This window comes from Mucilaginibacter frigoritolerans (assembly GCF_007830615.1).
Lineage (GTDB): Bacteria > Bacteroidota > Bacteroidia > Sphingobacteriales > Sphingobacteriaceae > Mucilaginibacter > Mucilaginibacter frigoritolerans.
Genome location: NZ_VLLI01000001.1, coordinates 609,276 through 724,618 on the forward strand (window position 1 = coordinate 609,276; position 115,343 = coordinate 724,618).

Below are 115,343 nucleotides of genomic sequence, written 5' to 3' on the forward strand. Positions count from 1 at the left end.
TTGTCACCAGATAGGTCACCACTACCAGTGGTATGCTTTTCGCTCATCAGATCACCACTACCGGTTGTGTTTTTGTCACCAGATAGGTCACCACTGCCAGTTGTATGTTTTTCGCCCATCAGATCACCGCTACCTGTTGTGTTTTTGTCACCAGATAAGTCACCACTGCCAGTTGTATGTTTTTCGCCCATCAGATCACCGCTACCGGTTGTGTTTTTATCACCAGAAAAGTCGCCGCTACCGGTTGTGTTTTTGTCACCAGACAAGTCACCACTACCAGTTGTATGTTTTTCGCCCATCAGATCGCCGCTACCGGTTGTGTTTTTGTCACCAGAAAAATCACCGCTACCGGTTTTATGTTTTTCGGGTATTAAATCCCCGCTACCGGTTTGGTTTTTTTTACCAATGGAAACTATTTCTGAATTAGCAGTATTTGTTAAACTTTTAGTTTGTGCAGATGTTGATATTGCTATAATTGAGCCTAAAATAAATACTGCTGGAAATAATGCTTTTTTCATATTGAGTGTTAAATAAATTGCTTATACTTTAAGAATAGTGTTGTTTTTGTCTTGTAAATTAACAAATTAATTATTATTTTATTTATTTTTACGAATATTTTTTAAAAAAAAGTTCTATCCTTAAATACTAATTAATGTTTTTAAGGGGGTTTTAAATTTTTTTCAAATAACTAAAATGAAAAAACGGCAATAACCAAAAAGACTATTGCTTGAAATTAAAATAAAAAAAAGTATTGAAATGGAATTGTTAAGAACAAATTTGTAAAATAATTGATTGTTAAGCTTTAGGTTTAAAAAAAATTGAAATTTGCTTTAATAAATACTGTTTTATTAAAGTAAATAAAAAGGGCTTAAACTCAATTTTTAAAAAATGTAATTAACTTGTCAATGTTCAATAATTTATCAATAACAAATATAAATAACTTTTTTAATTGGCAAAATAATTGACACTTAAAATGAGAGTTTTTTTTAACTGCTTATTAAAAAAGTTTGATTAAACCCAATAGTTTGATAATTTGCACCGCTAGAAAATTCACATCATAATTAAAAAAATCTTAATTATAACTTTCTATCCATTTAAACGTAATAATATATTAATGAAGAAATCTTTATTGTTAATGCTTTTGGTTTGTCTTGCGTTTTTAGCCAGAGCGAAAAATATTGGAGATAATTCAGGTTTGGATAGTAATGAGGTTATTAAACTGACTAAGCGTGGTTTTTCTATGCGTTTAACAGACCCTGAACAAACTGTTAAAGATGCAGGTAAAGCCTTAGCCTTGGCGCAAAAGATAAATTATACTGCAGGTATAGCCGAGTCTTGGCGAGTTATGGGGATAGGAAATTACTATCTGAATCAATCAGTAAAAGCTATTGATAATTATTTAACTGCACTTAATCTCTTTACCAAACTTAATGATTTGAATGGGGAAGGAAAGGTATATAATAATATTGGCAACTTGTACAGAGATAATGATTATGACCGTGCACTGGATTACTTTGAAAAGGCACTTGGAATTGCAAAGAGGCTGTCTGATAATAAATTAATAGCTCCGATATACCTAAATATAGGTAATGCTTACTATAGCAAAAAGCGCTATAATCTGGCATTAAATTATTATAACAAGAGCAATGATTTATATATAGCTTTAAAGGATACTGTAAACCTTATAACTTGCATGCAAAATAAAGGTGTAATTTATTTGTCTCTTAATGAGATGGATTTAGCCGAGGCCTTTTTGCTTTCTGCCAATAAAAAAGCAAAAGAGCTGGATTTAAATGATCCTGTAGCACGTATTGACCTGAGTCTTGCTGAGTTATATATGAAAAAGAATCAATTTGATGCTGCTGAAAAGGCAATAGACGAAGGGGTTACTTTTTCAAATATCATTAAAAATGAGAAAACACTATCTGATTTTAAATTAACCAGTTACGAACTGGAATATAAGAGAAAGAATTACGAGAAGGCATTAAACATTCTGCATGATATTTACAGGCAGGACAGTGCAGTTTATAAACAAAATACTTCAACACAAATTAATTTAATACAGGAGCAAGTAAAACAACAGGCCCGTGAAAGGGAAAACGAAATATTGTTACAACGCCAGAAATATGATCGTATAAGGTTTTGGGGCGTTACAATTGTTTTAGGTTTATTATTGGTGCTAGTGGGTATCCTGATAAGTAATGTGAAGCGTAAGGCTAAAACTAATATACAGCTAACTAACCTAAATGCAGAAGTTTCAAGGCAAAAAGACAACCTGGACAGAATAAATCATCATCTGGAAGAAATTATAGATGAGCGGACCAAAGACTTACAGGTAAAAAATAAGAAGCTTTCAGAATATTCATCCTATTTATCGCACCAAATCAGAGGGCCAATCGCAACTCTTAAGGGATTAATGAATCTTGAAAAGGAGGGCTTGGTGGATCAGCATGAATGCATCAGAATGATGAATAAGTGTGTAAGCGAAATCGATGATAAAATTATCGAAATGAGCGATATGTTACATGACCCCGGGCGGATAGGATTTTAATTGAATATCCCTCTTTAGTTTAAAAGTGTTATGGCCATTTCTGGCACCCATAATTATATCTGTAAGTTTATTTATATAGGTAAGGATGAGTGGATTTGAGCTTCTATTAATCCTAGATAGATACAATACCATGATATCATTTGGAGGATAAGTAACTTTCTGTGCCGCTTATACCCTTTTGTTTCAAAAGCAAGTGTTTCCTCGCCTGCAGTTACAAAAAATCTAACCTCACCCTTACTGGGTTTAAAATGTGATTTTAATAAGTTATATACTTTTACCTTAAGCTTGCTTTCCGGATCGTGGATAGTTCCGTTCTTTAATGCTTCATTATTTGAAATTGAGATTAAATAGTTTGACATAATTCATAGATTAATGTATTATGTCAAATACAATTCTTACTCCAAAGTAATCATTGAAGTGGTGATTTGTGCTCATTACCAATAGTTTATAGTGGTAATGAGGGTTCAATTCATCAAAAAAAGAAAATAGGCACCTTGTCTACGCATAAATGAGAAGACAAAAGTGTCATATTTAATGAACAGATTATTTAATCTGACGCTAAACTATAGCAGTTGTTTTGTTGCGTAATTCTTCATAAAGTAATATTACTTTACGTTGTAAATTTGCAATTTCTGCTTCACGGTCAACAATTTTCTTTTGGGCAATACTCAAATTGGATACCTGTGGTTCGCTTTCTTCAGCATCAAGTGCAAGTAAGTTAATTACATTAACTTCATAGATGTTTGCAATTTGTTCAAGGCGGGATAAGTTGATGTCTGTAACACCAGTTTCAATTTTTGAAAAAGCAGGGATTGAAATTCCTAAACGGTTAGCAACATCTTCCTGGCTCCAACCGCGTTGATGACGAATAGTTCTAATGTTCTTACCAACGGATTTATTGGTCTTCTTTTTTTGATTTTCATTCATAAGGTTTGTTCTCAATAGTTTTCTTAAGATATATTAGGACTAAAAGCATTTCAAAATTTGTGCCATTTTAATTAATGGGCAAAAAACGCAAATAAGTGAGTTAATAAATATCTTAATAAAAAACTGGGGAATAAATTCCACGAAAAATGGGTATTTTTTTCATTGTATTTTTATAATCCTCAGTTTTGCAAACTTTAGAAGCAGTTGTTTTTGACCAATTTCTTTAAAGAAAATGGTTGCTTTTATATCTGGTTTATTGCCTTCAAGACTTATAACTTTTCCAAATCCGAATCTTTCGTGCTCAACATCCATACCAACCTGTAAGTTGCTTGTATCAGAAGGTGCAAAACCTGCTGATGGTACATGTGCTTTCGCTAAAATAGAGGTTGTTTTTACTGTTGGTTGTTTAGGTTTCGAAAAAGTATCATTCCCTTTACTCCAGGCGGTCCTTTCATCACTAAAAAACGCATCATTTCCGGTAACGGGTTTTGCAGTAAGATCCAGATCCAGATACCTTGCGTCAATTTCATCAAGAAAACGGCTTGGTTCGCAACTAATCAGCGTGCCAAATTTAAACCGGGAAGTGGCGTAGCTTAAAGTTAATTTGTTTTCGGCTCGTGTTGTGGCAACATAAAATAACCGGCGTTCCTCTTCAAGGTCAGTTCGTGAATTAAGTGACATTTGTGACGGGAAAAGATTTTCTTCCAATCCAACTACATAAACTTGTGGAAATTCCAGCCCTTTGGATGAATGTATTGTCATTAATGAAACAGTATCAGCATTTGCATTATTATCCTTATCGTCATTTGTTAATAAAGCAACATCCTGCATAAAAACATCCAAACCTCTTTCTTCAATGTCCTCTCTTTCTGAAAACTCTTTTATACCATTTAATAATTCCTGTATATTCTCATACCTGTTTAATCCTTCAACAGACTTATCTTCATACAGATCCTTAAGGAGCCCTGAATGCTGTGCAATGTGCAGAGCCGATTCGTAAGCTGTTTGTGTTTTTGTAATTACCTGGAAGCTTTGAATCATGGTAGCAAATGCTCCCACAGAAGCTGATGTCCGTCCATCTAGATATTTTGATGGATTAATAATTACTTCAAATGGCGTTATCTGATGCTGATCGGCACTAACAATAATACGATCAACTGTGGTATCGCCAATACCCCGGCGTGGATAGTTAATAACCCTCTTTAATGCTTCTTCATCACTTGGATTAAAAGTAAGCCTGAAGTAAGCGATTAAGTCCTTTATTTCCTTGCGCTGATAAAATGACAATCCCCCATAAATTTTGTAAGGAGTACCCATTTTACGCAGAGCCTCTTCCATTGAGCGTGATTGGGCATTGGTGCGGTAAAGAATGGCAAAATCATGCCATTTTAAGCCCCTGGTGCTCCGTTCCTGCATAATAGATTCAGCTACAAGCTTACCTTCTTCGTTATCACTGAAGGCGCGCATTACCTTTATTTTATCGCCGGCTTCTTTCTCTGAAAATACATTTTTTTTAAGCTGCTCTTTATTGTTGGATATAATACTGTTTGCAACATTTACAATGTTTTGAGTAGAACGGTAATTTTGTTCGAGCTTAAATACTTTAAGGTCAGGATAATCTTTTTCAAAGTTGAGGATATTCTGAATATTGGCACCGCGGAATGCATAAATACTTTGTGCATCGTCACCAACTACGCAAATATTTTCGTTTACTGCCGCAAGTCTTTTTACTATTAAGTATTGTGAGAAGTTAGTATCCTGATACTCATCCACCATAAGGTATTTGAATTTATGCTGATACTTGTTAAGCACTTCGGGGTAATTTTTAAGGAGCTCGTTAGTTTTAAAAAGTAAATCATCGAAATCCATAGCGCCGGCGCGATAGCAACGGGTAGCATAATTTTGATAAATTACGCCCAACTGTCCACGGCCACTTGAAAAGTCATCTGCTTGTATTTGTTCGTTTTTCTGATACTCTTGCCAGGAAACCAAGTTGTTTTTTGCTGCTGATATACGACTGTAAACGAAGTTTGGACTATATAGTTTATCGTCCAGATTCATTTCTTTTAAGATAGCCCTTAGTACACTTTTGCTATCATCAGTATCGTAAATGGTAAAGTTATTCGGATAGCCAATTTTATCCGCCTCCACCCTCAGTAACTTTGCAAAAACAGAGTGAAAGGTTCCCATCCATATATTTTTGGCGTCGGGGCCAACTAAATGATTAATACGCTCGCGCATTTCGCGGGCGGCTTTGTTGGTAAAGGTTAGTACCAATATATTGAATGCATCAACCCCATTGCGGATTAAATGTGCCACTCTAAAAGTAATAACCCTTGTTTTTCCTGATCCTGCGCCTGCAATAATCATTACCGGCCCGTTAATCTGTTTTACCGCAGCCTGTTGCTCCGGATTTAATCCCTGTAAATAATCCAAATCGTCTCCCTTTTTTCTATTAGGGCGAAATTAGGGTTTTGAGGTGAAACGGGAAAGGAATTTCGTAATCCTAAAGTACCCGGCTAGTCAAAATTGTTCACGGTGAGAATAATGTAAAAAAAAGACCTGCTTTGATCAAAGCAGGTCTTTTTAATGAATTTTAAAATTCCTAAATCAATAATTATTTTCCGCTCCAAACATTATTCTTCCTGTCAACATCAGGTAACTGATGGTCAGGGTCGAGTTCTATAGATTGAATAGCAGAGGTTGAAGGGTAAACAAATGTCCATTCGCCCGCACGTTGCCAAATATTTACCGGCAGATTAATGGTTTCAGTTTTGCCATTGGCCTGGGTAATTTTCAGGGTAACTGGCATAGCCATTTTTTCTTTATTTAATAAAGTGATCAAAGCGCCATTAGATGCATCATCCTTTACATATTTTACTGATTCAACTGCCTGATCAAGTTTCCAGGTAGTAAAGAACCATGGTTTAAAGAACCAGTTTAAATCCTCACCTGAAGCATCATTCATCGCTCTGAAAAAATCGTATGGCAGCGGGTGTTTAAATGCCCAGTGTTTTACGTATTCGTGGAAAGCATAATCAAAACGATCAGGACCTAAAACCACGTTGCGCAACATATCCAAACCTAAAGCGGTTTTGGTATAATACTGGCCGTAATCGTTAATAGCTTCGGGAGCTACCATTAGTGGGTCTTTTGCTCTGGTCATCATACGGGCAATGCCGTTAGCCATTCTGGTTTTGCTATTGTAATATTCGCCATTGTTAAATTGCTGTGTAGCGTATTCATTAATGAAAGTATTGAAACCTTCATCCATCCACATATATTTACGCTCATTTGAACCTACAATCATAGGGAACCAGTTGTGCCCAATTTCGTGGGTAATATCACCCCATAGGCCGGCATTTTTTAAGTTACTTAAGCAAAATATAATACCGGGGTATTCCATACCTAAGGCAACACCAGACACACTTACTGCCGAGTTCCATGGATACTCAAAATATTCTTTTGAATAAATTTCCATGCTATTTTTTAGATATTCAGTTGAACGGCCCCATGAATCATTACCAGAACTTTCAACAGGGTAGGTACTCATAGCAATACCTTTACGACCTGATGGGAAATTAACCCTTGCAGCGTCCCAGATAAATGCTTTTGATGCTGCCCATGATACATCACGGGTATTCAGCATTTTAAAGTGCCAGGTTAAAGAACCTTTAAATGGATGGGTTGCAGGATCATTAACTTCTTCCGGTTTAATAATCATCACTGTTTTATCGCTGTTACGCGCTTCTGCTAAACGGCTTTGCTGGGTAGCAGTTAAAACCTGTGCGCCATTTTGTAAATCGCCAGAGCCTGCAACAGTCATATCTGCCGGGGCAGTAACGTAGTAGTCATAGTCCCCATAATCGCAATAAAACTCACCTAAGCCCATATAAGGCAGTGTGTTCCATCCTTCAACGTCATCATACACACACATGCGTGGATACCACTGAGCAAGTTCGTATACATAGCCATCTTTAAATTTCTTGCGGCCCATTCTGTCAGCTCCGTAAAAAGGAATAGAGAAGCTATAATTAACTTTTACCTGTATTTTTTCGCCTTTTGGACCCATTGGGGTATTTAAGCGCACCTGCATACGGGCATCAGTAATTATTGGGTCAACTTTATAAGTTTGGCCTTTGTAAGTAACTGAAACCGATTCAATATGGTAACCTCCACGATTAAAACCCTTAACATCAAAACGGTCGCCACCAATTGGAGTAGTTGCTGCTCCGCGTGAATCAGGTTTGAAAAGATTCTGGTCAAGTTGCAGCCATAAATAATCCAGATTATCAGGGCTGTTATTGGTGTAAGAAATGGTTACTTCTCCGGTAATGGTAGTGTCCTTATCTGCTTCAGTTAAATTAGCTTTTATCAAGTAATCGGCACGATTTTGCCAATAGTGCTGGCCCGGCTGTCCGCTTGCCGATCTGGTATCACCAGTTGTAACCGGCCATGGTGTGGAATCAAAAACATCCAGGTGGTTATATTTTATAGAATCGGCTTGTGTTTGTGCCGACGCTGTTGTCGCCGTGATTAGGAGTAAACCCAACGCACTTAGTAAATAATTTAATTTTGAATGGTGCATTTTTTATTTGTTCATATTTTACAGGGCAAATTAACCAAATAAATTATGAATTCGATAATTGTAAGCAAAATGATATGATGAATTATTGAGGCTTCAATGAAAAGTGTTTTTGATTTTTTAAGGTTAAAAGTAAAATTTAAATAAACTATGGCCGTTGTATGTTTAAAACGGCCTTGCAAAACTTTGTTTATCATTTGTAAAGATGATGATAGATAAAAAGCTGCTATAATAAAAATACCCCTGTTTTATTTGCCCCTAATTGCAAACTATTCCGCATTGTTTTGTTGTATTTGAAGCGTAAATATGGTTAATTATATAAAAACAGCTTTTTTAAGTTCAACCAAAGGGAAAATAATTATAGCTTCCTTTCTGGCTTGTTTTGCTTTGCTTTCGGCATGGGGAATAAGCAGAATTGCGTTTAAGCAGATGCTGGGTGCAGTTGAAAAAATGTCATCGCCTTATGAAAAAATGCGTTTAGTAAATGAACTTACTCATAGGGTGGCCAAGCTTGATCAGGTACAAAAAACAAATTTATTAGATAATCCCACCAGCTATTACAGTTCTTTTTCAGAAACAAAAAAATTATTATGGACAATAGACACTCTAAAAACTGTTTATGCGGGGGATGAAGCACAGACCAAAAGACTCAACTCATTAAAAAGATTGTTAATTGACCGCGATAAGCTTTTTATTAATTACCTGAAAGTCAGAGCCGGTCTTGTAAATAATACTTCGTTTTCAAACCAGATTAAAATGCTTAATAGGCTGGTTAATAAAAGTGCCCGGGAAAACGATAGTACTGTTACAATAACAGAAAAAAAGACCTCAACAACAACTATTTTTCCCGAAGAAGTTAAAGATACCATAAAAGATAAGCGCGGATTTTTGGGCAAGCTTTTTGGAAAGAAAAAACAGCCTCAAATTCAAAATAACACTTCGTACAAAGTTGTTGACGAAGAGTTGAACGTTAAACATGATACACTTTCAAAAGCAATTCAGGATAGTATCATTAAGGGAATGGGACAAGCCATGCACATTCTCGAAAAAACACAACTCCGGAAAAGTGCTCAGTTTATAAACAAAGAAACGGGTTTAACTAAGGCAAACAATAAGCTTGTGCGCCAAATACTTGCCATTATTAAAAAGGTACAAACAGAATCACTTGCTCAAATTCAATTAAATAATACCGAGGCAAAAAACGTAGTTACTACCACCATTACTCGCATCAGCATAATTATTGTGGTGTTTTTTATGCTTACCGTTGTTTTGGTGTATTTTATTTGGGCTGATATAACCAAAAGCAATCGCTACAGAAAAGAGTTGGAGAAAGCCAGGGATGAGGCGGAATATCATGGCCAGGCAAAACATCGTTTTCTTTCAAACATGAGTCATGAAATCCGCACACCTCTTCAATCCATTATTGGGTATACAGAGCTGATTAAACAACAGGAACATCCTCACAAAAAAGAAATTGACGCAATAGCCAAATCATCGGCCCATTTAATGCAAATTGTTAATGAAGTGCTTGATTATAATAGAATTATTTCAGGAAAATTTACCTTCTCCAATCAGGTATTCTGTATGGCTGAACTGCTGGAAGAAGTAATATCGGCATTAAGTTTACAGGCAGATGAAAAAGGCATTGCATTAATTACTGGTTATGAGTCGCATTGCATAAATTATGTAGAAGGGGATCCTTTTCGTTTAAAACAAATATTATTTAACATACTCGGAAATGCGATTAAATTCACGGAGAAAGGATATGTGAAATTAACCCTTTCGCAGAAGGAAGACCATCAATTTTTGAAATACAATTTTGAAATTTTAGACACCGGAATTGGCATTAATGAAAAGGACGTTGAACGGGTATTTAATGAGTTTGAACAGGTTAATGCGGCTGGCTCAAATAATTTAAGAGGAACAGGCCTGGGCTTACCCATTAGTAAAATACTAATTGAAAATCAGGGTGGCCATATTGAGGTTAAGAGCAAACCAGGAGAGGGTAGCTGTTTTACTTTTTCGCTTAAATATAAAATGGCTATTAAATCAGTTAAAGAAGTTGAAAAACAGGCCGAAAATATTTCAACAGTAACAAACGATGAAGTATGGATAGTTGATGATGATAAATTTATCCTTGAATTGTGCAGCAGTATATTTAAGAATTACAATATACAACACCAATGTTTTAACTCACCAAATGAGGTATTAAATGCGCATTTTAATAATCATGTAAAACATGTTTTTCTTGATATTCGGATGCCAGAAATGAATGGGACCGAACTTTGTCAGATACTCAGAAACCGGATGCCTGCTGATGTTAAAATATATGCGTTAACTGCTCAGGTTTTACCCGGGGAACGTGAATCAGTTTTAAACCATGGATTTGATGAAGTACTGATTAAACCATTTAAAGCTGATGATTTACTAGCATTAATATCGAAGGTAAAGACTGATGATGAAAAACTGCTTCAATCAGAAATTGATTTGAGTAAGTTAGAAAAAATGACTTTTGGAGATAAACGCCAGTTGACTAAAATTCTTAAAAGATTTACTGAAGATTGTATTGATGATATTGCAGAATTGAGGATTAGTATAGGTAATCAGGATAATTGGAAAATTATTTTGTTATTGCACCGCATTGCAGGCCGTGTTTCACAAATAGGGGCAGGTAAGCTGGCTGCTGATTTCAGGCTGGCAGAAATGGAATTTAGCAAAGTGGAAAAGCTTGATGACACTCAAATTAATGCCATTTTAATACTTACGGATAAATTACAGTATTTAATAAAGCATTTGAGGGTTATTTATTTGATAGATGAGATAGCAACAGAGGTAGTTTAGCGACCACATAAATTAAACCTCAATGCCATAGCGTTCAATTTTGCTATAAAGGGTTTTACGGTCAATATTAAGAAGTTTAGCCGCTTTTGACTTATTGTATTTTACCTTTTCCAATGTTCTTTGGATTAGTTCTTTTTCATTTGCTTCATTGATCAGCTTTAGATCTGATTGTGGCTTAGAGGCATAGGTAATGGTAAAAAGCATTTCCTCAGGTAATGATTCAACGCTTGCAACTGATGATGGGGTAAGCAAAACCATTCGTTTTATTACATTTCTAAGCTCTCTTAAATTGCCGGGCCAATCATATTGTTTCAATACTTTCCTTGCCTCAGGCGAAATGCTTTGTACGCTGCGCCCAAGCTCGGTATTTGATTGTTTAATGAAATGATTAATAAACAAATCCAAATCATTATGGCGATCCCGAAGCGCAGGGAGCTGCAATTTAAACTCATTGAGGCGGTGATAAAGATCCTGCCTAAAATCACCTTGATTTACGCTGTTTAATAAATCGTCGTTGGTGGCAGTAATAATCCGGACGTCAACCTTAACCAGCCGGGTGTCTCCTAGTGGATGAATAGATTTTTCTTGCAAGGCTCGCAGTAACTTTATTTGCACCTCATAATTTAAATTGCCAACTTCATCTAAAAAAAGAGTACCTCCGTCTGCAACTTCAAATAACCCTTTTTTATCAGTCACAGCGCCCGTAAAAGCACCTTTAATATGCCCAAATAATTCGCTTGCTGCCAAATCTTTTGATAACGCCCCACAATCAACAGATATAAAAGGTTTATGGCTTCGTTTACTTTGCTGGTGTATTATTCGTGCTGCGTATTCTTTGCCGGTTCCTGTTTCTCCCTGTATAACTACTGCCATATCAGTTGGGGCAACAACATCAATATAAGCATATAATTTATCAGCATCGGCACTTTTCCCTCTAATAAAGTCGGCTATTGGCGTATTTTCATTAATAGGTTGTTTTTTATCGGTATGAAGAGCATTTTTAATGATCATCATTAATTCATCAGGATTTACCGGCTTGGTTATATAATCAAAAGCACCAGCCTGAATGGCTTTTACCGCTGTGCGTACATCGTTAAAACTAGTCATAATAATAGCTGGAATTTTCAGACCATTTTGTCTTGCATTGCTAAATATATCTAGCCCGGTACCATCAGGCAGCCGGTAATCAAGCAAGAGCAAGTTATAACTTTGTTGCTTTAAAAGCTTTAAAGCGCTCTTAACATTGGCGACAGCATCAATGGTATATCCGTTTTTTTGGAGAAAACCAAATAGTAGCTGTGAAAAGGTAATGTCATCTTCAACAAGCAATATTTTTACCATTAAACTATAAGAATTAACTATAGCAAAAATACAAAACACATATTGATATATCGTTTTATAAAAGCTTATTAGTTTTTTAGTATTAAACGGCGCAATAAAAAAAGCCACCCCATTTTATGAGGTGGCTTTTTTTAGGTGGATGAAAATATTATCTGTGTTTCATCATGGTGGAATCCTTCTTTTTGGTAGAGTCCCTTTTAGTTTTTACTTTTTTCTTAGTTGTATCAGTTTGCATTGTTTTAACTGCTGCAACTGCACTGTGTGCATAAACGCTTCCGAATCCGATTGCAGTTAAAGCAATCATAGTGATTAGTTTTTTCATGTTTTCTTAGTTTTGATATGGTATATATGAAAGCATAATGATGCCAAAAAAGGATTTTTATTGTAACTTTCTTTAAATCAGTGTTTTATTTATAATGTAGATTAGATATACTGTGGAATATCTCTACACATTGGTGAAGTATGCAACAGTTATCGGCAGCAGAAAATCCTTAATATTTAATTACGCATGAATTGAAATAGTGAATTTTGTAAAACTTTTATTCTTTACAATTGATTTAATTTTAAGCGGGTTAATTATTGCATTTTAGCCACCAAATAAATTACTATGAATCGTTTGGCCAATTCAACCTCACCTTATTTGCTGCAACATGCCAATAATCCTGTAAACTGGTATCCATGGGGTGCGGAAGCATTGCAAAAAGCAAAGGAAGAGAATAAACTGATATTGGTAAGCATTGGTTACTCTGCCTGCCACTGGTGCCATGTAATGGAGCACGAAAGTTTTGAGGACGAACAGGTGGCAGCAGTAATGAACGAATATTTTGTGTGTATTAAAGTTGATAGGGAAGAACGCCCGGATGTTGACCAGGTGTATATGAGCGCTGTGCAATTAATGACAGGGAGGGGAGGGTGGCCACTTAACTGTATTTGCCTGCCAGATCAGCGCCCGATTTACGGTGGTACTTATTTTCGCAAAAACGACTGGACAAGCCTGCTGTTTAACCTGGCTGATTTTTATAAACAAAAGCCTGCAGAGGCAGAAGATTATGCAGTAAAGTTAACGCAAGGCATCCAGCAATATGAATTCGTTGAATTTGTAAAAGAGCAGCCAGCATATGCAAAGGCTGATCTGGAGCCGATAATCAGTAACTGGAAAAAATATTTTGATTATACTGAAGGTGGTTTTGGATCGGCTCCCAAATTCCCTGTACCCAATAACTGGATAAGTTTAATGCGGGCCTCACATCTGTTAAAAGATGAAAGCATAGCTAAAGCGGTTAAATTAACCCTACACAAAATGGCCTTCGGTGGTATATATGACCACGTTGGTGGTGGTTTCGCACGTTATTCGGTTGATGGCCGCTGGCATGTGCCGCATTTTGAAAAAATGCTGTATGATAATGCACAGCTTATTAGTCTTTATGCCGAAGCTTATACATGGAACCCGGATCCGCTCTATAAAAAAATAGTAGAAGAAACGGTTGATTTTACCCTGCGTGAACTTATCTCGCCTCAATACGGCTTTTATTCCGCGCTTGATGCAGATAGCGAAGGGAAAGAGGGTAAGTTTTACATTTTCACTAAAACAGAAATAGAAGAAATATTGGGTGGCGATGCTGAACTGTTCTGCATCTATTATAATATTACAGAGGATGGGAATTGGGAAGAGGAAGCATCAAACGTTTTATTCCGAAAAGAAAGGGATGAAGTGATGGCCGCAAAATTAGGTTTAACGATTAACGAATTGCTGGATCGGATTGCTATAAATCGAAAAAAAGTATTTGACGTTCGCAGCTTACGTATTCGCCCAGGCCTGGATTACAAAATTCTGGCTTCATGGAATGGATTAATGTTAAAAGGCTTATGTGATGCTTATCGTGCCTTTGATGAGCCTGAATATTTAGATATCGCTTTTAAAAACGTCAATTTTATTTTAAATAATCTTTTAAATAAGGATGGCCGGTTAATAAGAGTATTTAATGCTACCGCAGGTGACCAGATAGCGTTTTTGGATGATTATGCTAATATTATTGATGCCTTAATTGCTTTATACGAAGCTACTTTCGATGAAGAATGGCTTGCAAAGGCAAAAGATCTGGCAGATTTAGCTATCCTTTATTATTATAGCGAAGAAACAGGCATGTTTTATTACACCGCAGGTGATGATGAAGTATTGATAGCCCGTAAATCTGAAATTATGGACAGTGTTACGCCATCATCAAACTCAGTAATGGCACGTAACCTTAGTAAACTGGGTCATTTTTTCGACAATGAAAGCTATTTAACCATCTCGACGCAATTATTGAGGAATATTACACCACATCTGGGAAATTATCCATCATCTTATTCAAATTGGGTATTGTTATTGCTGGAAGAAGTTTTTGGGGTATTTGAAATAGCCATTACAGGTAACAATTTTGAAGATATCCGCATAGAAATGGAAAAAAACTATGTCCCAAACAAAATTATCTTGGGTGGTAAAAAAGGAAGTTTACCTTTGCTGCAGGATAAGTTTGGTACTGCTACACAAATATTTATTTGTAAAGGTAAAACCTGCGGATTGCCTGCACTAAATATTATTGATGCCTTAAAACAAATTCAGGGCTAAAACAGCAAATACCTCATGAGTTTTGCTGATTGAAAATTAAAAACGAAAAAATTATTCCAATGAAAATTAAACCACAACACGTAGTGTCATTAACTTACGATCTGTATGTTGACCAGGAAGGTTCTGAAGTATTACAGGAAAGCGCTACCGAAGAGCAACCGCTTACTTTCTTATTCGGAGCAGGACAAATGCTGCCAAAGTTTGAGGAAAACTTAAGTGAACTTTCAACAGGTGACACTTACGAGTTCCGTTTATCTGCCGAAGACGCTTACGGCGAATATGATGAAGAAGCAGTAGCTAATTTGCCTATAGAGATGTTTAACGGTGCTGAAGTTCCAGAAATTGGTAGTGTTTTGCCTTTGCAGGATAACAATGGCAACCGTTTTCAGGGACAGGTAGTTTCAGTTGCTGAAGATTCAGTAATTGTTGATCTTAATCACCCAATGGCGGGCCAGGAATTACACTTTAAAGGAAATATCCTTAACGTTCGTCCCGCTACACCCGAAGAATTATCTCATGGCCATGCACATGGTGCTGATGGCCATCACGGCCACTAATAATCCGTCCAATATTTAATAAATTTTAAATTAAAGCCTTTGATTTATCTGTTCATAATGCAGATAAAGTCAAAGGCTTTTTTGTGCCATTTAAATAAGTAACTGGCCTCTCCATTACAGTCCTAAAAATAAGTTCTCTTTCATTAAGAGCCCTGACTATAACCTTCTTTTTTTCCATATTAAAAAGGTTTTAAACGTTACCTGCCGAGCATTTTTTGCTGCATTTTATTATGGAGTTGTATGTAAATAAAAAAGATGTTGAAATAGAATAGTTAAAAATTTGAAAAAGAGATTTATATACTTTATAATTGTCAAACCAACATATAAACAATAACTAACCTAATAAATGAACTTGAAAAGCCTTTCCTTTAGCGACTATGTCGTGTTTTTAATTTACTTCGTTATAGTTTCCAGTTATGGCTGGTGGGTATACAAACGCAAACACAATGCCGATGCTACTTCAAAAGATTATTTTTTAGCAGAAGGTTCACTTACCTGGTGGGCTATTGGCGCTTCATTAATAGCATCCAATATATCTGCCGAACAATTTATTGGCACCAGCGGATCAGCGTTTAAAATGGGTTTGGCAATATCAACATATGAGTGGATGGCTGCCATTACATTGATTATTGTAGCCGTATTCTTTATACCTGTTTATCTTAAAAATAAGATATTCACTATGCCGCAGTTTTTGCATCAGCGATATAACGGCACAGTAGCAATGATAATGGCTATATTCTGGCTGTTGCTGTACATTGTGGTTAACTTAATGTCGATTCTTTACCTTGGAGCATTGGCAGTTAGTGGTATTTCCGGGCTTGATATTCACTTGTGTATCTGGTTGCTTGCTATCTTCTCTGTAATAATTACACTGGGTGGTATGAAGGTTATCGGTTATACCGATGTTATACAAGTAGCAGTACTTGTTCTCGGTGGCTTAATGGCAACTTACCTTGCACTAACCCTTTTAAGTGAGAAAGAAGGTACGCATGGTTTACTGCACGGTTTCACAATTCTGCGTTCAGAGGCGAGTGATCACTTCCACATGATATTTAAGAAAGACAATGCAAATTATATGGATTTACCCGGTTTGTCTGTGTTGATAGGTGGTATGTGGATCACCAACCTTAACTATTGGGGATGTAATCAGTATATCACACAGAGGGCGTTGGGTGCAAATCTAAAAACTGCCCGCGGTGGTATTTTATTTGCTGCCTTCCTAAAATTGTTGATGCCTGTTATTGTTGTACTGCCCGGTATAGCGGCATATCTGCTATATCAAAAAGGTATGTTCCACCAGGAAATGATGAGTTCATCGGGGGTTTTAGATCCTAATAAAGCCTATCCATCATTGTTGAATTTATTGCCATCAGGGTTAAAAGGACTTTCCTTTGCGGCCTTAACTGCTGCTATTGTGGCCTCATTGGCCGGCAAAGCAAATAGTATTGCCACAATATTTACCCTGGATATCTATAAAAAAGCAATTGATCCGGAGGCGACAGATAAAAAGTTGGTTAAATTGGGTAAATGGTCTGTAGTGGTTGCAATGGTATTAGGTATAATTTTATCTGAATTAATTGGTAAAGCACTAATGGGTGCGGGTAAACAGGGTTTCCAATACATACAAGAATACACGGGTTTTGTATCTCCGGGTATTTTCGCCATGTTCATATTGGGCTTCTTCTGGAAAAAGGCTACTTCAAATGCGGCCATGTTTGCTACTATTGGTGGTTTTGTGTTTTCTTGTTTCTTTAAAGTGTTACCACGCTTTGCTGATCTTAGCTTCCTATCGCCTTATGGTTTCTCAAAGCTGGCTCTTCAGGATGATAAAGTGACTAAGCTTTATGAAATTCCATTCCTCGATCGTATGGGTTTTGTATTTATTATTTGCGTAATAGGCATGTACATTATATCGAAAATTGATGCAGCGCGTGGTACTACTACCAACGGACTTGAAATTGATGCTTCAATGTTTAAAACATCTAAAGGCTTTTTAGCCGGCGCATTAATTATTACCGGTATAGTAGTAGCGCTTTATTCAATTTTTTGGTAGCAGATTAAATAAGCCGTTACCAAAAAGCTCATTGTTTTATTATAAAATAATGAGCTTTTTGCATTTGATAATGAGGGGGCGGTTAATATATTTTAGTAAAAATCAAGCTTCCCTTTCGATGTAACAAAACACTTAATAATTATCCTTGATAGAATGGGCTTACTGTTTAAGGTTGCGGGTACAAATTGCCTGTCTTCTTCACTAAACAGATTAACATCCAGACTAAAGACCTGTTTGTATTTATAATAATCAGAAAAAATATGAATCTTATAGTCAGCAAGACGTCCTAACGGACTAACCAATAATTCTATTACGGCATCATAATTATCTGTATTGATTTCAAATGTATCAAAAGGAACCTGGAATGCTGTCATATAGGGAATTAACCCATAGTAAACTCCGCCAATTTTCAGGGGTCTTGTTATTGTATCTGTATCTTCAATTTTTTGATCTATCAGGTAATGAACATCATAAAGTGTATCTAAACCCGATTCAAAAATCACTTCGTTTTTATCATAATTAAATCGTTGCACCAATTTGCTATCGGGTTTATAAAAATTCCATATGCCAGTTTTTTTATCATTGGTATAATTACCCGTTGCTACTAATGTTTTGTGCTTAAAAAGAGCCCTGTAAAGTCCCTGTTTAATATCTTTATTTGATTTTAATACCTCAAAAGTTTCCGTAACCGAATCCGTAAGCCTGTTATTACGTTCAATTGTTTCCTGGGCAAAACACCTGGGCATGTACAAAATAAATAACAGATAAAAAAGTAAGTTTTTCACGGATAATTGGTTTTTGCCAATATAAAGTATGTGGAAATAAAATCAAAGAATAAAAATATTACATTTGGTTTAGGAATCATTATTAATTAAAAATAAATATTTAATTAATTAATAAATAATATAGTTAAAAAGATATATCAAATTGGTGTTTTTATATAAGAATGCTTTTTAAACGATAAGCTTTTAATTAAATTAGCTGATGAAAACGAAACAAATATTGCATCTTTTATCGTATTAATACTCATGAGGGGCTTCATAATAATATTATTTATAATTCTAATATTTACCCTTCCCTCCATTGCCCAAAAAAATCAATCGAAAAATGATTCGTTAAATTCGTTTTTCTCAAAGGTTAAAATAGACAGGTTAAACAATACCGCACATAATATTTATCTTTCAGCGCCCGATTCTGCCCGTGAAATGGCCTCAGAAGCTTTATTGCTTGCTGGAAAGGCCAAATATGCCTACGGCAGAGGAGAGAGTTATTTAACTATAGGTTTGATATATTGGTCGCAGTCATATTACCCAATTAGCTTATTCTATTTAAAGTCCGCGCTTAGTTATTTTCCTAAAACCCGACCGCTCGAACGTTCGGATGCTTATAAAGCTATTGGCCGTACTTACGCTGATCTTAAAAAATACAAAGAGGCATTAGTCTATTTAGATACAGCTATGTACTATGCCGGCAACGATACCGTTTGCATTGCTAAAGTGATAAGCGAAAAAGCAAATGTTTACAGCGAACAAAAAGATTATAAAAAGGCTCTTAAAGCTGCAATGTTCTCATTAAAGTTAAATAAGAAAGTAAGAGATAATAATAATATTGCAGTTTTATATAGTCGCCTAAGCTCCATTTATAATAAAATGGGGAACTATACCGCAGCTATAGCTTATAATGACACGGCGCTTTTGAAAAGTGCACAGGTAAATAATCTGCGCTTACGTGCTTATACTTATATAGAATATGCACGTGTCTATAACAATAATGGTCGTTATAACGATGCTATCTCTAATGCACTAAAAGCAATGGCTCTTGCTGATAAGATTGGGGTAATAGATGCAACATATAAATCCTATCAGGAAATCATTAATAGTTATTCGTTAAAAAATGATTTAAAGGAAGCATTAAACTGGCAAACAAAATATAATGTAATAAGGGATAGCTTAAACAATGTTGCCAAACTGAAGACAATTAAGCTTATACAGAATTATTACGATCTAAATTCCAGAATGAACAATATCTCATTAATGGAAGAAAAAGATAAGACAAATAAAGCGAAGATAAAATCGCAATATGTATTGATAGAGATATTGATGATGTCGCTGGTTGTTTTGGTAACTATTTGCTGTGCTACCTTTTATTTTTATAAACAGAAAAAAATATTGAGTAGTAAGTTGCAGCAGCAGCATAAAGAGTTATTGGATCAAAAACAACTGATTGAAATTCAAACCATCAATTTGCAAAAAGTGAATGGCCTTAAGGATAAATTACTGGCTGTAATAGGGCATGATTTGCGCACACCTGTTGCCAACCTGAGTAATATAATTGAAATGTTTGATGAAAACTACCTTTCTGCCAATGAAGTGAGAGAATTGATGAAGGATATAAGCCCTATTATAAAAGGGGCCGAATTAACCCTTTCAAATTTGCTGGATTGGGCTGGTAGCCAGATTAAAGGGAGGAACATTCATTCGTCAAATATTGATATTTACTTGCTTGGTTTGGAGATGGAGCAAACATTTGCTCATGATCTGCAATTAAAAAAAATCGACTTTATAAACCAGGCATATCCCGGCCGGGGTGTTTATGCAGATGAAAATCACCTTAAAGTGATTTTGCGTAATTTGATAGGCAACGCCATTAAGTTTACAGAAACCGGAAATATAATGCTTACTACTGTTATAGAAAATAACGACCTAATAGTTAATGTAACAGATAGCGGCAAAGGAATGACTGTTGATGAAATTGACAGATTATTTTACTTAAATACTCATTTCTCAAATTCAGGAACATCAGGCGAAAAGGGCACAGGCATAGGCTTATTGCTTTGTAAAGAATTAGTGGAGCTTAATGGTGGCAAATTATCTGTAAAATCGGTACCGGGACAAGGGAGCACTTTCTATTTTAACCTTCCACTGGTAAAAGCTTATGCGTAACTAAATCCCTCCTTGTTACGTTAACATTACTGTAGAATACCTTAATAATTATTTATTGTCATCTTTATGTAATATAGTTATATTTAAAGCGTACTATATACAAACAATATAAACTTAAATACCCTCTCTAATTAATGACTTTTTTAAAAAATGTGCTCGAACCGCCTGTCTATGGCTGGAGAGACCCTGCCGGGAACTTTACTAAACCCAGTAATTTCCAAATCTCCAGCGAATTTTTTTCACGCTTAAATGTATTTAAAAACAAAAAGAACTGGTTATCCTTTGTAAGCTGGTTGTTAGTTTTGTGCCTCGCACCTTTTTTATTCCTCTTTATCTTTAAATATTTTTCTATAACAGGCTTAATTATTGCTTTTGTGTATGGAATGATAGTGATGGGTACACATGGTACCATTTGGCATCACAGATATTGCACACACAGAGCGTATAAATTCAAAAATAAATTCTGGCGGTTTATCACGCAGAATCTTACACTTAAAATTATTCCGGAAGAGATTTATGCAATATCTCACCACGTGCACCATGCATTATCCGATCAGCCGGGTGATCCATATAATGCGCAAGGCGGTTTTTTATATTGTTTTTTGGCTGATGTAAATCATCAACCCATTGCCCGTAACATGAGTGTTAAAGATTATAATCGTTGTGTTACCATGATGGATCATACAGGTGTACAACCTAATACATATGAGCAATACCAGAAATGGGGCTCGGTAGCAAATCCGGGTCGCGCTATTCTGAGTATTATTCTTAACTGGGGCTTTTGGTTTACCGTTTTCTTTTTAATAGGCGGGCCGTCCTTGGTTTGTGCAATTTTTGGAGCTGCTGGCATTTGGGCCGTAGGCGTACGTACTTTTAACTATGAAGGGCATGGTAAAGGCAAGGATATGCGTCGCGAAGGAATTGATTATAACCGTGATGATATGTCAATTAACCAGATATGGCCTGGCTTTGTAGCAGGTGAGTGGCATAACAATCATCATTTGTTTCCAAACAGTGCCCGTTCGGGTTTTAAACCGTATCAAATTGATACGGCATGGTATTATATTAAATTTTTAAGCCTGATTGGTGCTGTAAGTTCTTATCGTGATTCTAAAAAACAATTTTATTTGGAATATTGCCCTGTACCGGTAGCCAATAAAAAGCAGTTTGCAGCAGCTGAAAAAGTTCCTTTTATTGCTGAACAAGTATAAAACAGATTATAAGAAAATCATAAACAACGTCCCCGGCTTAAAAACCGGGGACGTTTTATTTTATGTACTAATTATAAAATGAGTACGTGATGAATACATATTGTTACATTAACACTATTCCTTTTACAAATGTAATTTTTACCTTAGTAAACCAATTACAACCGTTAAGAATCAATAAACCCAATGAGCAAAAAAATAATTTACCGATTTTTTTTCTTTTGTGCTGTTTTTTTATCTGGCATAAAACTTCATGCGCAAAGTAACCTGATAGGAATATTTGATGATCAGAGTGATATAGGGAAGGTTAAACACGCAGGAAGTGGCTCTTATGACAGTAATTCCCAAGAGTATCATTTATCGGGGTCAGGAACAAATATCTGGGGCAATCATGATGAGTTTCATTTCGTTTGGAAACGTATGAAAGGCGATTTTATATTGCGTACCAATGCAGCATTTATTGGTAAGGGTATTGAAGAACACCGCAAGTTTGGATGGATGGTGCGTACCTCGCCCGATTCAAACTCAAAACATATCAGTGCCGTAGTTCATGGAGCAGGATTGACCTCTCTGCAATTTCGCAGAACGGTTGGAGGTGCTACTGAAGAAAAGAAATTTGAATTGACCTCTGCTGATGTTATTCAGTTAGAAAGAAAAGGTAATACTTACACCATGTCAGTCGCCCGCAAAGGGGATTTATTTGTTTCACAAGAAATAAGTGATGTTGATTTGGGTGACGACGTTTATGTGGGTTTGTTTATTTGCGCCCATAACCCGGATGTAACCGAAAAAGCTGTATTTAACAATGTAAGAATTGTGGTTCCTGCTGGTAAAGATCTTGTTCCTTACCATCAATATTTAGGCAGCGAAATTGAAATATTGGATCTTGAAACTCAAAACAGTAAAATAATCTATCAATCTCCTAAATCATTACAAGCCCCTAACTGGATGAAAGATGGCAAAAATCTGCTTTATAACAGCGATGGTTTGCTTTATACTTTCAACCTTAAAAATAATTTGCCAACAGTATTGAATACAGGCTCTGCTATTCATAATAATAACGATCATGTAATTTCATTTGATGGAAAATGGCTTGCAATAAGCAGTAGTGATAGTACAGGCAATTCAATTGGCTGGGTATTACCTGCAACAGGTGGGCAACCTCGCCGGATGAACAAGATTGGGCCATCGTACATGCATGGTTGGTCTCCTGATGGTAAATACATCGTGTTTTGCGGTTCAAGAGATAAAGAATATGATGTTTACCGTATTCCGTCTGCCGGTGGCCCTGAAGTGAGATTAACAACAACTCCTGGTTTGGATGATGGACCTGAATATTCACCAGATGGGAAGTATATTTATTTTAATTCGGTGCGTAGCGGTTTGATGCAGGTATGGCGTATGAAGGCTGATGGCAGCGAACAAACGCAAATTACAAATGACGATTATAATAACTGGTTCCCCCATATTTCGCCTGACGGGAAGTGGATTGAATTTATCACCTTCCTGAAAACAGAAGTTGCAGCAGGTGATCATCCTTTTTATAAGCATGTTTATTTAAGAATGATGCCTGTAGGTGGCGGCCCAATAAAAGTCATAGCTTATTTATATGGCGGACAAGGCACTATCAATACCCCGTCATGGGCACCAGATAGCAAGCATTTGGCTTTTGTAAGTAATAATACCTTATTGTTTCCCGTGTTTCCAACAGCAACAAATTAATCAATTTATGAATCATTCACGCCGCGAGTTTATAAAAAATACAACATTGGTAGTTGCAGGTGCAGCGCTTATGCCCGATCATTTATTTGCCGACCCTAAAAAAATTGAACGTTTGGGCGTTCAACTCTATACGGTTCGGGATGCCATGAAGACAGATCCTTCAGGTACTTTAAAAAAGCTTTATGACGGTGGTGTGCGTCATGTAGAGCATGCCAACTATATCGACCGTAAATTTTATGGCTATACAGCAAAGGAGTTTAAGAAACTTTTAGCTGATATTGATTTGCAAATGCCAAGCGGACATACCGTTATGACTGCTCAGGATTGGGATAAGGCAAAAGGGGATTTTACCGATAAATGGAAATATACTATTGAGGATGCCGCTACTGTGGGTCAAAAATATGTGATAAGCCCCTGGCTTGATGAAAGCTTACGTACAGATATGGATGGTCTTAAATATTTTATGGAGCAGTTTAACAAATGTGGAGAATTGTGTAAAGCTAGCGGGATGAAATTTGGTTACCATAACCACGATTTTGAGTTTACCACTAAAATTGGCGACGGTAACTTATACGACTACATACTTGCTAATACTGAACCTTTATTAGTTGCACAGCAACTGGATATTGGTAATATGTTTGGATTGCCCGGTGGTGTTGCAATTGATATCATCAACAAACACCCTGGCAGGTTTGAATTAATACATATTAAAGATGAAATTAAATCAGCCACCAATGGTGAGATGGGACATGGATACGAAAGTACTATTCTTGGTCAGGGCTTGTTACCGGTAAGAGAAACTTTAAAACTTGCTCGTAAAAAAGGAGGAACTTCTCAGTTTATTATTGAGCAGGAATCATACCAGGGAAAAGATCCGGTTGATTGTGTAAAAATTGATTTACAAATCATGAAAAATTGGGGTTATTGATAGTATTATTTTAACTTTCAATATTGTTTTAAATCTTTTCTGTTTTAGTAAGATTACCTCTCAATTTGAGTTTTAGTTAAAGAAGCAATATAAACCAATTAGCTCATAGGCTATTTACTGCGAATATTAATAAATGTTAATTGTACATGTTTAATGCTAATTTCTTAATTAAATGAACAGACGCGCGGTTATAAAAAATCTGGCTTTGGTTGTAAGCAGTGCAGTATTACTTCCATCATGTTTAAAAAACAGCGGTACTCCTGCAATAGCTTTGAAACATCTGAATATCAATTCAGATCAGGAGAAACTAATAGGTGACATTTGCGAAACCATCATTCCTAAAACTAATACTCCCGGTGCAAAGGATTTAAACCTACATCTATTTGTTTTAAAAATGCTGGATGACTGTTATACCAAAAAAGATCAATTAACCATTGTTAAAGGCCTAACCGAATTTGACAATGTGGTGCAAAAAAAATATAACCAATCTTTTAGTGACCTGAATATAAAAGACAGAGAAGCTGTTTTAGTTGAAATTGAACAGAATGCTAAAAAAGCAGGTGGTGCTAAAACCCCTGCAGGCAGAAATACCAAACCACAAAAAACGGTAGATGCTAACCCGCTTTTTGCTTTTTACTGGGCTATTAAACAACAAACACTTTTTGGTTATACTACTTCGCAGTACTTTATGACTAAAGAAATTGTTTATGAGTTGGTGCCGGGAAGGTATAATGCACATTTTCCGGTTAAAAATTTAAAACAAACGTAACTATGGCCAACTTAAATATTGATAGCATTAAAGAACGCACGTTTGATGCAATTGTAATAGGCTCGGGCATGAGTGGCGGCTGGGCAGCGAAAGAGCTTACCGGAAAGGGGCTAAAAACACTAATGCTTGAACGTGGAAGGGATGTTAAGCATGTTAAAGATTATCCTACAACAAATCTTTATCCCTGGGAGTTTCCGCATCATGGTGTTTTGCCGATGGATGTGCAGGAAGCTAACCCTATAGTAAACAGATGCTACGCCTTTGGTGAAGATGCGGCTCATTTTTTTGTGAAAGATAAAGAGCATCCTTATGTTCAGGAGAAGCCTTTTGATTGGATTAGGGGCTACCAGGTGGGCGGAAAATCGCTTATGTGGGCACGGCAAACTCAAAGATGGAGCGATTTCGATTTTGAGGGCCCGGCAAGAGACGATTTTGCTGTTGATTGGCCTATTCGTTATAAAGATATTGATCCCTGGTATAGCTACGTTGAAAAATTTGCAGGCATATCTGGTAATCGCGATGGAATTCCTGAATTACCTGATGGTGAATTTTTACCTGCATATCCTTTAAATGATGTTGAAGCTTATTTCAGCAATCACATTAAAACTAATTACAAAAACCGGTATGTAATCAGTGCGCGGTGTGCACATTTATCAAAGCCTAATCAAATACATATTGACCAGGGGCGTACCCAATGTCAAAGCCGTACGCTTTGCCAACGTGGTTGCCCGTTTGGGGGCTACTTTAGCGCAAATTCATCCACTGTGCCATGGGCTCTGCGATCAGGCAAATTAACCTTGAGACCACACTCAGTGGTAGAAAGCATTATTTATGATGATAAACTGAATAAAGCCACAGGTGTACGTGTTGTTGATACCCAAACAAAGGAAACCATTGAATATTATGCAAAAATTATTTTTGTAAACGCTGCGGCATTAAATACCAATTTGATTTTGTTAAATTCTAAATCGGACCGCTTTCCAAATGGTTTGGGTAATGATAGTGGTGTATTGGGTAAATACGTTGCATTCCATAATTATTCGGCCCATATTGGTGGCGAATATGATGGTTTTAAAGATTGGACTACCGACGGACGCAACCCTGCAGGTGGCGGATATATTCCCCGTTTCAGAAACGTTTATAAACAGGAAACAGACTTTCTGCGAGGATATGCTTCTGGATTTAGCGCTTACCGGTTTAAACAGCACAATTACGATGGTGTTGGTGCCAGCTTGAAAGAAAATACAGTAAAAGGCAATTTAGGTCCCTGGTATGTAGGTTCGCATATGATGGGCGAAACCATTCCCAAAGAAAGCAATTTTGTAACGCTTGATAATAAACTTAAAGACGATTGGGGCGTACCATTACTCAAAATATCAGTTGATTATGATGACAATGATGAAAAGATGAAGAAGGATTACATCGAACAATTAACGGAGATGTTTACTTCTGCCGGTTTTACCAATATCAAACCGTCAACCAATCATCAGGCACCTGGTTTGGATATTCATGAAATGGGTGGTGCGCGTATGGGTAACGACCCTAAAAGTTCCATATTAAACAAATGGAACCAACTACATGCCTGTAAAAATGTGTTTGTTACCGATGGTGCCTGCATGACTTCAACGTCATGTCAGAATCCGTCACTTACTTATATGGCTTTAACTGCCCGTGCAGCTGATTATGCTGTTGGCGAAATGCAAAAAGGGAATATTTAAACGCCGTTTTTCTTAAAAAAAGTTTATACAAAATAGAAAGAAAAATGCATTTATCAACTGTAAATCCATTATTGTGTTAAAAAAACACAATGAAATATTTGTTCAGTAATTTATTGTTCATACATTAGTCGGAGTAACCGATAATATAAATTTATAAACCATTTTATTAATTAAAATATGTCTGCAAATACTTATGACGCCATTGTCATTGGTTCAGGAATTTCGGGTGGATGGGCTGCAAAGGAACTGACCGAAAAGGGACTAAAAACCATCATGTTGGAGCGTGGTCGTAACATTGAGCACATCAAAGATTACGTTAATGCTAACAAAGATCCATGGGAATTTCCTCACAGGGGAGGGCGTACACAGGAAATGATCAAAGATTATCCGGTGTTGAAACGCGATTATCCTTTAAATGAAACCAACCTTGACTATTGGGTTAACGAGAAAGAAAGCCCTTATGTAGAAGTTAAACGTTTTGACTGGTTCAGGGGATATCACGTAGGTGGCCGTTCATTAATGTGGGGCAGGCAATCATACCGTTGGGCAGAGCTCGACTTTGAAGCCAATGCTAAGGATGGAATCGGTGTAGACTGGCCTATCCGTTATAAGGATTTGGAACCATGGTATGGTTACGCTGAAAAATTTGCAGGTATTTCTGGCAACAGAGATGGTTTATCGATCCTTCCTGATGGTGAATTCATGCCGCCTATGGAAATGAATGTTGTGGAGAAAGATGTTGCTAAACGTTTTAAGGAGCATTATAAAGAGACCCGTAATTTTGTTATCGGACGTACTGCCAATATTACCGTGCCGCATTATGCACGTACAAATTGCCAGTACCGTAATAAATGCTGGTTAGGTTGTCCGTTTGGCGCCTATTTTAGTACGCAGTCATCAACTTTACCTGCTGCTATGGCTACCGGAAATTTAACCGTTCGCCCATGGTCAATTGTTACTAAAATACTTTACGATAAAGATACCAAAAAAGCCAAAGGAGTTGAAGTATTGGACGCAGAAACTAACCAGACCTATGAGTTTTTTGCAAAGGTTATTTTCGTTAATGCATCGACTTTTAATAGTACCTGGATTTTAATGAATTCAGCAACTGATATCTGGCCCGGCGGTTTGGGTAGTAGCAGTGGTGAGCTGGGTCATAACGTAATGGATCACCACTTAGGAGTTGGAGCATCCGGCACAGTTGAAGGCTTTGAAGATAAATACTATTTTGGTCGAAGGGCTAATGGTATTTATATCCCGCGCTACAGAAACTTAAATGGTGAAAAACGTGATTATATCCGTGGTTTCGGATACCAGGGTGGTGGTGGCCGTGAGGGCTGGAGCCGTGATATTGCCGAGATGAATATTGGAGGCCAATTTAAAGATGCACTAACCGAACCAGGAACCTGGACAATGGGTATCGGTGGTTTTGGTGAGACATTACCATATCATGATAATAAAATAACGCTAGATAAAACAGTAAAAGATAAATGGGGACTACCTGTTTTAGCTTTTGATGCAGAGATTAGAGATAACGAAAAGAAGATGAGAATTGACATGGAGAACGACGCCAAAGAAATGCTGGAAGCAGCTGGTGTTAAAAATGTTAAAACTCATAGCGGTAATGGCTTTTTGGGGAGAGGTATTCATGAAATGGGAACAGCACGTATGGGCCGTGATCCAAAAACTTCAGTATTGAATGGCTGGAACCAGGTTTGGGATGCACAGAACGTGTTTGTTACTGATGGTGCTGCTATGGCATCAACAGCATGTCAGAATCCGTCACTTACTTACATGGCTATGACTGCCAGGGCTGCAAATTATGCTGTAGAGCAATTAAAAAAGAATAATATCTAACCTAAATCATTATAAAAACATGGCTGAAGAAAAAGAGGACAATAAAATGTCAAACCCTTCCAGGCGGGATTTCCTGAAAACCGGAACAATTGCTGCTGCAAGCTTTATGATTGTGCCCCGCTTTGTACTGGGTGGTAAAGGTTACACAGCACCAAGTGACCGTTTAATTATTGCCAGCGTTGGTGTTGGCGGTAAAGGTGCTGACGATATTAATCACTTCGATAAAACAGGGAAAGCCGAAATGGCATTCTTATGTGATGTGGATGATGAACGAGCAGCCGGAAGTGTTAAAAAGTTCCCGAAAGCTACCTATTATAAAGACTGGCGCAAGTTATTCGATAAAGAACATAAAAACTTTGATGCCGTTTCTGTTTCAACCCCCGATCATACACACGGCATCGTTGCCTATCATGCTATGCAATTAGGCAAGCATGTTTATGTACAAAAACCATTAACGCATGATATTGCCGAGGCCCGTTTATTAACAGAAGCGGCTAAAAAATATAAAGTGGTAACCCAAATGGGTAACCAGGGAGCATCAAACGATGGTACTCGCCAGTTAGCAGAATGGTATGATGCTGATATTATTGGTGATGTTCATACCATTTATTGCTGGACTAATCGCCCTGTTTGGCCTCAGGGTATTCCATGGCCTACTGCCCAGGCTAATATTCCGTCAACACTTGACTGGGATTTATGGCTAGGTACGGCTCCGCAAAAAAATTATGTAGATAATCTGGTTCCATTTAACTGGCGCGGATGGTGGGATTATGGTACAGGTGCATTAGGCGATATGGGTTGCCACCTTGTGGAGGCTCCATTCCGTGTGCTTGGCTTACAATATGCAAAAGACGTACAAGCTAGTGTAGGTACGGTTTATGTTGGTGAGTTTAAACAAGGTCGTTTCCCTGATAGCTGTCCTCCGTCAAGCCATATTACTTTAACTTTTCCTAAAACCAGCAAAACCAAAGGTGATGTAACTGTTCACTGGATGGATGGTGGTATTCAGCCAGAAAGACCTGAAGAGTTAGGTCCTAACGAACGTTTTGGCGATGATGGCAACGGAACATTGTTTATTGGTACAAAGGGTAAAATGATTGCCAGCACATATTCAGCTGATCCATTATTATTGCCAACTTCGCGTACAACAGAAGTTAAAGTGCCACAAACAATAGCACGTGTTCCCGGACAATCAAATGGTCATTACGGACAATGGATTGAAGGTTGTTTAGCCGGCTATGGTAAAACTCAGCTAAGCTCATCATTTGATGTTGCTGGTCCGTTAACAGAAGCGCTTTTAATGGCTAACTTGGCTGTAAGAGGGCATGAACTTAAAGGCGGTCACATTAAAATGGTTTGGGATAACGAGGCCATGAAAATAACCAACTTTGATGATGTTAACCAGTATGTTAAACGCCAGTACAGGGAAGGCTGGACGTTATAATCCGCTAATTCAAAAAAATAAATTGTAATTCATTAATCAATAAATAAAATGAATAGAAGAGACGCCATAGGTAAAGTTGCCCTGTTAATGGGTGGTGCCGTAATAGGTGCTGAATTCTTTATTTCAGGATGTAAATCAACCTCAACGCAGGTAAGCGATTTGTTTGATACAGATCATGTTGCCTTTTTAAATGAGGTGGCTGATACTATATTACCCACAACCAGCTCACCAGGTGCAAAAGCGGCAAATGTAGGCCAATTTATGGCTGTAATGGTACGTGATTGCTATACTCCTGCCGATCAGAAAATATTTTTGGAAGGCTTAACCAAATTGGATGACGCCGGAAAAAAACAATATAGCAGCAAATTCCTGGATCTGACTCCCGCACAGCGCATTGATTTATTAGTGGCTTTAGACAAAGAACAAAAAGCCTTTACTGCCGATAGAAATAAAAAGCTTGATGCAGATAAAATTGCACATAAAGGTGATGATAAATATAAACCGATTGAATTGCCTAACCACTATTTCAGAATGATGAAAGAGTTGACCCTATTGGGTTACTTTACATCAGAAATTGGTGCTACCAAAGCTTTACGCTACATAGCCGTACCGGGACACTATGACGGTAACTTGCCATACAAAAAAGGCGATAAGGCCTGGGCGACCTAAATAATAATTATTGAGTTATTGAATGATGGAATTATTGATTGGAACCAATAAAAATCAATAATTTTATCATTCATTATCTATTTAAATCAATAATTCACTAAATCAATAATTTAACACAAAAATATGGGTCATAGAAAACTCCGCATGGGAATGATAGGCGGGGGGAAAGATGCTTTTATAGGAGCTATTCACAGAATTGCCGCCAATATGGACGGCCAGATAGAACTGGTTTGTGGTGCGCTAAGTATGCATAAAGACGTTGCGCAGGAAAGCGGACGTATGCTTTATTTACCTGAAGACAGGATTTACGTTAGTTACCAGGAGATGATAGTTGCTGAAAGTAAACTTCCTGTTGATGTGCGAATGGATTTTGTAACTATAGTAACGCCAAATTTTGTGCATTTCGCTCCGGCAATGCTGGCACTTGAATATGGCTTTAACGTAGTTATTGAAAAGCCCATCACTTTTACTTTAGATGAAGCTAAACAGTTAAGAAAAAAGCTTGAAGAAACCGGGCTGATGCTTTTATTAACGCATACTTATTCTGGGTATCCATTGGTGAAAGAAGCCAGGCAGATTGTTAAAGGCGGATCATTAGGAAAAATAAGAAAGATTTATGTAGAGTATATTCAGGGGTGGTTGAGTAAGCTTTCTGAAAAAGAGGGCAATGCACAGGCTGCCTGGAGAACCGATCCTTCCAAATCAGGAAAGAGTGGCTGTATGGGCGATATTGGAACCCATGCTGCACATTTAGCCGAATATATTTCTGGTTTAAAAATTGTCCAGTTAAACGCATCATTAAACACTGTTGTTGAAGGCAGATTGCTTGATGATGATGGCGCTATTTTGTTACGTTTTGAAGAAAACGCTACAGGTGTTTTAACCGCATCACAGGTAGCTGCCGGTGAGGAAAATGCGCTTAAAATTCGTGTTTATGGCGAAAATGGAAGCTTGGAATGGGAGCAGATGGAACCAAATACCCTTACCTTAAAATGGTTAGATAAACCGGCGCAAACTTTAAGAGCCGGTGCAAATTATACTGATAGGGAATCTATTTATGCAACGCATAATGCCCGTACACCGGGTGGTCACCCTGAAGGTTATCTGGAAGCATTTGGGAACCTGTATCGCAATTTTGCTTTGACCTTGCAGGCAAAATTAAATAACGAAACACCAAAGCCAGAATGGTTAGATTTTCCGGGGATTGAAGATGGTATCCGTGGTATGGCATTTATTGAAAATGTTGTGGCCTCAAATAGCAGTAACGAAAAATGGACTGATTACGTTATTTAATCTTTACAGCTAAAAGCACGGTAACAGAATTTTAACACATTAGTTTATCATCCAAAAACTAATGCCAATTGACTAAATAAACCAATGACTACAATAAAAGGCCCTGCCATATTTATAGCTCAATTTATAGGCGATGAAGCGCCGTTTAATAACCTGGAATCTATTTGTACCTGGGCCAAAAACCTTGGATACAAAGGATTGCAGTTACCAACGCTGGATGCCCGGTTTATTGACTTACAGAAAGCTGCTGAAAGCAAAACTTATGCTGATGAACTGAAAGGCTGTGTTAATGCCTGCGGATTGGAAATTACAGAACTATCAACCCATTTACAGGGACAACTGGTTGCAGTAAACCCTGTGTATGATACGCTTTTTGACGGTTTTGCACCTGAGGCTTATCGCAATAATCCAAAAGCAAGGCAGGAGTGGGCCGTTCAACAGGTAAAATATGCGGCTAAAGCATCGCAGAATTTAGGCTTAAATGCTTCCGTTACTTTTAGTGGCGCATTGCTTTGGCCAATGATGTACCCATGGCCTCAAAGGCCAGCCGGCATTGTTGACACAGCATTTGATGAGTTGGCCAAACGCTGGAAACCTATTTTGGATGTTTATGAAGATTGTGGCATCGACTTATGTTATGAAATACATCCGGGTGAAGATCTTCACGATGGTATCACTTATGAAATGTTTCTGGATAAGGTAAATCATCACAAGCGTGCATGTTTGCTTTATGATCCATCCCACTTTGTTTTGCAGTGCCTTAATTATCTGGAATATATTGATAATTATCACGAACGCATTAAAATGTTCCATGTAAAGGATGCCGAATTTAACCCAACCGGTAAACAAGGTGTTTACGGTGGCTACCAGAACTGGATTGACCGTGCAGGCCGTTTCCGCTCATTAGGCGATGGTCAGGTTGATTTTAAGATCATTTTCAGCAAGCTTGCTCAATATGATTATAAAGGATGGGCTGTGCTGGAATGGGAATGCGCATTGAAACACCCCGAAGATGGTGCACGTGAAGGTGCCGAATTTATTAAAAATCATATTATAAGGGTAACAGATAAAGCTTTTGATGACTTTGCATCTTCCGGATCAAATGATTCCTTTAATAGAAAAACATTGGGTATTGATTGAAATGCCTGATCATTTATAAATAAATTTTGACCAAAAAGTATATATTTATCGCATCGTATAAATATTAATTTTATTCCATATCAATTTAAGTAAAATCATGAAAAAAGTTTTTGTAGTTCTGTGTATAAGTGCAGCTTTAGCAGCTTGCGGTGGATCAAAATCAGGCAGTGGAAGTGCTGATAGTACTTCAGCATCAAATGAAACAGCCAAAACCGCTGAGAGCAATGCTGATACAAATGCCACTAAAACAGGGACAGAAAGCACTGCCTCAACAGCTCCTGGCGCAAAATTGATTGCTGCAAATGATTGCAGTACCTGCCACAAAGTTGACACAAAAGTAATAGGGCCTGCATTTCAGGATGTTGCCAATAAATATCCAGCAACCGAGGCCAATATCGATACCCTGGCTAATAAAGTAATTAAAGGTGGTAAAGGTAACTGGGGCGATATCCCAATGGCGGCGCACCCAACCCTTGCCTTAGCCGATGCTAAAGTGATGGTGCAATACATCCTTTCGCTAAAAAAATAAACCAACCTAACCAAACCTGAGAAACCAATTTTTAAACTATAAAATAATGAGCACTGCAATAAGAGTTAAATTATCTTTAATGATGTTCCTTGAATTTTTTATTTGGGGAGCATGGTTCGTAACTTTAGGTCCTTTTTTGGGTAATACTCTTCATGCCACAGGTGCACAAACAGGTGCTGTGTTCTCAACGCAGTCCTGGGGTGCTATCATTGCACCTTTCATTATTGGTTTAATTGCCGACAGGTATTTTAATGCAGAGCGAATATTAGGTATTCTGCATATTTTGGGTGCTGTTTTAATGTACCAGATGTATAAAGCAACAGACGTTTCTGTGTTTTATCCTTATGTATTAGGTTATATGGTATTGTATATGCCAACGTTAGCATTGGTAAATTCAGTTTCATTTAATCAAATTGGAGATCCTGAAAAAGAGTTCTCCAGCATTCGGGTATGGGGAACTATCGGCTGGATAGTTGCCGGTTTAGCTATCAGCTATTTGTTTCACTGGGATTCACCAGATGGAGTAAAGAGCGGATTTTTGAAGAATACCTTTATGATGGCAGGAATTGCCTCCCTGATTTTAGGATTGTTCAGCTTTAGTTTACCGGCTACTCCTCCTAAAACCCCAACTGGCGAGAAAGTAAGTATTTCCCAATTACTTGGGCTTGATGCTTTGAAGTTATTAAAAGACAAAAACTTTGCAGTATTTTTTATTGCTTCAATTTTAATTTGTATCCCGCTGGCTTTTTACTACCAAAATGCAAGTAACTTTTTAACAGATATTAAGGTTAATAATCCTACCGGAAAAATGACTATCGGTCAAGGTTCTGAGGTATTATTTATGCTTTGTCTGCCTATTTTCTTTAAAAAGTTCGGTTTCAAGAAAACCATTCTGGTTGGTATGTTGGCGTGGGCACTGCGTTATGCAATGTTTGCTTATGGTAATGCAGGCGAATTGAGCTTTATGCTTATAATTGGTATTGCACTTCACGGCGTATGTTATGACTTTTTCTTTGTGTCCGGACAGATTTACACCGATTCTAAAGCTGGTCCGCAGTACAAAAGCGCTGCGCAGGGTTTAATTACGTTAGCCACTTATGGTGTTGGTATGTTAATCGGGTTTTATGTAGCGGGTTTAATATCTGATAGTTATAATTCTGCTGCAGGGCACGATTGGAAGATGATTTGGTTGATACCTGCTGGGATTGCTGCTGCTGTATTTTTATTGTTCGCAGTGTTTTTTAAAGATAAGAGTCAAATTCAAACGTCATCAGTACAATCATAAAGATCCACTTATGGCAACTCAACAAAACAGAAGATCGGCAATCAGGAATATTGTTGCCGGTACAGCAGCTATAACAGCTACAGGTATGTTATCATCATTCAAGAAAGAAGAGATAAAAGAAACATTGTCTGATAAGCTGAAAGGGAATATTAACCATTCGGTTTCACCCTGGTGCTATAGCGAACTCACGCTCGATCAACTTTGTGAAGTCTCTAAACAAATTGGTATAACCGGAATTGACCTTTGCGGACCTAAAGACTGGCCCATATTACAAAAACACGGCATGTATTCGCCAATGTGTAACGGGGCCGAGATAAATCTGACGGATGGTTTTGGAGATAAGCAATTTCATGCAACCCTGCAGAAGAATTATTCGGATATGATTCCATTGGTTGCAAAAAACGGGTACAAAAATCTGATCTGTTTTAGCGGTAGTAGAAGAGGGAAAGACGATGAAACCGGATGGAATAACTGTGTAGAAGGTTTGAAGCCCATTGTTGCTTTAGCAGAGAAACATAATGTTGTTTTGGCGATGGAGTTACTTAACAGCAAAATAGATCACAAAGATTATCAGTGCAGTCGCGTAGAATGGGGCGTTGAACTGGCGAAAAGATTAAATTCAGAAAACTTTAAGCTGCTTTTTGATATTTACCATATGCAGATAATGGAAGGCGACATTATCAGAAATATCACTGATTATCACCAATACATATGCCATTTTCATACAGGTGGAATACCAGGTAGGCATGAGATTGATGATACCCAGGAGCTTTTTTATCCCGCCGTAATGCGGGCTATTGCAGCTACCGGGTTTAAAGGCTATGTTGGGCAGGAGTTTGTTCCGAAACAGGCTGATAAAGTAGCTTCCTTAAGGAACGCTATACACATTTGTGATGTGTAGGTGAATGGGGTTTGCCCCAATTTATTAAACCAACTACCAATTTTGAACAATAAATATGACTACGAGAAGGAAATTTTTAACCCAGGCAGGATTAATTTCAGCAGGGATGATGATAGCACCAAGATTATTATCCGCTAAAGCCAATGATAAAGTTGTTGGATTGCAGCTCTACAGCTTGCGCGATCAATTGCCTGCTGATGTAAAAGGTGGTATTGCTAAAGTTGCTGCAGCCGGATATAAAGAAGTTGAACCTTTTGGGTATTCAAAAGAAAAGGGCTTTTGGGGGCTTGATGCAAAATCTTTCAGCACATTATTAAACGATAATGGATTGAAAGCGCCAAGTGCACATTTTGGTATGGATGAATATTTTGTTCAAGGTAAAACTGAAGCACTGGAAAGCTATATTGAAGCCGCCAACATTTTAGGGATGACCTATGTTATAGTTCCTTCAATAAATGGCGAGGTTTTAAAGAGCGCCGATCAGTTTAAAGAAGTTGCAAGTAAAATGAATAAGGCGGCTGAATTATGTGGTAAATCTGGCTTGAAATTAGGTTACCACAACCACAACTTTGAGTGGAAGCCTGTAGACGGCACTACTTTTTATGATGTTCTTTTAAAAGAAACAGATCCTAAACTGGTTAACATGGAAATGGATATTTACTGGGTGGTACGTGCCGGACAAGATCCGGTGGAATTGTTCAAAAAGAATCCTGGACGTTTTGCACTTTGCCATTTAAAAGATATGGACAAAACAGACCATAACCGGAATACCGAAATAGGAAGAGGTACTATTGATTTTAAAACCATTTTGAGCTATGCAAAACTTGCCGGCTTAAAGCATTTTATTGTTGAGCAGGAAAATTATATCAATATTGATCCATATGTAAGCATCACAGAAAGTGCTGCTTATGCAAAAAATATTTTGCATGTTTAATAAAGTAAATGGTTAGTAGGGAATGGCGGGTTTGTCCACCAATTATTACTAATTATTTGCTATTGATCCAGAATAAACCAATAAAACCTACTAAAATGAAATATCAAATTTTGTTTACTGCATTATTATCAGGCAGCTTTTTTATGGCAAATGCACAACAGGCCAAACCTGAAGATACCGAAACATGGGATCCTATCCCTAAAGTGGTTACACCGGGTGACTCGTTCAGAGATGCACCGTCAGATGCTATTATTTTGTTTAATGGAAAAAATCTCGACGAATGGGTTCAGGCTGATGATCAATCACCCGCTAAATGGGATGTAGATGGAAATATCCTTACGGTAAATAAAAAATATGGTAATATTGAAACCAAAAGAAAGTTTACCAACTACCAACTTCACCTTGAGTGGCGGGTACCTGCCAGTATTACAGGCTCGGGACAGGCTCGCGGCAATAGTGGTGTGTTTTTAGCATCATTAGGTAAAGGTGATGCCGGCTATGAGTTACAGGTTTTAGATTCATATAACAATAAAACTTATGTTAATGGGATGGCCGGTAGTATTTACAAACAAGCTATTCCGTTAGCTAACCCAGGCAGAAAGCCGGGTGAATGGCAGACTTATGACGTGGTTTGGACCGCTCCAACTTTTAATGAAGATGGTACGGTAAAAACCAAAGCCAGGGTAACGGTATTTTTTAACGGTGTATTGGTTGAAAATAACTTCGAATTGCTGGGCCCAACATTATATATTGGTAAACCAGCATATAAGCAACATGGCCCCGCATCAATAAAACTACAAGCTCACGGCGATAAAAGCGAACCGCTAAGCTATCGTAATATTTGGGTTAGAGAACTGTAAGTTTATTTAACCCTATAGTTAATGGTTCATTATTTATGGTTCTAAAGCCGTAAATAATGAACCATTTTTTTTGACCTTAATTTAGTAAAGTACTATGCATGGGTGTTTAGATTGTTGATTATTGTAATAGTATTCCACAAACATAGGTTTCAGTTGTAACGTATAAAGAGAGGCAGTGATTAACCTCAAACAGTTACGTATCTTTGTATTACCAGCAATATATTATAACCTGATAAAAACTACATTTACTTATAGTGAAAATATACAAATACCTTGTATTCTCTGTATTGATATTTTATGGAATGTCAGCCTTTTGCCAAAATCAGACCCTTAAGTTTGACCATATTGGCACAAGCGAGGGGTTGTCGCAAATTAATGTGAACAGCATTATTCAGGACACGCGTGGCTTCATGTGGATCGGCACCAGGAACGGCTTAAACAGGTATGATGGGTATAAATTTATTATCTACCGTTATGATTCGTCTGATCCTAATACCTTAAGCAATAACATGGTTACAGATGTTGTTGAGTCTCCGGATGGGAATATTTGGATTGCTACCCAAAGTGGGCTTAACATGTTTGAATGGAGCACGGGTAAGTTTACCCGGTATTTACATGATGAACATAACCCTAAAAGTATTGCAAACAATATCATCAACCGATTATTATTCGACAAAAAAGGGAATTTATGGGTTGCGACACAAAATGGCGGGTTAGATTGCTTGGACGTTAAGAAAGGAGTGTTTCATCATCACTTTCATTCAAATACTGATGAAAATAGTATAAGCGACAATAATATCCGCACGGTATTTGAAGATTCGGAGCATAATATTTGGGCCGGAACATCAGTAGGTGGTTTAAATCTTTTTAATCCGGAAAGCAACACCTTTTCAAACTTTTATTATACTGATCCACTTACGCATGCCGCCCTGGCGAAAAATATTATCTGCATTATTGAAAATGATAGTAACCAATTGTGGATAGGGTCGCAGGACGATGGCCTTTATTTGTTTAACAAAATTACTAAAACGTTTAAGCGCATAAAATATAACGAAACTAATTTAAACGATGTTTCGAGTAAAACTATTTACAGTTTAAAAAAAGATGATAACGGAAATTTGTGGATTGGTACTGAAAACGAGGGGCTTGCAATTTTAAATCCCTTTACAGGGAAATATTATAGCTACAAACATGATGAGGTTGATAATAACACTATTAACGGAAATTCTATCTATTCTATTTGTAAAGATCGCCTCGGGAATATGTGGCTGGGGGCATTTAGTGGTGGTATCAATCTCTTAAAAAAGACTACCGGAAGTTTTACTCTTTATAGGCATAATTCATCAATTAATAGTTTATCCAATAATTTTGTGCTTGATATTTGCGAAGATAAAAGCAAGAATATTTGGATAGCTACCGATGGTGGCGGCTTAAATAAGTTTAATCCGCAAAGTGGTTTATTTAACAGCTACAAACAGCCTCTTCCTGGCAAAAAAGGTATATCGGGCAATTATATTCTGATCGTTAGCCCTGATGATGACGGCAACCTTTGGGTTGGTACCTGGGGAAATGGCATAACTGTTTTTAATCCTAAAAACAACACGTTCAAATACTTTAATAAAAATGCCCAGGTAAATAAGGGATTGGATGGGAACAATGTTTATAATTTAATTCACACACGCGACCAAAAAACCTGGATAAGTGTTTTTGGCGGCGGACTAAATTGTTACGATAAAAATACTAATACGTTTAAATACTACACTTTTGATGTAAATAACCCTAAAGGTATAAACAGCAACTATGTTTATTCTTTGTATGAAGATACAAAAGATAACTTATGGATAGGAACCTCTGATGCGGGGTTAAATTTATTAAATCGAAAAGACAATACTTTTACTCACTTTCAACACGACGAAAAAAAGAATAGCATAAGCAATAACGGAGTAACTGATATTTTTGAAGACAGCAAGGGGCATTTATGGTTGTGTACACTGGCTGGGCTCGATTTATTTGATCCGGTTACTAAACATTTTACCACATACGACAAGAAACGGGGCTTGCCAAGCGACATTATCTACTCAATAAAAGAAGATAACAATGGAAAATTGTGGGTGAGTACAAATAGTGGCCTTTCGGAATTTGACCCGGTAAAAAATACGTTCAGGAATTATACTACGGAAGACGGATTACAAGGGGATGAATTTAAGCCTCACTCGTCATTAAAAAGCAGCGACGGAAAGTTGTATTTTGGTGGTATAAATGGCTTTAATATTTTTTCTCCCGATCAGATACTGAAGCCCAATGCATTTTCACCATTAGTGATTACCTCCTTTTCAGTATTCAATAAGCCGCTTACTATTGCAAAAAACAGCAAAGATTCATCTCCATTAAAAAATGATATAACCGATACTAAGTCTATTACGCTGTCTTACCGGCAATCCGTTATTTCAATGGAATTTTCTGCGCTTGATTTTGGATCAGCAGATAAAAAAGAATACGCATTTAAACTGGAGGGGCTTGATAAGGATTGGAACAATGTTGGTAGTCGTAATACTGCTTCATACATCAATTTGCCACCGGGGGAGTATCTGTTTAATATAAAATATAAAAATGCATCAGGCAGATGGTCTCCTGTAGTTAGCGCACTTAAAATTACTATTGTACCCCCGTTTTGGTTAACATGGTGGTTTGAACTTATGGCTGTATTATTAATAGTTGGAGGGATATACGGAGCATTTAAAATCAGGGTTAGGACTATTAAAACACAAAAAATTGCTCTTGAAAAGCAAGTTAGGGAGCGTACAGAAAGCCTGGCAAAAATGACTGAGAATGAAAGGCGATCAAGAGAAGCTGCGGAAAAAGCACGTGAAGATGCCGAGAATGCTAATAAAGCTAAAAGTATCTTTCTGGCTACTATGAGCCATGAAATACGAACTCCAATGAATGGGGTAATTGGAATGGCGGCATTACTTTCGAGTACTCAGCTAACAAATGAACAGGAGGAATATGCGGAAACCATAAAAAGCTGTGGTGAGGCTTTATTGACTGTAATTAACGATGTACTTGATTTTTCGAAGATTGAATCGGGGAGCATGGATCTGGAGGCCCAGGATTTTGATTTGCGTGATTGTATAGAAGGCGTTCTGGATATTTTTGCAGAAAAGGCATCGTCTGTTGATTTGGTTTATCAGATAGACAATAATGTACCTGGCCAGATTATAGCCGATCCGTTAAGGCTTAGACAAGTTTTAATTAATCTGGTGAGTAATGCAATGAAATTTACCAGCAAAGGTGAAGTATTTATAAGCGTTAAACTAGTTAAACAGGAAGATGAGGAGCTTGTGCTGCAATTTAGCGTAAGAGATACAGGAATTGGAATCCCTGCTGATAAATTGGATAAATTGTTTAAAGCATTTTCGCAGGTTGATTCAAGTACAACACGTAAATATGGAGGTACGGGACTTGGTTTGGCAATTAGCGAAAAGCTGGTTAAATTAATGGGTGGAGATATAACAGTTGAAAGCGAAACTGGAATTGGTACAACTTTTTCATTTACTATAAAGTCGAAAGCAGGGTTAAAGGCACAAAGAAACTACGTGTATTTAAATATGGATGAGCTTATCGGTAAACGTATTTTAATAGTTGACGATAATGAAACTAATAGAAATATTCTTAAAACCCAGCTGGAGCAATGGAAGTTTGAGCCGATATTGGCTGAGTCGGGAGAGGAAACCTTAAAAATTATTTCATCGGGCAAAAAAATAGATCTCCTTATATCAGATATGAATATGCCGACTATGGATGGTATTCAACTGGCAAAAGAAATAAAGAAAAAACAACCTGATGTACCCATAATATTATTGAGCTCAATGGGTAATGAGCAAAGCAAAAAGGAGAGTCATTTGTTTAATGCCATTTTGAATAAGCCAGCCCGGCATCATATATTATATAAGCACATTGCTGAGGTACTAAAGGCAAATGGAACTGTTATAAAAGAAACACAACCTGTTCAATCGCAATTTTCAATAGAATTTGCAGCTAAGTATCCGCTGAATATTTTAATTGCCGAAGATAATCTGGTGAATCAAAAGCTGGCCAAGCATATATTTACCAAAATGGGTTATGCACCAGATATGGCCGAAAATGGTCATGTGGCAATAAATGCTATGATTAATAAAAGGTACGATATTATATTTATGGATGTACAAATGCCAGAAATGGATGGACTCGAAACCACCCGTTTTATTCGCGATCATATGGAATATCAGCCCATAATTGTTGCTATGACCGCAAATGCATTGCCAGAAGATAGGGATATATGTCTTAAAGCCGGCATGAACGATTATTTAAGCAAGCCCATGAAAATTACAGGTATTATGGATGTTTTGGAAAAATGGGGAAAGCATATAAATAATTAATTAACGATTTTTGCCTTTGGAGCATTGATGTTTAGTGTTTGTAACTAAAATGTTCCGTTTTTTATAAATGTAAATAGATAAATTTACAACAATACAATTACCTTAATTATGAGATCTGTAAGCAAACACCTCGCCCTTTATTGTTTGAGTTTTTTTCTTTTTCTTATAAGTATTTGCTCATTTGCAAATGCTAGTGCAACCGGGAAATATTATTATGAGATAAAGATATATCACCTTAAAACACAGGCACAGGAAGACAGGCTTGATCAATACCTGCAAAATGCATATTTGCCTGCATTACATAGGCTGGGAATAAAAAATGTAGGAGTGTTTAAACCGGTTGTTGGTGATACCTCAGGAAGGCGTGTGTATGTTTTTATTCCGCTCCGTACCTGGGATCAATTGGAAAATATTGATCAAAAATTAATTACCGACCAACAATACTTAACCAGTGGAGACGACTATATTAACGCTCCATATAATGAGGAACCTTATACTAGGTTGGAGACCATTGTATTGAAGGCATTTCCTAAAATGATTGCACCTGAAGTTCCAAATCTTACCGCAAATAAAATAGATCGTGTTTATGAGTTGCGCAGCTATGAAAGCGCTACCGAAAAGTATAATTTAAACAAAGTACACATGTTTAATGATGGCAATGAGGTGGCATTGTTTAAACGGCTGGGTTTTAATGCTGTATTTTATGCTGAGGTTATTGCTGGCAGCCATATGCCTAACCTAATGTATATGACCACTTTTAACAATAGGCCCGATAGAGATAAACATTGGGATACTTTTTCAAACGACCCGGAATGGAAAGCTTTAGTGGCGAAGCCGGAGTATCAGCATAATGTCTCAAAAGCTGACATCATATTTCTGCACCCAACGGTCTATTCCGATTTTTAAATGCATTTGGAAAAGCGCGATTTTGATGCAGTAGTAGTAGGAGCAGGGCCTAATGGACTGGCCGCAGCCATATTAATGCAACAGAAAGGGCTTTCCGTATTACTTATTGAAGGCAAAGAAACCATAGGCGGTGGGCTGCGATCTGCAGAGCTTACTTTGCCTGGTTATATTCACGATATATGTTCTGCAGTACATCCGCTGGCAGTAGCTTCTCCGTTTTTTGAAAAACTTCCTTTGACTGAACATGGTCTTGAATATATTTATCCGCGTTTAGCCGCTGCACATCCTTTCGACAATGGAACGACTGCTATCATAAAAACATCGTTAGAAGAAACGGCATTTTTGCTAGGGAATGATGAAGAAAACTATCTTCAACTGATGAGGCCCATTGTGAAGAACTGGCCGCTTATAGCCCCTGATGTGTTGGCTCCTTTACATTATCCTAAATATCCCTATGAAATGGCAGGTTTTGGGCTCTCAGCAATAACTTCAGCCACGTTTTTGTCAAATAGGTTTAATTCTTCAGAAGCTAAAGGATTATTAGCGGGTATGGCGGCCCATTCCATGCAGCCACTTACTAATTTAACAACATCGGCCATTGCATTAGTTTTAATGGCTTCAGCTCATTTAAAGGGCTGGCCAATACCTAAAGGGGGCTCAAATCAAATTGCTAATGCCCTTGCTTCTTATTTCTTTTCTTTAGGTGGGAAAATTCAAACAGGGTTTTATGTAAACTCATTAGAACAATTACCATCGTCACACGTGGTTTTATTTGATGTTACACCACAACAGCTTCTCAAAATTGCAGGTCATAAGTTCTCCTCTCTATATAAATGGCAACTGGAACGATACCGATATGGAATGGGCGTTTTTAAGATTGACTGGGCACTTGATGCACCAATACCTTTTAAAGCTACCGAATGCCGTGATGCAGGTACTGTTCATATCGGTAATACTATTGAGGAGATTGCTTTTTCTGAACAGCAGATTTGGGATGGTAAAGAAGCTGAAAAGCCCTTTGTACTGCTATCGCAACCAAGTTTGTTCGATATCTCAAGAGCCCCCGTCGGTAAACATACTGCATGGGCGTATTGCCATGTTCCGAAAGGTTCAAAAAAAGATATGACTACTATTATTGAAGATCAGGTAGAACGTTTTGCACCCGGATTTAAAAGAATCATACTGGCGAAACATACAATGGATTCTGCCCAAATGGAAGAATATAATCCCAATTACATTGGTGGTGATATAAATGGCGGGGTGATTGATATAGGTCAGCTATTTACCCGTCCTGCATTACGATGGTCACCATACAAAACTTCAGCAAAAGGAATTTATATCTGTTCTTCCTCAACTCCGCCTGGAGGTGGGGTGCATGGCATGTGTGGTTATCATGCTGCAAAAAAGGCATTGAAAGATGTTTTTAAAATTCAATAAATATCATATCTATACTTTCTTTTCTGATCGTCAGGTGAAAATTAATTATGATTTTTAGTTAATAATTATTGATGTAAAGTGCTGGTAATTAATAAATAGTTACATATATTTAATCATTTGTAAACCTTAACATTGATAAATTATGGAAACTAAACCACTAACAAAGTACATTGCCGAGTTTATCGGCACATTTTGCCTTGTATTATTTGGCTGCGGATCAGCAGTAATTGCGGGTGCTAACATACCCAATGTCTTTGTTTCTGGCATTGGTTTGTTAGGTATTTCACTTGCATTTGGTGTTAGCGTAGTTGTAATGGCCTATACCATCGGCCCAATTTCAGGCTGTCATATTAATCCGGCTATTTCTATTTCAATGCTTGCTGCAGGTAAATTATCATTTAAAGATACACTGGGATATGTAATATTTCAATGTATAGGCGCTATTGCTGCCTCGGGTGTATTGTATTTAATTGTTTCAGGGCAACCAGGCTTTGTTTTGGGTAAATATGGGTTAGGTGCAAATGGCTGGGGCGAAGGTTATCTGGGCCAATACTCCACTCAATCGGCTTTTATAGCAGAAACCGTATTTACTTTTTTGTTCCTGATTGTAATATTTGGCACTACCGCTAAACGTGCAAACCCAGGCATGGCTGGTCTTGCCATTGGTTTGTCGCTAACTTTAATTCACCTGGTAGTAATACCTATAACAGGCACATCGGTAAACCCCGCCAGAAGCCTGGGGCCTGCAATATTTGACGGTGGTGCGGCTTTGAGCCAATTATGGCTTTTTATAGTTGCGCCAATATTGGGTGGCTTATTAGCCGCAGCTTTTTGGAAAGGTATTTTGGAAGAGAAAGAAACTATTACCAAGAAGGTTGTTGAAGTACATGATGACCTTTCAATTAACAGGACATAACGCCGTTTTTATTTCTCCGGTTAGATATTGTAATCGGAGAAATTTTTAAAATGCTCTATTAAAGGAAAACTTTTTATTAAAATTGATTGTAATAAGTTCCTTTTTTCGGAGTGGATAACTTTACATTTTTTATCTGGGCCGTACCTTCCGATTCAAATCGTATACCTACAATTTCACCCAGAGTATGTTGTTGAGGCATATTTATAATGAGTTTATCATTCAAATATATTTTAAAATGATGATTTTGAACACTGCATTTCAAAGTTTGAAACTGGCTGAAATCACATCCAAAACTCCGTAGGTCATGCGTTTTACCGCTTATCCAAACATCGCCGGTAAGGAGGTCGATAGATGAAATACAACCCTTATCTACCAGTGGAATAATAATGGCGTTCCCGGTTCCTAATAATACCACGTTAATCCGCCGACAAACGGATGCTTCCATTGATGAGGAATTTCTAAGGGTAGTTTCAAAAACGAAATTGCTGGCATCTATATCTTTAAATTCTCTTACGTTGGCAAATTTTGTCCATGTGTCATTAAAAACAGGCGAGCCTGTTTTTTGCTTTAAGGTACTATCAGATATACCCATGTAGCCGTTCCCTTTTATCTCGTTTTCTGAAAGATAAAGCGGGATAGGCGATTTTTCAATCATTCCTTTCCATCCTTGTGTTTTTATAAAAAGGGGGCGTTGTTTTAAAACCTTGCCATCTGCAATCAGTTTAGCAATAAAAAAGCCTGGCTCGTAGTAAATTGAGGTATGCTGTTTGCCATTTACGGCCACTTTATCTGTTAGCCTTGGGTCCCATGATTGCTGGATGAAAACACTATCTGGATTTAATCCGTCAACGTCATAATTAAAAATTACAGAGTTTGGCAGGTTATCGGAAACCTTTATGGCTTCGAATTTAATTTTTGAGAGATTGATTTGCTTCGGTACTTTTTTTAATGACAACCAGGTAAATCCAATAGCGATAAGAATTATAAAAAATAATGATACCGGTACCACTATTTTGCGGGATGATGGAACGGTATTTACAATTTTAACTTCTTTTTGAGGTAACTGAAGTAATTCATTATCCTGGTTCTTCTGGCGGAAATCACGCCAGTTCTCATAACCGATATAGCCCGCAAGTGCGTTTAGCGTTGCACCGGTAGGGAAGTTTTCATAGCGCACCTTACCCCATATCCGTTTAAGGGTTGATACACTGAGCTGCACTTTCGTTTTATCAAATATCTTTTCACTAAGCTGTTCAAAATCATCATTACTCCAGATAATACTATCGCCCCAGTTGAGTGACTGCTCAATAAATTTTCGGCACAGCATCAGTAATTGTTTTTCTTTTTCCATTTGAGGAGAAAATTAGCTACAAGCAATTTAATTATTTACTATCAGGTCCGTTTTATCCAAATTGAACAAAATTGAAATGGCTTTGAATAATGAATTTAATATGGTTTAAGGAGTTTTGATTTAAAATTAAAATCTAATCACACAATGAACAAATTTTTATTCAGCACAACGTTATTACTAATGATAGCCTGTGCATCAGCCATAAAAGCTCAAAATAATTCCGCAACCTATAACTATTCAGTTATTAAATCTAATGACTGGGTAATACCCCGAAATGATACAGTGGATTACACTTTTAATGAATATTTGGGCCAAAAGGCCCTCTTAATGAAAAGAAAATATGGTAATTATAAAGCGGGAACTCCTATTTATCCCAGAAATTTAAATTTTAAGGACGGTGTAATAGAATTAGATATTGCCTGGCCGGGAACCAAAGGTGGCTATGTTGGTTTTGCCTTTCGAATTAAAGATGCACATCATTACGAAACGGTTTATTTCAGACCCGAAAGTTCAGGAACCATTAATGCTATACAATATATGCCCGAGAAAAAAGCTGATTTTAACTGGTGGGATTATGAAAACGATAAATACCAGGCCAAGGCCACACTGCCTATGCACACATGGTTTCACGTAAAAGCAATTGTAAAAGGTAGCACAGTGCAGGTTTTTGTAAATAATGAAACAAAGCCGTCACTTGTTTATAATCATTTAGATAGCAGCTTAAAAAGTGGTTCTGTAGGCTATTGGTTTGGTAACAGTAGTGATAGTGCCTATAAAAATTTAATAGTAAAAGCCTTTAAAAGATGAAAGAGAAATTCAGAATAATTTACAGCCTGTTTATCTTAACGATGATAGCAAAAGCGATAAATGCACAGTCAACTGTTCCATATGGAAATAACTCGGATGCAGGGCATTATTTGAAAATGGATGATAGTACCAAAATCTACTATGAAGTTTATGGTAATGGAAGACCCGTAGTGTTATTACATGGGGGCTTATTCGGTGATATTTCAGAATATGAAAAACTGATACCTAAACTGAGCGAGCATTTAAAGGTAATAACCATTGAAACCAGGGGGCACGGAAAATCGGAAATAGGTAATAAACTGTTTACTTATGAATTAATGACGCAGGACGCCTATTCTGTAATTAAGCATGAGACCAGCGACAGCACCATAGTTATAGGATTTAGTGATGGTGCAGTTATTGCCATGACTTTAACTATAGCACATCCCGAATTGGTTAGAAAAATGATATTTGCCGGGGGAAATGTTTCTTTAGAGGATTACAGGCCGGGCGTATGGGAAGACTTGAAAAATTTAACTGGTAAATCAATAGAGCGGGATTACCCCGATTTTGTAAAAGATCGAAAAAAAATGATGCCTCAACCGGACCGATGGAATGATTTTGTGGAGAAATTAAAACATGCCTGGCTTAATCAAACAAAGATTGAACCAGCACAATTAAAAACTGTTAAATGCCCTGTACTGGTTGTTGGTGGAGATAGAGATCAATATAATGCTCCCGATAATTTTTTAAGTGTTTATAAATCGCTGCCCAATGCAGCTTTGGCAATCATCCCTAATTCAGATCATATTGTTTTTTATAGGAGACCCGATTTGATGGAAGATATTGTGATACCATTTGTTAAAGAGTAACGGGAATTATATTTTAATGGGTTTTGTTTTTAATTTAATGTGATTAGCTTTAATCTGTTAAACCTTTAAACCCATTACATGAAAGTTTCTATTCGCTTGATTTTATTGTTATATACAGTGTGCCTTGTTATTTCCTGTAAAAAACATTTAACACGAGATTATAGCGGCTGGCAAACTTATGCAGGTACAAAAGAGGGTAACAGGTATTCATCGGATGATCGGATAAACAAAGCGAATGTAAACCAGCTTAAAATAGCCTGGATATATAGTTCTAATGATAAGGATAGTGCTAACAGGAGCCAGAATCAATGTAATCCTATCATTGTAAATGGTATTCTTTATGGTACGAGTCCTAAATTGAAATTGTTTGCGCTGGATGCTGCTACGGGGAAGCAAAAGTGGATGTTTGATCCAGCCAAACAACCGGGAGCAAAGGGTGACGATCCTATGACTTATTATAAAGTGTGCAGAGGAGTGGTTTATTGGGAGGATGATAATGGGAATAATAAACGCATATTTTATAGCGCCGGATCAAAAACCTATGCTATTGATGCTGAACAGGGTGAACTTATTAACAGTTTTGGTAAAGGTGGATATATTGATTTGACGGAAGATCTTGGGCGAAAAACAAATTCTTATGTATCGGGAACTACGCCCGGAATAATTTATAAAAATTTATTGATTATGGGTGCCCGAGTGGCAGAATCGGAAGATGCAGCGCCGGGGCATATCAGAGCTTATGATGCGTTGACCGGTAAACTAAAATGGATATTCCATACCATTCCTCATCCCGGCGAAAAAGGCTTTGAAACATGGCCGGATAGCACGGCCTGGAAGCGTTTAGGTGCTGCCAATAATTGGGCGGGTATGGCATTAGATGAAAAAAGAGGAATAGTTTACGTGCCAACCGGATCAGTTGGTGGAGATTTTTATGGAGGTAACCGTAAGGGGCCTGATTTGTATGCTAATTGTTTGCTGGCCATGGATGCAGCTACAGGTAAATACATCTGGCATTATCAGGTAGTACACCATGATTTGTGGGACAGAGATCTGCCTGCCAATCCAAACCTTGTTACCCTAAAACATAACGGGAAAACAATTGATGTAGTGGCACAAATCACTAAACATGGATATATTTTTGTGTTCGACCGTACTAACGGTAAACCGATATTCCCGATAGAGGAAAAACCTGTTCCGCAAAATGCTTTGCCTGGCGAGCAACCCTGGCCAACGCAGCCAATTCCCACTTTACCACAGCCTTTTGCCCGGCAGCATTTTGGGCCAGAAGATGTAACTGATCTTAGCTCTGAAACGCATCATTATATGATGGAGAAATATAACAAGGTTAAATACAATGCCATGTTTACGCCACCAAGTAAGGATGGCGCATGGATTTTTCCTGGATTTGATGGCGGTGGTGAGTGGGGTGGGGCAGCTGTTGATCCGGAAACAAAAGTGATGTACATCAGCAACACGGAACTGCCCTGGGCACAGGTGATGATTGATGTGCCTAAAAATACTGATGATCATTCGTTACAAGGCGTTGGGCATAACGTTTATAACAAGTATTGCATATCGTGTCACGGACCTGAATTAAAAGGAAACGGTAATGCTTATCCATCTTTAGTGAATTTGAATAAAAAATATAATGAGCAGCAGGTAAGCCAAATTATAGCTAACGGACGTAATATGATGCCATCCTTTAAACAGATTCCGGCTGATGAAAGAAAAGCCTTGTTAGTTTTTGTTTTAAAATTACCAGAAAATGCTTTAGTAAGTAAAGTTTTGTCCAAAGAGCCGGTTTCATCAACCCCCAATAAATTTAACCCAATATCTTATACCATGAATGGATACAACCGCTTTTTAGATAAAGACGGTTATCCAGGAATTAAACCACCCTGGGGCTGTTTGGATGCAGTAGATTTAAACTCTGGAAAACTTTTATGGAAAGTGCCTTTAGGCGAATATCCTGAACTCACTAAAAAAGGTATCCCTATTACCGGAACAGAATTATATGGCGGCCCTTTAGTAACAAAAGGAGGACTGGTATTTATCGCTGCTACAAAAGATGAAAAGATAAGGGCCTTTGATAAGCATACCGGTAAACAGTTATGGGAGGCTAAGCTCCCTGCTGCCGGTTATGCAACTCCAGCAACTTATTCTATTAATGGAAAGCAATTTGTAGTGATTGCCTGTGGTGGTGGTAAAACCGGCAGTAAATCAGGTGATGGTTATGTTTGTTTTTCATTGGCTGATAAATAAATTGGACGTTGCATCTTCAATAACGAATGTTTATTGGTACGATGCATTTGCTAAATACTTATGTAATAATATATTTGACATTTGGCCTGAAATTGGCATAATTGTAATAAATTATAAGAATTTAAAAACAGATGAAAACATCACTCAAATACATTAAACTATTTATAGCTGCTTTATTTTTAATCACAACTGCTGCTGCTAAAGGTAACTACATGAAAATGCCTGTGGACAGTATGCTAAATGATAAAGCGCCTGATTTTGTGTTGAAAGACATTAATGGCAAAACCGTTTCATTGGCAGACTATAAAGGAAAAGTACTGGTACTTGATTTTTGGGCCACATGGTGTGTGCCTTGCAGAGAATCGTTCCCAGCTACACAAAAGGTTTTGAACAAGTATAAGGATGACCCTACCGTAAGTTTCCTTTTTATTGATACTCGTGAAAAGACAGATAATTACATCGATTTGATAAAAAAGTTTCTGGACGAAAATCACTATACTTTTAAAGTAATACTGGATGAGAAAGGTCCCGATGGAATTCAGAATAAAATATACAAGCAATATGTAATGCCCGGCATCCCTACTAAATTTATTATTGACAAAAATGGTGTAATACGTTTTAAGGTTATCGGTTTTAATCCAAATTTGACGGAAGACGACGTAATAAAAGAACTTTCCGGAATGATAGCAACTGCAAGGAAATCATAAAAATAAATTATAGGGTTATTTCCATTTATTGAAATAGGCTAGCATGAAATTGAATTACGAACTGCATTTATAGTGCAGTTTTGTATTTTTATGGCTATAATTAGTGCTTTGTATAAAGAATGTTATGGAAAAAGGACGCTTAGAAGCTTTTAGCGATGGTGTAATTGCTATAATTATTACCATTATGGTTTTAGAGTTAAAAGTGCCTTTAAAGGCGGATATAGCCTCCCTGCTTTTATTATATCCCGTTTTTTTAAGTTACATCCTTAGTTTTATTTATGTGGGCATTTACTGGAACAATCACCATCATACTGTGCAGGTTGTTGAATCGGTAAACGGTACCATATTGTGGGCAAATATGCATTTGCTGTTTTGGCTCTCTCTTATTCCTTTTGTTACAGCATGGATGGGCGAAAACCATTTTGCTCTATGGCCGGTTATCTGTTATGGTATAGTTCTTTTAATGAATGCCATAGCTTATGCAATTTTAATATTCACACTAATCAGGCATCACGGTAAAAACTCTTTGTTGGCCCAAGCCATTGGAAAGGATAGGAAAGGGAATATTTCTATTGTTATTTATGCCGTTGCTATCGCTTTTTCATGGCTTAATTCTAAGATAAGTATTGGATTGTACATTTTGGTGGCCTGTATCTGGTTTATTCCGGATAAAAGGATAGAAAAGAAAATAGGAATTGCGGAGCCTCCCTGTAAAGAATAAATATTAAAAACCCCTCAATCAAATTGACTAAGGGGTTTTTAGTTTAGTGTCCGTTTGCCGGTTGTTTGTTTTTCGTTAAATATGAAGCTATATCTTTTATAGATCCGGATGGTTTTTTCTCCATTCCCAGGGCGAACCACAAAGCCAAAATGGCTCCATAACTGCCTCCACGTTCTACCCATTCAAATATTTCATAATGAGGATAAAATAATTCACTGGCCATTTTCCAGATAAGAAAAACGATTAATATGGATCTTACTGGTTTAATCAATACAATGATTGCTGCTGCAATTTCAAGTGCTCCAATTAATGTTGCTGTGCCCTGTGGATTAGTAAAACCAAGCATCGAATATTGACTAATCAAGCCTTTCTTCTCTATCAGGTTTAACCAACCATGCCCGGCCAGTAACAGAAAAACTACAAACCTCAAACAAAGAACAACCTGTTTAAGTGTTTTTTCATCGGGTTGGGCAGAAGGGGAAATAGGAGTAAACAAGCTTTTTAAATTGAATTGAACACCACCAGAAAATATCAAAAGTGCCATTGGTGCGCCAAAATTTCCCGCACGTTCAATAAATTCAGCAAATGGCTCGCCGGATAAGGGACGGAGCAGGGCTGTCACAATTCCCCATAAAACCAGCCATAAAGGGATTATCCTTAAAGGGTATATTAAGATAATAATGCCCAGAATTATATCACACAGACCTAATACCGGCATCAGCTGATAGGCCATCACCTTACCAATACCAAAAACGGCAAAGTAATTAACCCATATAGGTTTGGTAATTATGCCAAATGAACCGTGGCCAATAAAACACATGGCTGTAGCAAAGCGTAATGTATAATGTATTTTGTGTTGAAGATTTAAATTCGACATCAGTATATTAATAGTTGTTGAATTCAGTTTTAGTCTGAATATAGGTCTGTTGTAAAAAGTAGTTAATTAACACGATGTTGGATTTAGTTCTTTGGGGGGGTGCTCTGGAAGGGGAATAGAATGTTCAATGATATAACAACAGATATGCGTATTTATTGAATTAGCAATAGCAAGGGGGGGATTAAAATTAAATATACTTGCCGTAGCGTTGTAAGTGATCGAAAAATTCACTTTTCCGAAGGGGACGTGACTGTTTTTGTTTACCGGAATATCAGCTATTGCTTTGGCATTGATAATATTCTGATTAAATAACCTTGTTTTTTCATAATTGGGGATACATTTTAGATAAATGGTATCAGCGGTTAATTTGAGCTTTACATAATTATAACAAGTATTTTTAAACTGTACCTGGCCGTTTATTGATTCGTATCTTTTCCAGTTTTGCGCTGCAGAAGTATGAATTGGGACTTTTATTTCAACAAGATCACTTACGTTATACCTATTTTTACTTATTTGTTCATTAAAAAACCTGTCGGACTGATAAACAAAGTACTGATATAACAAAATATGCCCACAGATGCTGAACAGCTGCAGGCATAAAAATGATATGGCAATTAGTTTTTTCAGGATAATTTAATTTTAACTGGTTGTTGTTAAAATTATCAGAAATAAACTAAATCCAAAAATAATTCAGAATGTTTTTTATAAATGTAAGGTAATACCTAATGTTGATTGTAAAACAGTTATAGGTTGTTTAGTTACCAAACGTCCGGTTGTACCTGGGTTATCAGAATTTTGAATGGCAATTCCATCTGAGTTAACATAGTTTAACTTAAAACCAATATCCCAGCTATCACTCAGGCTATAACGAAGTCCTGCGCTTCCGCCATAAACAAAAGCTCTTGCAGTTGAAGAAAGTTGCTGAGGTTCAATATTATCTGTGGTTGAGGTATCAAACTCAACATCGGTAATAGGTGTTGACCAACTTTTCATTATACCAGCTGATGCTCTAAGGTCAAGAATGAATTTTTTGATCACAAAAGAATATTGTGGGCCAAGCATTAAAAAGCTGCTGTGGTAGCGGCCTTGTGCTGTAACAGTGGTCGACTCTTTTACAAAACTGCTATTGTATCCGTTTGAAAGGTTTGTAGCGTCATTGGTTGTAAGCTCACCCTGATCCTGAAAGGTAAAAGTTGCGCCAATACCAAAGTTTTTATATATATAAACTGCAGCATCGAACCCAAAAACAGCACCATTTTTGGCATAACCGGCACTATTATTATAATAATCAGATTTACCAAAATTACCCCCCGGCATTGATATACCGCCCTGAAAACTTAAATAACTTTTAAGTTGTTGTGGAAGGTCATCTTGTGCGCTTGCTTTGAAAGATATAAATGAAACCAGTAACGTTAAAATAGTAAGTGTTTTTTTCATGTTATTGTGCGGGGTTGTTTTCTTTTTTTGATTTATGATCATAGCCAGATGTTAAATGCATCGGTTATGCAAACGTATGAAGGATTGTATTAGTATCAATATCATTTCTTAAAAATTGTTAAATTTTGTTTGTTTCAGTCATTTTTATACTCTTTTACGAATACAGGATGTGTTTGTATTGAAGCTTCACAGTACTATGAAAAAACAAACTTTAAAACTTTTAAAGTTAAATCATTTTTTGATTACACCTAATCTTTATAAATGATACTGTTAAAGATAAATTACTGGCAATGTTTGAAGTTTTAAGTGCTAACAATGCATCCGAAAATGATATTTTTGATTTGTTAATTGAAGAAAGATCAAACGCTTCTGTTTACCATATTTGTTTACTTTAAGATTTTTAAAATCAAAGGATGATAAAGACTGTTTTTATTGCCAGTACAGAACCTTATAGCGGGAAATCTATTATATCTATTGGTTTGGTAAATATGCTTTTGGGTAAGGCTCAAAAAATAGGTTATTTCAAACCCATCATAAATCAAAATGATACTCAAAAAAGAGATGACCACATTGATACTATTTTAAGTTATTTTGATTTACCTGTGATTTATGATGATGCTTATGCATTTACCTGGCAGGAAGCAATGAGTAAGATGGAGACAGAAAGCGAAGGTGAAGTGCTAGATACCATCATTCGTAAATTTAAATATTTAGAAGAAAAATACGATTTTACTGTTGTTGAAGGTACTGATTACCTTGGTGACGGGGCTGCTTTTGAATTCGATATTAATGTACAGATCGCTAAAAACCTTCGTGCGCCGGTTATCATTGTTATATCAGGTAAGGATAAGTCTACAGCACAGATAGTTAATGGAGTGCTTACAGCTATTCACAATTTTGATGCACGCGAAACCCAGGTGCTGGCAGTTGTTGCCAACAAAATTAAGCCGGAGTTTGCAAAGGATGTTGAAGAGCTTTTGAAAGAGCAACTTTCTCCCGGAATATTATTGACAGTAATACAGGAAGATATAAGGCTGCAAAGCCCTACCATGAAAGAGATCTGCACCCGGCTTAACGGGAAATTACTTTTTGGTAAGGATCATCTTTCCAACCTGGCCGATAATTTTGTTACAGGGGCAATGCAGGTCCCCAACTTTTTAAATTATTTAAAAGAAAATGTGGTAATCATTACGCCTGGCGACCGTGGAGATATCATTATTAGTGCATTGCAGGCTAATTTATCAACCAGTTACCCCAAAGTGGCCGGTATTATACTCACAGCAGGCTACGAACCGGAAGAACCGATTATAAGGCTTATAAATGGTTTGCAAACGGTTGTCCCAATAATTGCTGTAGAGTCGGGTACTTTTCAAACCAGCAATGAAGTAGGGGCGATAAGGTCAACCATTACTGCTGATAATACTAAGAAGATTCAACTGGCCATAGATACCTTTAATAAATACATCGATGTTGCTGAGCTGGATAAACAAATTATCAAATTCAAACCATCAGGTATCACACCGCGAATGTTCCAGTATCAATTGGTGCAGTGGGCAAAGAGTGCTAAAAAACACATTGTACTGCCTGAAGGTACCGACGAAAGGATATTAAAGGCAGCAGCCCGTTTGTTAAGCCAGGATATTGTTGATTTAACCCTTTTGGGTGATGTTAATGAAATTCATGGAATTATTAAACGATTAGATATCAATTTGGATCTAACTAAAGTTAAAATAGTAAATCCGGCAGACGATGTGTATTACAATGATTATGTAAATACCCTTTATGAGCTCCGTAAAAATAAAAATGTAAATATGGAAATGGCCCGTGATATGATGACCGATGTGTCATATTTCGGAACGATGATGGTTTATAAGGGGCACGCCGATGGGATGGTATCTGGTGCGGTACACACTACACAACATACGATACGACCGGCATTGCAGTTTATCAAAACAAAACCAGGAATTTCGGTTGTTTCATCCATATTCTTTATGTGTTTGCCCGATAGGGTGTCTGTTTTTGGTGATTGTGCTGTAAATCCCAACCCAACAGCAGAACAACTTGCAGAAATAGCCATATCATCGGCAGAAAGCAGCAAACGGTTTGGTATAGAGCCAAGGGTGGCAATGCTTTCTTATTCATCAGGTACATCGGGTGAAGGGGAGGATGTGGAGAAAGTGCGGAAGGCTACAGAAATTGTACGGTTAAAACGTCCCGGTTTAAAAGTCGAAGGCCCCATACAATACGATGCCGCCGTTGACCCTGTAATAGGTAGCAGTAAGCTGCCCGGGTCGGAAGTAGCAGGTCGGGCGAGTGTTTTGATTTTTCCGGATCTGAATACCGGTAACAATACTTATAAAGCTGTGCAACGGGAAACCGGCGCATTAGCCATAGGCCCAATGTTGCAGGGCTTAAATAAACCAGTTAATGATTTAAGCAGAGGCTGTACCATTGACGATATCTTTAATACCGTAATTATTACTGCCATTCAGTGCCAGGACAATTCATAATTTGTATAAAACATCCTTTAGATGAATATTTTTGTTATTAACTCGGGCAGTAGCTCTATTAAATATCAGTTGTTTAAAATGCCATCCACCAAACCTGTTTGTAGTGGTTTGGTGGAAAGAATTGGATTGGAGGAAGGTATTATCACCCATAAAACCTTTATCCACGGCGAAGAAAAAACTTTCAAATATAACCTGGAGGTGCATGACCATGAGGTTGGTTTAAAAGAGGTGAATGATTTGCTCATAGACAAAAAAATAGGCGTAATTGAAAATGCTGATGAGATAAAAGCCGTTGGTCACCGCATAGTACATGGTGGCGAAGCATTTACTGAACCAACTATTATCACTCCCAAAGTAAAAGAAAAATTAAAACAAACTTTTCAATTGGCACCTCTACACAATCCAGCGGGATACAGAGGGATTGAGGTTGCTGAGAAGATTTTTAAGGCAGCTACCCAGATTGCAGTGTTTGATACGGCCTTTCATAAAACCATGCCTCCGGAAGCCTATCGATTTGCAATACCTAATTCCTATTACAAAGATTATAATATAAGGACATATGGTTTTCATGGTACCAGCCATAAATATGTGTCTCATCAGGCTGAAATATTTTTAAACAAAAAAGGTTTGAAGCTTATCAGTATTCATTTAGGAAATGGCTGTAGCACGGCGGCTATTAATGATGGTAAATCTATCGATACAAGTATGGGGTTTGGGCCGTTGAGCGGATTGATAATGGGTACCCGTTCTGGCGATATTGATGCAACCGTTATTTTTTACCTGGTTAATCAATTAGGATATGATATTGATCAGGTGAGTACTCTGTTAAATAAACGCAGCGGTATGCTGGGGCTAACCGGTTTTAGCGACATGCGTGATATTACTAAAGCGATAAATGAGGGTAATGCCAATGCTAAGCTTGCTTATGATATGTATGCTTATCGCATAAAAAAGTTCATCGGTGCTTACGCTGCTGCATTGAACGGATTGGATGCCATTATTTTTACAGCCGGAGTGGGTGAAAACGATGCTTTGGTAAGGGAATTAGTTTGTACTAATATGGAATATCTGGGCTTGCAGATTGATAAGGATAAAAACAAAATCAGGTCAGGTGAAACCAGGGAAATCAACAAACTGGAATCAAAGGTGAAAATTTTAGTGGTGCCAACCAATGAAGAATTGGAAATTGTTAACCAGTGTTTTGAGCTGTTGAACTAATAGTTGGCAACTAGATTTTTACGGAATTCGTTTGGCGTTATGCCTTCAACGCGTTTAAATAGTTTGAAGAAATAGCTCAGATTATTTATCCCCACAGCATATGATGCCTGGCTAATAGTAATATTTATATCCTTAAGCAGTTTTTTTGCTGCTTTTATACGTTCATGTATCACAAAATCGACCGGGCTAATACCAAATTCACGCTTAAAGCAACGGAAGAAGTTTGGCTTGCTCATACAGCACAAGCCGCTTAGTTTATCAATGGTGATCTCCTCGTGAATGTGCGCCTTTATAAATTCAACGACATAAGCAAAACGGTTGGTATTGGTATGTTTGTGATAACTATCCAATATCAATTGCCGGGCCTGGGTTTGCATCAGTCTGATCAGTAATTCCTTTAAGGTAAAATCTACCAGTACGTCTTTTGCCGAAATATTTTCGGTGCTGATACTTAATAATCTGTCAACTGTAGAGGCAATTTCATAAGTGTTTTGCAGATGAAAGCATGACAGATCAATTTTCCAGCTGTCTGCCTTTTCGGTTTTAGGGTATTTTTCGTTAAGCAGGTGCATGGTATCCTGAAGAATATCACTTTGCAGGGCAAGAGCAATACATTGAGTCGGGTTTTCGCCATTAGCATCCGGAAAATCAATCACCATTTCTTCATGTTCGGGTACTATTACTGATTCGCCTGGTAAATAATCAAACGTTTCGGTACCAAAAAGATGCATCACCTTTTTTCCACGCAGCATGGAGGTTAAAACCATATCATCAAAAACCAACTTTACTTTTTCAGATTGTTTATGCGTTTCAAAAACATTCAGCTCGCAATGTTGCATAGTATAAACCGACCGGTTCTCCACCAGTGTCAATAAATCCTTTTCGTGTTTTAGGGGCAGTAATTTGGTTTTATAATTGCGCTGCATAACCTTTTCTTACTTAGCTGTAAAAGAAATTGTCTTAGTAGTTGGCGGTAAATTGGTTAAAATAAAGTTACAAATAAAACGACACTATCACATTAATATTTTAATGCATAAAACTGATACGATACTGCATAAGTCGCTAATTACACTTCAATAAATTTACCATACCAATTATTAAAATATATAAACCACATGGAAACCCAATTAGAAGAACAACAACTTGTTGCACGACCTGCATTTAAAGATCATTACGATAATTTTATAGGGGGCGAATGGAAGGCACCAATTAAGGGCGGATACTTTGAAAGTATATCGCCTATCGACGGGAAATCATTTACAAAGGTGCCGCGTTCCGGAAAAGAAGATGTTGAACTGGCTTTAGATGCCGCACATAAGGCATTTGCCACATGGTCGCATTCCTCGCCAACCGAAAGAAGCAATGTTTTGCTAAAGATTGCCGATATTATGGAGAAAAATCTCAACCTTTTGGCCGCGGTTGAAACTATTGATAACGGCAAACCCATCCGCGAAACGATGGCTGCTGATTTGCCACTTGCAATTGACCATTACAGGTATTATGCAGGTGTCATTCGTGCCGAAGAAAGTACAGTGAGCGAGCTTGATGCTAATACTGTATCGCTTAATATTCATGAACCTATAGGTGTAGTAGGGCAGATTATTCCGTGGAATTTTCCATTATTAATGGCAACCTGGAAATTGGCACCAGCTATAGCGGCAGGTTGCACTGTAGTGTTAAAACCTGCAGAACAAACGCCTGTAAGCATTTTGTTTTTTATGGATTTGATTAAAGACGTTTTGCCAGCCGGCGTTGTTAACGTGATAAACGGATTTGGCCCTGAAGCGGGTAAGCCATTGGCCAGTTCGCCACGTGTTGCCAAAGTAGCTTTTACAGGGGAAACCACAACAGGGCGTTTAATTATGCAGTATGCATCAGAAAATCTGAACCCGGTTACCATGGAGCTTGGTGGTAAATCGCCTAATATTTTTATGCCAAGTGTGATGGATGAGGATGATGAATTCTTTGATAAGTGTTTGGAAGGCGCTGTAATGTTTGCCTTAAATCAGGGCGAAGTTTGTACCTGCCCGTCAAGACTACTGGTGCATGAATCTATATATGATCGTTTTATTGAGCGTGTAATTGAGCGAGTTGAACAAATCAAAATGGGAAACCCGCTTGATCCAACTACTATGATGGGTGCACAGGCATCAAAGGATCAGTATGAGAAGATTTTGAGCTATATCGAAATTGGTAAAAACGAAGGAGCTGAAGTGCTTACAGGTGGTGCTAAAAAGTACCTGGATGGCTTAACCGAAGGTTACTACATTCAGCCAACTATTTTAAAAGGGCACAATAAAATGCGTGTTTTTCAGGAAGAAATATTTGGCCCGGTTGTTTGCGTAACTACCTTTAAAACACCTGAAGAAGCCATTGAAATTGCTAACGATTCCCTTTATGGCCTTGGCGCCGGTGTTTGGACAAGGGATGCACATGAAATATATCAATTGCCAAGGGCCATACAAGCCGGACGCGTTTGGGTAAATTGTTATCATGCTTATCCGGCTCACGCACCGTTTGGTGGCTATAAAAAATCAGGTTTTGGTCGCGAAACACATAAGATGATGTTGAGTCATTATCGCCAAAATAAAAACATGTTGATTTCTTACGATAAGAAGAAACTCGGATTTTTTTAACAGTATTTATACCTACCAAAAGCATCACGGCTTGAGCTGTGGTGCTTTTTTATTAAGCAGATAATGAAGCAAACAGAAAGAGTTTCAGTAACCCCCGAAGCGGTGGCTGTTATCAGACAATTGAAGCAAGAGCATGGGGAACTGATGTTTCATCAAAGCGGCGGCTGTTGCGATGGTTCGCAGCCGATGTGCTTTGAAAAAGGCGAATTTATAGTTGGCAGTAATGATGTTTATTTAGGAGATATTGAAGGATGCGGTTTCTTTATGAGCAGTGATCAGTTTGAATACTGGAAGCATACGCAGCTTACTATTGATATTGTACCTGGCCGAGGAGCCAGTTTCTCGCTCGAGATACCGCTGGGATTACGGTTTATCACCAGATCGCGATTATTTACTGATGATGAATTGCCGAATCTGAAAGAAGTGGTTACGGGCGAAGAATATCTTGAACTGCATAATATCTAAATTTCGTTCTATCTTTCACTGTATTTATAAAAGTCATTTTCACCCCCTCTAATTGGCGTACCAGGCACCTTTTTTAATGATTAATTGTATTTAAGTTTGTTGTAATCAATTAAAACAAAGGTTATGACAAATATTAATGCTTATGTTGGCTTTAATGGCGAATGCCGTAAAGCCATGGAATTCTATAAAGAATGTTTAGGCGGTGAGCTTTTCTTTCAGCCTGTCGGATCTTCACCTATGGCAGGGCAATGTCCATCTGATATGCAGGATCATATTCTGCACTCTTCCTTAACTAATGGCTCGCTGATATTAATGGCTACAGATATGGTTGGGCCACAAGGTTACATAAAAGGAACCAATATAAGCCTGTCGTTAAATTGTAGCAGCGAAGAGGAGATAAATACCTTTTTTATTAAACTATCAGCTGGGGGCAAAGTTCTCGATCCATTAAAAGAACAATTCTGGGGTGCAATTTTCGGTGCGTTAACAGATCAGTTTGGAATAAATTGGATGCTTAACTGCAATATAAAAGCATAAGTATAAAATCCCGATGGTGTAATTTAAATAGAAGACATAACACTGCCAATCAGTATGCCTAAAAAAAATCAAATAAAATTTTGAGCAACCAAAAGGTTTCATTTATATTTGTGAAACCAAAAGGTTACATATAATGAGGAGAGATACATTCCAGGCGATAGCAGATCCAACGAGACGAGAAATTTTAAGTATGATAGCCTATCAATCACTTAATGTAAACTCAGTGGCAGAGCATTTTGATGTAAGCAGAACTGCTATTTACAAGCATATAAAAATACTTACCGAATGCGGATTAATTGTGATGAAGCAGGAGGGGCGCGAGCGTTACTGTGAGGCGAAAATGGAAAAGTTAAACGAGGTTGCCGAATGGGTAGAGCAGTACCGTAAATTCTGGACTAATAAACTGGATAACCTGGAAAATTATTTAGAAGAACTACAATCAAAAAATAAAAAAAATGGAAAACAAAAATGATACAACAATAACCCCGGCATTGGTTATTAAACGTGTACTGAAGGCTCCACGCGAGCTGGTATTTAAAATGTGGACAGAAGCCGAGCATTTAGCCAAATGGTGGGGTCCAAAAGGATTTAATATTGAAGTAAGTAGGCTGAATGTGGAGCCCGGTGGCGAATTTTTATACTGTATGAAAGGTGAAGGATTTGAAATGTGGGGCAAGTTTGTTTATGTCGAAATAGTTGCACCCGAAAAAATGGTATTTATCAATTCATTTTCAGATAAGGACGGCAATATTACCCGGGCACCGTTTAGTGCTACCTGGCCGCTGGAGGTAATGAATATCCTGACATTAACCGAGGAAAAAGGCGTAACTACACTAGAGTTAAAAGGTGGGCCGCACAATGCAACGGAAGAAGAATTAAAAACATTTGAAGCTGGTATCCCATCAATGAACCAGGGTTTTGGAGGCACTTTTGATCAACTGGAAGAGTATTTGGCAACAGTAAACCAATAAATAAAATTATGGAAGCAATAACCAAAACAGCTGAAGAAACTGCCGATAATGAATTGGCAATTACCCGTATTTTAAATGCACCTATAGAATTGGTGTGGGAAGTGTGGACAGACCCTAAACATATAGCACAATGGTGGGGGCCAATCGGTTTTTTTACTACTATACAACATATGGAGATAAAAGAAGGTGGTGAGTGGGATCTGGTAATGCACGGTCCGGATGGCGTTGAATATAAAAACAAGAATATTTTTAGCAAGGTTATCAAGCCCGAGCTGATCGTCTTTAAACATGTTACTCCACCCATATTCACGGCAACTATCACCTTTAAAAAACAGGATGCCAAAACAGAACTAACTATGAAAATGGTGTTTGAAAGCGCCACAGATTATAGCTTGGCTATAAACAAGCATGGCGCAAAAGAAGGGCAGAAACAAACTATTGCAAGGCTGAAAGATTATGTAGAAAATATATAAACAGTGAAATTATTATCATGGCAAAAGTATTAGTATCAAATCTGATTTCGCTTGATGGATATATTGAAGGACCTAATGGCGAGTTTGACTGGCCGGTAGTTGAAGAAGAGTTCTTTAGATATGCTGAATCTATGCTTCAATCAGCAGATGTTCTTTTATTTGGACGAATTACCTATGAAATGATGGCAGCCCATTGGCCTACTGAGCAGGCTATAGCTGATGCCCCGGCTATTGCGGGGAAAATGAACGGTTTGCCGAAGATTGTTTTTTCATCAACCCTGAAAAAAGCTGATTGGCAAAATACCATTTTGGTTGGGGAGAATATGGAAGAAGAAATTTTAAAACTAAAGGAAAAACCAGGAAAAGATATAGTAATATTGGGTAGCGGGAGCATCGTATCACAACTTACGCAGGCAAATTTGATTGATGAATACCGGATAATTGTTAATCCGGTGATATTGGGGGGCGGTAAACCGGAGTTTACAGGGCATATAAATAGGAAACAGTTGAAACTTACTGACATAAAACAGTTTAAGTCGGGCGTTGTCATTTTGTATTATCAACCAATTAAATAAACCAAATAAACAATCACAAAAATGAAAAAGATCAACATTATTTACTGGATTGCTACAATTTTACTGGCAGCTTTAATGCTATCGTCTGCCATTCCAAGTATTATGAACATACCAGCGTCAGTTGCATTTATGAAACACCTGGGATACCCAACTTATTTTGGTGCATATTTAGGTGTTGCCAAATTGTTAGGAGTTATAGCTATTTTGGTGCCGGGTTTCCCTAAAATAAGAGAGTGGGCCTATGCAGGTTTTACATTCGACCTCATCAGTGCCGTATATTCATTTATAGCTGTTAAAGATCCACTTAACGGACTCACTTTGTTTCCGGTTTTCTTTGCCATATTAATAGTTTCGTACATTTATCACCATAAAAGGCTAAAAGCTTCGGGCTTAAAAGAGTCTGCGGTGTAAGATCATTATTTATTTTGAAGTTAAAACGTTTCTTTTCTTTGTTTCGCCAGGCTATAGCTGGTAGTGAACAGGATTATACTGTCGGTAGTATCCGCAGGGCGGTTTTTTTACTGGCCATACCCATGATTATGGAAATGATGATGGAGTCGGTATTTGCTGTTGTAGATATTTTTTTTGTGGGTAAGCTGGGTAATGCGGCTGTGGCAACGGTTGGTCTTACCGAATCGGTGTTAAGTATAGTTTATTCAATTGCTGTGGGTTTAAGCATGGCTGCAACTGCACTGGTAGCCCGGCGCGTAGGCGAAAAGAATCTGCTTGAAGCTGCCCATGCAGGTATGCAAGCTATCCTTTTTTCAGTACTGCTCTCTGTTATTATTTCAATAACGGGGGTTTACTATGCCGGTTCAATTTTGCGTGCCATGGGCGCCAACGAACAAATGATAGCTGAAAATATTCGTTATACGCAAATTATGTATGGAGGTAACGTGGTAATCATGTTGCTTTTCCTTATAAACGGCATATTTAGGGGGGCTGGTGATGCCAGTATTGCCATGCGTAGTTTGTGGATTGGCAATATTTCCAATATTATATTATGTCCGGTACTGATTTACGGTTTCGGGCCAATTCCTGCGCTTGGTTTAAAGGGCGCTGCAATTGCTACAACTACAGGCAGAGGAATCGGAGTGTTGTATCAATTATATCGTTTATTTATCCGCCGGGGTTTACTTCATTTTTACATCCACCAATTAAGGCCTCATAAAGAGTTGTTGATGCAGATTGTGAAAATTGGTAGTACCGGTACTATTCAATTCCTGGTAAGTTCGGCGAGTTGGATATTTTTAGCAAGGTTGATGGCGGGTTTTCATGAAGCGGCAATGGCCGGTTACCAGATAGCTATCCGTTTGCTTATTTTCTTTTTGCTTCCTGCCTGGGGCCTTAGTAACGCTGCCGCCACTTTAACTGGTCAAAATCTAGGCGCAGGCAAGCCTGATCGCGCTGAAAAAAGTGTTTGGATAACAACAGGCTATATCATTATATTTATGCTCTCAGTAAGCCTCTTTTTCTATCTTTTTGGCTCCGTGATTGTCAATTTCATGAATAGCGATATACAAGCAAGACGTTATGCTTTGCAAACGCTCCGCATCGTTAGTTTAGGTTATGTTTTTTTTGGTATCAGTATGTCTATGCTCAATGCCTTTAACGGAGCTGGAGATACCCGTACACCAACATATGTTAACCTTGTAGCTTTTTGGCTGTTTCAAATACCATTGGCCTGGTTTTTAAGTCAGTATTATATCAAAGAACCCAAAGGCATTTTTATAGCCATTTTAATTTCGCAGATTGTATCAGCTGCGCTAAGTTATTATTTGTTTAAAAGAGGGACATGGAAACAGATAAAAATATGACGAAATATGTTACGATTGATCACTCGGCTACCTTTATCTTAATTACTAATTTTTTTACTACATCATAACCATCTACCTTAATACTGGGCCGATGAGCATCCTGCGGAAAAAAGAGATAAAATGTTCCTGGTTCAGCAATATAAAATTGTCCGTCGGTGGTATAATTGGCGCCGTCTGCTTTTTCGTTATAAGGTTTTATAACGGTTGCTTTAGAAACCGGTGCTACTCCAATTTTTTCCTTACCTTTAATAATGTATTGTAAATCGATGTATTTGCGGTGCGATTCCCATGTTGTTTTATCAAATTCTTTAGAGGGCGCTTCGGTTATACTTGCATATGCATTATCGCCGTCAATTGGATATTTTCCAGGTTTTAGTATGGTTAAATCACTGTCGCGTAAAAACGTAAACACTTTAATCCATAATGCTTTATTCTTGTTGTACTGACGGGCAAATTCTACTTTGTTAACAGCAGAAAAAACATCAAGCTTAATACCATTCTTCCATTCTTTTTTATGCAGCCATTTCGCGGCACTTTTTTCAGTCCAGCTGGTATCCTGTGCCATTGCCATCAAGGTAATGCTTGAAAAGGTTAAAAGCAATAGTATTTTCTTATAAGCTGATAAAGTTTTCATAATTCGATTAGCCGGTTTAATTGGTACGTAAAATTAATGCCAATGTAAAAACTATTTTACCTTTTTTTAATGATGTTATGTATTAACTTTGATAGAAAGCAGCAAATGAGCAATGACAAATCCGTTTTGCCGTTTGCCAAAACCAATTATAAAAATGATTAATCGTAGAAAGTTTATTCATGCCGCTTCTGTGGCAGGAACAAGTTTTGTACTTGCTCCCCAAATAGGAAAAGCTGCGGGCTTTTTCAGAGGATCGCCCAATGATAAGGTAGTTATAGGAATGATGGGAACCCACAGCAGGGGTTTATACCTGGCCCAAAACTTTGCTAAGTTACCTAATGCCGAAATTGGTTATGTATGCGATGTTGACGCAGATGTGGTTGCCAGTACTGTTGCTGACATTTACAAGCGCACCGGGAAAAAACCAGAAGGAATTACCGATATCCGTAAGTTGCTGGAAAAAAAAGACATTGATGCAATAGTTATTGCCGCCCCAGATCATTGGCACGCGCCTGCCACCATAATGGCCTGCCAGGCGGGTAAACATGTATACGTTGAAAAGCCTTGCAGTCACAATCCGCATGAAGGTGAACTCGCAGTAACTGCTTCAAAAAAATATAGCAGGTTGGTGCAAATGGGCAGCCAGCGTCGTTCGTTTAACAATGTGCAGGGAATGGTAAAAGAACTGCACGATGGGGTTATAGGGCGCACTTATTACGCCAAAGGCTGGTATAGTAATCACAGGGCAAGTATAGGTATAGGTAAAGAGGTTGCGGTTCCTGCAAATCTTGATTATGAGCTTTGGCAGGGCCCCGCACCACGTATGCCCTATAAAGACAACTTGATTCATTATAACTGGCACTGGTTTTGGAATTGGGGCACGGGCGAAGCATTAAATAATGGAACCCATGAGCTGGATGTAATACGTTGGGGTTTGGACGTTGATTTTCCAAACAAAGTGGTTTCTACCGGCGGTCGTTTTCATTTTAAGGATGATTGGCAAACACCCGATACGCAAAATATTTTGTACAATTTCCCTAATGATACTGCTGCCGAATGGGAAGGACGCAGTTGCAATGGCTATAACACCGAAGGCCTGGCCAGAGGAGTTATTTTCTATGGCGATAAGGGGACAGTGTTTTACCAGGGAGGTAATGGTTATACCGTTTATGATGGCGATAACAAATTTTTAAAGGAAGTAAAAGACAAGACAGTTGTGGATGCCACCAACAAAGTAAGCCCCACTGAGGCTTTAGACGGTTTGCACATGAAAAACTTTGTTGATTCGGTGCGGGGTATGGCACAGCTCAACTGTCCAATTGAGACCGGATTTAAATCGACTTTGTTGCCACAATTGGGTAATATATCTTACCGAGTGGATAGGTTGTTGCATATAGACCCTACAAACGGACATATTCTGAATGATCCGGAAGCGATGCAACTTTGGAGCAGAACCTATCAACCAGGTTGGGAAATAAAGGTGTAGGTTTTGCTGTAACAAATAGTCAAAGGACTAAATAGATATTTTAAAGTTTTAATGCCTATTGAATATATCAGATATGAAAAAAATCAACTTGAATTTTGTAATTATATTGGTGCTTATAATTTTTATCGCCACTCAAAAAAGCAAAGCGCAAAGCAGCCATGAATTATTTGATGGTAAAACCCTCAAAGGCTGGAAACGTCTGGCCGGTACTGCGGATTATACTGTTGAAAATGGTGCCATTGTGGGTACGTCTGTTTTAAATTCCGGTAATACTTTTTTGGTGACGGAAAGGGAATATGGTGATTTTATATTGGAGCTGGATGTTAAAATTGAAAGCCCTCTTAGTAATTCTGGTATCCAGGTACGCAGCCATTTTGATCCGACGGGGAACAATGGGAAAGGGAAAGTTTACGGGCGACAGTTTGAGATTGATCCGTCAGATAGAAAATGGTCGGGCGGCATTTACGACGAAGGGCGGAGGGATTGGATATATCCGGTTGATCTTAACGCCAAAGCAAAGGATGCTTTTAAAGTAGGCACGTATAATCATATTCGAATGGAGTGCATAGGTAACGAGATGCGTACATGGATAAACGGAACCGCTGTTGCTGATGTTGTAGATACGGTTGATCAAAAAGGTTTTATTGGTTTGCAGGTGCATGCGGTAAATAACATAAAAGGGGCAGGTAAAAAAGTATATTTTAAAAACCTAAGTCTCCAAACTAAAAACTTGGTGCCGAAGCCTTTTCCAAAAGATATTTATGTAGTTAATTATACTACCAATAGTTTGTCGCCTGGTGAAGTGGCGAATGGTTGGAAATTGTTATATGATGGCCATACTGCAAACGGATGGCGTGGTGTAACTTTGACCTCGTTTCCGGCAAAGGGGTGGCTTTATGCAGATGGAACAATGCACGTACTGCCGTCAGAAGGTAAAGAAGAATCAGGCGGTGGGGATATTGTTACCGATAGTTTATATGGTGCTTTTGATCTCTCTTTTGAATTTAAGATAACTCCGGGAGCCAACAGTGGTGTTAAATATTTTGTTACACTATCTGAAGTTACAAAAGGGTCGGCTATAGGGCTTGAGTACCAGGTGCTGGACGATAAATTGCATCCTGATGCCAAGCTTGGCCGCAATGGCGACCGTACCCTTGCTTCACTTTACGATTTGATCCCTGCTAAAAAACAAGAACGCTTTGTACATCCTATTGGCGCATGGAATACCGGCCGTATTGTGGTATATCCTGATAACCATGTGGAGCATTACCTGAACGGGGTAAAAGTATTGGAATATGAACGGGGATCAAAAGAATTTCGTGATCTGGTAGCTATAAGCAAATATGTAATCTGGAAAAACTTCGGCGAAGCCAAAGAAGGGCATCTGTTATTGCAGGATCATGGCAATGAAGCTTGGTTCAGGAATATAAAGGTGCGTCGCTTGTAATAAGCCCCTTATTTTACTTGTATTTTGCATTTTACCTAAATAATTTCATCCTTTTTTTGAAAGCTATAGTATAAATAGAACAAGGATGGGAGTATGATAAAACTGCCTATAAAGAGTCCCCAGCCTAAAGTATCAATGGTTTTTGTTGGGGCGTGAAGGGTTAATAAGGAAAGGTTTTGCCCGTCTTTTATCATGATGAAGTAGGGGAAATGCATGTAGCCAACAGCAAGCAATATCATCGTAACCTGGTAGGCAGCAAATACTCTTATAATTTTACGTTTTCCCTTGTTTATTAATACCCAGAGAATTACTAGTGAAATTGACGCTGTTATTACGGCGACAAGACTAACGGGATTGCCGAAGATAAAATAGGCAAGGCGCACTTTTTCAAGATCAGCTGTTATAAATACAAAACCACCAAATATAACGGCCAGTATATTCATAAGTTTCGCCTTACGAATGAAACGTAATACATCCTTATCGTCATCAGCTTCCCCAATTAGGTAGATGGCTGCGAGGTATCCGCTTAATGCTACTGTAAAAAGTCCAACAGAAACAGAAAAAAGATTAAACCAGCCATAAATATAGGCTGAAAGAAAGTCAGTTGCATGTAAATCGATCTGCCTGGAAATGGCACTTCCGGCAATGATGCCTAAAAACAAAGGGGTTACAAAACTGGAGTAAACAAATATACGGTTATAAAAATTCTGAGTCTTTTTGCCCTTAATGGCATCATAATTTCTGAAGGCAAATGCTGTTCCACGAGCAGTAATTCCTAAAAGCATAATGAGTAGTGGAATATGCAGATAGGTACACATGTCACTATAAATTACCGGGAAGCCAACAAACATAATTACCACAGCAATAACCAGCCACATATGATTGGCTTCCCAAACCGGCCCGATAGCCTGGTAGCTAGTTTTGCGGGTGCGTGATTTATTATCTTCGGAAGTGAAAAGTTCAATAATGCCTGCACCAAAATCGGCTCCACCTAAAAGGAAATAAAGCACAATCGCCAAAAATAAAAATGAGATTACAACATATAACATAAGCTATAAATTAATGATTGTACAATTTAGGAACCATTTTTATTTGCCTGCTCAATAAAAATATAACGGCCACGCTTAAAGTAAAGTAAACCACAGTAAAAAGATAAAATGAATAGTGAATACCAGGCATAGGTGTTACAGCCTCGCTGGTACGCATAACTCCTTGAATAATCCATGGCTGACGGCCAACTTCAGTGACGGTCCAACCTGCCTCTACAGCGATGAAGCCAAATGGTGTGGATAATATAAACAAGTTTAGAAACCACCTTTTATTTAGCCAGCTTCTTTTTTTCCATAGGGCAATAAAGTACAAAATGCCTATAAGCATCATAACTGAGCCAATCGCTATCATAATTTCGAAAGCGATATGCGTAACAGCTATTGGTGGTTGATTTTGTACTGGGATTTTGTCGAGCGCATTAACCGGCTGTTTAAAATTATCGTTTACTAAAAAGCTTAACAAACCGGGGATTTCAATACCATACTTTACTCTTTTAGCAGCGGTGTCCGGTATTCCTCCTACCACCAAAGGTGAATAAGGTTGTGTGTGGAAATACGATTCCATGGCAGCTAGTTTGGCCGGTTGTTTTTTAGCAGCATTTTTGGCAGAAATATCACCGCTAAATGGTTGTAATATGGCTGCTATTGCCCCAAAAACAATTGCAATTTTAAAAGCTTTGGTGTGGAAATTAATGTTTCTTTTTCTGGCTATCATTAAGGCATGGATGCCAGCAACAGCAAAGCCTGTGGCCATAAATGCAGCAAGGGTCATGTGTAAAGCTTCGGAGAACCACGAGCTGTTAAACATGGCTTTTATCGGATCAATATTGGTGTATTGGCCATTGATATAATCAAAACCTGAAGGGCTATTCATCCAGGAGTTAGCCGAAACCACTAAAATGCCCGAAACAACACCGCTTACTCCAACTAATACGCCTGTAAACCAATGAAACCATTTATTAAAACGGTTCCATCCGTAAAGGAAAAAGCCTAAAGCAATAGCTTCCACAAAAAAAGCAACTCCCTCCAATGAAAAGGGCATCCCGAAAATAGGCCCGGCATGTTCCATAAATTTCGGCCATAATAAACCTAATTCAAAAGAAAGTATTGTACCGGATACGGCCCCAGTGGCAAAAAATATGGCAACACCTTTGCTCCAGGCCTGGGTAATGTTTTTATAAACATGATCACCGGTTTTTATCCATTTGTAATGCGATACGGCCATAAACATAGGCATCACCATACCGATACAGGAGTATATAATATGAAAGCCTAATGATATGGCCATTTGCGATCGGGCGGCTAAGAAATCATTCATATTTTAATTGTAAATAATCCTTTACAAATATATCCATTGTGCGTGTTAACATTTGATAAACAAATAATTGCTTGTTAAATAGAATATTTCTAAATTTTAATTCAGGTAGAAAAATATTTTTTTTATTAATCAAATTAATATATACATTTACGATATTGTAATAAGCCCAATTTAGAACCAATTTTACTTGAAACGCATTTTTGCCATTGTACTATTAGGCATTCACCTATTTAATTTGGGTGGATATGTCTTGTTGTACCGTTATTACATCCACCAATCGGATGTACAAATGGTGAAGCAGATTTTCGATAATAAAATTGATGACACAAAACTTGTAGAAATAAAAATCCCTGTAAATATGCCTACTATACAGGATTGGAATGATTATGAAGTTATTGAGGGGCAGATTCAGCTAAAAGACGCTTATTATAATTACGTACGTCTTAAAATGACACGTGATACCATGTACTTTATTTGTATAGCCAATGAGACCAAAACGCGTCTTGAACATGCAAATATCATCACAGCTAAAGAAATAAATGATGTTCCTTTAACTAAAAAAGGAGAGGCTCCTGTTTCTAAAAAAGTAAATACTTTAAGTGAATATAATTTGCAGGCTTTTGAATACGATTATGTTGCTTTCGGCACAAATCTTAAGCAAACCACTAAGCCCATCTCCCTTAACTTAAGCAAGCCTTATATTAAATCTCCCGGGAAACCTCCCAACTTCATTGCTTAATAAACCGTCTTAAACTTTTGGTGCTTTGTTAGGTGATTTACGACCTGGCAATAAATTATTTGATTATTTCAAAATAGTTGATTCCTGTTTAAAGGTTTCAAAACTTGTTTGATATATCAGATTTCCTCAAATCTAAGATGGTTTATCTTTCTGCTGATTGATCTGCTATTCACAAAGTTTAGCCCATAGTGTTCCATATAGAATGCTTTATTCAGTATTTCTTCTTGATTTTACTTGTTTTTTAATTAACCATTTATGATTAAATTTTTACGATTGTATTTTAATCGGTACTTTGTGGTAATATGCTTTTTGAGCTTGTGCTCAAAAATTGCCAACGCCCAAACCAATGCCGATGCTTTAATGATTCCCCAAAATGTTTTTTGTGGCGAATTGATGTATGACCATAGTAGCTGGCAAAACTATTGGGAAGGAACTTTTAAACGTAACAACGGCAATATTGGTACTCTAACCAATAATACCTATTCTGTAATGGGTAATTATGGCATAACCAACAAGCTCGATGTTTTATTTGGAATTCCATATGTAACAACAAATGCTTCCCGGGGCACTTTAAAGGGGCAGAGTGGTTTTCAGGATCTTAGTATTTCTTTAAAATGGCTGGCTTTTCAAACAGAAATAGGCAAAGGCATTTTTAGCCTGCATGCCATTGCTGAAGGTACTATACCTTTAAGTAATTATGAGCCTAATTTTTTGCCCGTTTCTATAGGCCTGCATAGTACAACCGCTTCATTGCGTGGCCTTGTAAACTATCAAACAGGTAGATTTTTCGTAGCCGGAGCCGCTCAATATGTACAGCGAAGCGATATCACCATTGATCAGGACGCTTATTATACCACAGAAGAAATTTACAGTAACAAGGTTTATATGCCCAATGTTACCAATTTCCTTTTCAGTACAGGCTTCCGCAGTTTACAGTTTAATGCAGAAGCTATCATATCACAAACTACTACCCACGGTGGTTTTGACATCCGAAAAAATGATATGCCTTTTCCAAGTAATGAAATGAATATGACTACAGCCGGATTGTTGTTTAAATATAGTTTTAGTAAAGTGGCGGGATTGGAACTTACCGCTGGGGGTAATCATGTATTGGATGGCCGTAATGTTGGCCAAACCACTGATTTCTTTGGTGGAGTATTGTACCTGTTTGATTTTTCGAAAAAAGATAAAAAATAAGATAACCATGAAAAGACACATACTATATATCGTTTTGCCGGTAGCCTTATCAGCAATAGTTTTTTTAGGGTCATGCAATAAAACTGTAATTGATCGTACAAGTAGCTACGCGGCACTTACACCATCAAATATTGATCTGAATGCTGATACATGGAAACCAGTATTAATTACTGATCCGTCTGTATTTACCGTAGCAGCGCCTGATGCTGTTACCTCTCCAGCTTATGTAGCTGATTTAAATGAAATAAAAGCGTATCAAAGCAGCTTGACAAGTGATCAGAAAGCTATTATTCAATATTGGAGTGCTGGAGCAGTACTTCGCTGGAACGAAATTCTTCGTGATTTGGTGGCTAAACATAATTTGCCTCCATATCAAAATGCAGATGGTACCTATCCTGCACCAAGTTCAACCAATCCATTTGCTTATCCGCAATTTCCGTTCTCTAATCCACCATATGCCGCAAGAGCCTATGCATATGTTAGTGCTGCGCAATATGATGCATTGATTGCTGCTTATCACTTTAAAAAATTATATAACCGTGCAGCACCCTATAATTTAGCCGGTGTACAGGCATTAATTCCTAAATCAGCTTTGCCATCATATCCGAGTGAAGACGCAGTTGTTGCCGGCGCCACGGTTGAAATAATGAAGCTATTATTCCCTACTGAAATTGCTTACATTGAACAGAAGGCAGCCGAAGAAATACAATACCGTATTATGGCAGGCGCTAATGTGCGTGGTGAATTAACAGCAGGGGAGTCATTAGGTTCACAAGTGGCTGATGTTTTTGCTGCCCGTGCCCGCGCTGATAACGCAGGCAAGGCAATTGGCACCCCTGCAGAATGGACCCAATTACAGGTTAATACAGCCGCAAAAGGCGAAGCTTACTGGATAAGCCTTGAATCACCTTCAAGACCGCCGATGCTTCCATTATTTGGTAAGGTGATTCCGTTTTTGTTTGATACCACTACTGTAAAAGCATTAAGGCCAGGCCCTCCAAACCTAACTAATTCAGATGCCTTTAAAAAGGAGGTTGCCGAAGTACTATCATACAGCCAAAATCCAACACGTGAACATCAGGAGCAAGTTGAATTTTGGGCTGATGGGGCCGGTACATATACTCCTCCCGGACATTGGAACGCCATTGCAGAAACTGAATTTGTAAAACAAAATTACAGTGAAGTACGTTGGGCCCGCAATTATGCATTATTAAACATGGCCGAAATGGATGTGGCCATTTGTTGCTGGGATACCAAATATTATTACTTTAACCAACGCCCAACACAGGCCAATCCAAACATAAAAACATTAACAGGAATACCCAATTTTCCATCATACACTTCAGGACACTCTAATTTCAGTGCAGCTGCTGCAACCGTATTGACTTATTTATTACCCGATAGGGGAACTAAGTTTACAGATCTGGCAAATCAAGCGGCAATGTCACGCTTGTATGGTGCTATTCATTATCGCAGTGATGTTGAAGTTGGTCTTACAACAGGTGCAGCAGTTGGGCAGTATGCTGTTAAAAGAGCTCAATCAGACGGTGCCGGAAATTAAAAGATATAGTTGATTAAAAAATCCTGTATGAGAGCAGGTAATGGCTCCGTTTATGGAGCCATTATTAAACGAACCAATTATTGAAATTTAATAAAGAAAAATCAATTATGAAACAACTTTACAAATTATTTATATCTGCATGCTTGTTTATACTTTTTACTAATCAGCATATTATGGCACAGGGCTGTGTTGCCATAAGGAGTACTGGTGGGATTTGCGAAATGAATGAACATCCTGACAGTTCTGGTAACCTAGGGGGATATTGGTTATACAATAATAATGACCGCTACTATAAATCGTTCAGACACTTTATAGGCAAGCAGGAGCAATTTCAACGCACGGCTTTGCATAACAATGTCATTAATAAAGTTTTTACTCAGGATAATTCATTTACCCGTGTGTTTGATAATCGTTGGTCAGCAACGGTAGATATTCCGTTTGCTGATAACAGTCGTTCGCAAGTGAGCAGCGGTACGCGTTTTAGCACACATTCATTTGGGGTTGGTGATATCAGCTTTACAGGATATTATTGGTTATTCAATCCTAAAAAAGCTACCAAAGGAAACGTGCAGGTTGGTTTAGGCGTCAAGCTTGCAACAGGAGCAGATAATTATCAGGACTATTTCTTAAACGGTGCTACAGGCGCAAGAACGCTTGGCCCGGTTGACCAATCTATCCAGTTAGGTGATGGCGGAACGGGTGTTTCCTTAAGTATTAATTCCTACTATAATTTCACTCATTCATTTGGCTTCTATGGTAACTTCTTTTATTTGGCAAACCCAAGGGATGTAAACGGAACACTACGTTCCTCAACTCCTGCAAGTGCAACAACAATTGCAACTACAGGAGATGTATTAAGCGTACCAGATCAATACCTCATTAGGTTTGGTGCTGACCTGGCGGTTAAAAAGTTTAATTTTTCGCTAGGAGTAAGAGATGATTGCTTACCTGTTCATGATCTTATTGGAGGAAGTGACGGATTCAGAAGACCTGGATACATTATAGCTGCTGAACCAGGCATAACTTATAGTTTTAAAAATATTGCTTTATATGCTTACGTGCCAATTGCTATTATTCGTGATCGCACGCAAAGTGTGCCTGATATCAGGACAACAGAAATAACAGGGGTTTATACACATGGTGATGCTGCTTTTGCAGATTATGTTGTAAATGTAGGTGTCACTGTGAAATTTTAATTTTAGTTGATTTAAGAGAAAGCCGGGCGTGAGATACCCGGCTTTTTATTTTATGTTTGTTTTTAATTAATGAATTAAAAACATGAACACTGCCGATCAAAATTTTGCAGCACTGGGACTTACCCTGCCGCCTGCACCTAAGCCCCTTGGCGTTTATAAACCCTATTTAATTGATGGTAAATACCTTTATCTGTCAGGTCATGGCCCGGTTCAGAATGATGGAACGCTTATTATTGGCCGTATTGGCGATACCTTTACTGCCGAAGAAGGTAAATTAGCAGCGCAGCAGGTTGGTTTAACCATGCTGGCTACCATCAAAGCCAATTTAGGGAGCTTTGATAAGGTAAAAAGAGTAATAAAAACACTGGGTATGGTTAACTGTACTTCCGATTTTGAAAAACATCCTTTCATTATTAATGGTTGCAGCGAGTTATTTGCAAAGGTATGGGGTACAGATAATGGTGTAGGGGTTCGTAGTGCTGTTGGGATGGGATCATTACCCGATAATATTCCGGTTGAAATAGAAGCCATGTTTGAACTTTTTTAAATATTAAGTCCAAAATTTCAGATAAACTTATGACTGAAAAAGATTGGTACATCATTGATAATGCCGAAGAGTTGGATTCGCCGGCTTTGGTGGTTTATCCCGCCAGGGTAAAACAAAATATTGCTTTATTAAAAACCAGAATTGATGATGTTGAAAGGTTACGCCCCCATGCAAAGACCTACAAATGCAAAGAGGTTACTCAATTATTAATAGAAGCTGGTATAAGTAAGTTTAAGTGCGCCACTATTGCCGAAGCGGAGATGCTGGCAATGAGCGGTGCAAAGGATATTTTATTGGCGTACCAACTTGTTGGTGAGAAAATAAACAGGTTTGGGCAATTGATGTTTGACTATCCCGATACCAAATTTGCCTGCCTGGTTGATAGTCTTGATGCGGCTACTGTTATATCTGATGTAGCTTTGTATAACGAATCGGAAATTACTGTTTATATTGATTTAAATGTTGGCCAAAACCGTACTGGTATAGCACCTGATGAAAGGGCTTTTCAGCTTTATATGGATTGTGATATCTTACCAGGCGTAAATCCTGTTGGTTTGCATGCTTATGACGGGCATCTTCACGATGCTGATTTTAAAATACGTACCCAAAAATGTAACGACTCTTTTGCGCCGGTATTGAAATTACAGTATGATTTGATTGAAAAAGGCTTTGACCCTGTTATTGTTGCCGGTGGCTCACCAACTTTTCCAATTCATGCAAAAAGAAAAGGTATTGAATGTAGTCCAGGCACATTTGTTTATTGGGATGCAGGATATGAAAATGAACTAACAGAACAATTATTCTTAACGGCAGCTTTGGTGGTAGCCAGGGTAATGTCCTTACCCGACGAAACAAAAATATGTATTGATGTTGGTCATAAATCAGTAAGTGCTGAAAATGAATTAGCCAAAAGAATTTATTTTTTGAATGCTCCAGAGCTTAAAATGATAAGCCAAAGTGAAGAGCACCTGGTTGCTGAAGCAGTTGCGGGCCATGAATATCAAATAGGTGACATATTATATGGCTTGCCTTATCATATTTGCCCAACCGTAGCTTTATATGAAAGGGCTATTACTATTGAAGACAATAAAACGCATGGCGAATGGTTAAATCTGGCCCGTGATCGTAGAATAACCATTTAATTTGTAAAAACGAGATGCATTTCGTCTCTGTTTAGTATCTTCCTACATAAAAACTTATACCATGTTTGCTATTGATGCCCATTTAGATTTAAGCATGAACGCCATTGAATGGAACCGTGACCTGCGCCAACCCATTGCTGCTATAAATGCACGGGAAGTTGGGTTAACGGATAAGCCAGATCGTGCAAAAGGAGTAGTTTCCTTACCTGAATTGCGTAAAGGCAATATAGGACTGGTAGTAGCCACCCAAATTGGCCGTTATGTAGCTCCTGATAATCCATTGCCCGGCTGGCATTCGCCAGAGCAGGCATGGGCCCAAACACAAGGGCAGGTTGCCTGGTATAAAGCGATGGAAGATGCGGGCGAAATGGTGCAGGTTAATAATTTGCAAAGCCTTGAAAAACATTTAAAACTCTGGAGTGATAATACACCCAATGATAAAAAGCCTGTTGGCTATATTTTAAGTTTAGAAGGCGCCGATTCTATAGTAACCGTTGCCCATCTGGAGCGTGCTTATAATTACGGATTAAGAGCATTAGGGCCTGCACATTACGGACCTGGCCGGTATGCCCAAGGGACCGATGCAACAGGGCCTATGGGGCCACATGGGCATGATTTATTGAAGGAAATGGAGCGCCTTAATATTATTCTGGATGCTACGCATTTATGTGATGATTGCTTTTGGGAAGCATTGGATCATTTTAATGGACATGTTTGGGCAAGCCACAATAATTGCAGGGCTCTTGTTGATCATAATAGGCAGTTTAGTGATGAAATGATAAAAGCATTAATTGATCGTGGCGCAGTGATAGGTGGAGCCTTAGATGCCTGGATGATGGTTCCGGGTTGGATTAGGGGAGTGTCCGATCCGCGTGAAATGAACTGTAACCTGGATGTAATGATTGATCATATCGATCATATTTGTCAGATAGCTGGGAATGCATTGCATGTGGGTATAGGATCAGATCTCGATGGAGCCTTCGGCCGCGAACAATGCCCTTATGATTTGGGAACTATTGCTGATCTTCAAAAAATCCCTTCGCTGTTAAAAAAACGAGGTTATACCGAAAGCGATATAGAAAACATGATGCACGGTAATTGGCTCCGTTTTTTAAGAAAAGCGTGGGGATAATATAAAAATAAATTAAAAGCCTGTCTTTTGATCCTTATGTACAGTAACATTATATTTTAGCATTATCTATTAAATCAAAACACTACCAATTTTTTATGAACGCAGAGCAATTGAGATTAAAAGATTCCACCTGGAAAAAATGGGGGCCATACGTAAGTGATCGGCAATGGGGAACAGTGCGTGAAGATTATAGTGCAAACGGCGATGCCTGGAACTACATAACCCATGATATGGCCCGCAGTAAAACCTATCGCTGGGGTGAGGAGGGTATTGGTGGAATCTGCGATAATGATCAATTGTTTTGTTTTGCTGTTTCTTTGTGGAATAAAAAAGATCCTATCATTAAAGAACGTTATTTCGGCTTAAGCAATCCCGAAGGCAATCATGGGGAAGATGTTAAGGAGTTATATTATTATTTGGATAACACGCCAACGCATTCTTACCAAAAAATGCTATACAAATATCCGCAGGGCGAATATCCTTATGCCTGGCTGGTTAATGAAAATAAAAGACGTGGTCGCAATGATCCGGAATTTGAATTGATTGATACGGGTTTATTTGAGCAAGATGCCTATTTCGATGTATTCATTGAATATGCTAAAAGTGCTGCAGATGATATCCTGATAAAAATTACTGTTCATAACCGTGGGGATAAGGAGGCTAAGTTAAATGTATTACCAACGCTTTGGTTTCGTAATACATGGTCGTGGGGATATGATGATTATATACCCGAAATGTCGTCCGATTCAAAAGGTATAGTTAGCGTTTATCATAAAACACTGGGTCAATTTTGGTTATGCGCAGAAGGGGCACCTGAGATATTGTTTTGCGAAAATGAAACCAATAACAAGCGGTTATACAATTATGAGGATGGCAAAAAGTTTTATAAAGATGGCATAAACGATTATATTGTTCATGGAAGCGACACCATTAATCGGCAGAATAACGGAACTAAGGCAAGTGTTAATTATGATTGCACAGTACCGGCAGATGGTAGCATAACTTTACGGCTCCGGTTATCAAAAGGTGTATCTACCTCTTTTGTGGATTTCGATCAGATATTTAACGCTCGTGTTATAGAAGCTGATGAGTTTTATAACGATATACAAAAGCGTAATGAAGATGCAGACAGACGGTTAGTACAGCGCCAGGCTTTTGCTGGTATGTTATGGAGCAAGCAATTTTATTATTATGATGTCCGTCACTGGATCAATGGTGATCCAGCTGAACCGTTGCCTCCTAAGGAAAGAGCTGAAAGTCGGAACAGCAAATGGATGCATTTAAATACAAAGGATATTATTTCAATGCCGGATAAATGGGAGTACCCCTGGTTTGCATCCTGGGATCTCGCGTTTCATTGTTTGCCATTGTCAACAGTTGATATGGCTTTCGCCAAAAATCAGCTTACGCTACTGGTAAAAGACTGGTACATGCACCCTAATGGGCAGCTGCCGGCCTACGAATGGGACTTTGGTGACGCCAATCCACCAGTTCATGCCATGATTACACTGAAAATTTACCAGCTGGATAAAGCAGCAAATAATGGCAAAGGAGATACCTATTTCTTAGAACGCATTTTCCATAAGCTGATGCTAAACTTTACCTGGTGGGTAAATCGTAAAGATGCCCAGGGTAATAATATTTTTGAAGGTGGGTTTTTAGGCCTTGATAATATTGGCGTATTTGACAGAAATGCCCAGTTGCCAATGGGTGAACAGTTAGAACAGGCCGACGGAACCAGTTGGATGGCAACCTACTCCTTAAACCTGCTCCGTATTGCAGCAGAGCTGGCAGTAACCAATAAGGCTTATAACGACATTGCAAGTAAGTTTTTTGAGCACTTTATTTACATAGCCGGGGCAATGTCTAATTTAGGCAAGGACAACGAAGGGCTTTGGGACGAAGCTGACGGCTTTTTTTATGACCAATTGCGATTGCCGAATGATGGTGTTGAGAAAATGAAGGTGAGGAGTATTGTTGGATTGATTCCTTTATTTGCTGCTGAAGTTTTGGATGAAAGTGATATTATAAATAACCCTATATTCAGAGATAGGTTATCCTGGTTTGCCCAGAACAGGCCAGATTTAGCTTCGCTTATTTCACGGTGGACGGAAACAAGAACTCCTGGTAAGCATTTAATAAGTTTGCTGCGTGGTTATAGGATGAAATCATTGCTTAAATATATGCTGGATGAAAATGAGTTTTTGAGTCCTCATGGTATCCGTTCGGTTTCAAAATATCATTTAAATAATCCGTATCACGTGGCACTTGACGGTATGGAGTTCAGCATTAAGTATACACCTGCTGAAAGTGATAGCGGACTTTTTGGGGGCAACAGCAACTGGCGAGGCCCAATCTGGATACCAATAAATTTTTTGTTTATCCAAAGCCTCAACAGGTTTCACGAATATTATGGTGATGATTATAAAATTGAGTGCCCAACAGGTTCTGGAAATTTCATGAACCTGCAACAGGTGGCCGATGAATTATACAACAGGGTTTCCAGCTTATTTTTAAAAGATAAAGATGGTAAAAGGGCTGTGTTTGGGCATTATAATAAAATGCAAACTGATCCCAATTTTAAAGATTATATATTGTTTTACGAATACTATGATGGTGATAACGGCCGGGGAGTAGGGGCATCCCACCAAACAGGTTGGAGTGGATTGATAGCTAACTGTTTACATATGTAAACCAGGTTTTGTGTTTAATGTGTTTAAATGACACAATAAATTTTTTAATTCAGTTTTAATCATTTAGTTTTACGTAACCACATAAACTAAATTACTTTTTAACATGAATTTAAACAGGCGCAAATTTTTGCAGGGTGCAGGTACGCTGGCACTTGGTAGTATAGCTTTTTCAGGAAAAGCTGGTTCATTGTTCAATTTCATGGCTCCACAACATCCTGTTGGGCTGCAGCTTTTTACTTTTTTTGGAGTTATTGATGAGGATGTAAAAGGAACATTGACTAAAATAGCTGCAATAGGCTATAAAGAAATGGAATCAGCTTTTAGTAAAAAAGGTGGTTATTATGGTTTGAAACCAAAGGAATTTAAAGCGTTGGTGAACGATTTGGGAATGTCATGGAAATCGCACCATGTGCTGGGAGCCCCTTTTAAATTACCAAAAGGCTATAAAATGCCGCTTGGGGCTGATGGCAAGCCTATGGTACTCCCGCCCATGCGAAATTTGAGGGAAAATATGCAGCAACTAGTTGATGAAGCAGCAGAAGGTGGCATACAATACCTGGTGTGTGCCAATTCACCTACAGGAACTTTAGACGAGATCAAATCCACCATTGAGGTATTAAACAAAACAGGAGAAGCAACTAAAAAAGTGGGTATCCAATTCGCCTATCATAATCATGATATGGAGTTTCACGATATAGATGGAAAAATTCCTTATCACTTGCTCTTAACCGAAACAAATTCCGAAAATGTTAAAATGGAACTTGATTTGGCCTGGGCGGTTAAAGGAGGACAAGACCCCGTTGAATTATTTAAAGCTCATCCTGGTCGTTTCCCGCTTTGGCATGTAAAAGATTTAGATGCGGAAAGAAAAACTATACTTCCAGTAGGCAGTGGCACAATTGACTTTAAGCGGATTTTTGAGCATCAGGCCGATGCCGGAATGAAGCATTTCTTTGTTGAGCATGACGAGCCCAAAGACCCTTATGCAAGCGTTGAAAGTAGTTATAAATATATTACCCAAACTTTAAAAGCTTAGGTCCGCACAAAAAGGGAAGCATTCTGTGGTAATGAGTGCAACCCTTTTACTTTTATAGGGTAGGATAAGGCTTCATTACCGAACGTATACCTTTTACGCGGCTTTTTAGCCAGGTATAAATAGATGAATTTTCGAGGTAATTTCTTATGCTGTCATCATTTCTGATGGCTGTTACCACATCTCTCAAAATATTTTTCACAGGCGAGGTTTTGCTAACGGTAGTTACAATCTCTTCTAACTGGTCAGCATAAATCACAGCTTCGTATTCATTATCAAAAACCAAAAAAACCTTGTCTTTTCTTTTACCTTTTATTCCTTTTGAAGGCTCCGGCAAATGATAATTTTTAAAATCGGCAGAGGTAATCGGTTTCGGGCTGGTGGGTGGTAAGTTTATACGTAACATATTAATGAGTTTTGAAATTAATTATCGTGAGTAACTCTGTATAAATTCGTCATTCCTGATAGCCATAATAATATCATTTACGACTAAATACCGGGGTTCGGTTTTATCAGTTAACTGATAAGATAAAGCCTCCAGTTCATCAGCATAAGCAATGGCTTCCTCTTCATCTTCAAATTGTAATATCAAATCGTTATTAATCTCAGCTTCAACGCCATTCGGCGGCACCGGTAATTGAAGGATTTCAAAAGTTGAGAAATTTACTTGCGATGTCGTATTGGAAGGAACGTTGATTCGTAGCATAATTTTAGTTTAAAAATAACTTATATCATTACTTACGGAACACCACAAAGGTAAAGGTGTTTTAATAAAGTTAATATTTTGTAATTGTTAAAAATAACGTTTTAATGTTGTCTTTATGTTAACGGTTTTATAATAAACAGTATTTTGAAATTAAGGCAGCAATGACTATTTTAAGGCGACAATAAACAGCAAAAAGTAGCCTATGGCAAACGTAAAAACAGAATATTTAAAAAGAGTTTTAAAGCCTATTCATTTATGGGCAATTGCGGTAGGTTTAGTTATTTCGGGCGAGTACTTTGGTTGGAACCTGGGCTGGGGAGTATCGGGTACTATAGGTTTTTTAATAGCCACTTTGGTGATAACAGTAATGTACATCACTTTTATTTTTAGTTATACCGAATTAACAACAGCTATACCACATGCAGGTGGCGCTTTTGCCTATGCTTATAGGGCGATGGGGCCATTTGGAGGTTTGGTTGCAGGTTATGCCACTCTCATTGATTTTTTGTTTGCTACACCTGCAATAGCCTTCGCTTTGGGGGCCTATATTCATTTTTTATATCCCGAGATATCCGTTTTATATTCTGCGTTATTTTTTAATGTGGTATTTATTGTCATTAATATTTTAGGAGTAAAGGAGTCGGCAAATTTTTCGGTATTTATTACATTACTGGCGGTTGCTGAATTGCTACTATTTATGGGTATTGTAAGTCCACATTTTAAAATGAGCAATTTTGTAAGTCACCCCATGCCGTTTGGTTATTCAGGTATTTTCGCAGCGCTACCCTATGCTGTGTGGTTTTATTTGGCTATAGAGGGGGTTGCCATGGTAGCTGAAGAGGTTAAAGAACCTAAACGTAATATCCCAAAAGGTTATATCTCCGGTTTAGCTACGCTCATATTTTTAGCTTTGGGTGTGATGATTCTTACCGGTGGCATAAGCGACTGGCGCAAATTAAGTGGTCTCGACTATCCACTACCTGAAGCCATTAACATAGCCCTGGGAAAAGGCAATAATTTAACAAAAATATTTGCCAGCATTGGTTTGTTTGGATTAATTGCCTCTTTCCATGGCACAATACTGGCTTCATCAAGGCAAGTATTTGCAATGGCCCGTAGCGGTTATATGCCCCGGTTTTTATCAAATATTAATCATAAATTTAAGACCCCGCATTGGGCCATTATTTCAGGCGGAGTGATTAGCTTTATTGCATTATATACAGGTACAACCAATCAGATAGTAGTAATATCTGTAATGGGGGCAGTTTTGATGTATATGATGAGTATGATAAGCCTGTTTATTTTGCGGGTTAAGGAGCCTAACCTCGAGCGGCCATTTGCTTCTCCTTTTTATCCGGTATTTCCGTTCGTGGCACTCATTATTTCGGCTGTTACGCTGTTTGCTATAATATACTTCAATTTTATACTGAGTATTTACTTTTTTGTTGGGCTTGCCGGGGTTTCAGTAGTATTTGTATTAATGGGAAAACATAAAATAAAGTTAGTTGAGGATTTTATGGTAGCTCCAATTAATCTATAAGTTTGAATTATTATTAAATCAATTTCTGTCAATCAATAATTCAATAATAAATTGTGTATCAATATACGGTTCGTGATATAGTTTACCGGTTTAGTGATTTAAAAACATTGCTGGCCAAAGCATCGCCATTTCGTACAGGAGATGCGTTGGCTGGGGTATGTGCTGAATCTTATGAAGAACGCGTTGCCGCTCAAATAGCACTAGCTGACGTGCCTTTAAATTTTTTTTTGAATGAAACCATTATTCCTTATGAACAGGATGAAATAACCAGGCTTATTATAGATAGTCATGATTCAGGGGCTTTTAAATTAATCAGTCATTTAACAGTCGGTGGTTTCCGCGATTGGTTGTTAAGTGATGAAACAGATGCACTGGTATTAAAGAGCATTGAAGCTTGTGTAACTCCAGAAATGGCCGCGGCTGTATCTAAACTGATGCGTAACCAGGATTTAATCGCGGTAGCAAAAAAATGTGAGGTGATTACCCACTTCCGTAATACTATCGGCTTAAAAGGGCATTTTTCAACCCGCTTACAGCCCAATCATCCAACAGATGACCATAAGGGTATCGCTGCGAGTATGATTGATGGTTTACTATATGGAAGTGGCGATGCTGTAATTGGTATCAATCCGGCAACAGACAGCCCGGCAGCGGTAATGAATTTATTAACGCTGATTGATACTGTACGCCAGCAATTTGATATACCTACACAATCATGCGTGTTAAGTCATGTTACCACCACTATTGAACTGATTAATAAAGGGGCACCGGTTGATCTTTGCTTCCAGTCTATTGGTGGCACTGAGTTAACAAATTCAAGCTTTGGGATTAGCCTTGCCCTGTTGGATGAAGCATACGAGGCAACCTTATCTTTAAAACGCGGAACAATCGGACAAAATGTTATGTATTTTGAAACAGGGCAGGGCAGTGAGCTGTCTGCAAACGGGCATCATGGTGTTGACCAGCAAACCTGCGAGGTGAGGGGCTATGCCATTGCACGAAGATACAAGCCACTTTTAGTAAATACAGTAGTGGGTTTTATTGGCCCGGAATATTTATATGACGGCAAACAGATTATTCGCGCTGCATTAGAAGACCATTTCTGTGGAAAGTTGCTCGGTTTGCCAATGGGAGTAGACGTATGCTATACCAACCACGCGGAGGCCGACCAGGATGATATGGATAATTTGCTTACCCTGTTAGGCGTAGCAGGTTGTAACTTTATAATGGGTATACCTGGTTCAGATGATATAATGCTCAATTATCAATCCACCTCATTTCATGATGCTTTATATTTAAGGAAAGTGTTGGGATTAAGACCAGCTCCTGAGTTTGAACAATGGTTAATAAAACAGGGAATAGTGGATGACCGTGGAGAACTGATGCAGCTTAATCCATCACATAAATTATTAACGCATTTTTATTAAATTGTATCCAATATTTATCCGTGGTGTTTAACAATGGTCAATAAAGAAATTGAAAAAACTGATCCGCTAAGTTCTTTAAAGGAATTTACTGCTGCCCGTATAGCAATTGGCCGTACAGGTACCAGTATTCCTATAAAACAATCACTGGAGTTTAAGTTGGCCCATGCCCATGCACGCGATGCCGTATATTCAGTTCTGGATACCGATGGTTTATTAAATAGCATGCAGCCGTTTAACTTACCCATTTTACACTTACACAGCAAAGCGCTTACCCGGCATAAATATTTAAAAAGGCCAGACCTTGGACGACAATTAAATGAAGAATCAGCCGAACTTTTAAAAGATTATAGCACTAATGCAGACATTGCTTTTATTATTGTAGATGGGCTTTCAGCAACAGCGGTAAATGAAAATACCTATCCTTTACTGGAAGTTTTAATACCTCAGTTGAATAGAGCAGGTTTAAAAATTGCCCCTATATGCCTCGTTGAACAGGGCAGGGTAGCTATTGGAGACCATATAGGCCATCTTTTAAACGCGAAATTAACGGTATTGTTAATTGGAGAAAGGCCCGGACTAAGCGCAGCCGATAGTATGGGAGCTTATTTTACCTATATGCCGAAACCAGGCTTAACAGATGAATCACGAAACTGTATTTCAAATATTAGGCCGCAAGGCTTAACCCATAAACCTGCGGCCGAAAAAATATTTTATTTAATAAATGAAGCCCTTAAAAGAAAGCTTTCAGGGGTTGCGTTAAAAGACAATGCCGGATTACTTGAGTAGAGTCCATTGGTGTATTTCATTATCTTCTATTTAGATTTTATATCTTCTATAGTACCATCAAATGAAATCATATCCCTATTACTGCTTACTACTTGTAATGATGCATAGCCGCTGGTTGATATATTTAGTGTCATCTGCTGCACACTTCTCCAATTAGCCATGTTGGTATCCTTTGGCTTAATAGAAATAAGCCAGCTGCCATTTTTATTTTGTTTGGTAACATAGCTGAAATTACCACTCTTAAATTTAATACCACCTTCATTTGTATAGATATCATTCGGGGCTGTATAAGCACGTCCATAATAAGGTAAATATGCAGTTATAGTATCTTTAGTTACTATAAGGTCATAGTAATCAGGAGTTAAATTTTTCTGACTTCCTCTTAAAGGTAAAGCATAGTTTGCTTTAAAAACGTAAACACCACTATCAACCATTTTTTTGATAGCTGCTTTTTTGACGGCTTGCTTTTCTTGTTTTGTACTTTGCGCAAATACAATAGTTGATCCGCAAGTAAAAATGGTAAATACAATGAGTATTCTGACTAATGTTTTCATAACTAATGATATAATAGGTTAAGTGATGGCGGTATATTAACGAATGCTAAATCTTAATACTAAGTTAAAGTTTTTTAAATAAAAAAGCCACTCCCTAAAGAGTGGCTCTTGTTTATATATGGAACGTTTAATTCAATTATTAGATCAAATTAACACTACGGTTTACAAACTCAGTAAGCTCAGCACCGGTTAACAGGCCTTGCGAAAGTAAAGCAAGGTCAAATGCCTGTTTTGATAATGCAGCTTGCACTTCAGTATTTTCCTCGTTTAATATGCGGCTTATCAGTTTGTGGTTGCCGTTTACAATAACTTTATAATTATCAGGCATACTGCCATAAAAGCCCATTCCGCCGCCCATTGCGGCCATTTCTTTCATACGGCGCATAAACTCGTCCATGGTTACAGTTACCGGTAATTCATCGGGGTTTAAACTTTCCAGTTCAACTTTGTAAGCCGGTTTGTTAATAGCTTTATTAAAAATGTCTTTAACTTTTGTAGCTTCTTCTTCTGTTAAAACATGTTCAAGGGCATCTTCCTTTTTAATCAATTTATCAGCAACATCGGCATCAACACGTTTAAATGAAGTTTTATCCAGTTTCTGCTCTAAATGGCCAATAAAATGGTTGTCAATTGGAGAATTCATCAGTAAAATATCATAACCTTTTTTATTGGCTGATTGAATGAAAGCATCTTGTTTAGCGGGGTCATTAGTATAAATATACACTAGTTGGCCATCTTTGTCAGTTTGCTCAGGAGTTACTTTGTCTTTATACTCGTTTAAAGTATAGTTTTCATTTTTGGTATTGCTTAACAGAACAAAGTCTTTGGCTTTATCATAAAACTTCTCTTCGCTCACCATTCCGTATTTTACGAAAAGGCCAATGTCTGTCCATTTTTCTTCAAATGCTTTACGGTCACTTTTAAATAATTCTGCCAATTTATCGGCTACCTTTTTGGTGATGTAGCTGTTTATCTTTTTTACATTACCATCAGCCTGTAAAAAACTGCGTGATACGTTAAGCGGAATATCCGGTGAATCAATTACACCATGTAACAACATTAAAAATTCAGGAACGATGTCTTTTACCTCGTCAGTAATAAATACCTGGCGGGAGTAAAGTTTGATCTTGTTTTTCTGAACTTCAAAATCATTTTTAAGTTTAGGAAAGTATAAAACACCGGTTAGGTTAAACGGATAATCAACATTTAGGTGGATCCAGAATAAAGGATCTTCTGAGAAAGGATAAAGCTGTTTATAAAAGTCGAGATAATCCTCATCCTTTAAATCATTTGGTGATTTTGTCCAGATAGGATTGGTTTCATTAATGATGTTATCAGTTTCAACTGATTTGTATTTGGTTTTACCTTCTTCATCAACACCATCTTCTTCTTCCTGGGTGTTGGTGCCAAATTTAATAGGTACAGGTAAAAACTTGCAATATTTATCCAATATTTCCTGCAGGCGATGTTTACTTAAAAACTCTTCAGAATCTTTATTGATATGAAGGGTAATTTCTGTACCTCGTTCTGCTAAACTACCTTCGCTTATTTCAAATTCAGTACTGCCATCACAGGTCCAGTGTGCAGGTTCGGCACCATCCTGGTAAGATAAGGTTTCAATTTCAACCCTGTCGGCCACCATAAATGCAGAATAAAAGCCTAAGCCAAAACGACCGATAATCTCATTGGCGTCTTTTGATTCTTTAAACTTCTCCATAAATTCGGTAGCCCCGGAGAAAGCGATCTGGTTGATGTATTTCTTGATCTCATCGGCGGTCATACCTAAACCATTATCAGAAATAGTAATGGTCTTTGCTTCTTCATCAAAAGCAACTTCTACACGAAGATCGCCCAGTTCGCCATTGTATTGTCCTAATGAACTTAAGCGTTTAATTTTTTGGGTAGCATCAACAGCATTTGATACTAACTCACGTAAGAAAATCTCGTGATCAGAGTACAAAAACTTTTTAATGATGGGGAAAATATTTTCGGTATGGATCGAAATTGTGCCTTTTTCTTGCATAATTCTTTTAATTGATTGAAGTTAACGTTTTAGTGATACTTGCAATCATCAACCCTTGTTCCAAAGTGAGTAATGTTGCCAAATTGACAGCATTGCAAGGACTTAAGTCAAATAACTATTTAATAGCTGTTAAAAAGGCATCTAATAATGAAAGCAAAGACTCTTTAGTTCCCGGATCTTTTACTTCGCCGCTTTCCATTTTTGAGCGGATATAAGGAATAAGAAGTGTTGCATCTTTTATTAAATTTGCATCAATCGCGCCTAATATTTTAATCAGTGCCTCATGTGCATTCTGGCCCCCAGTTGAGGCAGTTATTAAGGCGGTAGGTTTACCAGAAAATGATCCGCTTGAAACGGTCCAGTCCAAAGCGTTTTTCAACTGCCCGGGTACGCCAAAGGCATATTCAGGTGTACAGATAATAATTCCGTCGGCTCCCTTTATAAAGCTTCGAAGGTCTGCCACTGTATCGGGTGGAAGCTCATGATCATTTCCGGGATCAAAAGGAGGGATGCGCGCCAAATTTTCATAAATAAAATAGCGGGTATCAGCAGGCATCATTTTGCCTAAAAAATGAAGGATAGCATGATTTGATGACCCTGAGCGCAGGCTGCCGGATATGGCAAAAATTCTTTTCAACCCTTATGAAACTATTGTTGGATACGTTAATGAATTAATCTCAAAGCAAAATAACAAATTAAAATTGAGATTAGCCATTGGTACGGTATATCAACCTAATGGGTTGTGCTAAACTGTAAAATAAAGGCTGAGCCCACGCCATCTGTTGATTGCACCTGGATATTGCCTTTATGCAGCAGCATAATTTGTTTACACAAACTTAAGCCAATTCCACTACCGCTTTTACGTGTACTGAAAAATGGGATAAATATTTTATCTAATAGTTCAGGAGGCATTCCTAGTCCATTATCAACTACTTTAACCAAAATTTTGTTATTCTGGACTTCCGCCGCCAGGGTTAATCGTGGCTCTTCACGGTCTTTTACTGCTTCAACGGCATTCACCATTAAATTAATCATTACCTGTTCAATAAGGTTAAGATCGGCTTCAATGAAGAGTGTAGGGTCACGTAAAATAATTTCAAGGTCGATGTGTTTTTTCTCTAAAGTAGGTCGCATCAGGCTATTAAGCGTTTCGAACAGGTTGCGAACCAATATTTTAGTGAGGTCAAGTTTAGTAATCTTGTTAAGGTTTCGGTAGCTTTCGGTAAACTTAAGTAGGCCTTCACTTCTTCTTTTAATGGTATCAATGCCTAATTCAAGATCTTCCAGCTGACTGCTTACCGGACTGTTTGCAATTTCAGGACTTTTTAAACGATTTTTTAGGGTATCGGCCAATGACGAAATAGGGGCTACAGAATTCATGATCTCATGGGTCATTACATTCAATAGCTTTTGCCATGCTTTTGATTCCGTTTCATCCAGTGCTTCACTCACATTCTGAAATGCCACCAGCTTATATATTTTATCCTCGCTTCGCATCACGCTGGCTGTTATCAGAATTTTTACCAGTTGTTGATTACGTGATAACGTTATTATTTTAGCATCCCCAGGTTTAATCTTAATGATTTCATCGTATAATACTTCTTCGCGCTTTTGTAAGGAATGGATAGTTTTCAGATAAGGTACACCAATCAGGTTTTTAAAAGCTTCGTTTATCCAGCCTGTCTCACCATTTTCCTGTTCGTATGATAATATACCAGTATCAACCAGTTCCAGTATCTTTTGTAAATAGTGGTATTGGGTTTCACGTTCGCGGCTTATCAGTTTAAAGGTTGTATTGATTTCGTTAAAGCCTTTACGCAGTGGCTTAAGTTCATTGGGGGCTTTACGTACATCAAAATGTCTCGAAAAATCACGATAGTGAATGGATTCAACAAACTGACTAACCTCGTCCTGTGCCTTTTTTTGAAACCTGATCAGATCAATTACCTCATAAACAGAAAGCGTAATGGTGATTACCAGAAAAACATACAGCCCCTTTACCACCAGTATGGAGGTAACAGTAAGGGTAAGAAACATCAATATTACCCGCAGCACCAGCCGCCATTCGTAGCGTTTAAATATCATATTTGCTTAATCTGCGGTATAAAGCGGTGCGCGTTAGTCCTAATTCTTTAGCTGCCCGGGTAATATTGCCATTATGCTTTTCAATTACCTTTAAAATGGCATTTTTCTCCATGATGCTTAATGGGACGTTATCATCATCAACCGCTAAATCGGCAGTGGTTTCTAAAATAGAGAATATAAGATCATCCGGTTTCAATACATGGTCATCAGCCATAATTACTGCCCTTTCAATAGTATATTGTAACTCGCGCACATTACCCGGATAATTATATGATTTCAACTTCTGTAAAGCTGAGGCATCAAAATCCATTGATGGTTTTAAGTACTTACTTGCATAAAGCTTGGCAAAATGGCGTGCCAATATTACAATATCTTCATTGCGTTTGCGCAATGGTGGCATATTAATTTCGACCGTATTGATACGATAGATAAGATCTTTTCTGAAGCGATTTTCATTAGCAAGTTCACTAAGTGGCGCATTTGTAGCACAAATCAGCCTGATATCAACATCAACTGCCTTATTGGTTCCCAATCTGGTTACCTGTCTGTTTTGTAAAACAGTTAACAGTTTTGCCTGTTGCTGCAGCGATATATTACCAATTTCATCCAGAAATAAAGTGCCACCCTGGGCTTCTTCAAATCGTCCGATCCTGTCCTCACGGGCATCCGTATAAGCGCCTTTTTTGTGACCAAAAAGTTCACTTTCAAACAATGTATCGGTTAATGCACCTACATCCACTTTAACAAAAGGTTTACCTGCACGCAATGATCGCTCATGTATAGCTTTTGCCATCAGATCTTTACCAGTACCATTCTCACCTAAAATCAAAATATTGGCATCTGTGGGAGCGATCTTATTGACCTTGTGGAAAATATCCTGCATCACATCCGATTCACCCAGAATAGAGGTGTCTCCTCCACTTCCCTTTGTAACAGATTTGATTTGCTTAATGCCTTCTTTTTTATCTAGAAGTTCCTTAATGGTATCAATAAGTTTTTCATTGTGCCATGGCTTAACAATAAAATCATTTGCCCCTTCTTTTAGTGAGCGAACGGCCAAATCAATATCGCCATATGCAGTAATCATTATTACGCAAACTTCAGGCTTCCATTCTTTAACTTTGCGTAGCCAGTACAACCCTTCATTGCCTGTATTTATTGCACTGTTAAAATTCATGTCAAGCAAAACCAAATCCACTTGGTTACGCTGAAGCAGCCAGTTAAGATTTTCAGGATTTTTTTCGGTAATAACCTCATTTGCTTCTGTTTTTAATAGAAGTTTAACAGCAGTTAATACGTCAGGGTCATCGTCAACTATTAAAACAGTAGCTTTTTTTAGTATCATTATTTTTTAGTTCGTGGTGGATAAGAATATGTTTGTAAGCCGGGTACAAAGCTCAGTACTTACTACACATATCCAATAATACCATAATTATCAATTATTATCCAAATGTTTATAAATTTATGATGAATCATAACGTATAGACTTACTAAGCCATTATCAATTTTTATGCTAAAAGTATAAACAATAAAGAAGGTGAGCTATAAATAGTTAGTTATGAACTATTAATCGTTGTATATGAATAATAGAGTGGTCTTAACATCATAAACGGGTAAATAAGTATTGTATCATAACCGTACACTTGTTGTAACAGAAGCGTACGCCTTATTTAGTTAAATGTGGTTTAATTTATTGAAATACAGTTATTTAATTTGTGGCATGTGTTTTTATAACTAACTATCAAAATATAAAACAACAACAGTGGACAGAATAATTGAAAAAAAGACCTGGAATACCAAAAGGATACTGACAATTGCCGGCATAACAGCCCTTGTTTTACTTATTGCCGGTGCCATTTACTCTACATCTGGCAAAAGTAAGCTTGATGTTGATACTGAACGTTTAACTATCAGCACAATAACAAAAGGACCGTTTCAGGAAAATATTCCGGTGAATGGTGTGGTAATGCCATTAACTACCATTTATCTGGATGCTACAGATGGGGGAAGAGTGGAACAAAAGTTTGTTGAAGACGGAGCTATACTTAAAGTAGGCGACCCTATTATAAAATTATCAAATACAGATCTTGAACTAAGATTGGCTGATGAGCAAACTGCTGTTTACAATGCCGAAACGCAAATGCAAATATCTCATAACGCTGCTCAACAAAACACCATCTCCAAACTTAATTCAATGGCTGATGTGGATGTTGCTTTTAAAGAAGCAGAACGAATTTATAAACTGGATAAGGATTTATACAGCAAAAAGGCAATTGGATTGCAGGAATACCAAACTGCGGTTAATCAATATGATTATCAGTTAAAACGTAAAAAATTGGCCATGCAGATTCTGGTGCAGGATACTACATTGGTAAAGCAACAAGCACAACAGGCACAAGAGCAATACGCTCAAATGAAACAGACATTGGATCTTTTGAAGAAAAAAGTGAACGATCTGACTGTAAAAGCACATGTTGCCGGCCAATTAACTTCATTTGATTCAGAGATTGGCCAGGATAAAAAAGCCGGTGATCCCTTAGGTCAAATTGACGTGCAGTCGGGCTTTAAGGTTAGGGTTAGTGTTGAAGAACATTACTTATCTAGGGTTTTTACGGGCTTAACAGGTGATTTTCAGTTTGCCGACAAAACCTATAAACTGATTATAAAAAAGGTGTTTACGCAGGTAGCTAACGGTCAATTTCAGGTTGATATGGCTTTTGTTGGCCCTACACCAACAGGAATTAGAAAAGGACAGACTTTACAGGTAAGACTTTTCTTAAGTGACCCAACACAAGCGCTGTTATTGCCTAAGGGTGGATTTTTTCAGCAGACCGGTGGTAACTGGATATTCAAAGTAAGTGATGACGGAAGTAAAGCTTACAAGGTTGATATCCAAATAAACAGGCAGAGTCCTGATTATTATGAATTAACATCTGGATTAAAAGAAGGAGATAAGGTAATTACATCCAGCTACGAAACCTATGGCGACATACAGGAGCTGGTATTAAAGAAGTGACGCCAATAAACAAACTAATTAACTCAACTATAAACTAAAGAATAAATTACCCCATGCAACGGGACAATTAAGGAGGCACCAATGATAAAAATTACAAATCTTGAAAAATTTTACCGTACAGAAGAGGTAGAAACCATCGCTTTAAATAAGCTATCAATTGAAGTTAAAACAGGGGAGTTTGTGGCAATAATGGGCCCTTCAGGCTGTGGCAAATCAACCTTGCTTAATATTTTAGGTATGCTCGATGATCCGGATGAAGGTAGCTACGTTTTTAATGGAATTGAAGTAGCCCACTTTACTGAACGTAAACGTGCCGATCTGCGTAAGCACAATATCGGCTTCGTATTTCAAAGCTTCAACCTTATTGATGAATTAACCGTATTTGAAAATGTGGAACTTCCGTTGATCTACACTGGTGTTCCATCATCTGAGAGGGTTAAGCGCGTTGAGGAAGTATTGGACAAGATGCAGATCATGCATCGCCGTAATCACTACCCGCAACAGTTATCTGGTGGTCAGCAACAGCGTGTTGCTATTGCAAGGGCTGTAGTTAACAAGCCTAAATTAATACTGGCGGATGAGCCCACCGGTAACCTGGATTCAAGCAACGGTAACGACGTGATGGAATTGTTAACTGATTTGAACGAACAGGGTACAACCATTATAATGGTTACACACTCTGAGCATGATGCCCGTTACAGCCACCGTATCATCCGTTTACTGGATGGACAAACGGTAATGGAAAACATCATGATTTAAATGTTGAATAGTATTTAGCCATAAGTCCGAAGCTGCATAATTTCCCAATTAAAAATCAGCAACTAAGACTTCGGACTAAAAAATAGTTTATATAAGTTAATTAAGTGCCTCTGCTAACCCTCTCCAAAAAATGGAGAGGTTAGCTTGAGTTGAAATCTACTGCGATAAAATATCGCTCTGTTCTTATTGTAAGTATTTGATTATTAAAATAATATACATCGTCATGATAAAAAACTATATCAAAACAGCTTACCGTAGCCTTTTAAAAAACAAGGGCTTTACCATTTTAAATGTGTTAGGGCTATCTGTCGGACTGGCTACCTGTTTGTTGATTGTTTTTTACGTGGTTGATGAATTAAGTTATGACCGATATAACACTAAAGCCGGCAGAATTTACCGTATCTCTATCGATGCCAAGTTAAATGGAAACGCAGGTGTTTATGCTACATCAGAAGCTCCCTGGAAAAATATATTGAAAAGCAGCTTTCCACAAGTGGAAAATGTAGCAAGGCTAATAGATAAAAATGGGCTGTTTCTATCGCCTCAAAAATTCTATGTTAAAAAGAATAATGGCAATATTTTGGAGCGCAATATTGTTTTTACAGAATCGTCATTATTTGATGTTTTTACACTGCCCATGATTGATGGCAATGCAGCACATGCCCTTGATGAACCCAATACTGCGGTTATTACCGAAAGCACAGCAAAAAAATATTTTAATAAGGTTAATGTTACCGGACGTACATTAACTATAAATGATTCTAACACATTTAAAATAACGGGAGTAATAAAGGATATTCCTGCACAATCACAATTCCACTACGATTTTTTCTTATCATTTTCATCAAGACCCGAAAGTAAATCAAACAACTGGGGCTATGCAGGCTTACATACTTATTTGTTGTTAAAACCGGGTACCGATGTTGCTAAACTGGAAAAAGCACTTACCAATATTGATATAAAAAACTCCTATAATCCATCCACCTGGACAACCGGCGATAATCATCTGCGTGTTTTTTTAAAGCCATTGGCTGATATCCACCTTCGGGACGCTGATGCTCAATATACTTTAGAGAAGAGTGGCAATATCCAGTATGTGTACATATTTCTGCTCGTTGCTATATTCATATTGCTAATAGCTTGTGTAAACTTCATGAACCTTTCAACCGCGCGTTCATCAAATCGCGCCAGGGAAGTTGGGGTACGTAAAGTATTAGGTTCGGCACGAAAATACCTGGTAGCTCAGTTTTTAACTGAATCGGTTTTAGTAACATTTGTTTCTGCAGCTATAGCCCTCTTTTTAGCGTGGATGCTATTACCGTTATTTAATCAAATGGCTGATAAGCATCTGGAAATTACTCCACAAATTATTGCCTGGCTGTTACCTGCTTTACTGCTTGTAGTTTTGATAGTAGGCTTTTTGGCGGGTTCTTATCCGGCGTTTTATCTTTCATCATTTCAACCTATAGATGTATTAAAAGGTAAAATTGCTGCTGGCTTTAAGGGTGGTTTTTTGAGAAGCTTTTTGGTGATTTTTCAGTTCGCTATCTCCATTTTTTTGATTATCGGCACCCTGGTAATTTATAACCAGCTCAATTATATCCGTAATAAGGATCTTGGTTTCGACCGCGACCAGGTACTGGTTATTAAAAATGCCAATACGCTGGGTAATCAGGCTAAAATTCTAAAAAATGACTTGAAACAGTTGCCTGGCGTAGCAAATGCTACTTTATCATCCTATCAACCAACAGGAGATGAAGACCTTAAAACTGGATTATTTCCACATCGAAAAATTGATATTAAGGAAGATATATTAACTGAATTCTGGTCGGTAGATGAGGATTTTATTAATACTATGAATCTCAAACTAACCAATGGGCGTAATTTTTCGAAAGATATGTCCGGCGATACTGCCGGTATGATAGTTAACGAAGCGTTTGTCAGGAAGTTGGGACAACTGAACCCTTTGAATAAAGATGTTTATCGTTATAGCTATGGCTTACAGCAATACCACATTATAGGCGTGGTAAAGGATTTTAATTTTGCCTCTTTAAGGGATAACATCACGCCATTAGCCATGGTTTATGATTTTGACAACGGTGCAATCAGCGTAAAACTTCATTCAGCAAACCTAAGCGCTTTGATGGCGCAAATAGCAGGTAAATGGAAAGAACTATCGCCTAATCAGCCATTCACTTATTCATTTATGGATCAGGATTTTGATGCTACTTATCGTACAGAGCAACGTTTTGGCTCAATGTTCATCTCATTCAGTACGTTAGCAATTATTATTGCCTGCTTGGGATTGTTTGGACTGGCTGCTTACGCTGCTGAACAGCGTACTAAAGAAATCGGCATCCGCAAAGTTTTGGGTGCAAATATCTCAACCATTGTGGCCATGCTTTCAATGGATTTTATTAAACTGGTATTCATCTCCATATTAATTGCAACACCAATTGCCTGGTGGGCTATGCAAAAATGGCTGCAGGATTTTGCCTATCGAACTACTATACAATGGTATATTTTGGCTGCAGCCGGAGCTACAGCAATTACAATAGCGTTTATTACTATTAGTTTTCAATCTATAAAAGCTGCATTGAGCAATCCGATAAATAGTTTAAGGAGTGAATAAATATGTTAAGGAACTATGTAATTATTACATTCAGAAACATCAGGCGTAACCTTAGTTATGCCTTTTTGAATGTTTTTGGCCTTACTTTAGGTATTGCCTCCTGTTTGGTTATATTTCTTATTGTTAGAAATGAGCTTAACTATGATGATTATAGCAAGGCTGATCGTATTTACAGGGTAACTCTTAACGCCATTGATTTTAATTCAAATGTTGCATTGGCCGTTGCCCCGGCGATGCGAAACGACTTTCCGGAGCTAGAGCAGGTGTCGCAGGTAATGTATAGTCATGAAGTAATGATTAAAGTAAATAATAATCATTTTCGCGAAAACGATTTTGCTTTTACTGATGAACATTTTCCTGCAATATTCAACCTCCGCTGGATTAGCGGTGATCCCAAAACTGCACTTAAAGAACCCAATAGCATTGTCATTACAGAAAGCATTGCTAAAAAATATTATGGTGATAAGAACCCAATGGGTGAGATTATTAATTTAGAGAATGAGATCAATGTTAAGGTAACAGGTGTTATACAAGATCTTCCGGGTAACAGAAGCTTACCGCTAAAGATGTTCGTATCAATTGAAACGATCAAGAATCAGTTAAAAAACCAGATGTCAAATTTTTGGAATATTGGTGGTGGTTATTTTACTTTTATTTTGCTCCCGCAGCATTATTCTATACAACGAATTCAACATAAAATACCTGCATTTCTTCATAAAAACTGGAACCTTGATCCTAAAGAGGTTAGACTGCCACTTCAACCACTAAAAGACATTCATTTTGATCAGCGTTATATCAATAATATTGTAACACCAACTTCAAAGGATACCTATTATGCCCTGTTTGGGGTAGCATTGCTTATTATTATTACTGCATGTATTAATTTTATTAACCTGGCCACCGCACAGGCCATAAAAAGAGCTAAAGAAGTTGGCGTGCGCAAAGTTTTAGGAGCGCACCGGTCACAATTGGTTAAACAATTTATGGGCGAAACAACAGTACTGATATTAATTGCCCTTGTTTTAGGTGTTGGTATTGCTGCCACTTTTTTATCACAAGCCGGTACCTGGTTAAATGTAAAAATTGATGCAAGTGAGTTGGCACAGCCGCTGGTAATAGGTGTTATAGCTGCATTAACTATTTTGGTTATATTACTGGCAGGCTTGTATCCTGCTTTTGTTCAATCGGCTTATCGACCCATTGATTCATTAAAAAACCAAACAGGGACACCTTCAAAAGGCTTCACACTGCGGAAGGGTCTGGTAGTGGCTCAGTTTGCCATATCGCAGATACTGATTGTGGGCACATTGGTTGTGGCGCACCAAATGGATTTTTTTGAAAATCAGGATTTGGGCTTTAATAAAGATGCTATTATCTCGTTCTATGTCCCCAATAATGCAAAGAAGGATGTTTTAGAGCACGCTTTGAGCAATAACCCCGATGTAAAACAAATTGCGTTTTCGAGCGGAGCTCCATCATACAATAATAATTTCGCAGGCTTTAGCGCTCCAGATCATGGTGTAATTAAAGATGACGTAACCGAAATGAAGTTTGTTGATGAAAACTATATTAATATGTTCGGTTTAAAGATGCTGGCGGGGCAAAAAGTAAATAAAGCTAATCCAAAAGATACAGTTCAGAACATTGTAGCCAACGAAACACTGATTCATAAATTGAGTATTATGGATCCCGAAAAAGCAGTTGGACAGCGCATTGTTTTGAATGGCCGACCGGCAAACATTATTGGCGTAGTACAGGATTTTCAAAGCGAATCAAAACATAAAAAAAGGCGAGCTTGTGTATTAATGTATTATGCTGATGCATTTTTTATGGCTAATGTGAAGTTGCAACCAAGAGCAATGAGTAATACTATTGATGATATTAATAAAACATGGACAGCGTTATTTCCTGATAATTTATTTGAGTACCAGTTTTTGGATGAGCATATCGCGTCATTCTATACACAAGAACAAAAAGTTTATACTGCTTTTAAGCTTTTCTCATCAATAGCTATATTAATTGGATGTTTAGGATTATACGGACTGATTTCATTTGCAGCCGCCCAACGTACCCGTGAAGTTGGTATCCGTAAAGTATTGGGCGCTCCGCTAATTAGCATAGTCGGCTTGTTTTCGAAAGAGTTTATCCTGCTTATTTCTATAGCGTTCTTTATTGCTGCTCCAATTGGTTATTATGCCATGCATAACTGGCTACAGAATTATGCTTACCATATCAACATTGGAGTTGGTACATTCTTAATTGCAATAGCAGCATCATTCATAATAGCAGCCATTACCATATCCTATCAAACAATAAAAGCAGCACTGGTTAATCCGGTTAACAGTTTAAGAAACGAATAAATAACCATAGTAGAAATGATATTTAACTACGTAAAAATTGCCTGGCGCAACCTGACAAAACAAAGGCTTTATAGTTTTATAAATATATCGGGTTTGGCTGTTGGACTGGCGGTTTGCATCATGATTATGATGTATGTAACTCATGAAATGAGTTATGATAAGTTTCATAAAAACAGCAAACGGATATTTATCCCGCACGCTTCGTTGAAATTAGGAGGAAGTACTATTAATATGGAGTACCTGAGTTTCGTATCAGGCCCCATGATTAAAGAGAGCCAACCGGTTGTTGAATCGTACGTTCGAACAATGGGTTATTTTAAGCCTGTAATTGTAAGTAAACCATCGGCTGGAAATGAAAAAATTTCAGAGGATAAATTATTATTTGCCGACCCTAATTTTTTCGACTTTTTTTCTTTTAAACTTATTTCAGGATCAGTTTCAGATGTATTAAAAAAGCCTTTTCAAATCGTTTTATCACACGATATGGCTTTGAAATATTTTGGTAGTCAGAGCCCTGTCGGTAAAACCATTGTTCTTAAAACAGATAGTACTTATACTTATCAGGTTACCGGAGTGGCAGAAAATTGCCCGTCAAATTCATCTATCAAATTTAATTTCGTAGCATCAAACTCAAGTTTAACAACTATGAAAGAGGCTCCCCAATATCTGGGTATGCAAAATATCGGGCCAGGTTCTTTTAATCTCTATTTATGCCTTAAACATACTGCAGATAGCGCGCTTTTAAGACGAAACCTGGATCTGATAGCAAAAAAAGATAAATCTTTTGATGAGGAAAAGTTTGCACTCTCAGCCCTTCCCGATGTTCATTTAAAATATAATTTCAGTGATTCTTCGAACATAAAGTACCTTAAAATATTCCCGGTTGTTGCTATTTTAATTTTGTTGCTTGCGTTGTTTAATTATATGAGCCTTTCAACCTCCAGGGCAACATTAAGGGCTAAAGAGGTTGGTGTGCGTAAGGTATCGGGTGCCTCTCGAAAAACTATTGCAGTTCAGTTTTATATTGAATCTGCATTATTTACCTGCATATCTTTTATAATCGGCTATTTATTATGTTATGCGTTTAAGCCATGGTTCTTAAACGTACTGGATCTTAAAATTGATAACTCATTTCTATATAGCCCTGTAGTATTATGCTTATTAGTGGCTTTGCTATTGCTAACTATTTTAATAGCCGGGAGTTACCCTTCGTTTGTGCTTTCTGCATTTAAACCGGTTGCTACACTTAAAGGCAAATTTAGTAAAGGTACAGGCGGAACCGTCATACGGAAAATATTTACCACGTTACAATTTACTATTTCTGTGGCGCTTATTATCTGCGGATTAATTATTAACAAACAGCTTTATTTTTTTAGGCATACAGATATCGGTATAAATAAAGATAACATCATTATGATACCGGTAAGCAATAGTTTTGGTAATAATTATCCTTCATTTAAGCAGGATGTCAGATCAATAGCTGGCGTAAGCGGTATAGCAACATCTCATTATGCCCTGTTTAAAGGATATGATATGTTTTTTTATTCGGGAAAAACAAAGAATGATAAAGGTGTTGCTCTGGCGTCTTTGGTGGTAGATAAAGATTTTATTACAACAATGGGGCTGCAATTAAAATACCCGTCGATAATGACCATAGATTTTTCAGGAAAAAACAAAGTTCTGATAAATGAAGTTGCCGCAGAACAATTGCATCTGCCTGTAGATCCGGTTGGAAGTAAGCTCAAATCTGGTGATAAAGTAGTTGGCGAATTTAAAAACTTCAATTTTGCTTCTCTTCAGTCAGCTATCTTGCCTTTAAGTTTGTCTATCGTGCCTGATTCATCTCATTATTTTAAAACAAATGGTTGTGTATTGTTTGCCAAAATAAATGCACATACTAACCTGCCGACTCTTATTAATGCTATTAAAAACAGGTACTCTAAGTACGACAAGAACACTCCGTTTAACTACTCTTTTGCTGACGATACCTTTAATGAACAATTTAAGGCCGAGGATCGCTTGGCGGCCATATTTGGTGTGTTTACCTATATAACAGTGATAATGGCAACATTGGGCCTTTTTGGCCTGGCTGCATTTACTATTGAACAACGCACTAAGGAAATAGGCGTTCGTAAGATACTTGGAGCGAGTGTTTTATCCATAAATTCACTGATTTCTGTTGATTTTTTAAAATTAGTGTTACTCGCTATCGTGATTGCTTCTCCAATAGGATGGTGGACTATGAATAGTTGGTTGCAGGGCTTTGCTTACCATATATCAATACAATGGTGGGTATTTGTAGTGGCAGCTTTAATAGCAATTATTACTTCGGTTGTAACTATAGGTTACCACTCATTTAGAGCAGCAATAGCCAATCCGGTTAACAGTCTCAGAAGCGAATAATTTAAACAAATAATATTACTAAACTAAAATATCATGATAAGAAACTACATTAAGACGGCTTTTCGTAGCCTGATGAAAAATAAGGGCTTTACCATTATTAACGTATTGGGGCTGGCTTTAGGTTTGGCCACTTGCCTGCTCATCGTATTTTACGTATTTGATGAGTTGAGTTATGATAGATACAATGAAAAAGCTGATCGCATTTATCGTGTAAATGATGATATTAAGTTTGGTGGAAACACCAACTCATATGCAGTATCACCCGCTCCTATGGCCGCTGCTATGAAAGCTGATTTTCCCGAAATTGAACAGATAGTTAGGTTTAGAGGTAAGGGCGGGAATCAGGTAAAAAAAGGTAATCAGAATATTGAGGAGGATATGATGATTTATGCAGATCCTTCTGTTTTTGATGTGTTTACATTACCTATGATCAGTGGCAGCCCAACAACTGCTTTAACCGAACCACACACCATCGTAATAACAGAACAGATTGCTCAAAAGTATTTTAATAAAACTAATGTGGTAGGGCAGGTATTAACCTTTAATGATACTGCTCAATATAAAATTACAGGGGTTATTAAAAACATCCCCCACCAATCGCATTTTCATTTTGATTTTTTTATCTCTATGTCAACACTTGCTGAAAGCAGAGACATTGCATGGTTAAGCTCAAATTTTAATACATACATCTTGCTCAAACCTGGCACTGATTATAAAAAATTGGAAGCTAAGTTCGATGCTTTTTATAAAAAGCATGCAGGCCCTCAACTGGAAGACATTCTTCATTTAAATTTTGCAAAGTTTGAGCAAGGTGGCAACTACATCCGCATCAATTTAATTCCAGTAAAAAAGATACACCTGTACTCCAACCGTGTAGCTGAGTTTGACGCTAATGGCAATATTGACTACGTATATATTTTTTCGGCTATAGCAATTTTTATCCTGCTGATTGCCTGTGTGAATTTCATGAACCTTTCAACTGCAAGGTCATCAAACAGGGCGAGAGAGGTTGGTGTTCGTAAAGTATTAGGCTCGGCACGCAAATACCTTATTGCCCAATTTTTAACAGAATCTATTATTGTTACCTTACTGGGTGCTGTGATCGCTGTTTTTGCAGCCTGGGCCCTGTTGCCATTATTTAACCAAATGTCGGGCAAAGAGCTAATCATAACCCCTCATATAGTAAGTTGGCTTATTCCTGCATTGTTTATTATTATAATAGTAATAGGTTGTTTGGCGGGCTCTTATCCTGCTTTGTTCCTCTCTGGTTTTAATCCTATTGATGTATTAAAAGGTAAGTTGGCAAATGGTTTTAAAGGTGGATTACTTCGTAGTTTCCTAGTTGTGTTTCAATTCGCCATCTCTATATTTTTAATTATTGGCACGCTGGTTATCTATAATCAATTAAAATTTATCCAAAATAAAGATTTAGGTTACAATCGTGATCATGTTTTAACCGTGGGAAATATAGGTGCTCTGGGTAATAGTGCAAATACGTTTAAGCAGGAAGTAAAACAAATTGCCGGTGTTACAGATGCTAGTTTATCGGAAGCTTTGCCTACCTGGGATTATGGTAATGGCACCACACTTTTTAAAGATCAGGCACCTGATCAAAAAAGGGCATTGAATACACAATTTTGGGGTATTGATGAGGATTATATCAATACACTTGGAATGAAAATTATTAAAGGACGGAATTTCTCAAAAGAAATGCTTACAGATTCAACCGGATTGATTATTAATGAAGCCGCAGCAAAAGTACTTGCATTTTCAAACCCGATTGATCAAAAATTGTATGCTCCGACGGATAACATGGTTAAAAATCTCAAAGCCTATCACATAGTTGGTGTAATAAAGGATTTTAACTTCAAATCGCTTCGCCTTAATGTTACGCCTTTGGTTTTTAGGCTTGATGGTGGCAGAGGGGCTTTTTGTGTCCGTGTTAACTCTGCAAATATACCCGCGCTATTGGCTCAAATTAAAAAAAGTTGGAGTGGAGTAGCACCTAATTATCAATTTGATTATTCGTTTTTAGATCAACAATTTGATTCGCTTTATCGTTCTGAACAACGTATAGGCACAATAGTTATAGCCTTTACGTCTCTCGCCATAATTATAGCTTGTTTGGGGCTATTTGGCCTTGCTGCCTATGCCGCAGAACAGCGCACCAAAGAAATTGGCATCAGGAAGATTTTGGGTGCAAATATGTCAACCATTGTAGGCATGCTTTCGAAAGATTTTATAGGCCTGGTAGCTATTGCCATTGCTATAGCGTCGCCTTTAGCCTGGTGGGCAATGAAACAATGGTTAGAAGGCTTTGCTTATCGCCAAAATATTCAATGGTGGGAATTGGCGCTGGCAGGAATAGCAGCAGTGTTTATAGCTTTCATTACTATTAGTTTTCAGTCTATAAGGGCAGCCTTGACTAATCCGGTAAAAAGCCTTCGAAGTGAATAATCTGCTAACTAAAATATTTAACTGATGCAACCTAAATACTAAAATACTACTCTTATTAAAGTTGATATTAAATTAAATTTTTATTTATGTTAAAAAACTACTTTAAAATCGCCTGGCGTAGTTTAAGAAAAAACCGCCTTTATAGTATTATTAACATTGGAGGCCTGGGCATTGGAATGGCTATAAGTTTTATGCTGCTCCTATACGTTTATAATGAATTTAGTTTTGATAAATTCAATACTAATGATGAGCGTTTATACCGGGTTTTGAGAAATCAGCCTAGTAATGGTGATATCATAACCAACTCGGCAACGCCGGTACCGCTGGCACCGGTCTTGATTAAGGATTTTCCGGAGATTGATAAAGTTGCACGAGCCAACTGGCCGGATGATAATCTTATAAATTATAATAATAAAGCTTTAAAGATAAGAACAATGGCGGCCGATGCCTCGCTGCTGGATATGTTCAGTTTTAAATTTATTTATGGCACAAGGCAAAGTGCATTGTCAGATATTTCGTCTATAGTGATCACCCAATCAGGTGCAAAAGCCATTTTTGGCGATGTCAATCCTGTTGGAAAAGTTATTAAGCTCAATAATCAATATCCATTAAAGGTAAGTGCGGTTATAAGCGACAACCCCTCTAATTCCTCCTTTGATTTTAAGGCCCTAATCTCCTGGCAAACACTGTCTGCCGAAGAAAAATGGATCAAAGATTCAGGCTGGGGAAATTATAGTTTCCTAACTTATGTAATGTTAAAACCTGGAGTATCGCTTGATGGACTTAAATCCAAAATGGCAAATGTTGTAGCTAAATATGATCCTCATAACAAAGAAAATAAGTTGTTCCTCTATCCATATGCCAAATTCCATTTATACAGTGATTTTAAAAATGGAGTTAATACAGGAGGCAGTATTGAATATGTGCGTTTGTTTTTAATGCTGGCTATTGGAATTCTTTTAATTGCCTGTATTAATTTCATGAATCTGTCAACAGCGCGTTCAGAGCGGCGTGCGCGGGAAGTTGGTGTGCGTAAGGCAATAGGTGCACGCCGTTTTTCTTTGGTAATGCAGTTTATGGGCGAATCAATGTTGATGGCTTTCGCCGCATTCTTGCTCTCAATCATATTGATTATTATATTAATTCCTGTTTTTAGTAATATTATTAATATAAAGCTCAGTGTTCCCTATAGTAATGTTTTTGCCTGGTTATCGGCATTGGGTGTAACCTTATTTACAGGTTTGGTTGCAGGTAGTTACCCGGCGCTTTTCCTCTCATCTTTTAGTCCGGTAAAGGTGCTTAAAGGACAGATTGTTAGTGCTAAATCAACGGTTACACCACGTAAAATATTGGTAGTAATTCAGTTTAGTTTCGCTATCTGTTTAATAATTTCAAGCATTTTTATTTATAAGCAGATAAACTATATCAGAAATCGCCCTGTTGGTTATGACCGTAGTGGGCTGGTTGAAATGCCTGTTGAAGGCAATATGGTAAAACGGTTTGAAAACTTCAGGCAGGATGCGATTAACGCTGGTGCCATTACTGAAGGGGCAATGACTTCTGGTAGCATCACCAATAATGGAAGTAGTTCCTGGGGTATTATCTGGCAAGGTCAATTACCCGGCGAAGATAAGCTGCCAATAGATCAGATTGCTGTTACTTATCATTTTATCAATACCTATGGTTTAAAACTGGTTGAGGGGCGCGATTTTTCTGTTGAATATCCATCAGACTCAGCAGCTATTATTCTTAATCAGGCGGCTGTACAATTAATGCGGTTTAAAAACCCTTTAGGACAGACTGTAAAATTTCAGGATAAAAATTGCAAAGTGGTTGGTGTAGTTGAGAATTTTGTTTGGGGATCGCCATATGAGCCTGTAAAGCCAGCAATTATAGGATTTATTAAAGATTGGACGGGCAGCATTGCCCTTAGGTTGAATCCTGCAAAATCCATTTCAAGCAGCCTGGCTATACTGCAAAACATTTATAAAAAATACAATTCGGAATACCCTTTTGAATACAAATTCACCGACGAATCATTTGCACGAAAGTTTAATCAGGAAAAGTTGTTAGGAACAATGTCAGCAGGTTTTACCTGCCTTGCTGTGATTATATCTTGTCTGGGGCTATTTGCGTTAGCGTCATTCTCTGCCGAACAACGGAAAAAAGAGATTGGTATCCGTAAAGTGTTAGGTGCTTCAACAGGAAATTTATGGTATAATCTATCACAGGAATTTGTAAGGCTGGTAATCATATCATTTCTTATTGGCTCTGCTATTAGTGTATACTACATTAATCAATGGCTGGCTAAATTTACCTATCATACTTCTGTTAGTTTGTGGGTGTTTTTAGCAACATTGATTATCAGTTTAACTATTTGCCTGGTTACCGTGAGCTGGCAGGCAATTAAAGCAGCGCTCAGTAATCCGGTAAACAGCTTGAAAAGCGAATAAGTTATTCATCATTTTTGAAAAACAACTTTACGGACAGCTAAACTATTTACCAGCGAGTTGAGTAATATTTTATTTAAGTGTAATAATACAACATGATAAAAAGCTATTTTAAAATTGCATGGCGTAACCTGCAAAAAAACAAATTGTACTCTTTTGTTAATATTATAGGTTTAACTACAGGAATTGTAAGCTGTTTGTTAATAGGCATTTATTTAAAGCATGAGTTGACCTATGACGGTTTTAATAAAAATGCCGATAAAATTGTGCGCGTTACCATGGAATATAACCACGGTGGAGGATCGCAAAAAATGGCCTGTACTGGTACAAAAGTGGGTCCTCAATTTAGCAGAATGTTTCCTGAGATTGTTGACTATGTGCGATTGTACAAAAGTTCAAAGATAGTTAAGCTCAATAATCAGTTATTTGAGGAAAATAATTTTTTGTATGCAGAGCCGTCCCTGTTTCAGATATTTTCATTTAAACTGAATAATGGAAGTATCGCCGACGCCTTGAGCTCGCCTGATAAGATGGTTATATCCCAAACAATTGCAAAAAAATATTTCGGTGATGAAAATCCGGTTGGGAAAACTTTAAAAGCCGGAGATAAGAATTACACAGTTTCGGCTGTTGCCGCTGACGCTCCTTCAAATTCACAGTTTAAATTTGATTTTTTAGTTCCCTTTAGTACACTCAATCAGGCAAAAAAAGAGCAATACTATGGTGCCAACTATATAACTTACCTGCTGCTTAAAAATAAAGACCAGATACAACCTTTGCAACAAAAGATAAACGGCTATATGAAAACGGTTGACAAAGAAGAGCTTAAATTGCCCGATGGCCAGTTTTTAGCTTTTTACCTGGAGCCGTTAAAAAGGGTTCATTTATATTCAAACCTTCCGGGCGATATGGAACCAGCAGGCAGCATCGTTTACGTATATGTTTTGATTGTAGTAGCTCTGCTAATTTTAATTATTGCATGTGTAAACTACGTTAATCTTTCAGTTGCCCAATCTGCAGGGCGTGGGGCTGAGATCAGCATCCGTAAAGTTATGGGAGCAGCCCGATCTCAACTGTTTACGCAGTTTATTGGAGAGGCATTGCTGGTTACTTTTATTGGGGTTGTTTTAGCAATTGGTATTTCTTGTATTGCATTATCGTACTTTAACCAGTTATCGGGAATTCAGTTTAAATATGGAGCTTTTTTTGATCCCGAAATTATAATCAGTGTAATTGTATTAGCCATAGTTATGGGATTAGCCGCGGGGATTTATCCTGCGCTACTGTTATCTAATGCCAAACTATCAAAAATATTAAAAGCCGGTTTTTCTTTTACTTCCGGAAAAGGAACACGGAAATCGTTGATTATTTTTCAATTTGTTATCTCCATATTTCTGATCATCACTACGGTGGTAATATTACAGCAGCTATCATATATCCGCAATAAAGACATTGGTTATAATAAAAGCGATGTAGTGGTTTTACCTATTGGTTATAATAATATGAGTATGACGCGTATAAACGAACTTAAAAAAGAAATACGCAATACTCCCGGTGTTGAAAGTGTAGCCACTGCAAATAACGAACCTGTAAATGTAATGTGGGGTGATGCGATAAAAACTGATGATGGAAAAAGTTTAACTGTGAATGCTTTACCTATGGATGAGGACTTTATAAAAACCCTCCAGTTGAAAATAATTGCCGGTAAAGATTTTGATCATACGGATGTTTTGCAGATGGATACTACTAACAATTATAAAAATTTCCATTATTCGTTTATATTGAATGAAACGGCAGTAAGGGCCTTGGGGTGGACTCCGGAACAGGCTATTGGAAAGAAAATTTCAAAAGATTTACCCGGAACAATAAAGGCAGTTGTTAAGGATTTTAATTTTAAATCATTTCATAGTACCATTAGCCCATTACTTATATTTTTAGATTATTATCAAACCGGAGATCTGTTTGTGAGGATAACAGGTAAAAATACTTCAAATACAATTGGAGCAATTGAAAATATTTGGAAGCAACGGGTGCCGGAACGGCCATTTGAATACAAATTTTTAGATGACGATTATGATGCGCTTTACCGTAATGAACAACGTACGGCAAAAGTTTTTACAACTTTTTCAGTGTTAGCGATATTACTTGCTTGCCTTGGGTTATTCGCCATTACTGCTTTCTCTGTAGTACAAAGAACCAAAGAAATTGGTATAAGAAAAGTACTTGGCGCTAATATATCGTCTATCGTTTTGCTGATCTCAAAAGACTTTTTGTTGATGGTTTTTATTGCTATGATAATTGCTTCGCCTGTTGCATGGTTCATGTCAAATAAATGGCTTCAGGATTTTGCATACCGGATTCATATCAATGCCTGGATATTTATTGTAGCTGGCTTAGCTTCCCTGGTAATAGCAGCGGTTACAATAAGTATTCAGGCAATTAAAGCAGCTTTGGCTAATCCGGTAAACAGTTTAAAAAGCGAATAGTTAACCTGCCAGCAACTTTTTTATTAATAACAATATTTTTCGATTAGATGCAACGCAACGAATAAATGGCGTGTCTATTATATAAACTAAATAAAATATAAAGAGATGAAAAAGTATTTATTGCTGTTATTTATCGCCTGCCAAAGCTCTGTTCTTTTAGCGCAGGATTGGAATAAAACCCCTTACGAAACTAAATCGCTATCAAGTGACGCCATAAAAGATGTTTATGTAGAAACTTCAGGTGGCAGTATTGCTGTTAGCGGTGCAGCCGGCGAAGCACCACGAGTTGACGTTTTTGTACATGGTAACAATAACCAGGAGCTTTCTAAAGACGAAATTAAAAAAAGACTGGATGAAGATTATAAGCTGGAAATTTCGGTAAGCAACCATGAACTGCATGTTTTAGCAAAAAGAAAACATGATGGTGGGATTAACTGGGATTGGAGAAGACAATTGAGTATTTCTTTTAAAATATATGTACCTAAAAATGTGGATACTCATTTAGGAACCAGTGGTGGCAGTATTCATCTTGACAATTTATCAGGTAATGAAAACTTTAGCACCAGTGGTGGCAGTTTACATGTAGATGCTTTAACAGGATTAATTAAAGGAGAAACATCAGGCGGTAGCATTGAAGTGTCTAATTCAGGTAATGATATTAACCTGGAAACCAGCGGAGGTAGCATCCACGCCAGCAATTGCCACGGAAAAATAAAGTTAGAAACCTCTGGCGGTTCATTACATCTTGATGATTTGAAAGGATCAATAAATGCAAATACCAGCGGCGGCAGCATTCAGGCCAATAGCATTGAAGGCGAATTAATTACAGGTACTTCTGGCGGCAGTGTCAATTTAACAAGAATGGCCTGCAGCCTTGAAGCTTCAACAAGCGGTGGTAGCATGCATGTAGATATGGATCAGGTAGGCAAATATGTAAAATTAGACGTTAGCGGTGGCCACGTCGACTTAAAATTGCCTGCAAATGTTGGAATGAACCTGAATCTTTCTGCTGATAAAATAAATTCAGTATCAGTAAAAAACTTTAGCGGCGAGTGGGAAAAAACACATATTAAAGGAAGTATAAACGGTGGTGGCATTCCAGTTAATGTTGACGCCAGCGGCAGTCTTAATCTGACCTTTAATTAACAGAATAAATAAGATTTTCATTTAGGGTAAGCGGTACTCCTGGTTCTTTTAGCGTAAAGAACTCTGGAGGCCGCTTTTTATTTTTGATATATTATCCAAATACTAGACTTTCTATTTATATAACTCTAAATAAGCCATCCTAATGCGCATGGTTATCACTATCAAAAGCTAGTGTATCATAATCGAACACAAGGTGTTACGACATCGGACAGTTTTAATTGTGGTTCTATCTTAATTAATTGATTATTAGTTTGTTAATTGTTTGGTATGGGTTTTAAATATACAATCTGAAAATATATAAACATGATCAAAAACTTTATAGTAACTGCCTGGCGGAGCCTGCAAAGAAATAAGATTTTTTCTTTTATAAATGTTTTTGGTTTAGCCGTTGGCCTTGCTTGTTGCATGCTGATCAGTTCCTATTTGTATAAGGAACTTACCTATGATACTTATGCCGTAAATTCAAAGCAAATTTACAGAGTTGAGCTCCATTCAAACGGGAATAATACTACAGCCGATTTTCCAAGTGTTGATGTTGCTGTTGGGCAGGGGATAAAAAGTGCATTTCCTTCAGTTTTGGCAACAACCCGTTTAACCGGACGAGGCGCTGTATTTGTAAAGTACCAGGAAAAGGTATTTAAAGAAGAAAAGATAGCCTTAATAGATTCAAATTTCTTCCGGTTTTTTTCTATTCCACTATTGGAGGGCGATGCCAGAACTGCACTCGCCGAACCCAAAACCATCGTTATAACAAAGAATTTTGAAAAGAAATATTTTGGGGGTGCTTCATCGCTTGGCAAAATGATTACCGTTGGAAATGATTTGGTTAAAGTAACCGGAGTAATTGATAAAATACCGGATAATTCCCATTTTCATGCTGATGCTTTTATGAGCATGATAACTTTTGTAAGCCCGTCAGTCAAACAGACATGGAGCAATGTGGGGTATTTTACTTATTTGTTACTGGATAAAAACGCTGATACTAAGAAATTAGAAGCAGGCTTTCGTCAACTGGTAGCAAAATTCGTAGTTCCCGAAACTCAGCACGATATGGGAGTTAGTCTTGCGGAAGCACAAAAATCTGTGAATAGTTTTATTTTCTTTTTACGACCCCTTACCGATATTCACTTACATGCTGCAACGAAATATGAATTTGAGTCGAACGGTGATATTCACTACATCTACATTTTTGGGGCTTTGGCCATTTTTATTTTACTACTTGCCTGCATCAACTTTACTAATCTTTCAACTGCCAGTTCCTCAAAACGTGCAAAAGAAATCGGTATCCGCAAGGTATTGGGATCTGAAAAGAACAGGTTGATTTCACAATTCCTGGTCGAATCGGTATTGCTCACATCATTGGCAATGCTTTTTGCCCTGGGTTTCGTTTATCTGTTACTACCTTACTTTAATAATGTATCAGGAAAACAAATCAGTATTGGATTCTTCTTTAGCTATAGTGCAATACTTTTGGAAGTGACGTTAACACTTATGGTAGGCTTGCTTGCCGGAATTTATCCTGCATTTTTCTTGTCTTCATTCCAAATTATTGCCGTTTTAAAAGGGAATAACACTATTAAACCCGGCAGCAAAGGAAGTTTACGGAGCAGCTTAATTGTTTTTCAGTTTGCTATTTCAACAGCGTTGATTATATGCACGTTAGTAGTGTATCAGCAACTGCATTTTATGCAAAACAAAAAGCTGGGTTATGATAAGAACCAGGTATTGGTAATAAACGACGCCAGTGCATTGGATAATAACACTGAGGCATTCAAGCAACAGCTTTTAAATGATAACCGGGTAGTGAATGCTACAGTTTCAAACAATGTTCCGGGCGATAATAATGCAGGTGGTACTGAAATTTATGTTAAAGATTTAGCGGATAAAGGTACCCGGAATGAAATACAAACTCATATCTATTGGATTCAAAATTCTTATATCCCTACCCTGGGAATACAGCTTGCTAAGGGCCGAAATTTCTATCCTTCAGGCCCTGCGGATTCTGCATCAGTGATTATTAATGAGGCCGCCGTACGTGATTTGGGTTTTGGAAATATTGATCCGATTGGCAAAACTATTGTACGTTCGGGACAACATCATTATAATATTGTTGGGGTAGTAAAGGATTTTAATTATACATCTGCGAAGCAAAAAATAGCTCCTTTGATGATGATGGCATCAAATAATAGCAGGGGATCAATAATAGTAAAGATAAAAGCCAACAATGTTCATCAATTGGTAAATGATATTAAAAATCAGTGGAGTGCTTTTAATGCAAGTACGCCATTTAGCTATTCATTTCTGGATGAACGGTTTGCTTCTTTGTATAGCCAGGAAGAACGTACGGGGCAAATATTTACTTCGTTCTCTTTTGTGGCTATTATTATTGCATGCCTTGGTTTGTTCGGGCTTGCAGCATTTATGATCCGCCAAAGGGTTAAAGAAATCGGTATAAGAAAAGTATTGGGTGCTTCTTCAACCAGCATTACGGCCTTATTATCAAAAGAGTTTTTAAAACTGATTGTTATTGCATCGTTAATTTCATTTCCATTAACCTGGTACGCAATGCATCAATGGCTGCAGGATTTTGCCTATCGCATCACTATTCAGTGGTGGGTATTTTTATTAGCAGCAGGTATTGCCCTGCTTGTTGCAACCATTACTATAAGTTTTCAATCAATTAAAGCGGCGCTGGCAAACCCGGTTAAGAGTTTGAGAAGCGAGTAATAAAATATATTCGATAATAAATAATAAAGCCATGATAAAAAACTATTTGAGGAGTGCTTTAAGAAACATCAGGAAGCATCCGTTCATCTCATTTATAAACATATTCGGGTTAACAGTAGGATTAACCTGTTGCCTGCTTATTTTGGCTTATGTTAAGAATGAGCGCAGTTATGATAAGTTTAATAAAAATGCCAAAGACATTTATAGGGTAACCCGCATATTTTATTCAGGTAAAGGTGTTGAAAGTTTACATTTGAGCGCTGTAGCACCACCATTTGGCCCACTGCTAAAAAGTGCTTTTCCTGATATTGAAAAGATGACCCGTGTGCTGCAAAATGGCACTAGCGCATTGAAATACAAAGACAAGCTTTTTAATGAGAAGAATGGATTTCTAGCGGACGAGAACTTTTTCGATTTTTTTAGTGTCCCCATTGTCAAAGGCGATCAAAAAACAGCATTATCGGAGCCGTATAGCTTAATGATGACCGAAGCCACTGCGAAAAGATATTTTGGTGATGAAGACCCAATAAACAAAACTATTCAACTGGATAACAATAAACATGAGTTTAAAGTTACCGGTATTTATAAGGCATTTCCATCAAATTCGCATCTGCATCCTGATTTATTGTTATCATTCAGTACCTTAAAAGACAGCACGATTTATGGGGAGAAGCAGCTGGAAACCAATTTTGGTAATAATGCTTTTTATACCTACTTGCTTTTTCCTAAAAATTATAATGTCGGCAGGATAGAATCCCAGCTACCTTATTTTCTCGATAATTATGTGCATTTGCCAGGAATGCCAGGCAATGTGAAAACGCATCAGGCTACTAAACTAACCCTGCAAAAACTTACGGATATCCACCTTACCTCGCATTTGGATGATGAGATTGAAGAGAATGGTAATATCACCAGGGTCTACATTTTTTCGGCTATTGCACTATTTATTTTATTGATAGCCTGTATTAATTACATGAACCTGTCTACAGCTCGCTCAACGTTAAGAGCAAAAGAAATAGGGATAAGAAAAGTAATTGGAGCACAACGTAAAGAAA

Annotated in this window: 89 protein-coding genes (1 of these 89 only partly in view); 66 read left to right on the top strand and 23 right to left on the bottom strand. The window is 37.7% G+C overall.

The window, feature by feature from the left end; all coding sequences use genetic code 11:
* Nucleotides 1-518 (bottom strand): hypothetical protein (locus JN11_RS24340; protein WP_211360617.1); only part of this gene is annotated, 518 nt, incomplete at its 3' end.
* Between the two features lie 596 nt (nt 519-1,114).
* On the opposite strand from JN11_RS24340, the gene JN11_RS02575 reads away from it, so the two are divergent.
* Nucleotides 1,115-2,551 (top strand): tetratricopeptide repeat protein, encoded by a 1,437-nt coding sequence (locus JN11_RS02575; protein WP_144909316.1) that lies wholly within the window; start codon nt 1,115-1,117, stop codon nt 2,549-2,551.
* Nucleotides 2,552-2,622: 71 nt separating this feature from the next.
* On the opposite strand, the gene JN11_RS02580 is transcribed toward JN11_RS02575, so the two are convergent.
* The 4 genes from JN11_RS02580 to JN11_RS02595 form a co-directional block, all read right to left on the bottom strand.
* The gene (locus JN11_RS02580; protein ID WP_144909318.1) at nt 2,623-2,910 is read right to left on the bottom strand and encodes a hypothetical protein; all 288 of its coding nucleotides are present in this window, start codon (nt 2,908-2,910) and stop codon (nt 2,623-2,625) included.
* Nucleotides 2,911-3,109: 199 nt separating this feature from the next.
* Entirely contained in the window at nt 3,110-3,478 is a 369-nt protein-coding gene (locus tag JN11_RS02585) for a helix-turn-helix domain-containing protein (protein ID WP_144909320.1), read from the bottom strand.
* A 159-nt stretch (nt 3,479-3,637) separates the two neighbouring features.
* On the bottom strand, nt 3,638-5,914 hold the full coding sequence (locus JN11_RS02590; RefSeq protein WP_144909322.1) for an ATP-dependent helicase: 2,277 nt from the start codon (nt 5,912-5,914) through the stop codon (nt 3,638-3,640).
* 181 nt (nt 5,915-6,095) lie between these two features.
* Nucleotides 6,096-8,066, bottom strand: a complete 1,971-nt coding sequence (locus JN11_RS02595; RefSeq protein WP_144909324.1) for a M1 family metallopeptidase — start codon at nt 8,064-8,066, stop codon at nt 6,096-6,098.
* Between the two features lie 303 nt (nt 8,067-8,369).
* Between JN11_RS02595 and JN11_RS02600 the strand changes: the two genes are divergently transcribed.
* Complete coding sequence (locus JN11_RS02600; protein WP_144909326.1) at nt 8,370-10,904, top strand: ATP-binding protein; 2,535 nt, start codon at nt 8,370-8,372, stop codon at nt 10,902-10,904.
* A 12-nt stretch (nt 10,905-10,916) separates the two neighbouring features.
* Here JN11_RS02600 and JN11_RS02605 read toward each other — a convergent pair whose 3' ends face one another.
* Nucleotides 10,917-12,245: a sigma-54-dependent transcriptional regulator gene (locus tag JN11_RS02605; RefSeq protein WP_144909328.1), complete on the bottom strand. Its 1,329-nt coding sequence runs from the start codon at nt 12,243-12,245 to the stop codon at nt 10,917-10,919.
* A gap of 148 nt (nt 12,246-12,393) precedes the next feature.
* Nucleotides 12,394-12,567, bottom strand: coding sequence for a hypothetical protein (locus JN11_RS24345; RefSeq protein ID WP_170227675.1), 174 nt, complete (start codon nt 12,565-12,567; stop codon nt 12,394-12,396).
* A gap of 285 nt (nt 12,568-12,852) precedes the next feature.
* Between JN11_RS24345 and JN11_RS02610 the strand changes: the two genes are divergently transcribed.
* The 3 genes from JN11_RS02610 (at nt 12,853) to JN11_RS02620 (ending at nt 17,466) form a co-directional block, all read left to right on the top strand.
* On the top strand, nt 12,853-14,856 hold the full coding sequence (locus JN11_RS02610; RefSeq protein ID WP_144909330.1) for a thioredoxin domain-containing protein: 2,004 nt from the start codon (nt 12,853-12,855) through the stop codon (nt 14,854-14,856).
* Between the two features lie 59 nt (nt 14,857-14,915).
* Nucleotides 14,916-15,413, top strand: coding sequence for an FKBP-type peptidyl-prolyl cis-trans isomerase (locus tag JN11_RS02615; protein ID WP_144909331.1), 498 nt, complete (start codon nt 14,916-14,918; stop codon nt 15,411-15,413).
* Between the two features lie 352 nt (nt 15,414-15,765).
* On the top strand, nt 15,766-17,466 hold the full coding sequence (locus JN11_RS02620; RefSeq protein WP_211360628.1) for a sodium/sugar symporter: 1,701 nt from the start codon (nt 15,766-15,768) through the stop codon (nt 17,464-17,466).
* Between the two features lie 92 nt (nt 17,467-17,558).
* On the opposite strand, the gene JN11_RS02625 is transcribed toward JN11_RS02620, so the two are convergent.
* Nucleotides 17,559-18,251 carry a toxin-antitoxin system YwqK family antitoxin gene (locus tag JN11_RS02625; RefSeq protein WP_144909335.1) on the bottom strand — a complete coding sequence of 231 codons (693 nt, stop codon included), beginning with the start codon at nt 18,249-18,251 and terminating at the stop codon, nt 17,559-17,561.
* A gap of 243 nt (nt 18,252-18,494) precedes the next feature.
* Between JN11_RS02625 and JN11_RS02630 the strand changes: the two genes are divergently transcribed.
* The 20 genes from JN11_RS02630 to aqpZ all read left to right on the top strand — a co-directional run bounded on the left by JN11_RS02630 (nt 18,495) and on the right by aqpZ (nt 45,342).
* Nucleotides 18,495-20,408: a tetratricopeptide repeat-containing sensor histidine kinase gene (locus JN11_RS02630; protein WP_144909336.1), complete on the top strand. Its 1,914-nt coding sequence runs from the start codon at nt 18,495-18,497 to the stop codon at nt 20,406-20,408.
* Nucleotides 20,409-20,542: 134 nt separating this feature from the next.
* Nucleotides 20,543-21,619, top strand: coding sequence for a fatty acid desaturase (locus JN11_RS02635; protein WP_144909338.1), 1,077 nt, complete (start codon nt 20,543-20,545; stop codon nt 21,617-21,619).
* A 183-nt stretch (nt 21,620-21,802) separates the two neighbouring features.
* A complete protein-coding gene (locus JN11_RS02640) occupies nt 21,803-23,338 on the top strand; it encodes a TolB family protein (protein ID WP_144909340.1) in 1,536 nt (511 codons plus the stop codon).
* 7 nt (nt 23,339-23,345) lie between these two features.
* Nucleotides 23,346-24,266, top strand: a complete 921-nt coding sequence (locus JN11_RS02645) for a sugar phosphate isomerase/epimerase family protein (RefSeq protein WP_144909342.1) — start codon at nt 23,346-23,348, stop codon at nt 24,264-24,266.
* A gap of 172 nt (nt 24,267-24,438) precedes the next feature.
* Nucleotides 24,439-25,035 (top strand): gluconate 2-dehydrogenase subunit 3 family protein, encoded by a 597-nt coding sequence (locus JN11_RS02650; RefSeq protein ID WP_144909344.1) that lies wholly within the window; start codon nt 24,439-24,441, stop codon nt 25,033-25,035.
* A gap of 2 nt (nt 25,036-25,037) precedes the next feature.
* On the top strand, nt 25,038-26,753 hold the full coding sequence (locus JN11_RS02655; RefSeq protein ID WP_144909346.1) for a GMC oxidoreductase: 1,716 nt from the start codon (nt 25,038-25,040) through the stop codon (nt 26,751-26,753).
* Nucleotides 26,754-26,930: 177 nt separating this feature from the next.
* Nucleotides 26,931-28,610, top strand: coding sequence for a GMC oxidoreductase (locus JN11_RS02660; RefSeq protein ID WP_144909347.1), 1,680 nt, complete (start codon nt 26,931-26,933; stop codon nt 28,608-28,610).
* A 19-nt stretch (nt 28,611-28,629) separates the two neighbouring features.
* Nucleotides 28,630-30,054, top strand: coding sequence for a Gfo/Idh/MocA family protein (locus JN11_RS02665; RefSeq protein WP_144909349.1), 1,425 nt, complete (start codon nt 28,630-28,632; stop codon nt 30,052-30,054).
* A gap of 48 nt (nt 30,055-30,102) precedes the next feature.
* Nucleotides 30,103-30,723, top strand: a complete 621-nt coding sequence (locus JN11_RS02670; RefSeq protein WP_144909351.1) for a gluconate 2-dehydrogenase subunit 3 family protein — start codon at nt 30,103-30,105, stop codon at nt 30,721-30,723.
* Nucleotides 30,724-30,846: 123 nt separating this feature from the next.
* The gene (locus JN11_RS02675; protein WP_211360618.1) at nt 30,847-32,016 is read left to right on the top strand and encodes a Gfo/Idh/MocA family protein; all 1,170 of its coding nucleotides are present in this window, start codon (nt 30,847-30,849) and stop codon (nt 32,014-32,016) included.
* An 84-nt stretch (nt 32,017-32,100) separates the two neighbouring features.
* Nucleotides 32,101-33,156 carry a sugar phosphate isomerase/epimerase family protein gene (locus JN11_RS02680; RefSeq protein WP_144909352.1) on the top strand — a complete coding sequence of 352 codons (1,056 nt, stop codon included), beginning with the start codon at nt 32,101-32,103 and terminating at the stop codon, nt 33,154-33,156.
* A 97-nt stretch (nt 33,157-33,253) separates the two neighbouring features.
* Nucleotides 33,254-33,685, top strand: coding sequence for a c-type cytochrome (locus tag JN11_RS02685; RefSeq protein ID WP_144909354.1), 432 nt, complete (start codon nt 33,254-33,256; stop codon nt 33,683-33,685).
* A gap of 46 nt (nt 33,686-33,731) precedes the next feature.
* A complete protein-coding gene (locus JN11_RS02690; RefSeq protein ID WP_144909356.1) occupies nt 33,732-34,970 on the top strand; it encodes a nucleoside permease in 1,239 nt (412 codons plus the stop codon).
* Between the two features lie 10 nt (nt 34,971-34,980).
* Entirely contained in the window at nt 34,981-35,871 is an 891-nt protein-coding gene (locus tag JN11_RS02695) for a hydroxypyruvate isomerase family protein (protein WP_144909358.1), read from the top strand.
* Between the two features lie 55 nt (nt 35,872-35,926).
* Nucleotides 35,927-36,805: a sugar phosphate isomerase/epimerase family protein gene (locus tag JN11_RS02700; RefSeq protein WP_144909361.1), complete on the top strand. Its 879-nt coding sequence runs from the start codon at nt 35,927-35,929 to the stop codon at nt 36,803-36,805.
* 95 nt (nt 36,806-36,900) lie between these two features.
* Nucleotides 36,901-37,665 (top strand): 3-keto-disaccharide hydrolase, encoded by a 765-nt coding sequence (locus JN11_RS02705; RefSeq protein WP_144909363.1) that lies wholly within the window; start codon nt 36,901-36,903, stop codon nt 37,663-37,665.
* Nucleotides 37,666-37,919: 254 nt separating this feature from the next.
* Nucleotides 37,920-42,083 (top strand): hybrid sensor histidine kinase/response regulator, encoded by a 4,164-nt coding sequence (locus JN11_RS02710; RefSeq protein ID WP_144909365.1) that lies wholly within the window; start codon nt 37,920-37,922, stop codon nt 42,081-42,083.
* 108 nt (nt 42,084-42,191) lie between these two features.
* Nucleotides 42,192-42,989 carry an NIPSNAP family protein gene (locus JN11_RS02715; RefSeq protein WP_144909367.1) on the top strand — a complete coding sequence of 266 codons (798 nt, stop codon included), beginning with the start codon at nt 42,192-42,194 and terminating at the stop codon, nt 42,987-42,989.
* Nucleotides 42,990-44,426, top strand: coding sequence for a phytoene desaturase family protein (locus JN11_RS02720; protein WP_144909369.1), 1,437 nt, complete (start codon nt 42,990-42,992; stop codon nt 44,424-44,426).
* A 142-nt stretch (nt 44,427-44,568) separates the two neighbouring features.
* Complete coding sequence (gene aqpZ / locus JN11_RS02725) at nt 44,569-45,342, top strand: aquaporin Z (protein ID WP_144909371.1); 774 nt, start codon at nt 44,569-44,571, stop codon at nt 45,340-45,342.
* A 76-nt stretch (nt 45,343-45,418) separates the two neighbouring features.
* On the opposite strand, the gene JN11_RS02730 is transcribed toward aqpZ, so the two are convergent.
* Complete coding sequence (locus JN11_RS02730; protein ID WP_144909373.1) at nt 45,419-46,693, bottom strand: hypothetical protein; 1,275 nt, start codon at nt 46,691-46,693, stop codon at nt 45,419-45,421.
* A gap of 144 nt (nt 46,694-46,837) precedes the next feature.
* On the opposite strand from JN11_RS02730, the gene JN11_RS02735 reads away from it, so the two are divergent.
* The 5 genes from JN11_RS02735 (at nt 46,838) to JN11_RS02755 (ending at nt 52,041) form a co-directional block, all read left to right on the top strand.
* Nucleotides 46,838-47,500 (top strand): LamG domain-containing protein, encoded by a 663-nt coding sequence (locus JN11_RS02735; RefSeq protein ID WP_144909375.1) that lies wholly within the window; start codon nt 46,838-46,840, stop codon nt 47,498-47,500.
* Complete coding sequence (locus JN11_RS02740) at nt 47,497-48,351, top strand: alpha/beta fold hydrolase (protein WP_144909377.1); 855 nt, start codon at nt 47,497-47,499, stop codon at nt 48,349-48,351. Before JN11_RS02735 ends, JN11_RS02740 begins: the two co-directional genes overlap by 4 nt.
* A gap of 78 nt (nt 48,352-48,429) precedes the next feature.
* Nucleotides 48,430-50,613, top strand: coding sequence for an outer membrane protein assembly factor BamB family protein (locus tag JN11_RS02745; RefSeq protein WP_144909379.1), 2,184 nt, complete (start codon nt 48,430-48,432; stop codon nt 50,611-50,613).
* A gap of 131 nt (nt 50,614-50,744) precedes the next feature.
* Nucleotides 50,745-51,320: a TlpA family protein disulfide reductase gene (locus tag JN11_RS02750; protein WP_144909381.1), complete on the top strand. Its 576-nt coding sequence runs from the start codon at nt 50,745-50,747 to the stop codon at nt 51,318-51,320.
* Nucleotides 51,321-51,444: 124 nt separating this feature from the next.
* Entirely contained in the window at nt 51,445-52,041 is a 597-nt protein-coding gene (locus JN11_RS02755; RefSeq protein ID WP_144909382.1) for a TMEM175 family protein, read from the top strand.
* Between the two features lie 43 nt (nt 52,042-52,084).
* On the opposite strand, the gene JN11_RS02760 is transcribed toward JN11_RS02755, so the two are convergent.
* From JN11_RS02760 to JN11_RS02770, 3 genes are all read right to left on the bottom strand, one after another.
* Nucleotides 52,085-52,918 (bottom strand): hypothetical protein, encoded by an 834-nt coding sequence (locus JN11_RS02760; protein WP_144909384.1) that lies wholly within the window; start codon nt 52,916-52,918, stop codon nt 52,085-52,087.
* A gap of 66 nt (nt 52,919-52,984) precedes the next feature.
* The gene (locus tag JN11_RS02765; protein ID WP_144909386.1) at nt 52,985-53,482 is read right to left on the bottom strand and encodes a hypothetical protein; all 498 of its coding nucleotides are present in this window, start codon (nt 53,480-53,482) and stop codon (nt 52,985-52,987) included.
* 138 nt (nt 53,483-53,620) lie between these two features.
* Nucleotides 53,621-54,397: an outer membrane beta-barrel protein gene (locus tag JN11_RS02770; protein WP_144909388.1), complete on the bottom strand. Its 777-nt coding sequence runs from the start codon at nt 54,395-54,397 to the stop codon at nt 53,621-53,623.
* A gap of 371 nt (nt 54,398-54,768) precedes the next feature.
* Between JN11_RS02770 and pta the strand changes: the two genes are divergently transcribed.
* Nucleotides 54,769-56,865, top strand: a complete 2,097-nt coding sequence (pta, locus tag JN11_RS02775; protein WP_144909390.1) for a phosphate acetyltransferase — start codon at nt 54,769-54,771, stop codon at nt 56,863-56,865.
* Nucleotides 56,866-56,886: 21 nt separating this feature from the next.
* Nucleotides 56,887-58,083: an acetate/propionate family kinase gene (locus JN11_RS02780; RefSeq protein WP_144909393.1), complete on the top strand. Its 1,197-nt coding sequence runs from the start codon at nt 56,887-56,889 to the stop codon at nt 58,081-58,083.
* On the opposite strand, the gene JN11_RS02785 is transcribed toward JN11_RS02780, so the two are convergent.
* On the bottom strand, nt 58,080-59,009 hold the full coding sequence (locus JN11_RS02785) for an AraC family transcriptional regulator (protein WP_144909395.1): 930 nt from the start codon (nt 59,007-59,009) through the stop codon (nt 58,080-58,082). The two genes, JN11_RS02780 and JN11_RS02785, sit on opposite strands and share 4 nt — an antisense overlap.
* Nucleotides 59,010-59,198: 189 nt before the next feature.
* Between JN11_RS02785 and JN11_RS02790 the strand changes: the two genes are divergently transcribed.
* The 9 genes from JN11_RS02790 to JN11_RS02830 all read left to right on the top strand — a co-directional run bounded on the left by JN11_RS02790 (nt 59,199) and on the right by JN11_RS02830 (nt 65,557).
* Entirely contained in the window at nt 59,199-60,719 is a 1,521-nt protein-coding gene (locus tag JN11_RS02790) for an aldehyde dehydrogenase family protein (RefSeq protein WP_144909397.1), read from the top strand.
* Nucleotides 60,720-60,782: 63 nt separating this feature from the next.
* Nucleotides 60,783-61,184 carry a DUF779 domain-containing protein gene (locus JN11_RS02795; protein WP_144909399.1) on the top strand — a complete coding sequence of 134 codons (402 nt, stop codon included), beginning with the start codon at nt 60,783-60,785 and terminating at the stop codon, nt 61,182-61,184.
* A 123-nt stretch (nt 61,185-61,307) separates the two neighbouring features.
* Entirely contained in the window at nt 61,308-61,721 is a 414-nt protein-coding gene (locus JN11_RS02800) for a VOC family protein (protein WP_144909401.1), read from the top strand.
* 133 nt (nt 61,722-61,854) lie between these two features.
* Nucleotides 61,855-62,193 carry an ArsR/SmtB family transcription factor gene (locus JN11_RS02805; RefSeq protein ID WP_144909403.1) on the top strand — a complete coding sequence of 113 codons (339 nt, stop codon included), beginning with the start codon at nt 61,855-61,857 and terminating at the stop codon, nt 62,191-62,193.
* On the top strand, nt 62,177-62,692 hold the full coding sequence (locus JN11_RS02810; protein ID WP_144909405.1) for an SRPBCC family protein: 516 nt from the start codon (nt 62,177-62,179) through the stop codon (nt 62,690-62,692). Before JN11_RS02805 ends, JN11_RS02810 begins: the two co-directional genes overlap by 17 nt.
* An 8-nt stretch (nt 62,693-62,700) precedes the next feature.
* Entirely contained in the window at nt 62,701-63,165 is a 465-nt protein-coding gene (locus JN11_RS02815; protein WP_144909406.1) for an SRPBCC family protein, read from the top strand.
* Between the two features lie 17 nt (nt 63,166-63,182).
* Nucleotides 63,183-63,740, top strand: coding sequence for a dihydrofolate reductase family protein (locus JN11_RS02820; RefSeq protein ID WP_144909408.1), 558 nt, complete (start codon nt 63,183-63,185; stop codon nt 63,738-63,740).
* 21 nt (nt 63,741-63,761) lie between these two features.
* Complete coding sequence (locus JN11_RS02825) at nt 63,762-64,151, top strand: DoxX family protein (RefSeq protein ID WP_144909410.1); 390 nt, start codon at nt 63,762-63,764, stop codon at nt 64,149-64,151.
* A gap of 14 nt (nt 64,152-64,165) precedes the next feature.
* The gene (locus JN11_RS02830) at nt 64,166-65,557 is read left to right on the top strand and encodes an MATE family efflux transporter (protein ID WP_246138927.1); all 1,392 of its coding nucleotides are present in this window, start codon (nt 64,166-64,168) and stop codon (nt 65,555-65,557) included.
* Between the two features lie 19 nt (nt 65,558-65,576).
* Here JN11_RS02830 and JN11_RS02835 read toward each other — a convergent pair whose 3' ends face one another.
* Nucleotides 65,577-66,191 carry a YhcH/YjgK/YiaL family protein gene (locus tag JN11_RS02835; RefSeq protein WP_144909414.1) on the bottom strand — a complete coding sequence of 205 codons (615 nt, stop codon included), beginning with the start codon at nt 66,189-66,191 and terminating at the stop codon, nt 65,577-65,579.
* A 154-nt stretch (nt 66,192-66,345) separates the two neighbouring features.
* On the opposite strand from JN11_RS02835, the gene JN11_RS02840 reads away from it, so the two are divergent.
* Entirely contained in the window at nt 66,346-67,677 is a 1,332-nt protein-coding gene (locus tag JN11_RS02840) for a Gfo/Idh/MocA family protein (protein ID WP_144909416.1), read from the top strand.
* A gap of 73 nt (nt 67,678-67,750) precedes the next feature.
* Nucleotides 67,751-69,124 carry a 3-keto-disaccharide hydrolase gene (locus JN11_RS02845; RefSeq protein WP_144909418.1) on the top strand — a complete coding sequence of 458 codons (1,374 nt, stop codon included), beginning with the start codon at nt 67,751-67,753 and terminating at the stop codon, nt 69,122-69,124.
* A 35-nt stretch (nt 69,125-69,159) separates the two neighbouring features.
* On the opposite strand, the gene JN11_RS02850 is transcribed toward JN11_RS02845, so the two are convergent.
* Nucleotides 69,160-70,173, bottom strand: a complete 1,014-nt coding sequence (locus JN11_RS02850) for a cytochrome d ubiquinol oxidase subunit II (protein ID WP_144909420.1) — start codon at nt 70,171-70,173, stop codon at nt 69,160-69,162.
* A gap of 10 nt (nt 70,174-70,183) precedes the next feature.
* Complete coding sequence (locus tag JN11_RS02855; RefSeq protein ID WP_144909422.1) at nt 70,184-71,491, bottom strand: cytochrome ubiquinol oxidase subunit I; 1,308 nt, start codon at nt 71,489-71,491, stop codon at nt 70,184-70,186.
* A 187-nt stretch (nt 71,492-71,678) separates the two neighbouring features.
* Between JN11_RS02855 and JN11_RS02860 the strand changes: the two genes are divergently transcribed.
* The 9 genes from JN11_RS02860 to JN11_RS02900 all read left to right on the top strand — a co-directional run bounded on the left by JN11_RS02860 (nt 71,679) and on the right by JN11_RS02900 (nt 82,734).
* Nucleotides 71,679-72,230 (top strand): hypothetical protein, encoded by a 552-nt coding sequence (locus tag JN11_RS02860; RefSeq protein WP_144909424.1) that lies wholly within the window; start codon nt 71,679-71,681, stop codon nt 72,228-72,230.
* Nucleotides 72,231-72,485: 255 nt separating this feature from the next.
* Complete coding sequence (locus JN11_RS02865) at nt 72,486-73,427, top strand: transporter (RefSeq protein WP_144909426.1); 942 nt, start codon at nt 72,486-72,488, stop codon at nt 73,425-73,427.
* A gap of 7 nt (nt 73,428-73,434) precedes the next feature.
* Nucleotides 73,435-74,988 (top strand): phosphatase PAP2 family protein, encoded by a 1,554-nt coding sequence (locus JN11_RS02870; protein WP_144909428.1) that lies wholly within the window; start codon nt 73,435-73,437, stop codon nt 74,986-74,988.
* A gap of 107 nt (nt 74,989-75,095) precedes the next feature.
* Complete coding sequence (locus JN11_RS02875) at nt 75,096-76,184, top strand: hypothetical protein (RefSeq protein ID WP_144909430.1); 1,089 nt, start codon at nt 75,096-75,098, stop codon at nt 76,182-76,184.
* A gap of 82 nt (nt 76,185-76,266) precedes the next feature.
* A complete protein-coding gene (locus tag JN11_RS02880; protein WP_144909432.1) occupies nt 76,267-76,731 on the top strand; it encodes a RidA family protein in 465 nt (154 codons plus the stop codon).
* A gap of 29 nt (nt 76,732-76,760) precedes the next feature.
* Nucleotides 76,761-77,873 (top strand): D-TA family PLP-dependent enzyme, encoded by a 1,113-nt coding sequence (locus JN11_RS02885; RefSeq protein ID WP_144909434.1) that lies wholly within the window; start codon nt 76,761-76,763, stop codon nt 77,871-77,873.
* 61 nt (nt 77,874-77,934) lie between these two features.
* Nucleotides 77,935-79,005: a dipeptidase gene (locus tag JN11_RS02890; RefSeq protein WP_144909436.1), complete on the top strand. Its 1,071-nt coding sequence runs from the start codon at nt 77,935-77,937 to the stop codon at nt 79,003-79,005.
* Between the two features lie 95 nt (nt 79,006-79,100).
* Nucleotides 79,101-81,698, top strand: coding sequence for an MGH1-like glycoside hydrolase domain-containing protein (locus tag JN11_RS02895; RefSeq protein WP_144909437.1), 2,598 nt, complete (start codon nt 79,101-79,103; stop codon nt 81,696-81,698).
* 103 nt (nt 81,699-81,801) lie between these two features.
* Nucleotides 81,802-82,734, top strand: coding sequence for a sugar phosphate isomerase/epimerase family protein (locus JN11_RS02900; protein ID WP_144909439.1), 933 nt, complete (start codon nt 81,802-81,804; stop codon nt 82,732-82,734).
* A 52-nt stretch (nt 82,735-82,786) separates the two neighbouring features.
* Here the strand turns inward: JN11_RS02900 and JN11_RS02905 are convergent, their stop codons facing one another.
* Both JN11_RS02905 and JN11_RS02910 read right to left on the bottom strand, forming a co-directional pair.
* Nucleotides 82,787-83,137, bottom strand: coding sequence for a hypothetical protein (locus JN11_RS02905; RefSeq protein ID WP_144909441.1), 351 nt, complete (start codon nt 83,135-83,137; stop codon nt 82,787-82,789).
* 21 nt (nt 83,138-83,158) lie between these two features.
* Nucleotides 83,159-83,437, bottom strand: coding sequence for a hypothetical protein (locus JN11_RS02910; RefSeq protein WP_144909443.1), 279 nt, complete (start codon nt 83,435-83,437; stop codon nt 83,159-83,161).
* A gap of 202 nt (nt 83,438-83,639) precedes the next feature.
* Here JN11_RS02910 and eat point away from each other — a divergent pair, with 202 nt between their 5' ends.
* From eat to eutC, 3 genes are read left to right on the top strand one after another with little or no spacing between them, the layout of a single operon-like run.
* Nucleotides 83,640-84,977 (top strand): ethanolamine permease, encoded by a 1,338-nt coding sequence (eat, locus tag JN11_RS02915; RefSeq protein WP_144909445.1) that lies wholly within the window; start codon nt 83,640-83,642, stop codon nt 84,975-84,977.
* Nucleotides 84,978-85,030: 53 nt separating this feature from the next.
* The gene (locus JN11_RS02920; protein ID WP_246138928.1) at nt 85,031-86,404 is read left to right on the top strand and encodes an ethanolamine ammonia-lyase subunit EutB; all 1,374 of its coding nucleotides are present in this window, start codon (nt 85,031-85,033) and stop codon (nt 86,402-86,404) included.
* Between the two features lie 33 nt (nt 86,405-86,437).
* Nucleotides 86,438-87,190 (top strand): ethanolamine ammonia-lyase subunit EutC, encoded by a 753-nt coding sequence (gene eutC / locus JN11_RS02925; RefSeq protein ID WP_144909449.1) that lies wholly within the window; start codon nt 86,438-86,440, stop codon nt 87,188-87,190.
* A 26-nt stretch (nt 87,191-87,216) separates the two neighbouring features.
* Here eutC and JN11_RS02930 read toward each other — a convergent pair whose 3' ends face one another.
* The 5 genes from JN11_RS02930 to JN11_RS02950 form a co-directional block, all read right to left on the bottom strand.
* A complete protein-coding gene (locus tag JN11_RS02930; RefSeq protein ID WP_144909451.1) occupies nt 87,217-87,744 on the bottom strand; it encodes a DUF4251 domain-containing protein in 528 nt (175 codons plus the stop codon).
* A 139-nt stretch (nt 87,745-87,883) separates the two neighbouring features.
* Complete coding sequence (htpG, locus tag JN11_RS02935; RefSeq protein WP_144909453.1) at nt 87,884-89,767, bottom strand: molecular chaperone HtpG; 1,884 nt, start codon at nt 89,765-89,767, stop codon at nt 87,884-87,886.
* A 115-nt stretch (nt 89,768-89,882) separates the two neighbouring features.
* The gene (locus tag JN11_RS02940; RefSeq protein WP_144909455.1) at nt 89,883-90,404 is read right to left on the bottom strand and encodes an NADPH-dependent FMN reductase; all 522 of its coding nucleotides are present in this window, start codon (nt 90,402-90,404) and stop codon (nt 89,883-89,885) included.
* A gap of 95 nt (nt 90,405-90,499) precedes the next feature.
* The gene (locus tag JN11_RS02945; protein WP_144909456.1) at nt 90,500-91,852 is read right to left on the bottom strand and encodes a sensor histidine kinase; all 1,353 of its coding nucleotides are present in this window, start codon (nt 91,850-91,852) and stop codon (nt 90,500-90,502) included.
* On the bottom strand, nt 91,842-93,197 hold the full coding sequence (locus JN11_RS02950) for a sigma-54-dependent transcriptional regulator (protein WP_144909458.1): 1,356 nt from the start codon (nt 93,195-93,197) through the stop codon (nt 91,842-91,844). The genes JN11_RS02945 and JN11_RS02950 overlap by 11 nt, the downstream gene beginning before the upstream one ends.
* Nucleotides 93,198-93,614: 417 nt before the next feature.
* Here JN11_RS02950 and JN11_RS02955 point away from each other — a divergent pair, with 417 nt between their 5' ends.
* The 11 genes from JN11_RS02955 to JN11_RS03005 form a co-directional block, all read left to right on the top strand.
* On the top strand, nt 93,615-94,868 hold the full coding sequence (locus tag JN11_RS02955) for an efflux RND transporter periplasmic adaptor subunit (protein ID WP_144909460.1): 1,254 nt from the start codon (nt 93,615-93,617) through the stop codon (nt 94,866-94,868).
* A gap of 81 nt (nt 94,869-94,949) precedes the next feature.
* Complete coding sequence (locus JN11_RS02960) at nt 94,950-95,627, top strand: ABC transporter ATP-binding protein (RefSeq protein WP_144909462.1); 678 nt, start codon at nt 94,950-94,952, stop codon at nt 95,625-95,627.
* 223 nt (nt 95,628-95,850) lie between these two features.
* Nucleotides 95,851-98,259 (top strand): ABC transporter permease, encoded by a 2,409-nt coding sequence (locus JN11_RS02965; protein ID WP_144909463.1) that lies wholly within the window; start codon nt 95,851-95,853, stop codon nt 98,257-98,259.
* A 2-nt stretch (nt 98,260-98,261) separates the two neighbouring features.
* Nucleotides 98,262-100,619: an ABC transporter permease gene (locus JN11_RS02970; RefSeq protein ID WP_144909465.1), complete on the top strand. Its 2,358-nt coding sequence runs from the start codon at nt 98,262-98,264 to the stop codon at nt 100,617-100,619.
* A 15-nt stretch (nt 100,620-100,634) separates the two neighbouring features.
* Nucleotides 100,635-103,022: an ABC transporter permease gene (locus tag JN11_RS02975; RefSeq protein ID WP_144909467.1), complete on the top strand. Its 2,388-nt coding sequence runs from the start codon at nt 100,635-100,637 to the stop codon at nt 103,020-103,022.
* Between the two features lie 33 nt (nt 103,023-103,055).
* A complete protein-coding gene (locus JN11_RS02980) occupies nt 103,056-105,479 on the top strand; it encodes an ABC transporter permease (RefSeq protein ID WP_144909469.1) in 2,424 nt (807 codons plus the stop codon).
* A gap of 86 nt (nt 105,480-105,565) precedes the next feature.
* Nucleotides 105,566-107,932: an ABC transporter permease gene (locus tag JN11_RS02985; protein ID WP_144909471.1), complete on the top strand. Its 2,367-nt coding sequence runs from the start codon at nt 105,566-105,568 to the stop codon at nt 107,930-107,932.
* Between the two features lie 92 nt (nt 107,933-108,024).
* On the top strand, nt 108,025-110,415 hold the full coding sequence (locus tag JN11_RS02990) for an ABC transporter permease (protein ID WP_144909473.1): 2,391 nt from the start codon (nt 108,025-108,027) through the stop codon (nt 110,413-110,415).
* Between the two features lie 105 nt (nt 110,416-110,520).
* Nucleotides 110,521-111,561, top strand: a complete 1,041-nt coding sequence (locus tag JN11_RS02995; RefSeq protein WP_144909475.1) for a DUF4097 family beta strand repeat-containing protein — start codon at nt 110,521-110,523, stop codon at nt 111,559-111,561.
* 303 nt (nt 111,562-111,864) lie between these two features.
* Complete coding sequence (locus JN11_RS03000; protein WP_144909477.1) at nt 111,865-114,288, top strand: ABC transporter permease; 2,424 nt, start codon at nt 111,865-111,867, stop codon at nt 114,286-114,288.
* Nucleotides 114,289-114,319: 31 nt separating this feature from the next.
* Nucleotides 114,320-115,343, top strand: the beginning of a protein-coding gene (locus tag JN11_RS03005; protein WP_144909478.1) for an ABC transporter permease. 1,412 nt of this gene lie beyond the right edge of the window; 1,024 of the gene's 2,436 nt are visible here — the first part of the coding sequence; its start codon is at nt 114,320-114,322; the stop codon falls past the right edge of the window.

Coding starts and splice junctions, on each gene's coding strand:
- JN11_RS02575 (WP_144909316.1), top strand. CDS start 1,115: ATGAAGAAATCTTTATTGTTAATGCTTTTGGTTTGTCTTGCGTTTTTA.
- JN11_RS02580 (WP_144909318.1), bottom strand. CDS start 2,910: ATGTCAAACTATTTAATCTCAATTTCAAATAATGAAGCATTAAAGAAC.
- JN11_RS02585 (WP_144909320.1), bottom strand. CDS start 3,478: ATGAATGAAAATCAAAAAAAGAAGACCAATAAATCCGTTGGTAAGAAC.
- JN11_RS02595 (WP_144909324.1), bottom strand. CDS start 8,066: ATGCACCATTCAAAATTAAATTATTTACTAAGTGCGTTGGGTTTACTC.
- JN11_RS02600 (WP_144909326.1), top strand. CDS start 8,370: ATGGTTAATTATATAAAAACAGCTTTTTTAAGTTCAACCAAAGGGAAA.
- JN11_RS02605 (WP_144909328.1), bottom strand. CDS start 12,245: ATGGTAAAAATATTGCTTGTTGAAGATGACATTACCTTTTCACAGCTA.
- JN11_RS24345 (WP_170227675.1), bottom strand. CDS start 12,567: ATGAAAAAACTAATCACTATGATTGCTTTAACTGCAATCGGATTCGGA.
- JN11_RS02610 (WP_144909330.1), top strand. CDS start 12,853: ATGAATCGTTTGGCCAATTCAACCTCACCTTATTTGCTGCAACATGCC.
- JN11_RS02615 (WP_144909331.1), top strand. CDS start 14,916: ATGAAAATTAAACCACAACACGTAGTGTCATTAACTTACGATCTGTAT.
- JN11_RS02630 (WP_144909336.1), top strand. CDS start 18,495: ATGAGGGGCTTCATAATAATATTATTTATAATTCTAATATTTACCCTT.
- JN11_RS02635 (WP_144909338.1), top strand. CDS start 20,543: ATGACTTTTTTAAAAAATGTGCTCGAACCGCCTGTCTATGGCTGGAGA.
- JN11_RS02640 (WP_144909340.1), top strand. CDS start 21,803: ATGAGCAAAAAAATAATTTACCGATTTTTTTTCTTTTGTGCTGTTTTT.
- JN11_RS02645 (WP_144909342.1), top strand. CDS start 23,346: ATGAATCATTCACGCCGCGAGTTTATAAAAAATACAACATTGGTAGTT.
- JN11_RS02650 (WP_144909344.1), top strand. CDS start 24,439: ATGAACAGACGCGCGGTTATAAAAAATCTGGCTTTGGTTGTAAGCAGT.
- JN11_RS02655 (WP_144909346.1), top strand. CDS start 25,038: ATGGCCAACTTAAATATTGATAGCATTAAAGAACGCACGTTTGATGCA.
- JN11_RS02660 (WP_144909347.1), top strand. CDS start 26,931: ATGTCTGCAAATACTTATGACGCCATTGTCATTGGTTCAGGAATTTCG.
- JN11_RS02665 (WP_144909349.1), top strand. CDS start 28,630: ATGGCTGAAGAAAAAGAGGACAATAAAATGTCAAACCCTTCCAGGCGG.
- JN11_RS02670 (WP_144909351.1), top strand. CDS start 30,103: ATGAATAGAAGAGACGCCATAGGTAAAGTTGCCCTGTTAATGGGTGGT.
- JN11_RS02675 (WP_211360618.1), top strand. CDS start 30,847: ATGGGTCATAGAAAACTCCGCATGGGAATGATAGGCGGGGGGAAAGAT.
- JN11_RS02680 (WP_144909352.1), top strand. CDS start 32,101: ATGACTACAATAAAAGGCCCTGCCATATTTATAGCTCAATTTATAGGC.
- JN11_RS02685 (WP_144909354.1), top strand. CDS start 33,254: ATGAAAAAAGTTTTTGTAGTTCTGTGTATAAGTGCAGCTTTAGCAGCT.
- JN11_RS02690 (WP_144909356.1), top strand. CDS start 33,732: ATGAGCACTGCAATAAGAGTTAAATTATCTTTAATGATGTTCCTTGAA.
- JN11_RS02695 (WP_144909358.1), top strand. CDS start 34,981: ATGGCAACTCAACAAAACAGAAGATCGGCAATCAGGAATATTGTTGCC.
- JN11_RS02700 (WP_144909361.1), top strand. CDS start 35,927: ATGACTACGAGAAGGAAATTTTTAACCCAGGCAGGATTAATTTCAGCA.
- JN11_RS02705 (WP_144909363.1), top strand. CDS start 36,901: ATGAAATATCAAATTTTGTTTACTGCATTATTATCAGGCAGCTTTTTT.
- JN11_RS02715 (WP_144909367.1), top strand. CDS start 42,192: ATGAGATCTGTAAGCAAACACCTCGCCCTTTATTGTTTGAGTTTTTTT.
- JN11_RS02720 (WP_144909369.1), top strand. CDS start 42,990: ATGCATTTGGAAAAGCGCGATTTTGATGCAGTAGTAGTAGGAGCAGGG.
- aqpZ (WP_144909371.1), top strand. CDS start 44,569: ATGGAAACTAAACCACTAACAAAGTACATTGCCGAGTTTATCGGCACA.
- JN11_RS02730 (WP_144909373.1), bottom strand. CDS start 46,693: ATGGAAAAAGAAAAACAATTACTGATGCTGTGCCGAAAATTTATTGAG.
- JN11_RS02735 (WP_144909375.1), top strand. CDS start 46,838: ATGAACAAATTTTTATTCAGCACAACGTTATTACTAATGATAGCCTGT.
- JN11_RS02740 (WP_144909377.1), top strand. CDS start 47,497: ATGAAAGAGAAATTCAGAATAATTTACAGCCTGTTTATCTTAACGATG.
- JN11_RS02745 (WP_144909379.1), top strand. CDS start 48,430: ATGAAAGTTTCTATTCGCTTGATTTTATTGTTATATACAGTGTGCCTT.
- JN11_RS02750 (WP_144909381.1), top strand. CDS start 50,745: ATGAAAACATCACTCAAATACATTAAACTATTTATAGCTGCTTTATTT.
- JN11_RS02755 (WP_144909382.1), top strand. CDS start 51,445: ATGGAAAAAGGACGCTTAGAAGCTTTTAGCGATGGTGTAATTGCTATA.
- JN11_RS02760 (WP_144909384.1), bottom strand. CDS start 52,918: ATGTCGAATTTAAATCTTCAACACAAAATACATTATACATTACGCTTT.
- JN11_RS02770 (WP_144909388.1), bottom strand. CDS start 54,397: ATGATCATAAATCAAAAAAAGAAAACAACCCCGCACAATAACATGAAA.
- pta (WP_144909390.1), top strand. CDS start 54,769: ATGATAAAGACTGTTTTTATTGCCAGTACAGAACCTTATAGCGGGAAA.
- JN11_RS02780 (WP_144909393.1), top strand. CDS start 56,887: ATGAATATTTTTGTTATTAACTCGGGCAGTAGCTCTATTAAATATCAG.
- JN11_RS02785 (WP_144909395.1), bottom strand. CDS start 59,009: ATGCAGCGCAATTATAAAACCAAATTACTGCCCCTAAAACACGAAAAG.
- JN11_RS02790 (WP_144909397.1), top strand. CDS start 59,199: ATGGAAACCCAATTAGAAGAACAACAACTTGTTGCACGACCTGCATTT.
- JN11_RS02795 (WP_144909399.1), top strand. CDS start 60,783: ATGAAGCAAACAGAAAGAGTTTCAGTAACCCCCGAAGCGGTGGCTGTT.
- JN11_RS02800 (WP_144909401.1), top strand. CDS start 61,308: ATGACAAATATTAATGCTTATGTTGGCTTTAATGGCGAATGCCGTAAA.
- JN11_RS02805 (WP_144909403.1), top strand. CDS start 61,855: ATGAGGAGAGATACATTCCAGGCGATAGCAGATCCAACGAGACGAGAA.
- JN11_RS02810 (WP_144909405.1), top strand. CDS start 62,177: ATGGAAAACAAAAATGATACAACAATAACCCCGGCATTGGTTATTAAA.
- JN11_RS02815 (WP_144909406.1), top strand. CDS start 62,701: ATGGAAGCAATAACCAAAACAGCTGAAGAAACTGCCGATAATGAATTG.
- JN11_RS02820 (WP_144909408.1), top strand. CDS start 63,183: ATGGCAAAAGTATTAGTATCAAATCTGATTTCGCTTGATGGATATATT.
- JN11_RS02825 (WP_144909410.1), top strand. CDS start 63,762: ATGAAAAAGATCAACATTATTTACTGGATTGCTACAATTTTACTGGCA.
- JN11_RS02835 (WP_144909414.1), bottom strand. CDS start 66,191: ATGAAAACTTTATCAGCTTATAAGAAAATACTATTGCTTTTAACCTTT.
- JN11_RS02840 (WP_144909416.1), top strand. CDS start 66,346: ATGATTAATCGTAGAAAGTTTATTCATGCCGCTTCTGTGGCAGGAACA.
- JN11_RS02845 (WP_144909418.1), top strand. CDS start 67,751: ATGAAAAAAATCAACTTGAATTTTGTAATTATATTGGTGCTTATAATT.
- JN11_RS02850 (WP_144909420.1), bottom strand. CDS start 70,173: ATGTTATATGTTGTAATCTCATTTTTATTTTTGGCGATTGTGCTTTAT.
- JN11_RS02855 (WP_144909422.1), bottom strand. CDS start 71,491: ATGAATGATTTCTTAGCCGCCCGATCGCAAATGGCCATATCATTAGGC.
- JN11_RS02865 (WP_144909426.1), top strand. CDS start 72,486: ATGATTAAATTTTTACGATTGTATTTTAATCGGTACTTTGTGGTAATA.
- JN11_RS02870 (WP_144909428.1), top strand. CDS start 73,435: ATGAAAAGACACATACTATATATCGTTTTGCCGGTAGCCTTATCAGCA.
- JN11_RS02875 (WP_144909430.1), top strand. CDS start 75,096: ATGAAACAACTTTACAAATTATTTATATCTGCATGCTTGTTTATACTT.
- JN11_RS02880 (WP_144909432.1), top strand. CDS start 76,267: ATGAACACTGCCGATCAAAATTTTGCAGCACTGGGACTTACCCTGCCG.
- JN11_RS02885 (WP_144909434.1), top strand. CDS start 76,761: ATGACTGAAAAAGATTGGTACATCATTGATAATGCCGAAGAGTTGGAT.
- JN11_RS02890 (WP_144909436.1), top strand. CDS start 77,935: ATGTTTGCTATTGATGCCCATTTAGATTTAAGCATGAACGCCATTGAA.
- JN11_RS02895 (WP_144909437.1), top strand. CDS start 79,101: ATGAACGCAGAGCAATTGAGATTAAAAGATTCCACCTGGAAAAAATGG.
- JN11_RS02900 (WP_144909439.1), top strand. CDS start 81,802: ATGAATTTAAACAGGCGCAAATTTTTGCAGGGTGCAGGTACGCTGGCA.
- JN11_RS02905 (WP_144909441.1), bottom strand. CDS start 83,137: ATGTTACGTATAAACTTACCACCCACCAGCCCGAAACCGATTACCTCT.
- JN11_RS02910 (WP_144909443.1), bottom strand. CDS start 83,437: ATGCTACGAATCAACGTTCCTTCCAATACGACATCGCAAGTAAATTTC.
- eat (WP_144909445.1), top strand. CDS start 83,640: ATGGCAAACGTAAAAACAGAATATTTAAAAAGAGTTTTAAAGCCTATT.
- eutC (WP_144909449.1), top strand. CDS start 86,438: ATGGTCAATAAAGAAATTGAAAAAACTGATCCGCTAAGTTCTTTAAAG.
- JN11_RS02930 (WP_144909451.1), bottom strand. CDS start 87,744: ATGAAAACATTAGTCAGAATACTCATTGTATTTACCATTTTTACTTGC.
- htpG (WP_144909453.1), bottom strand. CDS start 89,767: ATGCAAGAAAAAGGCACAATTTCGATCCATACCGAAAATATTTTCCCC.
- JN11_RS02945 (WP_144909456.1), bottom strand. CDS start 91,852: ATGATATTTAAACGCTACGAATGGCGGCTGGTGCTGCGGGTAATATTG.
- JN11_RS02950 (WP_144909458.1), bottom strand. CDS start 93,197: ATGATACTAAAAAAAGCTACTGTTTTAATAGTTGACGATGACCCTGAC.
- JN11_RS02960 (WP_144909462.1), top strand. CDS start 94,950: ATGATAAAAATTACAAATCTTGAAAAATTTTACCGTACAGAAGAGGTA.
- JN11_RS02965 (WP_144909463.1), top strand. CDS start 95,851: ATGATAAAAAACTATATCAAAACAGCTTACCGTAGCCTTTTAAAAAAC.
- JN11_RS02970 (WP_144909465.1), top strand. CDS start 98,262: ATGTTAAGGAACTATGTAATTATTACATTCAGAAACATCAGGCGTAAC.
- JN11_RS02975 (WP_144909467.1), top strand. CDS start 100,635: ATGATATTTAACTACGTAAAAATTGCCTGGCGCAACCTGACAAAACAA.
- JN11_RS02980 (WP_144909469.1), top strand. CDS start 103,056: ATGATAAGAAACTACATTAAGACGGCTTTTCGTAGCCTGATGAAAAAT.
- JN11_RS02985 (WP_144909471.1), top strand. CDS start 105,566: ATGTTAAAAAACTACTTTAAAATCGCCTGGCGTAGTTTAAGAAAAAAC.
- JN11_RS02990 (WP_144909473.1), top strand. CDS start 108,025: ATGATAAAAAGCTATTTTAAAATTGCATGGCGTAACCTGCAAAAAAAC.
- JN11_RS02995 (WP_144909475.1), top strand. CDS start 110,521: ATGAAAAAGTATTTATTGCTGTTATTTATCGCCTGCCAAAGCTCTGTT.
- JN11_RS03000 (WP_144909477.1), top strand. CDS start 111,865: ATGATCAAAAACTTTATAGTAACTGCCTGGCGGAGCCTGCAAAGAAAT.